General features: G+C 56.1%; 98 protein-coding genes and 2 pseudogenes. 57 read left to right on the forward strand and 43 right to left on the reverse strand.

Annotation, left to right across the window (positions count from 1 at the left end; all coding sequences use genetic code 11):
• Positions 1-154 precede the first annotated feature (154 nt).
• The 14 genes and pseudogenes from CMN55_RS06260 (at position 155) to CMN55_RS06320 (ending at position 13,063) form a co-directional block, all read left to right on the forward strand.
• Positions 155-862 carry an IS6 family transposase gene (locus CMN55_RS06260; RefSeq protein WP_293948689.1) on the forward strand — a complete coding sequence of 236 codons (708 nt, stop codon included), beginning with the start codon at positions 155-157 and terminating at the stop codon, positions 860-862.
• Positions 863-1,162: 300 nt separating this feature from the next.
• Positions 1,163-2,095: a glycosyltransferase family 2 protein gene (locus tag CMN55_RS06265; protein WP_293948690.1), complete on the forward strand. Its 933-nt coding sequence runs from the start codon at positions 1,163-1,165 to the stop codon at positions 2,093-2,095.
• Positions 2,073-2,765, forward strand: a complete 693-nt coding sequence (locus CMN55_RS06270; RefSeq protein WP_293948691.1) for a class I SAM-dependent methyltransferase — start codon at positions 2,073-2,075, stop codon at positions 2,763-2,765. The genes CMN55_RS06265 and CMN55_RS06270 overlap by 23 nt, the downstream gene beginning before the upstream one ends.
• 11 nt (positions 2,766-2,776) lie before the next feature.
• The gene (locus CMN55_RS06275) at positions 2,777-3,757 is read left to right on the forward strand and encodes a methyltransferase domain-containing protein (protein WP_293948692.1); all 981 of its coding nucleotides are present in this window, start codon (positions 2,777-2,779) and stop codon (positions 3,755-3,757) included.
• Positions 3,744-4,679 (forward strand): glycoside hydrolase family protein, encoded by a 936-nt coding sequence (locus CMN55_RS06280; RefSeq protein ID WP_293948693.1) that lies wholly within the window; start codon positions 3,744-3,746, stop codon positions 4,677-4,679. Before CMN55_RS06275 ends, CMN55_RS06280 begins: the two co-directional genes overlap by 14 nt.
• Entirely contained in the window at positions 4,676-5,350 is a 675-nt protein-coding gene (locus tag CMN55_RS06285) for an acetyltransferase (protein ID WP_293948694.1), read from the forward strand. Before CMN55_RS06280 ends, CMN55_RS06285 begins: the two co-directional genes overlap by 4 nt.
• A 1-nt stretch (position 5,351) precedes the next feature.
• Positions 5,352-5,591, forward strand: a complete 240-nt coding sequence (locus CMN55_RS06290) for an acyl carrier protein (RefSeq protein WP_293948695.1) — start codon at positions 5,352-5,354, stop codon at positions 5,589-5,591.
• Positions 5,581-6,321: an SDR family NAD(P)-dependent oxidoreductase gene (locus tag CMN55_RS06295; RefSeq protein WP_293948696.1), complete on the forward strand. Its 741-nt coding sequence runs from the start codon at positions 5,581-5,583 to the stop codon at positions 6,319-6,321. Before CMN55_RS06290 ends, CMN55_RS06295 begins: the two co-directional genes overlap by 11 nt.
• A 2-nt stretch (positions 6,322-6,323) precedes the next feature.
• Entirely contained in the window at positions 6,324-7,118 is a 795-nt protein-coding gene (locus CMN55_RS06300) for a GNAT family N-acetyltransferase (RefSeq protein WP_293948697.1), read from the forward strand.
• A gap of 77 nt (positions 7,119-7,195) precedes the next feature.
• A complete protein-coding gene (locus tag CMN55_RS06305) occupies positions 7,196-8,740 on the forward strand; it encodes an AMP-binding protein (RefSeq protein ID WP_293948698.1) in 1,545 nt (514 codons plus the stop codon).
• Between the two features lie 19 nt (positions 8,741-8,759).
• Complete coding sequence (locus CMN55_RS06310) at positions 8,760-9,164, forward strand: GtrA family protein (protein WP_293948699.1); 405 nt, start codon at positions 8,760-8,762, stop codon at positions 9,162-9,164.
• Between the two features lie 962 nt (positions 9,165-10,126).
• Positions 10,127-10,353: pseudogene (locus CMN55_RS17090) on the forward strand (AMP-binding enzyme); the annotation flags it as partial.
• Between the two features lie 48 nt (positions 10,354-10,401).
• Positions 10,402-12,036: an acyl-CoA synthetase gene (locus tag CMN55_RS06315; RefSeq protein WP_293948700.1), complete on the forward strand. Its 1,635-nt coding sequence runs from the start codon at positions 10,402-10,404 to the stop codon at positions 12,034-12,036.
• A 196-nt stretch (positions 12,037-12,232) separates the two neighbouring features.
• Complete coding sequence (locus CMN55_RS06320; RefSeq protein ID WP_293948701.1) at positions 12,233-13,063, forward strand: phytanoyl-CoA dioxygenase family protein; 831 nt, start codon at positions 12,233-12,235, stop codon at positions 13,061-13,063.
• A 19-nt stretch (positions 13,064-13,082) separates the two neighbouring features.
• On the opposite strand, the gene CMN55_RS06325 is transcribed toward CMN55_RS06320, so the two are convergent.
• The 4 genes from CMN55_RS06325 to ectA all read right to left on the reverse strand — a co-directional run bounded on the left by CMN55_RS06325 (position 13,083) and on the right by ectA (position 16,988).
• Positions 13,083-14,585 carry an aspartate kinase gene (locus tag CMN55_RS06325; RefSeq protein ID WP_293948702.1) on the reverse strand — a complete coding sequence of 501 codons (1,503 nt, stop codon included), beginning with the start codon at positions 14,583-14,585 and terminating at the stop codon, positions 13,083-13,085.
• Positions 14,586-14,604: 19 nt separating this feature from the next.
• Entirely contained in the window at positions 14,605-15,009 is a 405-nt protein-coding gene (locus CMN55_RS06330) for an ectoine synthase (RefSeq protein ID WP_293948703.1), read from the reverse strand.
• 39 nt (positions 15,010-15,048) lie between these two features.
• Positions 15,049-16,329 carry a diaminobutyrate--2-oxoglutarate transaminase gene (gene ectB, locus CMN55_RS06335; protein ID WP_366931982.1) on the reverse strand — a complete coding sequence of 427 codons (1,281 nt, stop codon included), beginning with the start codon at positions 16,327-16,329 and terminating at the stop codon, positions 15,049-15,051.
• Positions 16,330-16,445: 116 nt separating this feature from the next.
• Entirely contained in the window at positions 16,446-16,988 is a 543-nt protein-coding gene (ectA, locus tag CMN55_RS06340; RefSeq protein WP_293948705.1) for a diaminobutyrate acetyltransferase, read from the reverse strand.
• A gap of 239 nt (positions 16,989-17,227) precedes the next feature.
• Between ectA and CMN55_RS06345 the strand changes: the two genes are divergently transcribed.
• Both CMN55_RS06345 and CMN55_RS06350 read left to right on the forward strand, forming a co-directional pair.
• The gene (locus CMN55_RS06345) at positions 17,228-17,770 is read left to right on the forward strand and encodes a MarR family winged helix-turn-helix transcriptional regulator (protein ID WP_293948706.1); all 543 of its coding nucleotides are present in this window, start codon (positions 17,228-17,230) and stop codon (positions 17,768-17,770) included.
• A gap of 371 nt (positions 17,771-18,141) precedes the next feature.
• A complete protein-coding gene (locus tag CMN55_RS06350) occupies positions 18,142-19,236 on the forward strand; it encodes a TRAP transporter substrate-binding protein (protein ID WP_293948707.1) in 1,095 nt (364 codons plus the stop codon).
• An 89-nt stretch (positions 19,237-19,325) separates the two neighbouring features.
• Here the strand turns inward: CMN55_RS06350 and CMN55_RS06355 are convergent, their stop codons facing one another.
• Complete coding sequence (locus tag CMN55_RS06355) at positions 19,326-20,717, reverse strand: TRAP transporter large permease (protein WP_293948708.1); 1,392 nt, start codon at positions 20,715-20,717, stop codon at positions 19,326-19,328.
• Complete coding sequence (locus CMN55_RS06360; protein ID WP_293948709.1) at positions 20,717-21,289, reverse strand: TRAP transporter small permease subunit; 573 nt, start codon at positions 21,287-21,289, stop codon at positions 20,717-20,719. The genes CMN55_RS06355 and CMN55_RS06360 overlap by 1 nt, the downstream gene beginning before the upstream one ends.
• Before the next feature lie 339 nt (positions 21,290-21,628).
• Between CMN55_RS06360 and CMN55_RS06365 the strand changes: the two genes are divergently transcribed.
• From CMN55_RS06365 to CMN55_RS06395, 7 genes are all read left to right on the forward strand, one after another.
• Complete coding sequence (locus CMN55_RS06365; protein ID WP_293948710.1) at positions 21,629-22,252, forward strand: TetR/AcrR family transcriptional regulator; 624 nt, start codon at positions 21,629-21,631, stop codon at positions 22,250-22,252.
• Between the two features lie 23 nt (positions 22,253-22,275).
• Complete coding sequence (locus CMN55_RS06370; protein ID WP_293948711.1) at positions 22,276-22,719, forward strand: YybH family protein; 444 nt, start codon at positions 22,276-22,278, stop codon at positions 22,717-22,719.
• Positions 22,720-22,783: 64 nt separating this feature from the next.
• Complete coding sequence (locus CMN55_RS06375) at positions 22,784-23,206, forward strand: VOC family protein (RefSeq protein WP_293948712.1); 423 nt, start codon at positions 22,784-22,786, stop codon at positions 23,204-23,206.
• 12 nt (positions 23,207-23,218) lie between these two features.
• Positions 23,219-23,701, forward strand: coding sequence for a VOC family protein (locus CMN55_RS06380; RefSeq protein ID WP_293948713.1), 483 nt, complete (start codon positions 23,219-23,221; stop codon positions 23,699-23,701).
• A 12-nt stretch (positions 23,702-23,713) separates the two neighbouring features.
• Entirely contained in the window at positions 23,714-24,103 is a 390-nt protein-coding gene (locus CMN55_RS06385) for a DUF1428 domain-containing protein (RefSeq protein ID WP_293948714.1), read from the forward strand.
• A gap of 16 nt (positions 24,104-24,119) precedes the next feature.
• Positions 24,120-24,563: an SRPBCC family protein gene (locus CMN55_RS06390; RefSeq protein WP_293948715.1), complete on the forward strand. Its 444-nt coding sequence runs from the start codon at positions 24,120-24,122 to the stop codon at positions 24,561-24,563.
• A 43-nt stretch (positions 24,564-24,606) separates the two neighbouring features.
• Complete coding sequence (locus CMN55_RS06395) at positions 24,607-25,035, forward strand: SRPBCC family protein (RefSeq protein WP_293948716.1); 429 nt, start codon at positions 24,607-24,609, stop codon at positions 25,033-25,035.
• 81 nt (positions 25,036-25,116) lie between these two features.
• On the opposite strand, the gene CMN55_RS06400 is transcribed toward CMN55_RS06395, so the two are convergent.
• Entirely contained in the window at positions 25,117-25,599 is a 483-nt protein-coding gene (locus CMN55_RS06400; RefSeq protein ID WP_293948717.1) for an RNA polymerase sigma factor, read from the reverse strand.
• Positions 25,600-26,152: 553 nt separating this feature from the next.
• Between CMN55_RS06400 and CMN55_RS06405 the strand changes: the two genes are divergently transcribed.
• The 3 genes from CMN55_RS06405 to CMN55_RS06415 all read left to right on the forward strand — a co-directional run bounded on the left by CMN55_RS06405 (position 26,153) and on the right by CMN55_RS06415 (position 27,088).
• Entirely contained in the window at positions 26,153-26,440 is a 288-nt protein-coding gene (locus CMN55_RS06405) for an ElaB/YgaM/YqjD family protein (RefSeq protein ID WP_293948718.1), read from the forward strand.
• Positions 26,441-26,443: 3 nt separating this feature from the next.
• Positions 26,444-26,875 (forward strand): hypothetical protein, encoded by a 432-nt coding sequence (locus CMN55_RS06410; protein WP_293948719.1) that lies wholly within the window; start codon positions 26,444-26,446, stop codon positions 26,873-26,875.
• Positions 26,876-26,938: 63 nt separating this feature from the next.
• Positions 26,939-27,088 (forward strand): entericidin A/B family lipoprotein, encoded by a 150-nt coding sequence (locus tag CMN55_RS06415; RefSeq protein WP_293948720.1) that lies wholly within the window; start codon positions 26,939-26,941, stop codon positions 27,086-27,088.
• Between the two features lie 221 nt (positions 27,089-27,309).
• On the opposite strand, the gene CMN55_RS06420 is transcribed toward CMN55_RS06415, so the two are convergent.
• The gene (locus tag CMN55_RS06420) at positions 27,310-28,077 is read right to left on the reverse strand and encodes a FadR/GntR family transcriptional regulator (protein ID WP_293948721.1); all 768 of its coding nucleotides are present in this window, start codon (positions 28,075-28,077) and stop codon (positions 27,310-27,312) included.
• 488 nt (positions 28,078-28,565) lie between these two features.
• On the opposite strand from CMN55_RS06420, the gene CMN55_RS06425 reads away from it, so the two are divergent.
• Together CMN55_RS06425 and CMN55_RS06430 are read left to right on the forward strand one after the other, a co-directional pair.
• A complete protein-coding gene (locus CMN55_RS06425; RefSeq protein WP_293948722.1) occupies positions 28,566-29,303 on the forward strand; it encodes an enoyl-CoA hydratase-related protein in 738 nt (245 codons plus the stop codon).
• 51 nt (positions 29,304-29,354) lie between these two features.
• Positions 29,355-30,569, forward strand: a complete 1,215-nt coding sequence (locus CMN55_RS06430; protein ID WP_293948723.1) for a CaiB/BaiF CoA transferase family protein — start codon at positions 29,355-29,357, stop codon at positions 30,567-30,569.
• Between the two features lie 96 nt (positions 30,570-30,665).
• Here the strand turns inward: CMN55_RS06430 and CMN55_RS06435 are convergent, their stop codons facing one another.
• The 4 genes from CMN55_RS06435 to CMN55_RS06450 are packed head-to-tail and all read right to left on the reverse strand — an operon-like array spanning position 30,666 to position 35,876.
• Positions 30,666-32,990 (reverse strand): acyl-CoA dehydrogenase family protein, encoded by a 2,325-nt coding sequence (locus CMN55_RS06435; RefSeq protein ID WP_293948724.1) that lies wholly within the window; start codon positions 32,988-32,990, stop codon positions 30,666-30,668.
• A complete protein-coding gene (locus CMN55_RS06440; protein WP_293948725.1) occupies positions 32,990-34,291 on the reverse strand; it encodes a TRAP transporter large permease in 1,302 nt (433 codons plus the stop codon). Before CMN55_RS06440 ends, CMN55_RS06435 begins: the two co-directional genes overlap by 1 nt.
• Positions 34,288-34,842, reverse strand: a complete 555-nt coding sequence (locus CMN55_RS06445) for a TRAP transporter small permease (protein WP_293948726.1) — start codon at positions 34,840-34,842, stop codon at positions 34,288-34,290. Before CMN55_RS06445 ends, CMN55_RS06440 begins: the two co-directional genes overlap by 4 nt.
• A complete protein-coding gene (locus tag CMN55_RS06450) occupies positions 34,839-35,876 on the reverse strand; it encodes a TRAP transporter substrate-binding protein (protein ID WP_293948727.1) in 1,038 nt (345 codons plus the stop codon). The genes CMN55_RS06445 and CMN55_RS06450 overlap by 4 nt, the downstream gene beginning before the upstream one ends.
• A gap of 263 nt (positions 35,877-36,139) precedes the next feature.
• On the opposite strand from CMN55_RS06450, the gene CMN55_RS06455 reads away from it, so the two are divergent.
• The 7 genes from CMN55_RS06455 to CMN55_RS06485 all read left to right on the forward strand — a co-directional run bounded on the left by CMN55_RS06455 (position 36,140) and on the right by CMN55_RS06485 (position 44,355).
• The gene (locus CMN55_RS06455; protein ID WP_293948728.1) at positions 36,140-37,375 is read left to right on the forward strand and encodes an acyl-CoA dehydrogenase family protein; all 1,236 of its coding nucleotides are present in this window, start codon (positions 36,140-36,142) and stop codon (positions 37,373-37,375) included.
• A gap of 953 nt (positions 37,376-38,328) precedes the next feature.
• Positions 38,329-39,471, forward strand: a complete 1,143-nt coding sequence (locus CMN55_RS06460) for an ABC transporter substrate-binding protein (protein ID WP_293948729.1) — start codon at positions 38,329-38,331, stop codon at positions 39,469-39,471.
• A 23-nt stretch (positions 39,472-39,494) separates the two neighbouring features.
• Positions 39,495-40,364, forward strand: a complete 870-nt coding sequence (locus CMN55_RS06465) for a branched-chain amino acid ABC transporter permease (RefSeq protein WP_293948730.1) — start codon at positions 39,495-39,497, stop codon at positions 40,362-40,364.
• Positions 40,365-40,377: 13 nt separating this feature from the next.
• A complete protein-coding gene (locus CMN55_RS06470; protein WP_293948731.1) occupies positions 40,378-41,268 on the forward strand; it encodes a branched-chain amino acid ABC transporter permease in 891 nt (296 codons plus the stop codon).
• Positions 41,268-42,032: an ABC transporter ATP-binding protein gene (locus CMN55_RS06475; protein ID WP_293948732.1), complete on the forward strand. Its 765-nt coding sequence runs from the start codon at positions 41,268-41,270 to the stop codon at positions 42,030-42,032. Before CMN55_RS06470 ends, CMN55_RS06475 begins: the two co-directional genes overlap by 1 nt.
• The gene (locus CMN55_RS06480) at positions 42,029-42,745 is read left to right on the forward strand and encodes an ABC transporter ATP-binding protein (RefSeq protein WP_293948733.1); all 717 of its coding nucleotides are present in this window, start codon (positions 42,029-42,031) and stop codon (positions 42,743-42,745) included. Before CMN55_RS06475 ends, CMN55_RS06480 begins: the two co-directional genes overlap by 4 nt.
• Positions 42,745-44,355: an AMP-binding protein gene (locus tag CMN55_RS06485; RefSeq protein ID WP_293948734.1), complete on the forward strand. Its 1,611-nt coding sequence runs from the start codon at positions 42,745-42,747 to the stop codon at positions 44,353-44,355. The genes CMN55_RS06480 and CMN55_RS06485 overlap by 1 nt, the downstream gene beginning before the upstream one ends.
• Before the next feature lie 9 nt (positions 44,356-44,364).
• Here CMN55_RS06485 and CMN55_RS06490 read toward each other — a convergent pair whose 3' ends face one another.
• Both CMN55_RS06490 and CMN55_RS06495 read right to left on the reverse strand, forming a co-directional pair.
• Positions 44,365-45,591, reverse strand: a complete 1,227-nt coding sequence (locus CMN55_RS06490; RefSeq protein WP_293948735.1) for a TIGR03862 family flavoprotein — start codon at positions 45,589-45,591, stop codon at positions 44,365-44,367.
• Between the two features lie 155 nt (positions 45,592-45,746).
• Positions 45,747-46,526, reverse strand: a complete 780-nt coding sequence (locus CMN55_RS06495; RefSeq protein WP_293948736.1) for a DUF4394 domain-containing protein — start codon at positions 46,524-46,526, stop codon at positions 45,747-45,749.
• 189 nt (positions 46,527-46,715) lie between these two features.
• On the opposite strand from CMN55_RS06495, the gene CMN55_RS06500 reads away from it, so the two are divergent.
• Together CMN55_RS06500 and CMN55_RS06505 are read left to right on the forward strand one after the other, a co-directional pair.
• The gene (locus tag CMN55_RS06500; protein ID WP_293948737.1) at positions 46,716-47,279 is read left to right on the forward strand and encodes a sigma-70 family RNA polymerase sigma factor; all 564 of its coding nucleotides are present in this window, start codon (positions 46,716-46,718) and stop codon (positions 47,277-47,279) included.
• Complete coding sequence (locus tag CMN55_RS06505; RefSeq protein WP_293948738.1) at positions 47,276-47,995, forward strand: anti-sigma factor; 720 nt, start codon at positions 47,276-47,278, stop codon at positions 47,993-47,995. The genes CMN55_RS06500 and CMN55_RS06505 overlap by 4 nt, the downstream gene beginning before the upstream one ends.
• 13 nt (positions 47,996-48,008) lie before the next feature.
• Here CMN55_RS06505 and CMN55_RS06510 read toward each other — a convergent pair whose 3' ends face one another.
• The 10 genes from CMN55_RS06510 to CMN55_RS06555 form a co-directional block, all read right to left on the reverse strand.
• Positions 48,009-48,722, reverse strand: coding sequence for an outer membrane protein (locus CMN55_RS06510; RefSeq protein ID WP_293948739.1), 714 nt, complete (start codon positions 48,720-48,722; stop codon positions 48,009-48,011).
• A gap of 193 nt (positions 48,723-48,915) precedes the next feature.
• Complete coding sequence (locus tag CMN55_RS06515; RefSeq protein WP_293948740.1) at positions 48,916-50,082, reverse strand: ABC transporter substrate-binding protein; 1,167 nt, start codon at positions 50,080-50,082, stop codon at positions 48,916-48,918.
• Positions 50,083-50,147: 65 nt separating this feature from the next.
• Positions 50,148-51,194, reverse strand: a complete 1,047-nt coding sequence (locus CMN55_RS06520; RefSeq protein ID WP_293948741.1) for a branched-chain amino acid ABC transporter permease — start codon at positions 51,192-51,194, stop codon at positions 50,148-50,150.
• Complete coding sequence (locus tag CMN55_RS06525) at positions 51,194-52,066, reverse strand: branched-chain amino acid ABC transporter permease (RefSeq protein ID WP_293948742.1); 873 nt, start codon at positions 52,064-52,066, stop codon at positions 51,194-51,196. The genes CMN55_RS06520 and CMN55_RS06525 overlap by 1 nt, the downstream gene beginning before the upstream one ends.
• Positions 52,066-53,925 carry an AMP-dependent synthetase/ligase gene (locus CMN55_RS06530; RefSeq protein ID WP_293948743.1) on the reverse strand — a complete coding sequence of 620 codons (1,860 nt, stop codon included), beginning with the start codon at positions 53,923-53,925 and terminating at the stop codon, positions 52,066-52,068. Before CMN55_RS06530 ends, CMN55_RS06525 begins: the two co-directional genes overlap by 1 nt.
• Positions 53,925-54,731, reverse strand: a complete 807-nt coding sequence (locus tag CMN55_RS06535; protein ID WP_293948744.1) for an ABC transporter ATP-binding protein — start codon at positions 54,729-54,731, stop codon at positions 53,925-53,927. The genes CMN55_RS06530 and CMN55_RS06535 overlap by 1 nt, the downstream gene beginning before the upstream one ends.
• A complete protein-coding gene (locus tag CMN55_RS06540) occupies positions 54,728-55,519 on the reverse strand; it encodes an ABC transporter ATP-binding protein (RefSeq protein ID WP_366931983.1) in 792 nt (263 codons plus the stop codon). The genes CMN55_RS06535 and CMN55_RS06540 overlap by 4 nt, the downstream gene beginning before the upstream one ends.
• 168 nt (positions 55,520-55,687) lie before the next feature.
• Positions 55,688-56,557 (reverse strand): HpcH/HpaI aldolase/citrate lyase family protein, encoded by an 870-nt coding sequence (locus CMN55_RS06545; RefSeq protein WP_293948746.1) that lies wholly within the window; start codon positions 56,555-56,557, stop codon positions 55,688-55,690.
• Positions 56,557-57,009, reverse strand: coding sequence for a MaoC family dehydratase (locus tag CMN55_RS06550; RefSeq protein ID WP_293948747.1), 453 nt, complete (start codon positions 57,007-57,009; stop codon positions 56,557-56,559). Before CMN55_RS06550 ends, CMN55_RS06545 begins: the two co-directional genes overlap by 1 nt.
• A gap of 75 nt (positions 57,010-57,084) precedes the next feature.
• Positions 57,085-58,302, reverse strand: a complete 1,218-nt coding sequence (locus CMN55_RS06555) for an acyl-CoA dehydrogenase family protein (protein WP_293948748.1) — start codon at positions 58,300-58,302, stop codon at positions 57,085-57,087.
• A gap of 414 nt (positions 58,303-58,716) precedes the next feature.
• Between CMN55_RS06555 and CMN55_RS06560 the strand changes: the two genes are divergently transcribed.
• The 4 genes from CMN55_RS06560 (at position 58,717) to CMN55_RS06575 (ending at position 63,152) form a co-directional block, all read left to right on the forward strand.
• Positions 58,717-59,448 carry a TetR/AcrR family transcriptional regulator gene (locus CMN55_RS06560; protein ID WP_293948749.1) on the forward strand — a complete coding sequence of 244 codons (732 nt, stop codon included), beginning with the start codon at positions 58,717-58,719 and terminating at the stop codon, positions 59,446-59,448.
• Between the two features lie 84 nt (positions 59,449-59,532).
• Positions 59,533-61,023 (forward strand): acetyl-CoA carboxylase biotin carboxylase subunit, encoded by a 1,491-nt coding sequence (locus CMN55_RS06565; RefSeq protein WP_293948750.1) that lies wholly within the window; start codon positions 59,533-59,535, stop codon positions 61,021-61,023.
• Positions 61,024-61,025: 2 nt separating this feature from the next.
• Positions 61,026-61,541: an acyl-CoA carboxylase biotin carboxyl carrier protein subunit gene (locus tag CMN55_RS06570; RefSeq protein ID WP_293948751.1), complete on the forward strand. Its 516-nt coding sequence runs from the start codon at positions 61,026-61,028 to the stop codon at positions 61,539-61,541.
• Between the two features lie 3 nt (positions 61,542-61,544).
• Positions 61,545-63,152, forward strand: coding sequence for an acyl-CoA carboxylase subunit beta (locus CMN55_RS06575; RefSeq protein ID WP_293948752.1), 1,608 nt, complete (start codon positions 61,545-61,547; stop codon positions 63,150-63,152).
• A 31-nt stretch (positions 63,153-63,183) separates the two neighbouring features.
• On the opposite strand, the gene CMN55_RS06580 is transcribed toward CMN55_RS06575, so the two are convergent.
• The gene (locus CMN55_RS06580) at positions 63,184-63,825 is read right to left on the reverse strand and encodes a DUF1109 domain-containing protein (RefSeq protein WP_293948753.1); all 642 of its coding nucleotides are present in this window, start codon (positions 63,823-63,825) and stop codon (positions 63,184-63,186) included.
• A complete protein-coding gene (locus CMN55_RS06585; RefSeq protein WP_293948754.1) occupies positions 63,815-64,393 on the reverse strand; it encodes a sigma-70 family RNA polymerase sigma factor in 579 nt (192 codons plus the stop codon). The genes CMN55_RS06580 and CMN55_RS06585 overlap by 11 nt, the downstream gene beginning before the upstream one ends.
• A gap of 307 nt (positions 64,394-64,700) precedes the next feature.
• On the opposite strand from CMN55_RS06585, the gene CMN55_RS06590 reads away from it, so the two are divergent.
• From CMN55_RS06590 to CMN55_RS06605, 4 genes are read left to right on the forward strand one after another with little or no spacing between them, the layout of a single operon-like run.
• Positions 64,701-64,961, forward strand: coding sequence for a BufA1 family periplasmic bufferin-type metallophore (locus tag CMN55_RS06590; RefSeq protein WP_293948755.1), 261 nt, complete (start codon positions 64,701-64,703; stop codon positions 64,959-64,961).
• 23 nt (positions 64,962-64,984) lie between these two features.
• Entirely contained in the window at positions 64,985-65,848 is an 864-nt protein-coding gene (gene bufB, locus CMN55_RS06595; protein WP_293948756.1) for an MNIO family bufferin maturase, read from the forward strand.
• Positions 65,832-66,608, forward strand: a complete 777-nt coding sequence (locus CMN55_RS06600) for an HvfC/BufC N-terminal domain-containing protein (protein WP_293948757.1) — start codon at positions 65,832-65,834, stop codon at positions 66,606-66,608. The genes bufB and CMN55_RS06600 overlap by 17 nt, the downstream gene beginning before the upstream one ends.
• On the forward strand, positions 66,601-67,077 hold the full coding sequence (locus CMN55_RS06605; RefSeq protein ID WP_293948758.1) for a DoxX family protein: 477 nt from the start codon (positions 66,601-66,603) through the stop codon (positions 67,075-67,077). Before CMN55_RS06600 ends, CMN55_RS06605 begins: the two co-directional genes overlap by 8 nt.
• A 51-nt stretch (positions 67,078-67,128) precedes the next feature.
• Here the strand turns inward: CMN55_RS06605 and CMN55_RS06610 are convergent, their stop codons facing one another.
• Entirely contained in the window at positions 67,129-67,812 is a 684-nt protein-coding gene (locus tag CMN55_RS06610) for a TetR/AcrR family transcriptional regulator (protein WP_293948759.1), read from the reverse strand.
• 212 nt (positions 67,813-68,024) lie between these two features.
• On the opposite strand from CMN55_RS06610, the gene CMN55_RS06615 reads away from it, so the two are divergent.
• On the forward strand, positions 68,025-69,326 hold the full coding sequence (locus CMN55_RS06615; RefSeq protein ID WP_293948760.1) for a phenylacetate--CoA ligase family protein: 1,302 nt from the start codon (positions 68,025-68,027) through the stop codon (positions 69,324-69,326).
• 3 nt (positions 69,327-69,329) lie between these two features.
• A complete protein-coding gene (locus tag CMN55_RS06620; RefSeq protein ID WP_293948761.1) occupies positions 69,330-70,088 on the forward strand; it encodes an enoyl-CoA hydratase/isomerase family protein in 759 nt (252 codons plus the stop codon).
• Between the two features lie 109 nt (positions 70,089-70,197).
• On the opposite strand, the gene mdoH is transcribed toward CMN55_RS06620, so the two are convergent.
• Both mdoH and CMN55_RS17095 read right to left on the reverse strand, forming a co-directional pair.
• Positions 70,198-72,210: a glucans biosynthesis glucosyltransferase MdoH gene (gene mdoH, locus CMN55_RS06625; protein WP_366931981.1), complete on the reverse strand. Its 2,013-nt coding sequence runs from the start codon at positions 72,208-72,210 to the stop codon at positions 70,198-70,200.
• Positions 72,188-73,867: pseudogene (locus CMN55_RS17095) on the reverse strand (OpgD/OpgG family glucan biosynthesis protein). Before CMN55_RS17095 ends, mdoH begins: the two are co-directional and overlap by 23 nt.
• Positions 73,868-74,260: 393 nt before the next feature.
• Here CMN55_RS17095 and CMN55_RS06630 point away from each other — a divergent pair.
• The 3 genes from CMN55_RS06630 to CMN55_RS06640 all read left to right on the forward strand — a co-directional run bounded on the left by CMN55_RS06630 (position 74,261) and on the right by CMN55_RS06640 (position 77,146).
• Positions 74,261-75,697, forward strand: coding sequence for a cryptochrome/photolyase family protein (locus CMN55_RS06630; protein WP_293948762.1), 1,437 nt, complete (start codon positions 74,261-74,263; stop codon positions 75,695-75,697).
• Between the two features lie 160 nt (positions 75,698-75,857).
• A complete protein-coding gene (locus CMN55_RS06635; RefSeq protein WP_293948763.1) occupies positions 75,858-76,808 on the forward strand; it encodes a DnaJ C-terminal domain-containing protein in 951 nt (316 codons plus the stop codon).
• Entirely contained in the window at positions 76,805-77,146 is a 342-nt protein-coding gene (locus CMN55_RS06640) for a chaperone modulator CbpM (protein WP_293948764.1), read from the forward strand. Before CMN55_RS06635 ends, CMN55_RS06640 begins: the two co-directional genes overlap by 4 nt.
• 34 nt (positions 77,147-77,180) lie before the next feature.
• Here CMN55_RS06640 and CMN55_RS06645 read toward each other — a convergent pair whose 3' ends face one another.
• From CMN55_RS06645 to CMN55_RS06655, 3 genes are read right to left on the reverse strand one after another with little or no spacing between them, the layout of a single operon-like run.
• Positions 77,181-77,771, reverse strand: coding sequence for a LysE family translocator (locus tag CMN55_RS06645; RefSeq protein ID WP_293948765.1), 591 nt, complete (start codon positions 77,769-77,771; stop codon positions 77,181-77,183).
• Between the two features lie 60 nt (positions 77,772-77,831).
• Complete coding sequence (locus CMN55_RS06650; protein ID WP_293948766.1) at positions 77,832-79,190, reverse strand: MATE family efflux transporter; 1,359 nt, start codon at positions 79,188-79,190, stop codon at positions 77,832-77,834.
• Positions 79,191-79,234: 44 nt separating this feature from the next.
• Entirely contained in the window at positions 79,235-79,678 is a 444-nt protein-coding gene (locus CMN55_RS06655) for a MarR family winged helix-turn-helix transcriptional regulator (protein WP_293948767.1), read from the reverse strand.
• A 217-nt stretch (positions 79,679-79,895) separates the two neighbouring features.
• On the opposite strand from CMN55_RS06655, the gene CMN55_RS06660 reads away from it, so the two are divergent.
• On the forward strand, positions 79,896-80,888 hold the full coding sequence (locus CMN55_RS06660) for an LLM class flavin-dependent oxidoreductase (protein ID WP_293948768.1): 993 nt from the start codon (positions 79,896-79,898) through the stop codon (positions 80,886-80,888).
• 120 nt (positions 80,889-81,008) lie between these two features.
• Positions 81,009-81,914: a dihydrodipicolinate synthase family protein gene (locus CMN55_RS06665; protein WP_293948769.1), complete on the forward strand. Its 906-nt coding sequence runs from the start codon at positions 81,009-81,011 to the stop codon at positions 81,912-81,914.
• 22 nt (positions 81,915-81,936) lie between these two features.
• Here CMN55_RS06665 and CMN55_RS06670 read toward each other — a convergent pair whose 3' ends face one another.
• From CMN55_RS06670 to CMN55_RS06695, 6 genes are all read right to left on the reverse strand, one after another.
• The gene (locus tag CMN55_RS06670) at positions 81,937-82,296 is read right to left on the reverse strand and encodes a phasin family protein (RefSeq protein WP_293948770.1); all 360 of its coding nucleotides are present in this window, start codon (positions 82,294-82,296) and stop codon (positions 81,937-81,939) included.
• Positions 82,297-82,370: 74 nt separating this feature from the next.
• Entirely contained in the window at positions 82,371-83,927 is a 1,557-nt protein-coding gene (locus tag CMN55_RS06675) for a bifunctional aminoglycoside phosphotransferase/ATP-binding protein (protein WP_293948771.1), read from the reverse strand.
• The gene (locus CMN55_RS06680; protein ID WP_293948772.1) at positions 83,927-85,654 is read right to left on the reverse strand and encodes a SulP family inorganic anion transporter; all 1,728 of its coding nucleotides are present in this window, start codon (positions 85,652-85,654) and stop codon (positions 83,927-83,929) included. The genes CMN55_RS06675 and CMN55_RS06680 overlap by 1 nt, the downstream gene beginning before the upstream one ends.
• An 8-nt stretch (positions 85,655-85,662) precedes the next feature.
• Positions 85,663-86,856 carry an acetate/propionate family kinase gene (locus tag CMN55_RS06685; protein WP_293948773.1) on the reverse strand — a complete coding sequence of 398 codons (1,194 nt, stop codon included), beginning with the start codon at positions 86,854-86,856 and terminating at the stop codon, positions 85,663-85,665.
• A complete protein-coding gene (locus tag CMN55_RS06690) occupies positions 86,853-88,244 on the reverse strand; it encodes a bifunctional enoyl-CoA hydratase/phosphate acetyltransferase (protein ID WP_293948774.1) in 1,392 nt (463 codons plus the stop codon). The genes CMN55_RS06685 and CMN55_RS06690 overlap by 4 nt, the downstream gene beginning before the upstream one ends.
• Before the next feature lie 24 nt (positions 88,245-88,268).
• A complete protein-coding gene (locus CMN55_RS06695; RefSeq protein ID WP_293948775.1) occupies positions 88,269-90,191 on the reverse strand; it encodes a PHA/PHB synthase family protein in 1,923 nt (640 codons plus the stop codon).
• A 262-nt stretch (positions 90,192-90,453) separates the two neighbouring features.
• Here CMN55_RS06695 and CMN55_RS06700 point away from each other — a divergent pair, with 262 nt between their 5' ends.
• The 3 genes from CMN55_RS06700 to CMN55_RS06710 are packed head-to-tail and all read left to right on the forward strand — an operon-like array spanning position 90,454 to position 95,013.
• A complete protein-coding gene (locus tag CMN55_RS06700; RefSeq protein WP_293948776.1) occupies positions 90,454-92,898 on the forward strand; it encodes a Lon protease family protein in 2,445 nt (814 codons plus the stop codon).
• Positions 92,891-93,733 (forward strand): universal stress protein, encoded by an 843-nt coding sequence (locus CMN55_RS06705; RefSeq protein WP_293948777.1) that lies wholly within the window; start codon positions 92,891-92,893, stop codon positions 93,731-93,733. Before CMN55_RS06700 ends, CMN55_RS06705 begins: the two co-directional genes overlap by 8 nt.
• A gap of 26 nt (positions 93,734-93,759) precedes the next feature.
• A complete protein-coding gene (locus tag CMN55_RS06710; protein ID WP_293948778.1) occupies positions 93,760-95,013 on the forward strand; it encodes an APC family permease in 1,254 nt (417 codons plus the stop codon).
• Here the strand turns inward: CMN55_RS06710 and CMN55_RS06715 are convergent.
• The gene (locus CMN55_RS06715) at positions 95,010-95,807 is read right to left on the reverse strand and encodes a glycosyltransferase family 25 protein (protein ID WP_293948779.1); all 798 of its coding nucleotides are present in this window, start codon (positions 95,805-95,807) and stop codon (positions 95,010-95,012) included. The two genes, CMN55_RS06710 and CMN55_RS06715, sit on opposite strands and share 4 nt — an antisense overlap.
• 38 nt (positions 95,808-95,845) lie before the next feature.
• The gene (locus CMN55_RS06720) at positions 95,846-96,523 is read right to left on the reverse strand and encodes a gamma-glutamylcyclotransferase (protein WP_293947478.1); all 678 of its coding nucleotides are present in this window, start codon (positions 96,521-96,523) and stop codon (positions 95,846-95,848) included.
• A gap of 65 nt (positions 96,524-96,588) precedes the next feature.
• Here CMN55_RS06720 and CMN55_RS06725 point away from each other — a divergent pair, with 65 nt between their 5' ends.
• Positions 96,589-97,038 (forward strand): DUF1499 domain-containing protein, encoded by a 450-nt coding sequence (locus CMN55_RS06725; RefSeq protein WP_293947479.1) that lies wholly within the window; start codon positions 96,589-96,591, stop codon positions 97,036-97,038.
• Here the strand turns inward: CMN55_RS06725 and CMN55_RS06730 are convergent.
• Together CMN55_RS06730 and CMN55_RS06735 are read right to left on the reverse strand one after the other, a co-directional pair.
• Positions 97,035-97,766 (reverse strand): sulfotransferase-like domain-containing protein, encoded by a 732-nt coding sequence (locus CMN55_RS06730; protein WP_293947480.1) that lies wholly within the window; start codon positions 97,764-97,766, stop codon positions 97,035-97,037. The two genes, CMN55_RS06725 and CMN55_RS06730, sit on opposite strands and share 4 nt — an antisense overlap.
• Positions 97,767-97,816: 50 nt before the next feature.
• Entirely contained in the window at positions 97,817-99,022 is a 1,206-nt protein-coding gene (locus tag CMN55_RS06735; RefSeq protein WP_293947481.1) for an acyl-CoA dehydrogenase family protein, read from the reverse strand.
• Positions 99,023-99,142: 120 nt separating this feature from the next.
• Between CMN55_RS06735 and CMN55_RS06740 the strand changes: the two genes are divergently transcribed.
• Positions 99,143-99,547: a rhodanese-like domain-containing protein gene (locus CMN55_RS06740; RefSeq protein WP_366931922.1), complete on the forward strand. Its 405-nt coding sequence runs from the start codon at positions 99,143-99,145 to the stop codon at positions 99,545-99,547.
• A gap of 36 nt (positions 99,548-99,583) precedes the next feature.
• On the opposite strand, the gene CMN55_RS06745 is transcribed toward CMN55_RS06740, so the two are convergent.
• The coding region (locus CMN55_RS06745; RefSeq protein WP_293948780.1) for a hypothetical protein at positions 99,584-99,764 on the reverse strand (181 nt) is incomplete at its 5' end.

The following is a 99,764-nucleotide window of genomic DNA, read 5'->3' on the forward strand; positions in this document are numbered from 1 at the left end:
GGGCGATCATCTGCTCAAGTTTGGTTGGGGTCGCTGATGGCGTTTTGGCATTGGCTGAACTTGTTGCCTTATGCCGGTTACGGTGTGGTGATTTGGGGGCACTGTCAGAAGAAAATAGCTTGTCGCCCAATCTATCGTTTTTTACTCTGCGTGAATGACAGAACATAATCCTTTCCGGTATTTCAAAACCTCACCTGAGATCATCCGCCTAGCCGTGATGATGTATGTCCGATTTCCGCTTTCCCTTCGCAATGTTGAAGACCTTCTTCATGAACGGGGTATCGATATTTGCCATGAGACTGTGCGTTATTGGTGGAACAAATTTGGCTTAATGTTCGCAAATGAAATCCGTAAGAAGCGGATCCATCCGTCTCACAATTATTCAAACTGGAAATGGCACCTTGATGAGGTCTTTGTGAAGATCAATGGTGAAACACACTATTTGTGGCGTGCCGTCGACCACGAGGGCGAAGTGCTGGAAGCCTATGTTTCCAAGCGCCGCGATCGCAAGGCAGCAATTGTTTTCCTCAAGAAACTTATGAAACGGTATGGAAAACCTCATGTGATTGTAACGGACAGATTACGTTCTTACCGTGCCGCTATGAAATCCATCGGAAATGCCGAAGTTCAAGAGTTAGGTCGGTGGAAGAATAATCGCTGTGAAAACTCTCATCTGCCGTTTCGACGACGAGAATACGCAATGCTGCAATTCAGGCGCTTGCAAAGCTTGCAGAAATTTGTCTCAATCCACTCATCAATCCATAACCACTTCAACCATGAACGCCACCTAACCAGCCGAGGAGAATTCAAGCTTCAGAGAAATGCTGCATTGGTCGAGTGGCAGCAACTTAGTGCGGTATAATACGGGCGCCGCTACGCAATTTTACGCCATACAGAGACGACGTCGCATTAGTCTGACAGCACCTTCGGGATTGTTGCTGGTGGATAGTACAAAAGTTGCCCCATTTTATATGAAAAACCATCAAACAAAGATGAACGAGCATCTTCAAATCGCAACGCTTGCAATCCCACAATGCCATCGCATAATATCAGCAACATGATGAGCGAAAACCTCACTCTGTTCAAACCAATACAAGCTTATTTATTATGATGGTGGACATTGTAGTATGGGCTCTCCAAAATATACGAAATACATACGCCTATGAAACTATCAATTGTATCGACCTTGTATAAATCGGCTGCTCATATTGCGGAGTTTCATGAACGCATCAGCAAGGCGGCTAAGGAATTGGTAGGTCAGGATTACGAAATAGTGCTGGTAAATGACGGTTCGCCTGACGACAGCCTGGAACTTGCTATCGAGATTGCTGACAGGGATGATCATGTCTGTATTGTCGATCTGTCGCGTAATTTTGGTCACCACAAGGCAATGATGGCCGGACTTGCGCACTCCAAAGGTGACTATGTTTTTCTGATTGATAGTGATCTGGAAGAAGATCCTGATTGGCTCAGGGCTTTTTCAATACAAATGGCGGAGGAAAACTGCGATGTTGTCTATGGCATACAGAGCCAACGCAAGGGCGGATGGTTTGAGAGATGGTCCGGGAATTTATATTACAGGGTTTTCAAACTCCTGATAGATATTGATCATCCAACAAATATCACGACGGTCAGACTTATGACCCGGCGATATGTAGACGCTTTGTTGACCTATAAAGAACGGGCAATTGTTATTTCCGGTTTGTGGGTGTTAACGGGGTTTGATCAAAAACCGCGATTGGTGACAAAAAAGTCCAGCAGCCCGACGACCTATAGTTTGGTTCATAAGTTATCTCATGCGGTGAACGTTATTACGTCGTTTAGCAGCAGGCCCTTGATTTTCATTTTCTTTACGGGGCTGATTATTTTCTTATTATCAATGGCCTATGTGGTGTTTATTGTTCTCAATCGACTGCTGTTTATGACACCCCTCGATGGGTGGACATCTGTCATGGCATCAATTTGGCTGTTGGGGGGGATCATAATCTCGTTTATAGGAATAATTGGAATCTATTTATCAAAGATTTTTATTGAAACTAAAGAACGTCCGAATGTGATTGTCAGGGGCCTTTATGGAAAACACGGCAGAGATTGACGAGAGATACACCAAATTTTATGGCGATAGAAAGCATACAAAAGTTTATCCGACAGAGTTTGTTGTGCGGACATTGCTGGCCGATTACCCTGGTCTGAACTACCAAAAACCGCAGGCCGGAAATTCAATTCTGGATATGGCTTTTGGCGATGGACGAAATACTGCTTTTCTGTGTGATTTAGGGCTGGATGTATCTGGAATTGAAATATCCCGTGGCATCATTGAACAGACAGGGGCCCGATTGAAATCGCTGGGGTACGCGCCTGAGTTGCGGGTCGGGCGAAACAGCAATATCCCTTTCGAGAATGAAACCTTCGACTATATCCTCGCCTGTCACTGCTGCTACTATTGTGATGAGGGAGAAACTCTGCTCGATAACCTCAATGAATATCAACGTGTTATGAAGCCTGGCGGCGTGCTGATAGCCTCCGTTGCAGACAAAACATCATATATTTTCCGGAATGCCGAAGAGATGGGTGATGGCTCGATGCGAATAGCCGGAGACCCCTATGGAAACCGGAATGGATATCGGCTCCACGGCTTTTCAGCAGAAAAGGATATCGAAGAATATTTTTCACAGTATTTTGGCAATTTTTCATTTGGACATGCGAACAATGATTATTACGGTCGGCGTGAAAAGTTATTTTGGATCGTTTGCCAAAAGAAATGAGACGTATCAGTATGAAAAGCATGCCATATCGCTGCCCGGTCTGTAAAAGCGAGTTATCAATTGAAGCGGGTGTCGGGTTGCGGTGTTCAAACGCACATACATTCGAATTTGTAGAGGGCACCACCATTCCGTTATTCGACAGCGAAAACAGCGATGCCAATGAATATACAATTTCTAATGCGGCGGAAATTCACGAAAACGCCTTGAGATGGGTCTTCAACACATACAGTACCAGTGAAGAAGAGCTCAGGGAAAACCTCTTGTCCAGATTACGGTTGGTGGCAGGGCAAAAGGTCCTGATAACCGGTGTCGGGGGAGGAAATGATTTGCCGTATCTCGCGGGGAAAGTCGGGAAGAACGGCATTATTTTTGCCCAGGATTATGCCGGTGAGATGTTGCTGTCAGCCGTTGAGCGATCGGCTGACATTTATGGTTTGGCAGAATACAACATCGAATTTTCAATCAGTGACGCAACAAACCTGCCATTTCATGATGGCTATTTTGATGCTGTTTTCCATTTTGGGGGGTTGAATTTATTTTCTGATGTTGCGGCAGGAATTTCAGAAATGGACCGGGTTGTCAAAGACGGCGGCAGGGTCGTGTTTGGCGATGAGGGGCTTGCTCCCTGGCTAAAAGATACAGATTATGGGCGTATGATCATAAATAACAATCCATTGTTGAATTTCTCGGCGCCGCTTGAACATATCCCGACGACGGCAAGACATCTGAATTTATCCTGGGATCCAAGCTATTGTTTTTACATCATTGATTATACTGCGGCGAAAGAGCCTCTACCCCTAAACATTGATGTTCCCCATGTCGGCACCCGTGGCGGGTCGATCCGCACCCGATATTTTGGACAATTGGAAGGGGTGGACCCCGATCTCAAGGCGGCGCTGTATGCGGAAGCAAAAAAGCGGGGAATAGATAGGGTGTCGTTTCTTGAAGCGATTTTGCGGGACGGCCTGGAAAGAAAAGATGATAACGGATAAATTCAACTGGAAGAAAAAAGGTCTTTTGTTTGAACCGCCCATATCCGGCTTTTCTCATGGGTCCCATCCATGCATCATCCACAAAAAAGGCAATGACTTTGTCGTGGCATTCACCTGTCGTGATGTAGAAAGACGATCTCATATTTTCCTGTCGGATGCGGTTGTATCGGACGGAGAAATCAGACTTATGGGGCAGCCAAAACTGGTTCTGGCACCTGGGGATCCCGGATACTTCGATTGTGATGGCGTCATTAGCGGGTGCTTTGTGGCGCATAGTGGGGTCTGTTACCTTTATTTTGTTGGATGGCAAAATCTGCCTGAAGGGCTTTGGATTTGCGATACTGGCAGAGCAATTGTAGATATTGAAAAGCTGGAGGCAAAAAAGGAATATCTGGGCCCTGTCTTGGGTAGGGATAAAACTAATCCGCTATTCGCCGCAGCTACCGCGTTTCATATCGATAGTGGAGGGCGTTGGCACGCGTGGTTTAATTCTGGTATTCACTGGAAGAAAACCTCAGAAGGATGGAGCCATCGCTATGGCTTTCATCATGCGGAATCCGGTGACGGGGTTGACTGGATATGTGAAACCGAGATGTGCATACCATTTGCCGATGAATATGAATATGCGTTTGGACGGCCCAGTGTGGTTTATTGGGATAATTTATTTCATATGTGGTTTGCCCATCGCGCGACTAAGGATATTGACACGTATCGCATTGGTTTCGCGTCGTCGAAGGATGGCCTAAACTGGGAAAGGAATGATGCGATCGCAGGTATCGATGTGTCCAGTGAGGGGTGGGATTCCGAAATGATTTGCTATCCTTCCGTGTTCTTGCACCAAGGTCAAAAGTATATGCTTTATAACGGTAATGGCTATGGAAGTACGGGTTTTGGCTATGCTGTGATAGAGGATCAAAAATGAAAAAAGTCATTTTAGCTGGAAATGCCACAACCGCGGATATTCTGAACAGCTATCTCGCTCATGATGACCGGTACGAAGTCATAGGACTTGCTGTGGATGATGATTATGTGGAGCGGGGGAGCGTAACTGGATTTGAGTCGAGCATTACCTTGTCCAAATTAAAAGATACACATAGTCCGCGGGATTGCGTCATCATCATGGCCATGGGATATGATGATTTAAACAAAACAAGACAATCCATGTTTCAGCGTCTGAAGAAAACGGGGTACAGCATTGAAACCTATGTACACCCAGATGCAAATATTTATTCCGATCATCCATTGGGAGAGGGATGCGTTATCCTCCCTTCCGCGGTGATTGAGCCGCATGTTCGAATAGGCGCAAACACAATGATCTGGAGTAATACGACACTCGCCCATCATTGTAGCGTTGCAGAGAATTGCTGGATCGCGTCCGGCGCAGTTATTTCCGGGAAGGCCCATATCAAGGACAATTGCTTTATTGGCGTTAATGCAACAATCGTAAATGGCAAGACTGTTGGTGAATATTGTGTTATTGGCGGCGGGGTTTTAATCACAAAGGATACTAAACCTTCCTCGGTGCATTTGTCGCGATCAGGGGAGGAACTTCGTTTCACCTCTGAAGAATATGTGAAATTTTTTGGAATTTAAAATGAATGAGAAGTTGGTTTCAGTTCTAGCTGAAGTATTTAACTTGCAACCGGATCAGATCGTACCTGAACTCACGAAAGAAAATGTGGGAAGCTGGGATTCGTTAAAGCAAATGGACCTTGTAATATCTCTTGAGCGGCAATATGGCGTAACTCTCCAGGTTGAGGATATTATTCAGCTGGTGTCCGTCGCAAAAATTGCGGAAGTACTGAAACGGAAGGGCGTCGATCTTGGAGATTAAGGGGGCAGTCGCGTTAGTGACCGGCGGCGCCAATGGACTTGGGTTGGCAATCGCGACGTTTTTGAGTGAGCAGGGTGCGCATGTTGTCGTTGGCGATCTTGATGAAGATGCGCTGTCCGGGCTTGGGGGAGAATTTGATCATCACGTGCTTGATGTAACCTGTCCCGATAACGTTACTAAAGTCGTAAATGATATTGTTAAGAAACACGGCCGTATTGACATTCTGGTCAATAATGCAGGGGTCATATTTAATGAGCCTCTGGTAAACATTATGAACCCAGAAGGCATGATCCATGACTATACGCGTTTTCGTAACTCAATCGCCGTCAATCTGGACTCAGTCTTCCTCATGACCGGAGCTGTCGTTGAGCATATGATCAAAGGCCGGACGAAGGGCTGTATCGTTAATATCAGCTCAATTAGCGCGCGCGGAAATGAAGGGCAAACTGCCTATTCGGCAGCAAAGAGCGGCGTTAATGCCATGACGGTTACTTGGTCGAAGGAACTCGGGAGAATGGGGATCAGATGTAACGCAATCGCGCCGGGATTCATCAATACCGGATCGACCAATTCCGCCCTTACCGAAACGACAATCAACCATATCGTAGCAAACACACCAGTTCGGCGTTTGGGGGAAGCCAAAGAAGTTGCACAGGCAGTTGTCAGTGTCATAAGCAATGATTTCATCAATGGCACAATCCTGGAGGTAAATGGCGGGATTACGATTTGACGATGCGGCGGCTTGAAAAAAAAGACTACGGCCTTGTATATGAATTATACAAAGATCTTGACTATTTCTTTCCCCTTATTGTCGCGGTCTTGCTGGATGAGCAAGAGGGCGCTGTTTTTGTCGATCACGTGAATTCGCCCTCTATGGCTTATGTTGAACATGCCTTCGGCTTTTCCCAGATATTTGGCAACTCATCGAAATTAAACGGATTTCTGGAAAGTTGGACGTCTTGGCTGTTGCGAGAAAAACAGTTCCGTACCGAAAAAGTCCGGCTGTATTCCCCACCGCCGTCCGGATCGTTTCTAACGGAAACAAAAAGCGTCGCTCTTTCCGAGAGACAGCGGTTCTACCTCGATCCAGACCGGTTTTCGAAACAGCGGGAACGTTCCTGCAGCAACATCCCGGCTGATATCAAGGGGCGTAAACTGACAAAAGACGATCTCGATGACATTGAAAACACTTTTCACGTCGTCACGCGATTTTGGAGAAACCCGGATGATTTCCTGGAGAAAGCAAATCCCTATTTGATAACCTATCAAAATAAATTCGCGTCACTATGCTATTCTGCGGCAACGGCGGATGGATATGCCGAGATTGATGTTGTCACATTGCCGGAATACAGAAAACTGGGGTTGGCGCGTCATGCGGTGACAGGGTTTATAGAAAATTGCCACGAAGCCGGCATTTGTCCGCTTTGGGATTGCTTTACAAATAATGAGGGGTCAGTGGCTCTCGCCGCGGCGGTAGGGTTCATGCCTCGAAATCCGCCATATAATTTTTTCACAATTAACAAATGATATAGATTGCGTCTGCGTTTTCTATATGTACAGACTTTTGCCGTGCAACAATGGCCGCCACACAATGGACGTGGATTATGACAGAGTATTTTTATAATTTAGGCTTGTCGTTCTCAACTGCCGCAAAGACGCACGGCGCCTGCATTGCTTTGCGGTATCCGGACAAGCAATATAGCTATGCCGACTTGTTGGGCTGGGTCGAAAGCCTTGCGACGCGGTTGCTGGCCAATAATCTGCAACGAGGCGATGTTATTGCTATCGGCGGCAGTAAAAGCCCTCTTTCATATGCGTTGATGCTGGCTGCGTTGCGATTGGGTGTTGTGTATGTAAATCTGGATGTTGCCTCGCCCTTGTCGAGAAATTTACGCATAGTAAAGCTTAGCGGTGCGAAGCATATTTTCTACGACGATCCTGAATATTTTCCGGCTATGGAAGAGCTGGCACAAAGTAGTCATTGTAAAATATTATCTCTGGATTTTGAAGCTCTCCCGGAAGTAGCGTCTGCTGATCGGGAGTTACAGCATAACCTGATGCAAAAGGTGGATGGCGCGACCATCGCCTATGTGATGTTCACTTCTGGGTCTACGGGCGAGCCGAAAGGGGTTGCGGTTACGCATCAAAACGTCCTGCATTTTATCTCATGGGGTATTGCGCGTTTCCAGATTGGCAATCAGGATAATTTCGCCAATATCAGCCCGATGTATTTCGATAATTCGGTATTCGATTTTTATGTCGGCCTGTTTTCCGGGGCGTCGCTCACTCCGGTTTCACGCAAATTGCTAACCAGCCCTTATGATCTGGTCGCGCATGTCGGAAACATGCAATGCACGATCTGGTTTTCTGTTCCGTCAATGCTGATTTATCTTATGGCAATGAAAGCGATGACCCCAAAAGCACTGCCCCGCTTGCGGCGTATTATTTTTGGTGGTGAAGGTTATCCAAAGTCTGAATTAAAAAAGCTGTTTGACTTGTTTCACACGCAAGCAATTTTGGTCAATGTTTACGGCCCGACGGAATGCACCTGCATCTGCAGTGCCTATGATATCAGCAGTCATGACTTCACAGATCTGGAGGGACTGCCACCGCTCGGGCAACTCAATCAAAATTTTGACTATCGCATTCTGGATGACCAGGACGAGGATGCTAAGGTTGGAGAACTTTGTCTGATCGGCCCTAATGTGGCGGCTGGTTACTTCAATGATCTACAGCGGACGACGTCTTCATTTTTTACTTTGGCCATTCCCCGGTTTTTCATGAAGCAAATGTACCGTACCGGGGACATTGTCCGGGAGTCTGACGGAATACTCTATTTCAATGGGCGTAAAGATAACCAGATCAAGCACATGGGATACCGTATTGAGCTGGAGGAGATCGAGCATGCATTGGCGAAGCTTCCCGGCGTCAACCAATCGGCTGTGATCTATCAAAGAACGAATGCCGCTTATGGCAAGCTGGTTGGCTTTATTGCAAGTGCGACGGAAATTGATGAGAAAGATTTAAAAGAAAAGCTGGGCGATCTCCTGCCGGATTATATGATACCGAGTGTAATAATTGTCAGAACCGATCTGCCGAAAAATGCAAATGGCAAGGTCGACAGGCAAAAACTCGGCACATTGATTTGAAATACGCGTAAAGTCTTTAATGGTAAAATTTTCAGACATCTATCAAATCATTCGTTTTGGAATCGTAGGTGTGCTCAACAACTTGCTGGGCTACGTTATCTATCTGCTGCTCACCTATTTTTGGCTGGACCCAAAAGTCGCAGTTACAATTCTTTACCCTATTGGGGTTCTGGTCGCTTATTTCAGTCATGCAAAATATTCTTTTGCGCATCAGGGAAAGCACATATGGGCAATCGGCCGGTTTTTTTCTTCCTATTTTCTCTGTTATTGGCTCAATTTATCGATGCTGTATCTATTTTCAGACAGGCTGGGCTTTCCCCATCAGATAGTTCAGGCATTCGCCATCGTTATGGTTGGCGGCGTTCTATACCTGTTGCTTAAATTCTTTGTGTTCTGGCGTCATTCGACAGAAGATGGTAAATGATTTTGCTCTGAGATTTCGGGCGACGAAGGTGCTCGGATATTTCTGAGTAAGGAATATCTATGAGACGCGGATATCAAGCAGGCAGGCTTTGTCATGTATGAACGGCTCCAATTTTGCAAGAGATAAATTGAAACAACCGTAATCGAAGTGGTTGCGGTCATGTGTTTGGCCGACTTTATCAAAAGAAAACTGCTTGTTTGTCACTTTCTCGACTACTAGCTTCCGAGTATGACACAAAAGAACCCATTCCGATATTTTAAACCTCATCTGAGATCAACTGCCTAGCGATCAGATTTGCACTTTACTCTTGGCAATGTTGAAAGTTTTCTTCGTGAATGTAGCATAGATATTTGCCCTGAAACAGCTCGCTAATGGTGGAATAGATTTGGGTCGATGTTCGCTGTGAGATCCGGAAGAAACGGGCCATAGTCTAAACAATCGCTGTGAAAACTCACACCTGCCATTTCGGTGACGAGAGCAGGCGATGCTGGTATTAGGTGCCGAAGTTTTTTTGAGCCGATATTTGACGCAAACTCATCATAAACCTTTACGGCATGGGTATTCAGCTTACGCCAGTGTTCAACCTGCATACCTGAAAGGCGTAGCTGCTTTTTCAGTTTCTGATGAACACTGCGGTGGGCTTGGGTGAGAACGTAGGCCAGATTTTCGATGACAGATCATTTTGCGAACTGAAGCGGCTGGGCGGATGAATGATCTCACTAGCTGAAAGCCTGCATGTTTATCGGGGAGCATTTTCAAACGCAATATCGGGGGCGGTATTACTGCAAAGTCCAGAATTTAATGCGGCGGGTCCGGAAAAATACAAGGAGGCGCGGAAATAATTTGATCTCTTACTGGTTTCAACATTGCCAATTAAGGTGCAGAAAGTTCCGGGCTCTGACGCCCCCTCGCGGAATATGTGACCCACGCATTTAAGATGGTTGGTAATACATCGGCTTTTAATTCCGGACGACAGGTTCGGCGAGGAAGTCTGCGCCTGGATCATCCCGCGAGATGGGCCGAGCTAACGGAGGGCATGATAAAAGCATACTGTCAAAACCAGATTGCTCATTATAAGATCCCCAGATACGTCAGGGTGGTGTCGGAACTGCCTCTGACAGTCACCGGAAAGCTCCAGAAGTTTGTTATGCGGGATGAAATGTTGAAAATACTGGGCCAAAGTGACTAGACAGAATCAGCCGAGACCCTAAATTGGCTATTGGGAGGGGACAACGGGATGGATTTACAGCAGCAGAATCGCGATTATCAAACCGCCAAATCGGAATACACCCTGCAAATTCCGGACAACTTCAATTTTGCCTTCGATGTTATCGACCGGCGTGCGGCAGAGAGAGACGATGTTGCCGTGATTGCTGTTTCGCGCGGTGGATCCGAAATCGAAGAGCAGCAGTATTCGAAATTTTCCGAAAATTCCAACCGGCTGGCGAATGCCCTCCGTGCGCTCGGCATTGCGAAAGGAGATTTTGGCTGTGTCATTATCGGGCGCGTACCGTCCTGGTACACTGTCTTGTTCGCCTGTATGAAAATCGGCGCTGTGTCGATGCCGGGCACCAATCTTCTGACGGCGAAGGATATCGCCTACCGGATACAGGCCTCTAAAGCACGGTTCCTGGTCGTCACCTCGGAACATTGCGCTAAATTTGAGGAGGTCCGCGACCAGTGTCCGACGATCGAACATTGTATCGTGGTGGACGGAACCTACCCGGGCTGGCTTTCGCTGGGAGACCTGCTGGAAAATGCTTCTCCGGTGCTTGATCGCGGTGATGCGGGCAATATCCAGTCCACCGACATGATGATGGCCTATTTTACCTCGGGCACGACATCGCTGCCCAAAATGGTACCACGGGATTTTGGTTATGCTCTGGCTCATGCTGCAACGGCGCTGTTCTGGATGGACCTGCGCGAAGGCGATGTCCATTGGACATTGACGGATACGGGATGGGCGAAGGCAGCATGGGGCCTTCTGTTTCCACCACTGCTCGCCGGGGCGAAGGTTGTTTTATATGATGGAGAAGGGGCGTTTGATCCGATTTTCCATCTCAAACTTCTCGAGAAGCTTGGCGTGTCGACTTTTTGCGCGCCGCCGACAGTTTACCGGCTTTTCGCGCAGCAAAATCTCGACGGCTATGATTTTTCCTCGCTCCGCCGGTCTCTGGGCGCGGGAGAGCCGCTCAATCCGGAGGTTATCAGATATTGGGAAAAGCATACCGGCAATGTCATCGCCGATGGTTATGGTCAGACTGAGACGATAAATATCGTCGGTAATTATCCGGGTGTTGAAGTCCGCTATGGATCAATGGGCATGCCGGTTCCGGGTTTCACCATTGATATTGTTGATGAGGATGGCAACCGCATGCCCGATAATGAAGTCGGGCATATAGCTGTTAAAACCGGAACGGCGGCATGGCCTCCCGGATTATTCACGGGGTACTTTACGGGGGCAGAGCCGGATATGTCCGCTTTCCGCAATGGCTGGTATTACACCGGCGACACGGCGAAACGGGACGCGGACGGGTATTTCTGGTTTGAAGGCCGGGCCGACGATCTTATCAGTTCGGGCGGATACCGTATCAGCCCCTTTGAAGTCGAAAGCGCCCTCCTTGAGCATCCCGAAGTTGTCGAAAGCGCCGTCATCGGAATGCCCGATGAAACCAGGGGGCAGCTGGTCAAGGCCTATATAATTCTTAAAGATCCAAAAATGGCGAGTGATGCGCTTGTGGCCGAAATTCAGGATTTTTGCAAGAATCTGACAGCACCCTATAAATACCCGAGGAAAATCGAATTTGTTACGACATTGCCGAAGACAATCTCCGGTAAGATCAGGCGCGTTGAACTGCGCGAGGAAAACTGAGCGAAATCTTGGATAGTTATGATTACGCCAGCTCTTCTTCGAATGGGTTCTTCCGCCGCCTGCGCGCAGATCATAGCCGCAGAATTTTAAGTCCATTCGCTTCATGCCGAGGCGAAGGAGCAGCAGCGACCATGTTTTCACCGATGTTGTATCCTATATGAAGAAAACGCGAAATCTGGGCCACAGTGAGGACAACATGAACAAGAAAATGACGCGGAGTGTTACACCGGAAGAAATAGCCACCTTTCAGAAAGATGGCGTTGTCTGTCTGCGCGGCTTTTTCAATAGTGACTGGGTGGAGCGGCTCCGCGATCTGATCGAGGAGGATATTGCGGCTCCGTCTGGCATGGTCAAGAGCATTGACGCGGAAGGCGCAACAGGCTTTTTCTTTGGTGACACCTTTGTCTGTCATCATATCGAAGGGTTCAGGGATGCGGTTTTCAACTCCCCTGCGCCAGAGATCGCTGCCTCTGTTCTCAAGGCCGACAAAGTCAATTTATTGTTCGATCAGATTCTGGTGAAGGAGCCGGATACCTCGACCCCGACACCCTGGCATCAGGATTACACATACTGGCCGGTGGCCGGGGATCAGGTCGCCACCCTGTGGCTGGCACTCGATCCTGTGACGTTTGAGAGTGGTGCGGTGGAATATTTACGCGGGTCTCACCGCTGGGGGCAGAAATTTCTCGCCATCAGTTTCGATCCTGGCCAGAAATATGAGGAGGAACTACCGGAGGTTCCGGATATTGAGAACAATCGCGGGAAATATGATATTGTTTCCTTTGAGCTGGAGCCAGGTGATTGCACCCTCCATCATGCTCTGACCCTGCATGGCGCACAACCGAACCGGCTCGCCAATGTGCGCCGCCGCGCCTATATCCAGCGCTGGACCGGCGATGATGTCACCTACAATCCGCGCCCAAATCTACAGAAGATGCTGCGCGACCCCATGATCCCGCCGGGGGCGCCGCTGGATAGCGACCTGTTCCCGGTCGTCTGGCGACGCGGGGCAAGCGCGCGTTTCTGATTTGAGTCCACACGCTTGTTCAGGCGGCGGATTTTTTGGCGTCGGGCAGGTCATAGCCCGTATCCTCGATAAGCGCCTTGTGCAGAAGTTCGACGGCCTCCGCATAGCTGCCGTCCGCAAAGGCAAGCTGGATATCGACACCGCGCCCGGAAACATGCGTGGCAAGAAGTTCGAGATCGGAGCTTTCAATTGCTGAAATGGCATCGCCAAGGATGTTCTTTGCCCGCAGGTTGGCGCCGATTGCCGAGACAATATCGACTTTCCGGGTTTGAATCTCCGCGCCGGGCTGGTGCTTCTGGATATTCTCTATCACGCGGCGGAGCTGCTTCATCGGCGCAGAAACATAGAAGGTCATCGTATTGGCGTTCATGCTCCAGCTCACCAGCGGTACCTTGAAGCGCCGGAACGCGGTCAGGGCGATTTCTCCAGAGCCGGGGATGCCGACCATATCCTGATCAAACACCTCGACTTCAAAGGCGTTTTCAAGACCGGTAATAATTTCGATGCGCGCCTCGTCCGGTGTCCAGCTCTCGTCAATAACGGTGCCGGGATGGTTCGGCTCGAACGTATTCACGATCCGGAGCGGGATGCCCTGCTGGCGCAGGCCTTTTGCAGCGCGCGGGTGAATTGCTTCCATACCCATGTTGGAAAGCTGGTCGGCGACATCATAGTTGGTCCGGCCGATGGGTTGCACCTTGTCGGCGCCGACAATCCGGGGATCCGCGCTGGAGAGGTGGAATTCCTTGTGTATCACGGCCTCTTTCGCTCCGGTGGCGCAGGCGATTGCGGAGAATGTCACTTCTGAATATCCGCGTCCGTACAATCCCATCAGGCCGTCTGCGGCCTGGGTGTAACCGGTGACGATGGGCATCACGGTCTCGACATTAATATCGGCAAAGGCATCGTGGATGCGATCTTCAAGGCTCATGCTTTCGCTTTCTCGCCAGCCAGAAAGATCAACAAACTCGGCATTTACACCCCGACGGCGCAGCAGCAGCATTGTGTTATGGGCGCTGTGGGCTTCCCCGATGCCGCTGATCATTTCCCGCACCGTCATCAGATGCTCCTTGAGCTTGAAATGCCCATAGCCGCAGATCCGCTGCAGATCGATCAGGCAGCTCCGCACGCCCTCAACCCGCTCCTGCACGAAGCGGTCCGCGAGCTTGCGATCCGCCTCGTCATCAAAAGCATCGGCGTTAAGCGCCAGCATATGGCTTTGCACCCTGGACAGGGCATCTCCCCACGCCCAGTCATTTTCCGACCCGGCATAAAGCGCATAAACGCCCGGTTCGCCCGTTTTCTTGTTTTCCAGCAGCATGTCCGTGATGCCGCCATAGGCGGAAACAACGAAAATCCGGTTATAAAGCGCATCCCCTTTTCTGTTGCCGATCAGGATATTATCGAACACCACCTCGATATTTGACATCGAGGTGCCGCCAATTTTATGAACGGTATGCGAGCCGCCACTCTGTGCAGCCTTCTCTGTTGTCCGGGTTTGGCTTGTTTTACTGTTACTGGTCATTGGTTCCGTTTCCGCGTTGTCACGCGTTTTGTAGCGCTTCATCGTTCAATTTATAGGCACCGTCCGCATCATGGACCTCGCGGCCATTTAAGGGGGGATTAAAGGCGCAGGCGAGCTGCATATCCTCGGTCCCGCCGCGCAGGAGGTGCTGGTCATTCTTGTTCAGAATATAGACGGTGCCGGGCTCTATCTTGTAGACCTTGCCATCGCTGACGGTTTCCACTTCGCCATTGCCGGAAATGCAGTAAACCGTCTCGAAATGGTTTTTGTACCAGATCGGCGTTTCCGTTCCGGCGTAGATTGTCGTGATATGGAAGGAAAACCCCATGCCGTCGTCTGCCAGGGAAAGGCGGACGCTTTGCCAGGTATCTGTTTTTACGGTGCGGTTTGAGTTTTCACACTCTTTAAGCGTGCGAACGATCATATTAGTCTCCTGAATGTCTGTCTGTTATCGTGCGGCTGTCTATTCGGCGGCGATCAGATCCGAATTTCCTGCGTTAATTGCGGCGGCAAACGCTTGTTTGAGGATGTCCAGCCCGCGGGACAACTCCTCATCCGTAATGGTGAGGGAGGCAAGGCATTTGACAACTTCGCCATGTGCGCCGGACGTCTCGATGACAAGGCCGCGCTTGAAGGATTCTTCGACAATACGCCCCGCAAGATCGCCGGAGTCAACGACAATCCCGCGCATCATGCCGCGGCCGCGCAGCTCGACAACCTGTTCGGGGTAGTTTTTCTGGATTGCCTCAAAGCCTTTCCGCAGCTTGTCGCCCTTATCCTTGACGCCCTCTGCAAAGCGGTCATCTTTCCAGAATTTTTCAATGGCGACCGTGGCGGTCACGAACGCATGATTATTGCCGCGAAACGTGCCGTTATGTTCGCCCGGCTCCCAGATATCCAGCGCGCGGTTGATGAGCGTGACGGCAAAGGGCAGGCCAAAGCCGGAAAGCGATTTCGACAGGGTGACCATATCCGGTTTGATGCCGGCCGGTTCGAAGCTGAAGAAGGTACCTGTCCGTCCGCAGCCCGCCTGAATATCATCGACGATCAGCAGGACATCATGCTTGCGGCATGTTTTTTCCAGATTTTGCAGCCATTCCATGCGGGCCGCGGTCAGTCCGCCTTCGCCCTGCACACATTCGACAATAACAGCCGCCGGAAGATCGACACCGCTGGACGGATCGCCCAGCACGCGATCGAGATATTCCGTGCTGTCCATATCCTGGCCGAGATAGCCGTCATAGGGCATGATGCTGCTGCCCGGCATATCCACGCCCGCGGCGCCGCGATGGTGTTCATTGCCCGTGGTCGCGAGGGCGCCGAGCGTCACCCCGTGGAAGCCGTTGGTGAAGCTGATGATATTGCTGCGCCCGGTTTTTTTACGGGCCAGCTTCAGCGCCGCCTCAACGGCATTTGCGCCGGTCGGGCCGGTAAATTGCAACACATAATCCATGTTGCGGGGTTCAAGGATATGTGTCTCGAAGGCGTTCAGGAAGGCTGCCTTCGCCCGGGTGTGCATATCAAGGCCATGGGTGATACCGCCAGAGCCGAGATATGCAACCAGCGCATCCCGCATGTCCGGGTCATTATGGCCATAGTTCAGGCTGCCTGCCCCGGCGAGGAAGTCGATATACTCTTTTCCGTCCTCGTCCGTGAGGGTGGCGCCCTGCGCCTTGTCAAATACGACAGGGAAGGACCTTGCGTAGCTTTGAACCTGTGATTCACGTCTTTCAAAAATAGAGATAACAACCTCACTTTGTTGTTGGGTTAAAAAAGCAGCCGTTTCATAAGCCATGACAGCGGGGTCCGCTTTTCGGATGATGTCCGCTTCAGGGGCTGAATGTTTGAGGGGCGCTGGCCTTATGCCGCGCTGCTGAGGGCTGACATGATATCCGCCCGCTTGAAGGGGCCGATATTCCACAGCATTTCCGTGTCCTGCTGGCCGTCGAAATGCTCCTCTCCGTCGAACAGGACATCGCGATTTACCTGCGCGCCCATTTCCTGGGCTATGGAGTTGAAGACGCCGTGGGATGCCTTGTTATCCGGCGTAATTGTCGTCTTGATATATTTAACTTTTTTTGCGGAGGAACGGTGCAGGATGTCAAAGATCATCCGCTTGCCAAGCGAAAGGCCCCTGGCATCGGGCGAGACGGCAACCTGCCAGATGAACAGGCTTTCCTCGTCTTCCGGGATCCTGTAGCCGGATACGAATCCCGCTACGTCGCCATTGATTTCCGCGAGGGAGCAGGTTTCGCTGAAATGGGAGCACTGCAACAGGTTACAATAGACCGAATTCTCATCAAGAGGCTTGCACCGCTCGATAAGGTCATTGATCGCCGTTCCGTCTTCCGGAGTCGGCCGGCGCAGAGTAACTTTCAAATCACTGTCTTTCATTGCACTCATTTTACTGCATTTCCCTTGTTATTAAATATATCAATTACCGATATAATATTCTTGCGTATGACGTAGCGAGAATGGCGGCGCATGTCAACCAAGTCGCCAAAATTTAATAATTTATTTTTATCATATGGTGTGAAATTTACGTTTTTGTCCGATTTTACAACCATAGGATAATAAAAATACATTGATATTTGATTTAAATTTCTCTATTTGACGCATTAATGAAGGATGATTCAGCAGTTTTGAGCTATGTATCTTTTGCGGACAGTGCCAAAGGCAAGCACGGGATATCGGATATGGAGCAACTCAATGAAGCGCTTGTCGCCATTCGCAAGATTTTGCGGGCGACGGAACTGCATGGAAAAGCCTTGCGGATTGCGACGGGTCTGAAGACATCGCAATTGATTGTTTTGCAGGCTCTTGATGAGTCGCCCGAATTGACGGTTGGTGAAATTACGGCGCAGGTGCATATGGCCCAAGCCACGGTGACGATGATCGTGAGCCGTCTCGAAAAGATGGGGTATGTGTGCCGGACAAAGGGGACGAGTGATAAACGTAAAGTCTTCGTCAGCCTGACCAATGTCGGCAGGGAGGCGCTGGCCCAGGCGCCGGAAGCCCTGCATCAGCGATTTGCTGAAAAATTCGACCCCCTGGCGGTCTGGGAGAAAACAATGCTGATTGCGTCTCTTCAACGGGTTGCGGCAATGCTGGATGCCTCGGACATTGACGCCGCGCCTCTGCTGCAGCTGGGAGATGCGCATGTCCATGAGCCGGACGGCAGATAGGCGCAGAGAGGCTGTATACCGGCCGACAGATGTTTCGGGGGGTGCGCGATAATCAACTCGTCCATGCGCGGTCATAACGCCGATGGCGGTTTTTATCTCAAGCCCGTTTCCCGTAAAATCATGTTAAAACACGCCGGAGAGGGGGAATATTGTGCGTCCGCGATCCCCTGCCGAAGGCGGGGCCGAGGGAATCTATGATGCGGGCATGGCTGCTCTCATGTCGTCCCACCCTCTATTGAAATCATTCGCTTCGCATAGCTTTTGGGCTGGTAATTTCCAAAGATATTTGTAGAGTTTTATCAGATGGCGAAGCTCGACCTCGTGATCGGGTTGAGCAAGCAAAATCATATAACTAGAAAAGGGAGACAATAATGGATCGACGCTCATTCATTACCAAGGCCGGGGTTCTCGGCGTTGGTGCCGCCACAGCCAGCTTTGCGACACCGGCGATCGCCCAGGGTAATATCACCTGGCGCATGGTAACCACCTGGCCCAAGAATTTCCCGGGCCTGGGGGTTGGGGCACAGCGTCTTGCCGACCGTATCACCGCCGCGTCAGGCGGACGGTTGACCATACAGGTCTATTCCGCGGGCGAGCTTGTTCCGCCGTTGCAGTCGCTTGATGCGGTGATTGACGGTACCGCCGAGATGAGCCATGGCGCGGCCTATTACTGGCAGAACAAGTCACCGGCGCTGTCGTTCTTTACCGGTGTTCCGTTTGGCATGACCTCGCGCGAATTGACCGCCTGGGTCCGCTATATGGGCGGCCAGGAAATCTGGGATGAAATCTATGACCAGTTCGGCGTTCAGGGCTTTCTGTCCGGGGATACCGGCACTCAGGCGGGGGGCTGGTTCAAGAACGAGCTGACCGGCGTCGATTCCGTCAAGGGCCTGCGCTTCCGCACGCCGGGCCTCGGCGGCCGGGTTTGGGAGAAGCTGGGCGTCACCGTCACCAATATGGCGGCCGGGGAGATTTTCCAGGCGCTGCAATCGGGCACGCTGGATGCCGCGGAATTTGTCGGGCCTTACAACGATCTGGCGCTTGGCTTCTATCAGGTGGCCAAGAATTATTACTTCCCCAGCTTTGTCGAGCCGGGCCTTGCGACCGAACTGGTGGTCGACAAGAAGAAGTATCTTGATCTGCCTGCTGATCTTCAGGCGCTGATCAGGGATGTGGCCCAGGCCGAATATGATCAGGTCGCCTCGGACTTCTACGCCAATGACCCGCGTGCCCTGAAAACGCTGGTCGATGACCATGGCGTCAAAGTGCATCAATTCCCCGAGGATATTCTCAAGGCCGGGGCGGAGGCTGCCAAGGAAGTGATAAACGGGCTGCGTGATTCCAGTGATCCGCTGGTCAAGAAGACCACCGACAGCTTTATTGAGTCATTGAACATCCTGCGGACCCGGTCCGAAGGCACCGATGGCGCCTTCGTTCAGGCGCGTGAGAAGTATTTTAACATCTAAGCTCCGGCTTGGTGATAATGCGGAAAAGGCCCGGTCATTGACCGGGCCTTTCTTGTTAGGACGCGCCGTTAATTCCTCTCCGGTCCGCGCTATCCCGCGACCACCTGCGGCAGCCAGGTGACGATTTCGGGAAAGATAAAGAGGGTCGCTATCGCCAGGATTTGCAGCGCCACAAAGGGTAAAATGCCCTTGTAGATTGCCGAGGTCGGCAAATCCGGCGGGGCCACGCCGCGCAGATAGAACAGGGCAAACCCGAACGGCGGCGTCAGGAAGGATGTTTGCAGGTTCACGCCGACAATCACGCCCAGCCAGATCGGATCAATATCCAGCGCCAGAAGGATCGGCGCGGTGATCGGGATGACAATGAAGATGATTTCGAAAGTGTCCAGGATGAAGCCAAGGACAAACATGATTGTCATTACGACCGCCACCGCCGCCAGCGGACCGCCGGGCAGGTTGCTGAGAAATTCATGGACGAGATTATCGCCGCCCATCAGGCGGAACACGACCGAGAACACGGACGCGCCGAGCAGGATGATGAACACCATGCTGGTGATGGTGGCGGTGGCGACGGCGGTCTCATACAGCACCTTCAGCGATAGCCGCCATCTGAGGGCTGCAAGAACCATTGCGCCGACAGCGCCTACAGACGCCGCCTCAGTCGGAGTGGCAATCCCGCCAAGGATGGAGCCCAGAACCACCAGGATGAGCACGAGAGGCGGCACCAGCGCAACCAAGACCTCCCGCAGAAGGCTGCCCTTTTCTTCGGGCGGAACCGCCACCGCCGGGCATGACTCGGGATCGGAAAAAGCCTTGAAAATCATGAAGGCGAGATAGAGCCCGACCAGCAGGAGCCCGGGCAGAAGCGCTCCGGCGAACAGATCGCCGACCGAGACGGGGACGGGCGCGAAATTGCCCTTGGTCATCTGCACCTGGGCATTGATGCCCGACAGCATGTCGCCCATGAAGATCAGAACTGTTGACGGCGGCACGATCTGCCCCAGCGTGCCGCTCGCGCAAATGACGCCGGTCGCCAGTTTCGGGTTGTATCCCGCCCGCAACATGGCCGGGAGCGAGATCAACCCCATGGTGACGACGGTCGCGCCCACAACCCCGGTCGAGGCGGCGAGCAGAGCCCCCACAATGATGACGGAAATGCCCAGGCCGCTGCGCAGGCTGCCAAACAGCTTGCCCATGGTCATCAGCAGCTGTTCGGCAATATTGGATCGCTCCAGCATCACCCCCATGAAGATGAACAGCGGCACCGCCACCAGCACCTCGTTGGTCATGAAACCGATATAGCGGTTTGGCAGGGCGCCGAAATTCGAAAGATCAAAAACGCCAAAGCTCAACCCGACCAGCCCGAACATCAGCGAGACCCCGGCCAGCGTGAACGCGACCGGAAAGCCCATCAGCAGGAAACCGATGATGCCAAAGAACATCAGGCCGGAAAGCACTTCTCCGATTAAAACTGCATCCATCAGCTTTTCACCCCGACAGCCGCCCCGGTTTGTGGGGGATATTGCATTCGCGGCGGCACAAGGTCAGAGCGCCCGCCAAGAACCAGCACCGACCGCAGGGCCATTGCCACCCCCTGCAGCGCCAGAATGGCGACAAAGCCGATGATGAAGGTCTTGAGAATGAAAAGCCCTGGCATGCCCCCGACATTCGCCGATGCCTCGTGATAGGACCATGCGCGCTGGACGAATGGCAGGGAATAGATGAAAACCACCGCTGTAAAAGGCAGCAGAAATGCAAGAACCCCGATCAGATCGACCAGAGCCTTGCGGCGGTCGCTGGCCGGGCGATAATAGATATCGACACGCACATGATCGTCCCGCAGCAGGGCGAAACCGGCAACCGCCGTAAACATCGCGCCATTCAGCCAGATATAGAGATCCTGCATCCACACATAGCTGATGGCAAAGACGTAGCGCTGCACCACCACAGTAAAGCAGACGACGACAATTGCGAGCGATAGCCAGGAAAACACCCGTCCAATCCAAAGATTGATCAGGCTGATGATATCAACAAGGAATGCGACCAGCCGCATTGCGCCTACCCTCCCCAGAGTTTTTCAAAGACTTTCATACAGAACGCGTGACATTGCAACCTTTTGCAACAACATTGCGTGACCGGAATTGCTGCTGGCCCTTTGCTATCGCTGGAAATAATTCCGGTCAATAGGTGGATTGATGGGCAAGAAGGGCTCCATCCGATCTGCCGCCCTCCGGATTGGACATGACGCCTGTAATTATTGCTGAATGCCCGTTTCGTCTGCCCGCCGCCAAGTCCGCAACGTCAATGTGACAATGCCGTACTCGTAAATTGTCGCGCTTGACAACATACCCACTAGTCGGTATATATAAACCTACTAGTGGGTATGGAGCCAATGACGGATATTTCTCATCCATCTAAGACGAAGCTGCTGGAGGCGGCGCTGCAGGTGATCCGCGCCAAGGGGTATTCGGCGACGCGGATTGAGGATATCTGCGCGGCAGCAGGGGTAACCAAGGGCAGTTTCTTCCATCATTTCAAAAGCAAGGAAGATCTGGCGCTGGGGGCGGCGAATTACTGGTCCGCGATGACCAGCGAGCTGTTCGCCGCCGCGCCCTATCACGATCATGCCGATCCGCTTGATCGCGTGCTTGCCTATGTGGACTTTCGCAAGTCGTTACTGGAGGGTGAGGTCGAGGAATTCACCTGCCTTGTCGGGACCATGGTGCAGGAGACATTCGCGACCGATCCGGCGATCCGCGACGCCTGCGAGGCGAGTATCTCGGGACATGCCGCAACATTGGAGGATGATATCGCGGCGGCGATGGCGCTCTATGGAATTGCGGCGGACTGGACGGCGAAAAGCCTCGCGCTGCATACCCAGGCGGTGCTGCAGGGCGCCTTTATTCTCGCCAAGGCGAAGGGTGGGGCCGCCGTTGCCGCCGACAGCGTTGATCACCTGCATCGCTATATCACTCTCCTGTTTGCGCGGCCCGCTGCTTCGCAAGCCACGCATTGACCCGTTTTTCGGAAGGAAAATCCATGACCAGTGCATCGGAAATGACGACGGATCGGGACGACATCCTGGCGCTCTGTGCGCGTCTCGGCCAGGCTCACATGGAAAAGGACGCGGATGCCATCGCCGCCTGCTATGCGGAGGAGGCGGTCATCTATGACATGGCGCCGCCTCTCGGCCGACGCGGAATAAATCGGGATACCGTCGCCGCATGGCTTGCGACCTGGCGCGGGCCGATCACCATCGATTCGACGGATATCGACCTGCATATTGCCGATGACGTTGCTTATACCTCCGCCCTGAACCGGATGACCGGGCAGAAACGGGACGGGGAGGCAGTTGATCTCTGGTTTCGCACGACGATGATCTTTGCCCGCTCAAACGGGCGCTGGCGCATTGTGCATGATCATTCCTCCGTGCCGTTTCATATGGACGGAAGCTTGCGGGCCGCCGTGGATCTGCATCCCTAGACAGCAAGGACGAACGGCCACAATTTTTCACAAACAAATTTCAATACCAAGGGAGACATCACAAATGGAACCGACGATCTATCTGTTTTTTAAAGGCAATTGTCTTGAGGCAATGACGCATTATGCCGAAGTTCTGGGCGGCGAGATCGGCGGTGTGTTTCGTAACGGCGACGTCCCCGACCCGGAAAGCCGCATGCCCGGCGGCGACGATATGGTCATGAATATGGCCATAACGCTTGGCAGCGCCACCGTGATGGCCTCCGACAATAGCGAAGATATGTATGATAAGCCGCAAGGTTTTCGTATTTCCATCGCGCCGACATCACGCGCCGAGTTTGACCGCATCCATGCCGCCCTTGCCAAGGAGGCGCAATCGATCGAGATGGCGCCGGAGGAGACCTTCTGGGCGGAGCGGTTCGCCATGTTCACGGACCGGTATGGCACGCCCTGGATGCTGAATTTCACAGGCGCCAAGGCGCCAGACTAAGGGAGAAATCACATGACGGAACTTGCTACATGCCTGTGGTTTGACCATGGCGAAGCGCGCAAGGCGGCTGAATTTTATGCGGCGACCTTTCCCGATAGCCAGCTGGGCCGGGTGAATGCGGCGCCCGGCGATTTTCCGGGCGGCCAGGCAGGGGTTGAACTGACCGTCGAATTCACCGTGCTGGGGCGGCCGTTTATCGGGCTGAATGGCGGTCCGGTTTTCACGCCAAACGAGTCGGTCAGCTTCATGATTATCACCGAAAATCAGGAAGAGACGGACCGTTATTGGGAGGCAATCATCACCAACGGTGGCAGGCCGAGTGACTGCGGCTGGTGCAAGGACCGATGGGGCTATTCCTGGCAGATCACGCCGCGACGGCTTCTTGAACTGACGACCAGCGCCGACCGGCAGGAGGCCAAGCGCGCCTTCGATGCGATGATGACGATGCAGAAGATAGATATTGCCGCGCTCGATGCGGCGGTCCGGAAAAACTGAAGGAGGAATGAGATGAGTTACATCGACGGATTTGTTATCGCTGTACCGACCGCGAATAAAGAGAAGTTCATCGCCCATGCCGAGACGGGCGACAGCGTTTTCATTGACCTGGGCGCAACGCGCATCATGGAATGCTGGGGCGATGATGTCCCGGACGGCAAGGTCACGGATTTTCGCAAGGCCGTGCAGGCCAAGGACGATGAGACGGTCGTCTTTTCCTGGGTCGAATGGCCCGATAAGGCAACCCGCGATGCGGCCATGAAGACGATGACCGAGTGGATGGAAAATCCGGAAAAGGCCGACCCGCGCATGAACCCCGAAACCAATCCGATGCCGTTTGATGGCATGCGGCTGATCTATGGGGGCTTCGCCCCATTGGTCGAAGTTCGTTCGAAAGCGTAAAAGAAGGAGAAATAACATGCCCAAGAAAGTCACCCTGCACCGCGTCTTGACCGCCAAGCCGGAGAAGGTCTATCGCGCCTTCCTTGAGCCCGACGCCGTGGCAAGCTGGCTGCCGCCCTTCGGCTTCATCTGCACGGTACATGAGCTTGAAGGGGTCGAAGGCGGCAGGCACCGTATGTCTTTTCGCAATTTTACGACGGGGGACAGCCATTCCTTCGGCGGCACCTATCTGAAACTCGTCCCCGGCGAGACGCTCGTCTATACGGACAGGTTTGACGATCCGAACCTGCCGGGCGAGATGACGGTGACCGTAACTCTGAAGGCGGTGTCGGTCGGCACGGAGATGACGGTGGTTCAGGAAGGAATACCCGATGTGATCCCGGAGGAGGCCTGTTATCTCGGCTGGCAGGAATCGCTCCGTAAACTCGCGAAGCTGGTAGAGCCGGACATTACCCAATAGCTTGCCCATCTGCTGACTTCTATGGGAAATGAGGGAGACTGACATGCCCAGCCCGCAAATAACAATTGACGTTACAATTGCCGCGCCTGCCCGCGAGACGTGGAAAGCCTATACAACAGCCGCTGACATCACGCAGTGGAACTTTGCCTCTGACGACTGGTGTTGCCCCAGCGCCGAGGTTGATCTGAAAACGGGCGGCCTCTATAAGGCGCGGATGGAGGCCAAAGACGGCAGTTTCGGCTTTGACTTCGAAGCGGTCTATGAGGAAGTGGATCAGGACAGGGCGATTACTCTCGCCATGCTCGATGGTCGCAAGGCGCGCACAACGTTCGAGCCCGTCGGCGGCGGCACCCGGGTGACGACCGTCTTCGATGCCGAGGATCAAAATTCGATCGACATGCAGCGGAGCGGCTGGCAGGCAATCCTGGACAACTTCAAAAAATATGTCGAGGCGCAAAGCCGCGCCGCATGACAGAGGGGGCATGACACAGGGGGGCAGGGCCTTGCCCCCTCCCCTCATGCCGGATGACACCACAGGTCGCCGCGCCCGATTTTAGGCAGTCGGCCCGACCAGCTCCTGTAAATGTTCGCGGGCCCGGGAAAGCCGGGAACGGACAGTGCCAACGGCAATGCCCAGGCAGTCGGCCACTTCCTGATAGCTCATCCCCTGGATACAGATCATGATCAGGACTTCCTGATGGGTGGGGGAGAGCTTGCGCATCGCCTCATTGACGGCATTCAATTCGATCTGCCGTTCCTGGGACGCATTGATCGATCCATGTTCAAGGCAGCATTCCGGATCAAATTTGGTCTCATATTTGATCTTGCGGCGATAGTCGGACGCGAACTGATTATACATGATCTTCGATGTCCATTTGAAAAGGTCGGTGCTTTCCTGAAACAGATGCTTTTTTTCAATCGCCCTTAAAAGAGTGTATTGAAGCAAATCATCCGCTTCATGCGGGTTCCGCGTCAGGCGTCGCGCAAAATTCCTCAAGCCGGGCATCTCTGTTGTCAGTTCTTGATTGTTGAACATTTGCTGTCTTCCTTATTGCTGTTAATGCGCGGAACCTGCAATGTGAACCACCCTGGCGTGCCGGTGACGGGCTGGTCTGAATTCTGCGGCTATAGCCGGACGAACGTCCGGTAGGTTATGCCGTTTCTGCTGGCTTCGGCTGGCGGGAGTTGCCGATGGACCCTGGCGGGGTTCCGTGATCCGGCGGTATAAACATGCTTTCGCAACCGATGGCGGCGAAAAGAAGAGAAAACCGGAAAAAGCCATATGCCTTGAAATAGGCGTGGATGATTATTTGGCTAATCATTTTTTTACTTTATCAAATATAGGCGCGCATCATGGCGTTCTTATGGCACGCCGGGGAAGTGGCACGCTCGCCGCCCTCCGTTTAATAGGGGAGAGCCGGATTATGCGGGGTGACATTCCGTTGTTTCTTCCGGACAGCGGGTATCGGACAGTGCCTGTAAATGACGGGCCGCCCGGATATTTTTTCTCATCGCGTGATTATTTTGGAACTTTTGTCTGTTCCGTTCGTTAGTGGGGGATACGCAAGATCAACATGGAGTTTACTTTAATGAACAAATCAACCGAATCCTATCCTGAAATCAATGAATTGAAGGAAGATCTGGCCTCGCTTAAGAAGCATGTGTCCGAATTGACGGCCGCTCTCAAAAAAGACGGCTATGAGGAAGCGGACAGGCTCGGCGCGAAGGCCAGGGAAAAGCTGGACGAGTTGAAAGGCCGCGGCCATGAGGGCCTCCACCACATCGAGGATCATGTGCGGCAGAAGCCGGGACAGAGCATTGCGATTGCCTTTGCCGTCGGGTTCCTTGCGAGCCTGCTGCTGCGAAACAGGGGGTAATCCGTGAATTCTTTCACGCAGATTGTGCAGCAGATCATCACGAACAGTCTGCTGCCGCGAAAGTCCGATATTCTGCAACGGGGGATGATCGGAGTGTCGGCCATGGCGTTGATCGCCGTGCTGTCATTCATCACGATCCTGTTTCTCGCGCTGGCATTTTATAGCTGGATGGGCGTCTATATGGCGCCACCGCTGGCGGCGTTGGCGACCGCAGGCGCCGCCTTGCTGATAAGTCTTGTGGTGGCCCTGATCACCTATGTTGCGTTGCGGCGAAAACCGCAAGCGCCGCCCCAGTCGGATGAGCTTTCGCAAATCATGACGGCGGCGTCGGTGGCGGCTGAAGAATTCGGCAAATCAATGGAAAGCAACCCGAAGACGACGTTGCTGCTGGCCGGAATAGCCGGCTTTGCCGCCGCTAAATACCTACAGAAATAGACGGGTTCCTGCCTGGACGCCTGCGTCCGGGATGGATGCCCTTACTCAATGATGGAGAGATTAATGCTTTTAATTCAGAAACAGTTCCGATTTCTTGTCCTCGCGATCTTTGCCGTTTCCGCGCTGTCGCTGACCGCTTGCGAAACAATGGAAGGCGCAGGCAAGGATATCGAAAAGGCGGGCGAGGCAATCCAGGACGAGGCCGATGACTAGGCTTTGGTTGCCAAAACCTTTATCCCGGGGCAGTTTGTTCTGCCCTGGGTATAATTGAGCAGGGAAAGCCTTCTAAATCAGGTGGTGCGCCGCCTCATCGGGCGTTCTGCTGTTTGCCGCCGCCGCAGATGATTGCCGGGCAGGCTTCGGCGGGTATGATGAATGCAGGTATGATGGGATTGAGGGCCCGGGGGATATGCCTCGGCGCACAGAGGGCGCGTTTACTGGTCTTCCATGATATCGACGACCAGCTTGCTTGAAAAGCGGTTGAAAAACCGTTCGCCCGCCTTGTCCATATGGTGCCGCCAGTGCTTCTCGGCGCCCTCCGCATCCCCTTGTGCAATCAGATCCGCCAGCTTTTCCTGCGATAGCAGGTTTTTCTGCTGCCGTTGCTTGCTGGGAACATCCGCAATTGACTTTCCATATGCCATCCTGTGGTGCCGCGCGACGATCCCGGCGAGGGTATAGGCGACAATGGCCAGCGTCTGGTTGCCGCATTCTTCAACCAGGATGGTATGAAATTCGGCGTTGTGATCGGGGATATGGTCCGCCACCGCCAGCGCAACGCGCCCTTTCTCGATATGTTTGTAGAGAACGGCAGAGGCCTCCGCCGGTCGCCGCTGGGCGGCAAGGCTTGCGGCCATGGGCTCCAGCATTTTACGGGCGTCATAGATATCGCCAAGGGTGACCTTGTATCCCTGAAGGGAGAGCCCCATGGCGCGGGTGGCGAAGGACAGGGATCTGTCGTTGATGCTCGCGCCGCCGTGGGAGCCGCGGGAGACGCTGATCAGCTCCTCAAATTCAAGAATGCGAAGCGCCTCGCGGATCGTCGGCCGGGATACCTCGAACTGCTCGATCAGCTGCGCTTCTGTCGGGAGATTATGGCCGGGGGGGAATTCGCCGGTGATGATCTGACGCCGGATCGTCGCCGCAACAATTTCTGCTATTTTTGGAATTCTAACTTTCCGAGATATTGTCTTGTTTAGCATTTTCTCGCCCAACTCATTCTTCCTTCCTGGAATCCGCAGAACTCTTGCCGTCGACTGGGTTGTCTGAGCTCCCGGAAATGTTTAGCAACTACTTTCACGCATTACCAGTTTTCTGTTTGATCGTGACATCTTAAAGCTGTTCTTCCATCTGTTGCGGTCGGCGGGGATCACCGGACGGACATGCCGCAGGTCGCCAGATGCAAGGCGTGGCGGCCGGACTTTTCAAGGCTGTGTTCATGGCCGCATAATAGGCTTGATCCTTCCCGTCAAAAGATATAACTTATATACATGATTAAAGATAGGTAGCGCAATATAAAGCGCCTGCCGCTCAAGAATGAATAGCGATAATCCGTCGTGTGCTAACCCGTTGTCTTTCTTCTTCGCCGTGACTTTGAACGAGGGATACCGGGGAATTTTATGTGGCCCAATTAATAAAAACCGCAGTCAAGGGCGGTTTTGGGCTTTGGTTAAGTGGAGTTTGTTGCCTGATGATTAATGTTGACTATATCGACACGGTTGCCGTGGTGACCCTGTCACGCGCCCCTGTCAATGCCATGAACCGGCAATTCATGGAGCAGGTGACGACAACATTCGAAATGCTGGGCGACAATCCTGACGCGAAATGCATTCTGCTGAAATCGGATATGCGATGTTTTTGCGCCGGGGCCGATGTCAAACAAAGAGGCACCTCTGTCTCCGGGGAATATGGCGCGCGCGCCGGGCATAATCGTGTGGCGCGGGCAATGTTCAATGCAATTGCCGATTGCCCGAAGCCGGTCATCGCCGCCGTGCATGGGGCGGCGCTGGGCAGCGGCCTTGCTATTGTTGCCTGCTGCGACATCATCGTCGCGGCGGAAAGCGCCTTCTTCGGGCTTCCGGAAGTGACGATCGGCCTCTTGGGCGGGGCGCGGCATGCAATGCGGATTTTACCGCACTCACTGCTGCGGGAGGTCGCCTTTACCGGCGCGACCGTTCCGGCGGCATATCTGCATCAAATCGGCGTCATCCGGCATTATTGCCCCGATGACAAGCTGGCGGCGGAGAGTATGGAGCTGGCCAGGGCGATTGTCGCGAATTCGGGCGTTGCGCTTTGCAAGGCGAAAACATCTCTCAACACCATTGAGAATATGAGCGTGGCCGATGGCTACCGGTTTGAACAGAAAATGACCAATGACCTGATGGATACCGATGCCGGAAAGGCGGCCTTCAGGACCACCGGTCTCTAGGCCGATCACGGCAGACAAATAAAAACACTAAAAAGCTGGAGATGAGGATCAATGCGGCCTCTTGAGGGAATAAGAATTCTGGATTTATCCCGCGTTTTCGCCGGGCCCTGGGCGACGCAGATGCTGGGCGACCTCGGGGCCGAGGTGATCAAGGTTGAACGGCCGGGCGGCGTCGGTGACGAGATGCGGGCCTATGGCCCTCCCTTTTTGCGGGACAGGGAGGGAAAGGATACCAATGAATCCCCGCAATATCTTGCCGCGAACCGGAACAAGAAGTCCATCACGATCGATTTCTCCAATCCCAAAGGCCGGGATATCATTCTCGATCTTGCCAAGGGCTCCGATGTTCTGGTCGAAAACTACAAGGTTGGCGATCTGGCCCGCTTCGAGCTTGATTACGACTCTGTATCGGCGCTCTGCCCGAACCTGATCTATCTGTCGCTGAGCGGGTTCGGGCAGACGGGGCCGCGGGCGACCTCTCCGGCGCTTGACGGGCTGATGCAGGCGTTCAGCGGCATCATGAGCGTGACGGGCGAGCCGGACGGCATGCCGCAGCGTGTCGGCACCATCGTCAATGATTTCAGCGCGGGCATGTATGCCGTCGTTGGCATTCTGGCGGCGCTGCGTCACCGCGATACGCATGGCGGCGGCGGGCAGTTTATTGATCTCTCCCTGATGGAGGCGTCCATCGCCCTGGTCTCTCCCATGACAATGGTGCATCTGGCCACCGACAGCCTGCCGGAGCGGACGGGGAATGTGTCCTATGGCTCGGCCCCGGCGCAGACGTTTGAATGCGCGGATGGCTATATGAGCGTGCAGGCGGGCAGCGATGATCAGTTCCGGCGCCTCTGCGGTGCGCTGGATGTGGAAGAACTGCTGCAAAATCCGCTGTTGAAAACGCGGCCCTTGCGATTTACCCACCGGGATAAATTCATCCCGATGCTGGAGAAGATTTTTCTGGAAAAACCGGCGGCGCACTGGATTGATATCCTGAACCGGGCCGGGGTCATGAATTCGAAGGTGAATAATGTCCGTGAGGCGCTGGAGGATGAGCAGGTCCGGCACAGGGGCACGGTGCTGGAGGTGGATCATCCGCTGTCCGGCTCCCTGAAAATCATCCGCAACCCGCTCAGATTTTCCGAAACGCCCCTCGATGACTATACCGCGCCGCCCTATTCCGGGCAGCATACGAGAGAAGTGCTTCGCGATATTCTTTCCCTGAAGGAGGAAGAGATCGACGAACTGATCGCCTCGGGCGCCGTGTAACCGCTCTCCGCCTCTCTCGGGGGGCGACCGGCTCCGCCTCTCTTTCCATAAAAAAATCGGCAGGGCTGGTGCCCTGCCGACAGTTCCTGCGGATGTCTACTCTTCGCGTTCCGCCGTTTTGACAAGCCGCATGAGATGATGATCCGTATCGCCGAACAGCTTGTCAATCGCGGTCAGGCGCTTGAGATAATGGCCGATATAGAATTCATCGGTGATGGCGATGGCGCCGTGCAGTTGAACGGCCTGCTCGCCGACCATCCGCCCGGCGTCGCCAATATAGGCTTTGGCCAGGCTGAGGGCATGATCGCTTTCCTCATCGCGCCCCTGATCCAGAGTCTCCGCCGCCCAGCGGCCGAGCGCGCGGGCTTCTTCGGCGGCAATAAACATATCAACCAGCCGATGCTGCAACACCTGAAGGGCGGCCAATGGCTTGCCGAATTGTACGCGCGTATTCAGATGCTCTTTCGTGAGCGTGACCGCCGCCTCCATTGCGCCGATGGCCTCGCCAATGGCGGCGAGGGTTGCCTGGCGCAGCACTTTGGCCATGTCCTGATCACTCTTTCCGGGGCCCGAACCCAGCAGCTCGGCCACCGCGCCGTCCAGATGAATGTCGGCGGCCGCGCGGCCGTCAATGGTCGGGTAGGCGGTCAGGGTGACGCCTTTTGCCTGTGCATCAACCGCAAAGACGGCGGTTTCCCCCGCCGTGTCGTCGCATGTTGCGGTAACCAGCAGTGTTTCGGCCGTCGCCGCGCCGAGGACAATGGATTTATGGCCGCTGAGGCGCCATTTGCCGTCCTTCCGGCGGGCGCGCGTTGTCACGGGGCCGGGGTCATATCCTGATTGCGGTTCTGCATAGGCAAAGGCCAGTTTGCGACGGCCCTCGAACAGGGGGGGCAGCAGGCGTTCTTTCTGATCTTCGGTTGCGGTGGCGGCGACAATGCCGCCGCCCAGCACCACCGATCCAAGATAGGGTTCATTGACAAGGCTGGCGCCAAAAGCCTCCGACAGCAACAGCAGATCGAGGGCGGTTCCATCAAGCCCGCCGTCCGCTTCGGCGAACGGCAGCGCCAGCCAGCCCATCTCGGCGAAGTCTGACCAGATCTTTTCGCGGTATCCGTCGCCGGATTGCATGGCTTTCCGGCGGTCGGTGAAGCCATACTCCTCCCGCAGGAAGCGACGGCTTGTTTCCTGAAGCATTTTCTGCTCTTCGGAGAGGCCCTGAACATCGGCGGAGAAGTCAGACGATAACAGCGACTTGGCGATGATGTTGCGCTGAACCTCATTCGTCCCCGCCGAGATGGATGCCTTGCGCCAGAAGAAATAGAAGGGCGTCGGGGTGGCGCAATAGTCCGGCCCTACGGGGTCCGACGGCCAGCCACTTGACAGCACGTCCCGATGATAGGGCAGGGCATAGGGGCCCAGCGCATCGCTCGTCTCACGGCTGATATCCTGCTGCAATTCGGTGCCGCGGATTTTCAGCAGGGAGGATTCCGGCCGCAGCGCCAGCGCGGGATCGTTGATCACCCGCATGACGCAGAGTTCCAGCGCCTTCACCCGGACAGCAAAGCGGGCAACGGTCATGGCGAAGGGAAGATGCGAGAGGAGCGGCGCGCCGTAACGTGTTTCACGCGCGGCGATATGACGGAGGCGATGCAGCAGCATCTTGGACCGTCCGACATCGGCATTCAGGACCCGTTCATGCCCGATGGTCGATTTCAGAAGCGTCCAGCCTTCGCCTTCCTCCCCGACCCGTTGCGTCACGGGGACGCGGACATCTTCGAAAAACACCTGATTGAGAACATGCAGACCGTCGAGGGAGGGCAGGGGCCGCACCGTAATCCCCGGACTTTTCATATCGACCAGCAGGACGGTAATGCCCTTCTGCCGCGGCCCGTCACTGGAGGTGCGGACCAGCAGTTCGCACCAGTCGGCCCATTGCGCATGGGTGGTCCAGATTTTACTGCCAGTGACAATATAATCATCGCCATCCCGCACGGCCTTGCATCGCAAGGCTGCCAGATCGGATCCGGCCTCGGGCTCGGAAAAGCCCTGGCACCAGACTTCCTCCCCCTTCAAGATCGGCGGCAGATAGCGCGCCTTTTGTTCCTCGGAGGCATAGGCGATCAGCAGCGGCGCGACGGTAATCAGCCCCATGGGAATGAGCTGGGGCGCATGGCCCCGCGCGCATTCTTCCTCAAAAACATACTTCTGCGCCTCCGACCAGCCGGGCCCGCCATATGCCTCCGGCCAGCCCGGCGCGGCCCAGCCTCTGGCGTAGAGGCATTTGTGCCAGTCCAGCAGCTCGTTTTTATTGAGCTCATAGCCGCCCTTGACCTTTGCGGCTATGTCAGAGGGCAGATTTTCCGCGAGAAACTGCCGCACCTCTTGGCGGAACTCATCAATGTCTTGCGTTTCTGTCATCATAGCAGCAGCGAGGGTAAATAGAGCGAAAGCTGCGGGAAGATAATGAGCATGGCAATCACAAAGACTTCCGCAATCAGGAACGGCACGATGCCGACAATGCAGTCCTGCATGCGCGCGCCCTTTGTGGAGCCGACGGTGACAAACAGGTTCAGCCCCATCGGCGGCGTCACCAGTCCGATTTCAATCGTCTTGGTCAGGATGATGCCGAACCAGATCGGATCGTAACCGAGGTCCATGATCAGCGGGAAGGTCAGCGGCAGCGTCAGGATAATGATTGCCAGCTGATCAATGAAGCACCCCAGCAGCACATAGATGGCGATCAGGATGACGAAGATCATCCACGGTTCCATCGACAGGGAGGCGACCGAGGCGACGAGCGTCTGCGGGGCCTGCGTCATGGCGAGGAAGACCCCGAAGATCGTGGCGCCGATGACAATGCCGAAGATCATCGCCGTTGTGCGGACGGTCGCCTTCATCGAGTTGACGAAGCCATCCCATTTCATGCCGCCATGGGTGAGGCTGATGATCAGGGCGCCTAACGCGCCGACGGCCCCGGCCTCCGTGGCGGCGATGGCCCCGGAATAGATTCCCGTCGCGACGAAGATGATCAGCAACAGGGCGGACCAGATGGGAAAGACGGCGCGCCAGCGCTCTTTCCAGTTTACGCTCTCGCTCGGCGGAGCAATATTGGGGCGCAGCCGGACCCAGACGGCGATGGTCACCATATAGGCGACGCCGGTCATGATGCCGGGGATAACGCCCGCCAGGAACAGCTTGCCGATGGAGACTTCCGTCAGGATGCCATACATGATCAGCGCCAGGCTCGGCGGGATCATGATCGACAGCGTGCCCGCGATGGCGACGGTGGCGAGGGACAGGCGGTCGTCATAGCCGTGACGCTGCATTTCCGGCACGGATATGCGCGCCATCGCCGCAGAGGCTGCCGTGCTGGATCCCGACAGGGCGGCAAATCCGACATTTGCCAATACCGCCGCCTGGGCCAGCCCGCCGCGCATATGACCCATCCAGCGCTGGGCAAACTCGAACAGGTAATGAACGATCCGCCCGTGCGACAGAAATTCGGCCATCAGGATGAACATGGGCACGGTGCTGAGCAGATATTCCGAACCCGTCCGGTAGGGCGCCGTTTTCAGCACGCCGAACAGGGCGTCCCATCCGGCGATCTGCCAGATGCCGACGGCGCCCGCAACAGCGGTGGCAAAGGCGATGGGCATGCCCGCGAAAATCAGGATCAGCAGCACGATGCCGACGATGATGCAAAGGGTGGTGGCAATCATTCCGGTCGTGCCTCCTGCGGCTCAATATATTCCCTGCCGAGCAGACAGAGCGTTAGCTGGACGGCCAGGCGAAGACAGAAATAGCCAAGCCCCAGGACAACGACGACCCAGGACGGGCCGAGCGGCAGGGGAACCGTCCCCCCCTCCATCCGGCCGGCCATCAGATGGTCCACCGCCAGATAGCCTGCCGAGACGGCGGCGACGCCAAACACCGCGAGAGCGGACCCCATGAAGATCACGTCCAGCCACCTTTTTGCTTTGTCAGGTAAAAGTTCGAAAATCAGGAGGATTCGCACATGCCCGCCAACCCGCTGCAGCAGCCCGAATCCGAGAAAGACGATTGTCGGCATCAGATAGAGCTCGACAATTTCATAGACGCCCTCGATCGGCGAATTGAAGATATAGCGCCCTGTTACGTCGACCGAAATCAACAGCATCAGCACAAAAAGCGCGAGGCAGGACAGAAAGCTGAACCCCTTGTCCAGCCCGCGCAAAACCGAAAGAACAGCCCCCGTGCCCGGGTGCTGTTCCTCCTGTGATCCGTTTGTCATTTTCCGCTTACCAGCTTGGACCATTCGTCATACAGCGTATCGGCCGGCAGGCCATCCGCCTTGTTCTTCTTGATCCACTCATCGCGCACGGCGTTGGTGGCTTCCTGCCATGCGGTGTAGTCCGCCCCGGTCATTTCAACGGGCTTGATCTTGTCCTTGTATTTTTCCACATTGGCGGCGGCGTCATCGTCTGAAAACTGCGCCGTTTTTATGGACGCTTCGCGCGCGGTTTCCTGAAGGATTTTCTGCAAATCCGGCTCCAGCGAATCCCAGACCGATTTGTTGATCGTATAGACAATCGGGTAGGAGCCGAGATTGGCGTTGGTCGTCGAATAACCGATCACCTCATCCAGCTTGTAAATCGGCACGCTATAGAAGGAGAACAGTGCGCCATCAACCGTCTTGCGTTGCAGGGCGGTGTATGTTTCCGGGGCCGAGATGGAGACCGGCACGGCGCCAAGGGCCTTTACCGTGTCGCCCTGAACCCCGCCGGCGCTGCGAATCTTGAGGCCGGCCATATCGCTTTTGCCGACAACTTCCTTCTGCACCGTCATGATTTCATATTGCGGCGTCAGAATGGCCATCAGCGGCACAATGCCGAGGTCCGACAGCTCAACGTCATAGAGGGTGCCCTGCAGCAGGTTGAGATAGGCTTCGGTGAGCTGCACCGCGCCGCCGGACAGGCCGGGCAGGGCCGGGACGGCGGACAGGGCCAGTCGGCTCGCTTCACGCAAGGGGGGAGTATAGGCGATATCGACCGTGCCGCTCAGCAGCAGATCAAGGCTGTCCTTCGCGCCGACGATCTGTCCGCCCGGAAAATACTGGATTTTCAGGCGGCCGTCAGAGCGGGCCTCCACCGTTTCGGTCCATTCTTTCATGGTTTTTGCGAGCGAGCTTGCCGCCGGCAGCGTATCCCCCATACGCAGGGTGCGCGTTTCCGCCGCCGTGGCAACGGATGCCGACGCGGAAAAGAGACCGATTGCCATCGTGGCAAGGGCCATGTTTCTCACATTTCTGAAGCTGATACTCTTCATCCGATCCTCCCGTAGGTTGGTTTGATTGCCGAATTTCCGGTCATCATTCGTTTGACACATCTTAATCGTATATATTATATACATGATTGTTTTTCCAAACATCAAGTGAATTTCGTGGGATGAAGCAGGTTCATAAAACAAAATTGCCGGGTCTCATGCCGCCCTTCACCCCATAAACATCTGATTCCAGAATATTTTCCGGAATACCCTGACAAATGGACACAGCCGGGCGGGTCGGCGCATAAATCAAAAGGGAGAGATAAATGACGGCCATAGCCTATGAATATGATGCGGAAATAGAAGCCCTGCGCGATGGTCTTGGCGTCTTTATCCGCAATGTCGTCATCCCGCTGCATGTCAAGCATGCCGATGTTTTTGAGGATGAGCGGCGCAAATACCGCCCCGACGGCGGCTATAGCGATGAGCTGCTTGGCCTGATGCGCGAGGTGCGCATGAAATCCGCCGAGGCCGGATATTACACCATGTGCGTTCCCGAACATATGGGCGGCGCGGGGCTCGGGCATGTCGCCTATTTTGCGGCGTGGGAGAAGATTTTCCATAGCTGCGGCGCGAAATATTTTCTCACCAGCAGCATCGTCGCCCATTGGGCCCGGGGTCCGAGCGCGGTGCTGGAGCATCTGTCGCCGCGCCTCAAATCAGAAATCCTGCCCGGCATTCAATTGGGGGACAAGACGATCTGTTTTGCCCTGTCCGAGCCCGGGGCGGGCAGCGATGCCTCGCAGATTAAAACCAGCGCCCGCCGCGATACAGGCGGCTGGCGGATCAATGGCGAGAAAATCTGGGTCACCAACAGCCCCTATGCCGATTACGCCATTGTCTTCGCGGTGACCGATCCGGAGCTTGCGGCGGCGCGCAAGGGCGGCATCACCGGCTTTGTCGTTCCGACGGACACGGAAGGGTTCAAGGTGGAGCGGCTGATCAAGATGTTCGGCCAGACCCATACGGATGAGGCGCTGCTGCATTTCAACGATGTCTATGTGGCCGATGATCAGGTTCTGGGAGAGGTCGGCCAGGGCTTTAAAACGGCGATGCGGGGCTCCGGCCTTGGCCGTATCTATAATGTCGCGCGATGCGTCGGCATGGGGCGCTGGGCGCTGGAAATCGCCTTCGATTATATCAAGGTGCGCAAGACATTTGGCAAAACCCTGGCGGAGCGTCAGGGCGTGACCTTCCCCCTTGTCGAAAGCGCGACGCAAATTCACGCCGCCCATTTGATGAGCCTGAATGTGGCGCAGCTTCTCGATAAAGGCCAGTCGGCCGCCAAGGAGCTGGCCATGGTGAAGGCCTATTGCGGCGAAGTCGGCCCGCGGGCGCTGGACCGGGTGATCCAGTTCCATGGCGCCATGGGGTTCACCAATGAAATGCAGCTGTTCGAAGCCTATATTTCAATGCGCAAGATCGGCATGGCGGACGGCTCGGTTGAAATCATGCGCCATCTGGCCGCCAGAAAAATGCTCGAAGGCGATATGGATCTGTAACCATCGGGCGCGGGCCACTCCCGCCCCCGCTCCCCGGCGCTGCTCCCCGCCCGGGCGCCATGGCATCGCCCGGTGCATGATATTGTCCTGATGTTATATATATCACTAATGGTTGTATTTTGGCGATCCGTGCTGTATAATAATGGCCTAATTTAAAAAACAGCATTTCCACACAATTTCAGATATTTTTATGAGAGTTTCTTCAACGCGGCGGCATTTTGCGCCGTTTGCGGGGTATTTCACATTGTTTCTGCGGCATTTGCGCCGTTAATCGAGAGAATCCGGCGGCTGGATGTCGCCCACCTATATTTTTAACAAAACGATTATTTCTAACAAAACCACCGTTTTTCTAACAAAACCAATGTTGCCCTTTCCGCGCCCTCGCGCGGAGATCCGAAATCTCGTCGATCAACAGCGAAAGGAGGCGTTTAGCCGTGCGGCAGGGTTGCCGTCTATCCCGGCCATTTCCCGATGACGAGACCCCTTTGAACAGAGGAGGCATTTTCACCAGAAACATACATTTCGAAGAACAGCAGATCGACGCTTTGCGCGGTGACGTGATTTTTGTCCGCACGCCTCCGCTCCCTTTGTCATGCCCGGATGGAATCGCGTCCGCCGGGCGCGGAGTTAAATCGCGGGCCGGACCCGTCAGGCGAGGCTTTTGGAATAACGGGAGGGGGAATAAGGAAGGGGCGTTGCCATGGCAGGCGCGGGAAAAGGAGGCCGCAAGGGAAGCGGTTTATGCCATCCCGCCAGCGGATCAGGGGCGGGTTTCCCTTCGCCGGGGGCACTGTGGCGCTGCCGCCCGCATACACCAGAGACGATTTCGGTAAAATTTTATAGGCCGCCTCCCGGCGCAACTCTCAAGTTGACAGCGGGAGCAAAAGACACCATTCTGGGTGGAAGAAAAATCAATAAAATCAACAAAAATCAACAACAAACAGGGTGTCACAATGCAAAAGATGAAAAACCTATTTGCTGCCTTTTCGGTCCTCGCCTGTCTTGGACTGCTGGTGCCGGGGGCGGCGTCCGCCAAGGATCATACAATCGGCGCACTTTTCCCGTTGAGCGGGCCGAACGCGACCTATGGCGATGTGTTCATGTCCGGCTCCGATCTGGCCGTGGAGCATATCAATGCGGACAAGATGCTGAGCGGGCCGATGTCCATCGCCTATGAAGACAGCCAGGGCCTGCCGCAGCCGGCGGTCGTCGGGATGACAAAGCTGGTGAATGTGACGAATGTGCCTTATGTCCTGTCGGCCTTTACCGGCGTGTCGAAGGCGATTTCCACACTCGGCACCCGCAATGAGGTGGTTGCCGTGAATGGCGGCGGCGTCGGGCCGGATCTTGCCGCGCTCGGCGAATATTTCTGGAATGTCATTCCGCTGGTCAATCTCGAAGTCCGCGCCGTGATGCCCTATCTGGTGAAAGAGAAAGACATCAAGCGCGTCGTGCTGATCTATATTGATGACCCGTTCGGCAATTCCATCCTGGATGAGCTGAAAACCACGCTGAATGACGCGGGCGGCGAACTGGCGGAGGCCATGTCCGTACCGACGACCGCGCAGCAGTTTTCGGGGATCGCCGCCAAAGTGCGGGCGGCAAATCCGGATGCGGTCTATATCGCGAGCTATGGCGCGCAGCAGATCCAGATCGTCAAGCAGCTCCGCGACAATGGCGTCGATCAGCAGCTGATCACCTATTCCGGCTATCTGGTGCCGGACGCGCTCGCCCTGCCGGAAACGGAAGGCATCATTGCGACGGGACAGGGCGTGAATTACGAATCCGAAGACCCGATCACCAAGCGTTTCGTCACCGATTACAAGGCGAAATACAACCGCGACCCGACGGCCTATAACGTCAATTATTACAATGCCACGCTGCTGTATGCGATTCTCGCCCAGGCGTTGGAGGCCGAAGGCAAGGAAGTGACCGGCGCCAACCTGCTGGCGAAGCGCCAGGAGATGGAAAGCTTCAATCTTGTCGGCGGGACGGTTTCCTTCCAGAGCAACGGCACGCTGCTGTTCCCCATTCAGGTAAAGGTCGTCAAGAACGGCCAGCTTGAAGTTCTGGATACGATTGATTTCGGCAAGTAAACAAAAAACAGAATAGGTAGCAGATGCTCGCGTTACAGCTGACGATCACCGGTCTTCAGACCGGTGCTCTCTACGCGCTTACCGCCGTGGGGTTCTCGTTGATTTTCGGATCAACCCGGATTTTTCATTTTGCGCATGGGGCAACCTTCATCATTGCCGCATATCTTTTTTACTACATGAATGTATCCGGCTATGGCCTGATTGCGGGCATCGCCGCCGCCACGGCGGGGGCCATCGCCTTCGGGTTGCTGCTGAACCGCTTTGTCTATGTGCCGATCCAGCGTGACGAAGGCTCTTTCTTTACGGTCTTCGTCGCCTCCTTCGGCATTGGCATCGTGGTGCAGAATGTGGTCGGGATGATTTTCGGCCGCGGCTATGTGACGGTCAGCACGCCGCTGTCCTTCTCCGTCGAGATAATGGAGGGGCTGTATGTCGCCCCGATCGCCTGGATATCCATGCTCTGTGCGGCGGTTTTCTTCGGTATTCTGTGGGGCTTCCTGAAATACAGCCAGATGGGCAAGGCGCTCCGGGCGCTGGCTGATAATCCCGAACTGGTGCGGGTTTTCGGTCTGAACCCGCGCTTTATTGCGGCCTCTGCCTTTACCATCGGCTCCATTCTGGTGGTTCCGGCGGCGATTATCTCGGGGGCGACGTCGGGGCTGAACCCGGCCATGGGGCATCATGTCATGCTGATTTCGCTGGCGGCGACGATTGTCGGCGGCATCGGCAGTGTGCCGGGAACGCTGCTGGCGGGCCTGGCGCTCGGTCTCGCGGAAAGCCTGGCGCTGCTGTATGTGGATTCGCAATGGACCGAGGCGGTCACCTTCGCCATCCTGTTCCTGTTCATCATCATCCGTCCGTCCGGCCTGCTGGGCCGTTCCGCGGCGCATTGAGAAGGAGGGCGCTGTGGAAGCCTATCTGCTGAACCTGTTCATTCTCATTTCCATCTATTCGATCCTTGGGGTCACCCTCAATTTCATCATGGGCTATGCAGGCATTTATTCGCTGGCCCATGCGGTGTTCTTCGGCGTCGGCGCCTATGCGGGATCCTTCATGGCGATGCATTTCAATGCGTCGATCTTTGTGACCCTGCCGGTGGCCATGGTGGCGGGGGGGCTGCTGTCGCTCATCCTCGCCCTACCGGCGCTGCGGGTGCGGGGGGAGTATTTCGTTGCCGCCTCCCTCGGGTTGCAGGTGCTGGCCGTCACCATTTTTTCCGAATGGAAAGGGGTCACCGGCGGCATCGGCGGACTGATTGGCATCCCGCCGCTGGATATTGCCGGGTTTGAGATTTTCAAGCCCAGCCAGTTCATTTTCGTGACGGTGGTGGCGCTGGTGATCATCTTGTTCATCATCAACCGGCTTGTGCATTCCAGTTTCGGGCGCAGCCTGCGGGCCATCCGCGACAGTGAAAGCGCGGCGGCGGCCTTCGGCAAGAATGTGCCGCTCATCAAAACCATTTCGGTGGTCATCTCGTCCGCCCTCACGGCGGTGGCCGGGGTGCTGTACGCGAGCTATCTCAGCTTCATCAATGTGGAAAGCTTCATGCTGGATACCTCCGTCCTGATCATGGCGATGGTCATCATCGGCGGCACGGGAACGCAGGCGGGGCCCATTGTCGGCGCGGCGCTGCTGCTGATCCTGCCCAGCCTGATCAGCTATCTCGACTTCCTGCCGCAGACGGAAATCGGCTCCATCCAGCAGATCATCTATGGTCTCGGCATGGCGCTGCTGATGATTTACCGGCCGGGCGGCATCGTGGGCCGTAAGAAGCATTCCGAAACAGGAAAAGAATAATGGTTGCATCACACACGGGCACACAGGATGTCCTGATGGAAATCCGTAATGTTGACAAGGCGTTCGGCGGCGTCAAGGCCGTCGATGATGTGTCGATGGACCTTCGGGCCGGGATCATTACCACCCTTGTCGGGCCGAATGGCGCCGGAAAGACGACGCTGTTCAACGTCATCACCGGGGAGCTGGCGAAAGACAGCGGGTCCATCAAATGGCTCGGCAATCCGATCAACAGGATCAAGCCCTATCAGGCGGCGCGCGCGGGGATCCTCCGGACTTTTCAGGATTTGCGCCTGTTCAGTGAAATGTCGGTTGAGGATAATATCCTGACGGCGGTTGAGAATAATTCCCTCCCCCTTCCTGTGGGCAGGGCGCAGCGGACGGCACGTCTTGAACGGGTTGAATATGCCCTTGACCGCACGGGCCTTTCGTCCAAGCGCAAGATCCGGGCCAAGGATCTCGCCTATGCGGAGCGGAAATTCCTCTCCATGGCGCGCGTGATGGCGACGGAGGCGCGGCTCTGGCTGTTGGATGAACCGGCGTCGGGGCTCGACCCCAATTCCTACGAAAAATTTCTCGAAATCCTGCGCGAAGAGGTGAAACAGGGCGTCACCGTCTGCATTATCGAACATAACCTCGACATCGTGATCGGGATTTCCGACCGGATCGCCTTTCTCGACCGGGGCAAGCTGCTGGCGGATGACGAGCCGCAGAAGGTTCTCAATGATCCCGCGCTGAGAGCGATTTATTTTGGAGAGCGCACATGAGCAAATCTGTCGTTCTGGCCGCGCATAATATCACCGCCGGATATGGCGGGCATCCGGCCATAAATGATATCTCCGTCGAACTCCGGGAAGATGAGGTGCTGTGCCTGATCGGCCATAACGGGGCGGGCAAATCCACCCTGATGAAATGCCTGTTCGGGCTGCTCGCGTCGGAGGCGGGAAGCATCACCATTGACGGGGAGGAAACCACGAAGGAAACGGCGCGGCAGGTCGCGGACCGCGGCGTCGCCATGGTGCCGGAAGGGCGCGGGGTGTTTCCGAGCCTCAGCGTGCGGGATATCTTCTCCCTCGGCATGCATGCGGCGGGCATCCCGAAGAAAGAGCGGGCGGATCGCGTTGACTGGGTGCTGGATATCCTGCCGGCCATCAAGGAATTCATGAACCGGCCCGCGGGCACCCTGTCCGGCGGGCAGCAGCAGATGGTCTCCATCGGCCGGGCGCTGCTCAACCGGCCGCGCATTCTGCTGATGGATGAACCGTCCATCGGCCTCGCGCCCAAGCTGTTTCAGGATCTGCTGGCGCCGATCCGCGCGTTGCAGCAGCGCGAAAAACTCTCGATCCTGCTGGTCGAGCAGAATGTGCGGGAGGCATTGAAAATATCCGATCGCGCCGTTGTCATGAAATCCGGCTCCATGATCTGGGAGGGGATGCCGGAAGAGTTGCATGATAATGAACGGCTGATGGAGCTGTATTGATGGCGTTCACGGAGCTTACCTTCGACAGCGCCCTCGCGGACCGGATCGCGTGGGAAAAGGCGGGCGATGCCCGTCCCATTTTCGTGACGGAGGAGGGGGCGGAGATATCGCCGTCCGCCTTTGAGAAGATGGTCGCGGCAAATGCCGCCTGGCTGGCCTCCCGCGGGGTCGGGGACGGGGACCGGGTCGCGATCTGGCTGTCCAACAAAATCGAATGGATGACGCTGCTGTTCGCCTGCGCCCGCCTCGGCGCGATTGCCGCGGCGGTCAATACCCGATATCGCACGGCCGACCTGCACCATATCCTGAAATCAAGCGGCGCCCGGATGCTAATCTTCGAAGGGCGGAACGAATATACGGATTTCTATAAGCTGATCTCGGAGCTGGAGTTCACGGACCTGCCGGAGCTGCAAACGCTTGTCTGCCTTGATCATAAAGGCGCGGCGCTGCCGCCGATCCATGGGATGCCCATCGACAGCTTTGTGATGGACGACAGCCTGCCCGCCCCGACGGCGGCCGGCACGCCGGACAGCCCGATCCTGCTGTTCACCACCTCCGGCACCACCAGCGCGCCGAAGCTTGTGGTGCATATCCAGCGGGCGGTGGCTATCCACGCCAATAATTGCGCGACGGCGCTGGGCTTCGATAAAGCGGGCGCGCGGCTTCTGGCGGTGATGCCCTTTTGCGGGGTGTTCGGCTTAAGCCCGACGCTGGCCGCCATTGCGGGCGGCGCGCCGGTCTATCTCAATACCCGGTTTGACATTGATCTGTTGATTCGCACGGCAAAAGCCCATGCCATCACGCATCTGTTCGGCAGCGACGAGATGTATCAGCAGATTTGGCGCACGGACCGGAGCGCCCTTGACCATGCGCGGATATGCGGTTTTGCCTCCTTCACCCCGGGGATGGAGGAAAAGCTGCGCCAGATGGCGACGTCCGGCGTGCCGCTGGTCGGTTTGTACGGAGCCAGTGAACTGCACGCTATTCTGTCAACGCAGTCCCTGTCTTTGCCGATCGAGCAGCGGTTGCAGGGCGGCGGGGAGTTTGCGGGCGCAACGGAAATCCGGGTGCGGAATACGGAAACGGGCGCATTATGCGCCGTCAATGAAGTGGGCGTTCTGGAATTCCGCGCGCCGACGAATTTTATCGGTTACTTCCGCAATGCGGAGGCCACGAAAAAGGCCATTGATGACGAGGGATATTTCCACAGCAGCGATGTGGGCTTCCTGCGGGAGGATGGCAGTTTTGTCTATATGGCCCGCAACGGCGATTTCCTGCGTCTGTCCGGCTTCCTCACCGATCCGAAGGAAATCGAGGAGGTGATCGAGCGGGAGGCGGCGGTTGAAAAATGCCAGGTGGTCGGCATTGAACATGGCGGCAAGACGCGCCCTGTCGCCTTCGTCATCGCCGCGGAGGGGGCAAGCCCGCCGGACGGAGAGGAGATCATCCGCAATGCGGCGGCCGTGCTGGCCCATTACAAGGTGCCGCTCGCGGTGATTGCCCTTGACGCCTTTCCGACCACGGAAAGCGCCAACGGCCTGAAAATCCAGAAGACGAAACTGCGCGATCTGGCGATCCGCCATTGCCGGGAGAATTTGCCCGCAAGCTGACGGGGGAATTTATCGGATGCCGAGATACTGCGCGATGCCGTCCGCCGCGACGGCGCCGGTGGCGAAGCAGCCCTGCAACAGGTAGCCGCCTGTCGGCGCCTCCCAATTCAGCATTTCGCCCGCGACGAAATGCCCTGCCGTGCCCCTGATCATCAGATCGTCGGTGAGATTGGCGAATTTCACGCCACCGGCGGAGGAAATGGCGCGGGCGATGCCCTGCATGCCGGTGAGCGGGACGGGAAGCGCCTTGATGAGCCTGCCCAGCCGGTTGGCGTCATCGAAATCGGATTTATCGGCAAATTCATGCAAGAGCGCGATGTGCAGCGGCGACAGATTGAGCATCTTGCGCAGGAAATTGGCGCGGGACATTTTTCCGCGCGGGCGGGAAAGCTGACCAATTATGTCGTCTGCGGACGCGGCGGGCTTCAGATCCAGCGTCACGGCAACGGGGGCGGCGGTTGCCAGCGCCTCGCGCAGCGGCTTGCTGAGCGCATATATCGCCCCGCCCTCAAGCCCCGCCCGGGTTACGACCAGATCGCCGGGGATTGATCGCCGGTCAAAGGAAATCGCGATATTCTTGAGCGGGCTGCCTTCGAACTTACCGAGGAAGAAATCACTCCAACCCACAGTGAAGCCGCAATTGCTGGGGGCGAGGGGGGCGATGTCGAGACCGCGCGCGGCCAGCGGCGAAATCCATGCCGCGTCGGAGCCGAGATGGGCATAACTGCCACCGCCCATGGCGTAGAGAATGGCGTCCGCCGCAAATTCACTCTGGCTGTTGCCATCGGTGCGGAATATGAGGCGGTTGGTATCTGTGGTGCCGATCCATGAATGACGCAGGTGAAATTGCACCTGCCGCTGATCAAGAAGCCGGAGCCAGGCCCGCAGCAGCGGCGTTGCCTTCAGCCCCACGGGAAAGACCCGCCCGCTGGAGCCCTTGAAGGTCTCAATGCCGAGCGAGGTGGCCCAGCCGATCATATCGTCCGGTGAAAAGCGCTTCAGATATGTCGCAAAACGGGCGGAATTCTCCGCATATTTTTCGGCGAAGCCTGCGATATTTTCCGAATGGGTCAGGTTCAGCCCGCCGCGCCCCGCAATCAGGAATTTTCGGGCGACAGACGGCTTGTGATCAAACACATGAACAGCCAGACCGGCATGCGTGCTCAAGGTTTCGGCGGCCATCAACCCGGCCGGTCCGGCCCCGACAATGGCCACGGTTTTTCTGCGGTCTGTCACTGGCGCGCCCTGTCTGTGTGGTGTGTGCAGGAGTGTTATCGTGAAAGGGGCGGGCGATCAAGGCGGAATGATGCCGGGCATCCCCGGCGGCTAATTAATGCAGACAGGATAACAGGCGCGACCCGAAAGCCGCGCCTGTCGGTAGAGACCCGTCTTTACATCTTCGGCAGAACGGTAATATCGCGGATTTCCCCGGGGGCACCCGTGACCATGCCGGTGCTTGTCGCCTTGCCGGTTTCCAGATCCACGCTGTAGAGCGTATTCTGGTTGACGAGCCAGGCCATATTCTTCATGTCCTTCGTTGTCTGAACATCAAAGGCATAGGCGCCGGAGCCTTCAAAGCCGAACTTGCCGATGGCGGCCAGGGTGCCGTCGTTGGGCGATGTCTGACGGATCAGCGCGCCGATCGTGGCATCCACATCATACATGGCGGTCTTTTCCGGCTTGCCATAGCTGTTGATATAGGCGGCGGCAACGATTTCCGGCATTTCCCCCTTGTGCATATCGCCTTCCTGATAGGCGAGGCTGCCATCAACCGTGACGGCACCTGTATCGACATCAACGCGGTGGTTTGTCGTGCCGGTCATATAGCGGAGTTTATCCGCGGCCGGATTGAAATCGACGATGACGGCCTTGCCATCCATGGGCAGCGGCTTGTCCATCTTGGAAAGCTCGGTCGCGGCGCCGGATTTCATGTCGATGGTGACAACAACGTTATCCGGGGTGACGCCGATCAGGGTCCAGTTGGACGGGCGCACATCAATGCCGACCAGGCTGTCGACGCCGGTTACCTCCATGGTGGCGGAGACGGCAAGTGTGTCCGTATCGAACATCACCAGCGTCTTGTCGCCCACCAGCCCGACCGCGGGCGCGGCGGCGGCGGCGGAAATTGAAGCGGCGAGAGCGGCGGACGTTGCAATTGTCATACGTAACATGTGAGAACCTTTCTATCGTTCAGTTGTTATCATGAAGAGCGACACATTCGGGCGGCTCTGATGGGAAGACACGGCAGGGACGGATTTGGATGCAAAAAAAATAAAAATTTATTTTTTCTTGAAATTTTAGGACCATTTAAGGGCATACTGATGTTGAACTGAATAAGCTCTCCAACCCGGGATAATGATGTGACCGACGCCGCCAGTTCTGAAATCTGCTCCGTTGAGGAGGCTGTCGGCATGTGCGCGGCAGGCGATAAACGCGGCATTGACAGGCTCCTCGGTGAGGAAGGCGGGCGCCTGCTCGGCGTTGCCATGCGCATGCTGACGCGCCGGGACCTGGCGGAAGAGGCCGTGCAGGACACAATGGTGCAGGTGTGGCGCAAGGCGGCGCAATACCGGGCCGATACCGGCTCGGCCAAAGGGTGGCTCTATGCCATCTTGCGCAACCGGTGCCGCAATATTCTGCGCGATGAGGCCCGCCTGATGACCTTGTCCCCGGATGAATTGACGGCCGTGCAGGATGCCCGGCAGGAGAGTGTGCCGCTGGAAGGCTGGGAAATGCTGTCCGGGCCGACGAAGCTGAAGGATTGTCTGGCCCTGCTGGATGCCTCCGGACGGGAGGCGATATTGCTGGCGCATGTCGCTGGCTTCACCCATGGCGAAATATCGGCGCGGCTGAAAGTGCCGCTCGGGACGGTGAAATCCTGGGTCCGGCGCAGCCTTGTGTCCTTGCGGGGGTGCCTGTCATGAACATGGACAAAGACAATCTCGCCCGCCTCGCCGATGAATATGTGCTCGGCCTGCTGGAACCGCTGGAGGCAGAAGCGGTTGAAACCGAGATGCAGACGAATATCGAGCTGGCAAAGGCGGTCGGACACGCGCGGGATCGCTTCCTGCCGCTCGATATGACCGCCCCGGAGGCGGTGCTGCGGGACGGTTTTGCAGAGACGGTGAAGCAGTCCCTCGACGCCGATCCTGGTCCGGAGACCCGCGCGCCGAAAGTGGTGCCCATGACAACGCGCGGGAAAAAATCCTCCTGGCTGTCGCGGCAGGTGTTCTGGCCAGCGGCGGCCGCGGCGGCAATCGGCATCATCATCGGCAGCTATCTGCCGTTCAACAAGCCCGATCCGGTCGTGGTGGCCGTGCTGCTGGATGCGAACGGCGTCGCCCAGGCAATTGTCGAGGATTACGGAAACTCAACGGCGCAAATCAGGTTCGTCTCGGATGTTGACGTCCCGGCCGACAAGACATTGCAGCTCTGGACCCTGCCGTCGCCGGAAACGGGGCCGGTCTCGCTCGGTATTCTGCCGGGGGTCAGGCCTGCGGTCGTGGACGGGCCGGATCTGCCGCAGCCGAAGCCGCAGCAGCTTTACGAGGTGACGCTGGAACCGCTTGGCGGCTCTCCCACCGGCAAGCCGACCGGTCCCATCCTTGGCAAGGGACTGGCGGTATTGCAGAAGAGCTGAGCGGCGTTCCCGATCAGAAACCGATGGTGAGGGAAACGCCGAGGCTGGCGCGCCAGACATCCTCGATTTCATAGGGATTGATAGAGGTCACGCCAAGGTTTCCGCTTCTTGTATTGCCGGTTTTAAAGTCCCCGGAATAGGCAAACAGGGCGTCCAGCCCCAAAGCGATATTGTCGCGGGCATGATAGCGGAGCCCGGCGCCAATCTGCGCAACGGGGCTGATTTTTGTCTCGTCCTGCACATCGGAAATAAAAACTCCCGATGGATTATCGGTTTCGGTGATACCTGACAAGCTGTTGAACGTCAGCCCGAGCCCCAGCGTGCCCCGGACGGCGAGCCTATTCGACAGCGGATGGTCATAGGCGATGTTGCCCATCACCACATTGCTGATGGCAGTTCCCTCATATTTCGAGGAACCGCCAAACAGCGGGAAATCCGCTGTCCAGCTTATGTCGCCCCGGATATGCTGATAGCTGAGAGAAGTTGATACGGCCGGGGTGAACCGGTAGCCGACATGACCGCCCGCGCCGATTGTGTTGCCGAAATCGACATCATGGGCAACGCCGCCCCCGGCAACGGGCGCGCCGCCATTGGTGGTATCGGATGATCCCCCCGCCACGCCGCCGAGCACATCCAGACCGGCAAAAAAGCCCGTCTCATCCGCCAGCACCGCCGCCGGAGAGGTCACTAAAAACATAAAAACCGAAAGGGACAGAAACCGTTTCATCACAACACCTGATCGTATGATCTGTGATAAGCCTCCCATTTTAATGTTAATGAGCCCTTAAAAACCGTAAAAAATCACCCTCCATGAGGAGGGCAGATCCCGTTACGCAGATCAAGTATCAAGTTTCCGGATTGTCGCGCCGGTCTCCATCCGCAGAGGCGGCGGACGGAGACCGGCGCACGGATGTTGTGTATCAGAAGTCTGTCAGGGGGACAAATTTCTTGTTGGCGACATCGCTCATGATCATGCGCACTTGCTGGTTCGTGAAGCGGACGCCCTTTCCAAAGGAAACCGGCCCCATCAGACCGCCGGTATCAAAGTCCTTGATCTCCTCCATCTTGGCAATAAAGCACTCGCGGGTAAGATCATCGCCGCAGTTTCGGATCGCCTCGAAAGTCAGCTGCATGCCGACATAGGAGCTGACTGAGTATCTGTTGAGCTTTTCAATCTGCTCGGCGCTCAGGTATTTTTTGGCCTTTTCAACGAAGGCCTGACCGGCGGGTTCATCCAGGGTGGCGACATAATCCACCGTGATCAGACCTTGACCCGCTTCGCCCACAAGATCCTGGACAATGGGCAGCCGCCCTGTCCATAAAGTGCCCGCATAAATATCAAGGCCAAGCTTATGTGCCTCCTTGGCCATGGCGACCACTTCAGAGATGATCCCGCCGTTCAGCATGGCCGTCGCCCCGGCCTCTTTCACCCGCAGCATCTCAGCCGAGAAATCCTTCTGGCCCCGCTTGTATTTAAGCTGGACAACCGTTTCCAGACCCATCTCTTCGGCGACGGCATCATAGCCTGTCCGAAGCTCCGTGCCATATTCGTCGTCCTGCGTGACGGTTGCCCATTTTGCGCCCTTCTTCTGGGTTGCCATATAGCGGATCATCTCCCGGACGCCGTTCGTATAGCTTTGCCCGACGACAAAGACGTTATGGCGTGGCGGGGTATATTGGGCGGTCGCGGGCGCATGGGCGTTGACGAGGGGAATATTATCCTCTCCCAGAACCTCCATGACGGCAAGGGTATGGGATGTGCCCGAGCTGTTGGTGAAGGCAAAGACATTATCGACATTGATCAGCTTGATCGCCGCCTGCACGGATCTTGATGGAACATAGCCATCATCTTCGCGGATAACGGCAATTTTCCGGCCGTTGATGCCGCCCGCCGCGTTGACTTCCTCGACGGCGATGACGGAGCCGAGCATCTCAGCAATCCCGATCAAGCTTGGCGGCCCGGTCAGGGGAACCACCTCCCCCAGGGTTATCGTGTCATCCGTCACGCCCGGTGTATCGGCCCAGCTATTGGGTGCGGTCAAGAGTGCGCTTGCCGCGGCAAGGGCAATAAGCAGCTTTTTCCTCATCTCAAATCTCCCTGTTGTTAACCTGTTTGCGGCCCCCACATTCGGTGCCCCGGGGTATCCGCGCATCAATGGGAAAGCGGCCAGTTAAGCCAATACCGTTTGATATCACGCCACTTCCCTACTATTCCGTCGGGTTCGTAACGGAGGAACACAACAATCACCAGGCCATAGATGACCCCTTTAATCTCCAGCGCGTTCGTGGACAGCAAATTCTTGAGCGTGCCGCCCAGGACATCGAACATGATCCGGGCAATCTCCGGCAGGGCGACCATGAAGGCGGTGCCGAGCAGCGATCCGGCGATGGTGCCGAGCCCGCCGACGATAATCATGGAGATGGATTCGATGCTCAGCAGAAAGTCGAAATTATCGACATTGATGAAGCGGACCCGGTAGGAAAACAGAGCCCCCGCGACGCCGATATAAAAAGAACTCAGCATGAACGCGAGAAGCTTGTAGCGCACCAGATCCACGCCCATGGCCTTCGCCGCAATGTCATGCTGGCGAATGGCGTTGAAGGCCCGCCCGATCCGGCTGCGCATGATGTTGATTGTGGCGAGGGTGAACAGGGCGGCAAAGCCCAGCATCAGATAATAGAGCGATATTTCCGATTTGAAGGTATAGCCAAAAATGGCGGCGCGGCTGACAAGGATCCCGGCGGAACCATGGGTCAGCCATTCCATCTCCAGAATCACCTGGTTTATGATGACCGAGAAAGCCAGCGTGGTAATGGCGAGATAAAGCCCCTTGAGGCGCAGCGACGGGATGCCGACCAGCAGGCTGACGGCGGCGGCCATCAAGCCGGAACATATGATTGCCCCGAGGGTCGGCCAGCCGTAATCCGAGACAAGAATGGCATTCGTATAGGCCCCGACGGCAAGAAATCCGGAGAAGCCGAGAGAAATCAACCCGGCGTTTCCGGTCAGCATATTCAGCCCCAGGACGCCAATCGCCATGATGCAGATCATCACGCCGAAAGAGAGAACATATGTATTGACCATGAACGGAAAGGCAATCAATGCCATGATCAGGACCAGTGTGGCGAACATCACCAGACGCGAATCCGTCATCGCCAGAAGCTGGCTGTATGTCTCTTTGTAATTACCGCTGCGCATCAGACTCTTTCTATTTCTGGTTCGCCAAACAAGCCGTAGGGTCGCACCATCAGAACCAGAATGATGACGACAAATCCGGAAACGCTTTTCAGGCCGGTGCTCAGATATCCGCCCGTCAGATTTTCCACGACGCCGATAATCAGCCCGCCAAATCCCGAGCCCAGAACCGAATCCAACCCACCCAGGATTGCGGCGGGAAACGCATTGAGACCCATGGCGGAAATTGTCGGATCGAGATCATAAATGCTGGCGAACAGGACCCCGGCGATCCCGGCGATGATGGAGGACAAAGCCCATGCCACGGCATACACATGCTTGATGCGGATGCCCATCAGCAGCGCGACCGTTTCCTTGTTGGCGACGGCGCGCATGGCGATGCCGATACGCGAATACCGGAAGAAACTCCAGAAGGCGGCCATCAGCACAAGATAGGTGATGAACGCGACGATCTGCGAGGGGTAGAGACGGATGCCGCTTATCTCGATGACCTGCTCGGACAGGCTGGTGACAAATTCATGGGGAAAGGCATCCCACAGCAGCACGACGAGCGAGCGGATAAAGACGGCGAGGCCAATGGTCACCATGACGGTTGCGAAGACCGGCTCGCCAATCATCGGCCGGATGAACAGGAACTCTACGATCAGGCCGACAATCATGCCGATCATGATCGTCGCCGGGATCAGCAGCCAGAACGGCATGTCGATCAGCGTGGTCAGCGTGTAGGCGATATAGGCGACGAGCATCAACACTTCGCCCTGTGCGAAATTGACGACGCCGGTGGCCTTGTAAATCATGGCAAAGCCCATGGCGATAATACCGTAGAGCGCGCCCACCATGAGCCCGGAGATGACAAGATCCAGGAAATAATCCATCAGGTCCCCTTCCCGTAAATTGATAAAATTTCCTCGGAGAATTTCTTTTCAATGGTGCTGCGCCGGACTTTCTGCGTCGCGGTCAGCTCGCCGTCGTCATGGTCGAGTTCCTTTTTCAGAATGCGAAATTCCCGGACATTCTCGACCCGGGCAAACAGGGCGTTGACCCGTTTCACCTCGACCGCAACCAGATCACGCACCTCCTGCAGGGCGGCGAGGGAGGTGTAGGTGGTATAGGCGAGATGCTGGCCCTGCGCCCATTTGCCGACGGTTTCATAATCAATCTGGATGAGAGCCGAGAGGAAATGCCGCCCGTCGCCGATGATAATGGCTTCGCGGATATACAGGCTGTCCTTCAGGGCATTTTCTATTTCCGAGGGGGCGATATTCTTGCCCCCGCTGGTGATGATGATGGCTTTCTTGCGGTCCACCACCATCAGCTCCCCGCCGGGGTGATACTCAACCACATCGCCGGTGTGAAGCCAGCCATCGGTGATTGTTTTCGCCGTTGCCTCGGGATCATCCAGATAGCCCTTGAAGACGCCCCTGGATTTGAGAAGGAGCTCACCATCTGCCTCGATACGGCTGTCAACGCCGGGGTGCGGCACGCCGACGCAGCCGATTTCACAGCTTCCCGGTTTTTGCATGAAGGCGACGCCGCCCACTTCGGTCATGCCATAAACCTGAAAGACCGGCAGTCCCAGAACATCAAAAAAGCGGAGGGTTTCGGGCGAGACCGAGGCGCCGCCGCAAAATCTCTGGCGTGTCCGGTTCAACCCGAGAAAGCGCTGCAAGCTTCGGAACATGACAAGCCACAAGAGGAAGAACAGTGCCCTGTCCGCAAGGCCGGTCTTGCCGTCATTTTTACTCCGCCGCGCACTAATTCCGTAACCAAGCCGCAGGCAGATTTCAAACAAGCGTTGCTGAAACGGGGTGGCGTCCCGAATGCCGATCAGGATGTTCTGCTGCAGCTTTTCCCAAATGCGGGGCACCCCCAGCATGACGGTCGGCGCGATTTCCCGCAGATTGATCGCAATGGTATCGACGGATTCGGCGAAATTAACCTCCCCGCCGGTAATCAGATGCATCGCCATTGAATAGATGCGCTCCGCCACATGGCAAAGTGGCAGATAGCAGACGACGGTGAAGTTTTTCGCGTCCATGCCAAATTCGCGGCAGATTTCATGGGAGGGGTCGATCAGGTTGCGGTGCGACAGCATCGCGCCCTTCGGCGGGCCGGTCGTGCCCGATGTGTACACCAGCATGCAGACCTGGTCCGGATCGCCCTCATCAACTGTTCGCTCGAAGGTTTCAAGGGCGCCGGGATTTTCGAGAATATGCTGCTCTCCCGTTGCAACGACATCGGCAAAGGAAATCAGCCGGTCATTGCGATAGTGGCGCATGCCCTTCATATCGACGCAGATGATCCATTCAAGATGGGGCAGCCCGTCGCCGTCATTCAGGGCATCCTGCACCTTGTCGAATTGTTCCTGATCGCCGCAGACGATAAAGCGGCAGCGGGAATGGGCAACGATATATTTCAGCTCCGGCCAGGGGTTTGTCGGGTAAATGCCCACGACTTCCCCCTTGATCGACTGGGCGCCAAGGTCGCTGTACATCCATTCGGGCGTATCCTCGCTGGCAATGGCCAGCCGGTCGCCTTCCGTGAAGCCGAGCGCCTGAAGGCCCAGCGCGAAGGCGCGAACGGTGTTGTAATAATGCGCCCAGCTATAGCGGTTCCAGATACCGATATCCTTCTCCCGCAGGGCGAGCTTGTCCGGCGTTGTTTGCGCCCAATATCGCAGCAACCGCGGAAATGTGGTGTTTCCTTCTGTGACCAGATCAATTTCCCGTACCATCAGGAGGGCCTCGTTTCGCGGGGTTCGGGATCCGAGCCTTTATCCGCCGCGCCGAGATAGGCGCTGATGACGGCCGGATCATTGGAAATTTCTGCGGGGGTTCCCTCGGCAATTTTTTCACCGAAATTCAGAACGCAGATGCGATCTGAAATATCCATGACAATGCCCATGTCATGCTCAACCATCAGAATTGAGATGTTGAGCTGTTCCTTGATATCGAGGATGAAGCGGGCGATATCCTCCGTCTCTTCGCTGTTCATTCCCGACACCATTTCGTCGAGCAGCAGCAGTTTCGGCTCTATCGCGAGGGCGCGGCCAAGCTCGACCCGCTTTTGCAGGCCGTAAGAGAGGGTTCCCACCTTTTGATCGCGGATTTCCTCGATCTCCAGAAAGTCGATAATCTCTTCGACCTTGCGCCTGTGCCGCAATTCCTCGCGCCGCGCCGGGCCGAGGAAGAAAGCGCCCGTGAAAACATTGGTGCGCATATGGCAGTGCCGCCCGACCATCAGGTTCTGCACGACCGTTGCATCCTTGAACACCGCCAGATTCTGAAATGTCCGGCCGATGCCGAGTTTTGCGAGGCGGTGCGTCCGTAATCGGTTGACAGGCTGGCCGGCAAAGAAAATCTGTCCTTCGCTCGGCGGGAAAAGACCGCTTATCAGGTTGAAAAGCGTTGTTTTTCCGGCGCCGTTTGGGCCAATGACGCTGTAGATTTCATTATGCCCGACGGTGAGGCTGACGTTCGACACGGCGCGCACGCCGCCAAAGCTTCGGGATAGCCCGTGAATTTCAAGCAGGTTGCTCATGACAGCCACCGCTTGCGACGCTTGTAATGTTTGACATCGCGCATGTTCTTGCGGGCGCCGGCGTCGGAAAAACCGAGATAGAATTCGCAGATATCGTCATTCCGTAACAGCCGTTCCGGCGTGTCATCGAGCACCACACGACCGTTTTCCATGATGTATCCGTAATCGGCGACAGAAAGAGCCAGCTGCGCATTCTGTTCGACAAGCAGCACGGTGGTGCCCTCCTCCCGGACCAGGGCGCTGATTGTCGAAAAAATCTCTTCGATTATCTGCGGTGCAAGCCCGAGGGTTGGCTCGTCCAGCATCAAAAGCTTCGGTTTGGACATCAGGGCGCGACCGAGCGCCACCATTTGCTGCTCCCCTCCCGACAGGTATCCGGAGACGCTATGCCGTCGGCCCGTCAGAGCGGGAAACATGTCGTATATGCGCTCCAGCGCCTCGGCGGCGTTCCGCTGGGTTGTCGTGTAACCGCCCATGATCAGATTTTCTTCTACCGTCAAGGTATCGAAAAGCTGCCGCCCTTCCGGCACCAGCACAATGCCGGAACGGACAATCTCATCGGGCTCCATCGCGGCGATATTCTTCCCGTCGAACTCGATTGTTCCGCCCTCAACGGTTCCGTCCTCGGGGAAAAGGATTCCGGAAATCGCCTTCAGCACGGTGGTTTTTCCGGCGCCATTCGCCCCCAGTAAGGCGACCAGACTGCCTTTTTTCACCGACAGTGATACATCCCGCACGGCTTCGATTGCCTTGTCGTAGAAAATCTGGACATTTGTCAGCTCCAGCAAGGCGGAAGACGTTGCCGTCATCCCCTCGGCGGTCGTTGAAGCCGGATCTGTCTCTCTTCCGCGGGGCGGTGCGCCGGACATGCTGTCAACCCTTCCTTCTATGGTTATCGAGAACCAGGCCGTGAAAAAATCTCGCAAATCTGCGTATTGCGGGGGTTTTCAAAAGACTCATGAAACAACCGATCGCAGTATCCGCTCGGCATTTTTCCGGTGCGGCATATCAATCATCTGACCGTTCAGCTCCGCCACGCCGTTATCGGCGTGATCCAGCAGCGCAATGACCTGCCGCGCCCAGGCCGCTTGCTCCTCACTTGGGGTAAAGGCCTTGTTGATGGTCGGAACCTGCGCCGGGTGGATTGCGATTTTGCCATCGAAGCCCGCCTTGTAGGAGGCGGCGCATTCGGCGGCGAAGCGGGGCTGATCCTTGAAATCGACAAAGGCGGTATCAATGGCGTCCACGCGGGCCTCCCGCGCGGCCAGCAGGCAGATATCGCGGGCGAGCTGATAGACGCCGGTGTAGACGCCATTCTCATCGCGATTGCCGAAGGAGCCAATATCCGCGGCGATATCTTCGGCGCCCCATGTCAGGCCGGTCAGGCGGGGGTGCGACCAGTCGGAGCGCATGAGATTCCTGACGGCCCTCGCGGTTTCGGTCGCAACAGGGAGAATGCGCACCGTCCCGATGGCGTGCCCCCTGTCCGCTTCGAGCTGATCCAGCTTATCGCTCAGGCGCTGAATATCGCACTGCGATTCACATTTCGGCAAAACAATAGCTTCCGGCGGCGTGTGCATTATGGCGTCGAGATCTTCATCGATCAGGCCCGTATTGAGCCCGTTGACACGTACAAATTTCCGGCTGTCGAACGGCTGTCCAAGTATTTTCCCGAGTAGTTTCCGCGCGGCAGGCTTGCCGGATGCCGGAACCGAATCCTCAAGATCGAAAATCAGGATATCGGCTTGGCAATCCTGCGATTTTTCGATTTTTCGCTCACTGTCGCCGGGAACGAAAAGCAGGGAACGGCATGGAAGCTGTTGCATTATTTTGGCTTCTTGTGCATCAGCGCGGTTCGTTCACAGCTCGCCACCCGATCCCCTTTGTGATTGAAGGCTTCATGGAAAAAAACCACAATGCCGTTGGACGGGCGTGATTTGCTCTCCCGCTTGGCACGGACCGTTGTTCGCGCGCTGATCGTATCGCCGTGAAAGACAGGGTGGGGGAAGGCCACATCGGTCATGCCGAGATTGCCGACCGTGGTGCCGAGCGTTGTTTCGGAAACCCCCATGCCGATCATGAGACCGAGGGTAAAGACGCTGTTGACAATGGGCTGGCCAAATTCGGTTTTTGAGGCGGCATGAAAGTCGATATGCAGGGGCTGCGGGTTGAGGGTCGCATTGCAAAAGGACATATTATCCGTCTCGGTGACCGTGCGCTTCATTGCGTGATCAAAAACCATTCCTTCTTCGAATTCCTCAAACCATAAGCCAGCCATTTTCCATTCTCCTGTTATTCTAAAGACGCATTTTTCCTGGTCAGGCAGGGCCTGCGCCCCGCCGTTCTTTTTGTTTTACATGTCCCTGAGCAGTTCGCGGGCGATGATGGATTTGCGCACTTCCGTTGTCCCTGCGCCGATTTCCAGCAGCTTGATGGAACGGAACAGCCGGTTGATCTCACTTTCCCAGATGTAACCGGTGCCGCCATGCACCTGCACGGCATTGTCGAGCACCGCGTGACAGGAATTCGCCGCATACATGACGGCGGCGGCTGTCAGCTTATGGATATCGCCACGGCCGCCGCCACCGATTTCCAGAGGGGCGGTTGCGGCCAGGCTGTGGTAGGTAAAGGCGCGCATGGTTTCGACCGCGACATACATATCCGCCAGCATGGATTGCACCATCTGGAAGGAACCGATGGGTTTGTTGAACTGCTTGCGCGTCTGCGCATATTCTATGGAAAGCTCCAGCGCGCGCTCGGCTATGCCGAGGCTGACCGGCGCAATCATTGCCCGCTCGATATCCAGGCCGCTCATGACGACCGCGACCCCTTCGTTTTCCGTGCCGATCAGGTTTTCAGCCGGAACCCGGCAATCATCAAAAACCAGCTCCGCCGTCTGGCTGCCGCGAAAGCCCATTTTCGTCAGCTTCTGGGCGACCTTGAAACCGGGGAAGCTGCTCTCAACGATAAATGCCGAAATGCCATGCGCGCCCCGATCCGGCGCCGTTTTGGCATAGACCAGCAATGTGTCGGCAATCGTTCCATTGGTAATGAAAAGCTTGCTGCCATTGAGAATATAATGGCTCCCGTCCCGCCGCGCCGTGGTCCGCATCGAGCCGAGGGCGTCCGATCCGGCGCCCGGTTCCGTCAGGCCCAGGGCGCCGACTTTCCGGCCCGCGCATAAATCGGGGACGTAGCGCTGCCGCTGATCGTTGTTGGCGTTGCGATAGATGTTGTTCAGGCAGATATTGTCATGCACCACATAGCTTAATGCCACGGCATGGTTCCACCGGGCAAAGGCCTGGGCGACAACGCCCGCCGCGATCAGATCGAGACCGACGCCGCCATATTCTTCGGGAATTGTTATGCCGCAGAATCCGGCCTCTGCAATTTTTGGAAATGTGTCCTCCGGCCACCATTCTTCGGCGTCCATACGCTCGGCAAGCGGATAAAGCTCATTTCGCGCGAAACGATCCGCATGATCGAGGATTGCGCGATGATCGGCGCCAAGTTCGAAGGGCATCGCCCCATTATCATTGGTCCCGTGAGACAAATTTCCACCCTGCGCCATTGAAAGCCTCCCTGTTCCCGACAATCGCCCTGCCAACGCATATTGATTTATCAAATTATCAAAGGCAGCGATTGTTTGCGCAGGTTAAATGAATATGACTCATTACGTCAAGGCAAAATATTATGCATAGTAAATATACATTATCATATTGATTTATAAATATAAAAATTGAAATTAAAAATTTCAATTTAAATACGTCAGAAATTATTTTGGATATATTGACATTTTAATGATTTGTATTCACTTTAGGAATCAAAGGATATAAGGTGGCGTCCAGAGCGCATAAAGCATCATTGCGAAGGGGGCGGGATGCGGCAATACAATCGCAAAAGAGCCGGAAATTATGTAATTTTCCGGATGTCTATCTAAGATTGCCAATCCGCAACCGACGCATATGAATGGAGATACACAGCGATGTCAGATGATCTGGATAACGTGACGGGAAGCCCGAAGGCCGTGTCCCCGCAAAAGAAAGGACCAGTGCGTCAGTCGCGCGAGATACGGATGCGCCAGATTGAGGCGGCGGCCCGCGACGTGTTTGCGCAGAAGGGCTATGCGGCGACGTCCATGTCCGAAATCGCGGCGATGGCAGGCATCGTCGAAGGGACGATATACCGATATTACGAAAATAAGCGTGTCTTGCTGCTCTCCGTTCTTCATGCCTGGTATGAGGGAATGTATGCCAAGAATATCGAGAAGATTTCCGGCATAGAAGGGACGCGCGCGCGCTTTCAGGCGCTGATCTGGCAGCATCTTGAATCAATCCGCGCGAACCCTGATCTTTGTCGGTTGTTTTTCTCCGAGGTCAGAAGCTCGCCGGACTATCGCCACAGCAAACTGCATATCCTGAACCGGGCGATCACCAATGTTTTGATGGATATCGTCAAGGAAGGAATCGAAAAGGGCGAATTGCGCGCCGATATCTCGATAACCCTGGTGCGTGATCTCGCCTTTGGCGGCATCGAACATCATGTTTCGTCCTTTCTCGCGCATCATGGCGAGCTGGATCACGATGCTGTCGCGCGGCAGCTCACCGACATCGTGCTGTCCGGTATCTGCAAGGCGGAAACCACAGTTGAGTCTCTTGATAAAGTCGCGGACCGGCTGGAAAAGATTTCGGCGCGGCTTGATATGCAGACGGGTTGACCGATGATTCCGCGTCTCAACAGGTTTCATTCAAGGGGTGAGAATGAAGTCGGTGGGCGCCCAACAGCAAAAGACGGGATAACAATGACGATAAACTCTCCTGCGTTCACAAAGGTTCTGGTTGCCAATCGCGGCGAAATTGCCTGCCGGATTATCCGTGCGCTTTCTGAAATGGGCATCGCGTCGGTTGCGATTTATCATATCAGCGAGCGGCGCGCCCGGCATGTGACGATGGCTGACGAGGCCTTCGAAATCTCAGGTGATACGCCGGTGGCCGCGCATCTTGACGGAGAGCAAATAGTCGCGCTGGCCGTGCAATCGGAGGCCGCCGCCATTCATCCCGGCTACGGCTTCCTGTCCGAAAATGCCGGATTTGCGCGCCGCGTTCTTGCCGCAAAGCTTGCCTTTATCGGGCCCGATCCGGAAACGATTGAGTTGATGGGAGACAAGATCGCGTCGCGGCAGTTTGCGGCAACGCATGGCATTCCCGTCGCGCCTTCCGTTATGCCGACCGGAGATCTGGCGGCCTTTACGGCGGCGGCCGAGAAAATCGGCTTTCCGATTCTGATCAAGGCATCTGCGGGCGGCGGGGGAAAGGGCATGTCCATTGTCCGCTCCGCTGCAGAAGTTGCCGACCGCGCCGCCATTGCAGCGAGTGAGGCGGAACGGTATTTTTCCGACAACCGCATCTATGCCGAACGGTATATCGACCAGCCCCGGCATATCGAAGTGCAGGTGTTCGGCGATGGGGAAGGTGGCGCGCTTCACCTGTATGAACGGGAATGTTCTATCCAGCGGCGCTTCCAGAAGATCGTTGAGGAAGCCCCCGCCGCCAACCTGCCCGAAAGCCTGCGCGCAGAGATTTGCGACGCCGCCGTGCGCCTGACGAAAGCGGCCAGATATCGAAATGCGGGGACGGTCGAATTTATTCTTGCGCCGGATGGAAGTTTTTACTTCCTGGAGATGAACACCCGCCTGCAAGTGGAACACCCTGTCACGGAAGCGGTGACCGGGTTGGACCTGGTTCAGATGCAAATTATGGCGGCGGCGGGTCATCCGTTGCCGCTGAAACAGGAAGACATCACGGTTTCGGGCCATGCGATCGAGTGCCGTATTTGCGCCGAAGATCCCGAGCAGGACTTTTTCCCCGAAACCGGCGCGGTTCTTGCGATGACGCCCCCTCATTCATCCCGCATCCGTCTCGATCACGGCCTTGCGGAGGGGCAGGCGGTTACCTCAAATTTTGATTCCATGCTTGCCAAGCTGATTACGCATGGCGACAGCCGGGAGGCGGCAATCGAGTTAAGCATTGCGGCGTTACAGGAGCTTACCCTGCTGGGTGTTGTGACAAATATCGACTATTTGGCGCGGCTGATTGATCATCCCGATTTTCGCGCGGGCAGAATACATACGGGCTTTGTGACAGAACATGCGGCGGATCTCGCCTTGCCCTCTGCGGCTCTTGAAGACAGGGACGCTGCCATTATCGCGGCGGCGCTCTCCTCGCGGGAATTCAGGGCGCTTGCCTTTGATATTCCCGAACCCTACGCATCCATTGGCGGCTGGAGGAATTGACCGTGACAGTCAGATTTGTTGTCGAAGATAAAGAGTATCCGGTTGACATTATTGCCCGCACGCCCGTTCTTGTCGTGGCGATTGACGGGCGGCAGTATGAGGTTGTCGATCACGGCGCCCATAAAAACCGGCGGAAGATCGAGATCAACGGGCAGGCACATGACTTTATGCTGGCGCATGATGGCAATATCGCGCATCTCAAGTCAAAAAACCGGAGCTGGACAGTCAGCCTTCTGGATCCCCGGCAGGCGACGGAACAGACCGCCGCGAACTCCGATGAAATAAGGGCGCCCATGCCCGGCGTTGTCGTCAGTATCGCAAAGAAAGAGGGCGATACCGTCGCCCGCGGCGAGACGGTTCTAACGATCGAGAGCATGAAGCTGCAAACCAATCTGACGGCGCTTCGCGACGGTGTGATCGGGAAAATTCACAAGCCTCAGGACGCCTTGTTCGACAAGGGCGAGGTGATTGCCTCGCTGGTGCCCGAAACCTCGCAGAACAGTTCCCCGACGGAGTAGCAAATGCACAGGATCAACTCATCCATCAATACGGCGAGCGATGATTTTCGCGCCAATGATGCCCATAACCGAAAATTAATTGCGGAGTTTCGCGAACGGCAGGAGGCGGCGCGGCATGCCCGTCCGGCGCGCGATCTCGCCCGCCTCGAAAAGCATGGTAAAATGCTCCCCCGTCAACGGATCGACATGCTGCTGGATCCGGGAACGCCGTTCCTCGAACTATCGACGCTGGCCGCAAATATGGAATATGACGGCAATGCGCCGGGCGCGAGCATCATCACGGGGATCGGCATTGTCTCAGGGCGTGAGGTTATTATCCATGCGGATGATTCCTCGATCAAGGGCGGCGCCTGGTACCCCCTGTCGATCAAAAAGATTGTCCGCTGTCTGGATATCGCCGTTGAAAACAGATTGCCGGTTATTCATTGCTGCGATTCGGCTGGCGGGTTTCTGCCGCTGCAAAGCGATGTTTTCGCCGACCGGCATATGGCGGGGCGAATGTTCCGCAATCAATGCCTGCTGTCAAAAATGGGCGTCAAGCAGCTTGCTCTGGTGTTCGGTCATTGCACGGCGGGTGGCGCCTACATTCCGGCCCTCGCCGATTACAGCGTGATTGTCCGGGGAACGGGCGGTGTTTTTCTTGGCGGCCCGCCCCTGGTCAAGGCGGCGACGGGGGAAGAGGTCAGCGCCGAGGCGCTGGGTGGCGCCGACATGCATACCAGCATCAGCGGCACCTGTGATTATCCCGCCGCTTCCGAGGCGGACGCGATTGCCATCGGCCGCGAAATAGTCGCGCAGTGGGAAAAGCCGACGAAATGGGCCTGTCAGCGCGAAGAGGCTGCGCCGCCCTATTACGATCCGGAAGAACTCTACGGCATCATTCCCAATGACATCAAAAAGGGCTTTGATATGCGCGAGGTGATCGCCCGTATTGTCGATGGCAGCCGGTTCCATGAGTATCAGCCGAACTACGGGCAAACCCTGATCGCGGGATTTGCCAATATCTGGGGCTGGAAGGTCGGGATTGTCGCCAATAACGGCGTATTGTTCAATGATTCCTCTCTCAAGGCCGCGCATTTCATCGAGCTGTGCAACCAGAACAACACCCCGCTCGTGTTCCTGCAGAATATCACCGGCTATATGGTGGGCGAGACCTATGAACGGCAGGGTATAACCAAAGACGGCGCCAAGATGATCATGGCGCAGGCCTGTTCTCACGTGCCGAAATTTACGGTGATGTGTAACGGCTCCTTCGGCGCCGGAAATTATGGCATGTGCGGCCGCGCCTTCGATGCGCGGTTCCTGTTTGGCTGGCCGAATAACCAGATCGGCACGATGGGCGGAGAGCAGGCGGTTAAAACACTGGTTGAGGTGAAATCCAAACAACTGGAACGCAATGGTGAAGCACTGGACCCGGCAATCCTGAATGAGGTAAAGGAGAAAACCGAGGCGGCCTATATGGAGCAGCTCTCGGCCTATTACTCGACCTCGCAGATATGGGACGACGGCATTCTTGATCCCGTCGATACCCGCAATTCACTCGGAATGGCGATCACCGCTTCCCTGAACGCCCCGCTAGGTGACACCGGATACGGCGTTTTCAGACTCTAACGGTTCGCAGTGATTCCGATGGGACGTCCCGCTACCACCGTAAAAACTTGCTGCCGAGAATGCCTCCGATGACAGACAGCATTAGAATAGGTAGGCCATAGTAGGCAGAGATGTAGGATGCGGTATCCTTGTCGCAATGGAGGCCATAGGCGGTTGCGGCGAGGCAGCCGGCGCCGAACCCGGACAGCATGCCGAGCAGGGCGGGACGCGGGGAGGCCGTTCTGCTGTGCCAGAATTTCCACGTAAGGCCCATGATCGCGCCGCCGCCAATCGATATGACCGACAGGCATAAAAAGGCGGATCTGTCCAGCAGGCTGTCCAGCAGGAACCCTGGTGGGTAGCGGGTCATCTGGAAACTGAACTGCCAGATCAGGAGGGCCGCCGCCAGCAGCAGGGGGGCCAAATGCCCCCATTTAACGCGTCCGCCTGGTCTTGAAATATCCGTGACCAGAAAGATGGTGCCGAGCGCGGCAAGGAAAAACAGTCCCGGCTTCCAAAACATGGCACCGGTTTCAACCGCACGGGCGTAATCATGGCGCAATCCCAGAACACTGAGGATCAGGATCAGGATCACAAACAGGCAACCCGCGCAGTATAGCCATAGCCTGTGGTTGGCCAGAGGCGTGACCGGGTTGAGATCGGCGACAAGCTGATCTATCAGATTATCCTTCATCCTGCATCTCCTGCACGGCGGTCTTCATCTTTTTTATGCCGCGGTGCACCATGATTTTGACCGAAGACGGGCTGTGCCCTGTCTTTTCGCTTACTTCCCGAACGCTCATTTCCTGTAACTTGACCATTTCAATCACTTCCGCCTGCGCAGGCGGAATGAGATTGAGCAGGGTTCGAATATCCTGCTTGGCGCTTTCGTCACGCTCCGGCCGTTGTGACGGAAATTCTTCGTCAATCTCGACTTCCACATATTTGAGGGTCGCGCGCATATGATCAATCCAGCGATGACGTGCGATTGCCCCGATCCATGGCCCGAATGGATATTTGGGATCAAAGGTCTGTCTTTTCCCATGCAATGTCATGAGCGTGTCCTGCACCAGGTCCTCCACGGCATTCTGGTGGATGCGCTTGCTAAAATAAGCCGTCAGCCAGCGTCTCAGATCATTGAGCAGCAGCCGGTATGCCCCCTGATCCCCATTGAGAGCGGCGCGCATCCATTCATCCCACTTCTCACTGTTATACGGCGTCATCAGCGTGTGGTTACACCTGTTGATAAAAAAAGTTTTCATGCGGCTGTTCGGGCAGGTTCGTCAATTGGTAACCATCCTGGCCCCTTGATGGCATGATTTCGCTGGCAGTCTAGTAACTTGCCTGCCGCTTGTCCATGCAGGGGCGGGATATCGGCCCCTCATCACCAGAATGTGCGGAAATAGGAGCAGTCTGCAAAGCGGATATCCGCAGGTTAAAAAAATTTGCATCAGATTGTAACCGAACGGTGTGCGGCCCCGTATTACACATCAGAACGGATCGGCAAACGGTTCTTCGCAGATCATTCATGGGGAATGGTCTGATACTTAAAGTCTGAAAGGAAGTAATATGCAACTCTCCAAATCTGTAATGACGGCCGCTGCCCTCGGAGCTTTTGTCGCCGGTGCTGCGCTTCTCCCTGCCGATACGCAGGCCAAGGATGGTTTCGAGAAATGCGCGGGTATCGTCAAGGCAGGACAGAATGACTGCGCCGCCAATGGCCATAGCTGTCAGGGACAGGCCAAGAAAGACGCGGATTCCAAAGAGTGGGTTTATGTGCCGAATGGCACCTGCGAGAAAATCGTGGGCGGCATGGTTGTCACCGGATAATCACGCCATAAGGAGTTCCTGCCATGCATCAATCGCATTCATCACCTCGATCCGGTATAGGCCTGCGGTCGGTGCATGTGCGGGACCTTTTGAGCGGCCGGGCGCCGGTCGGCTTTCTGGAGGCGCATTCGGAAAACTACTTTGGCGGCGGGGTAGCCCGTCAGCAGATCCGCCAGATTGCGGAAATATATCCCGTGTCGGTGCATGGGGTTGGCCTGTCCCTTGGCCGGGCAGACGGTCTGGATAGGGCGCATATCCGGCATCTTAAAACGCTCGCCGATGAAATAGACCCCCTTTTCGTGTCAGAGCATCTGAGCTGGAGCGGTTATAGCCATAGTCATGTGCCGGATTTGCTTCCCCTGCCGTTTATCGACGAGGCGCTGGACATTTTCGTCGATCATGTCAGCGAGTTTCAGGACAGGATCGGGCGTCAGATACTGGTTGAAAATCCGTCCAATTATCTGGCCTTTGCTGAACTCGACTATAGCGAGCCGGAATTTTTGAACCTGCTTGTCGAGCGGTCGGGCTGTGGCCTGTTGCTGGATATCAACAATATTGCCGTCAGCGCCCATAATCTGGGCTATGACCCCGTGGCCTATATCGACGATATCAGGGCGGACGGTCGGGTGCGGCAATTCCATCTGGCCGGATACCAGATCAATGAGATCGAGAACGGCGAGACCGTCTATCTCGATACGCATGGCAAACCGGTCTACCCCGAAGTCTGGGAGCTTTATGCCCATGCCTTGCGCCGGTTTGGCGATGTTCCATGCCTCATCGAATGGGATACGGATATTCCCGCGCTTGATATCCTTATTGCGGAAGCCGCCAAGGCGGATATCGTCCGCGCGGAGATGAGGGAGGTGCGCCATGCCCGGACTGGCTGAGATTCAGGCCGCCTTCCTGCACGATATTTATACAGGAGAGCGCACGAGCCTTGTGTATCTGGATGCAACGCGGGCGTCACCATCAAGGCTTGATATTTATCGAAACAATGCCGTCCTTGGTCTGACAGACATGCTGGCGCGCGCTTTTCCGGTTCTCGTTCAAATTGTGGGCGAGGAATTCTTCAAAACGGTCGCGCGACACTATATCAGACGTCATCCCCAGCCTTCCGGCAACCGTCATGCTTTTGGCGGGGGGCTGGCGGACTTTCTGGGCGGGTTCAAGGAGGCTCGATCCCTACCATATCTGCGTGACATTGCCGCGATTGAGTGGGCTTATTTTCAGGCGGCGCTGGCCGATGATGCAGAGATGCTCGACTTTGAAAGTCTGGGCGAAGCAATCGCCACTGATCCGGCTTTCGCGCTGACGGTTCATCCTGGCGTGTCCATTGTGCCGCAGACATTCAATGCGCTGGATATCTGGCAGGAACATCAGAAGGAAGAGGTCGGACTGGTCTCTCTCAAATCCGATCCCCATCAACTTGTCATCTGGCGCGGACGGGAGGATTGCGTCCTCATACGCCGCGCTTCGGATGCCCTGGCGGCGCTGGTTTCGCACAGCCGGACAGGCCTGTCTTTCGCCCAATCCATGGCCATTGCCGGGGAAAATCTCACCGATTTGCAGGGATTTCAGCAGGAATTTGCCGACGCCATGAGTCTCGGGCTTTTCGCACGAACCACAAGGGATGTCTTTCATGATTAAATACGCGTCTTCCGTTATGGATCATTTGACGGCACGGTCAAGCTGGCTTCAATCGCTCGCCCTGCTGGCGATCCGGCTCTGGATTGCCAAGGTATTTTTCATGTCCGGGCTGCTGAAGGTCAAAAGCTGGCAGACGACCCTCGCCCTGTTTGCGGATGAGTATAAGGTTCCCGTGCTGTCACCGGAAATAGCGGCCTATCTGGCGACAGCTGCCGAGCTGACGTTGCCGGTCTTATTGGTGCTGGGGTTGATGACGCCCGTTGCGGCGGCGGGTCTGTTCCTGATGACACTCGTGATCGAACTATTTGTCTACCCGGGCACGACCGATCATTATCATTGGTTGCTGCTACTGGCTGTTCTGATCACCCATGGCAGCGGCCGGTTCGGCGCGGATTTCTGGCTTGTCAGAAATATGATGCCGCGCTTTTCATCTCAGGGGCGCATTGACAGGCAGGGCCGCGCCGCCTGACAACGGGCGGGTTCGCAGAAAGGCGCGTTTTCTCTCGGCGATGTAAGGTGCTTACCTGGTCTTCTCTGACAAACGGATATTGTCGCCGATGACCACGCGCATCCAGAGGTTGGACAGAAGATGCGCCACATCCTCCGGTGCGCCGGAATATTTCGTCAGGGTCGGATCTTTGCGGACATAGAGATTGGCAAGATATTCATCCACCATGCCGCCGGCGGCATAGACGATCATCACGCCTTCGGGATCATCCGCCGGCCTGTTGCCAAGACGCCGGGCAATGGCGCTGGCGGTCCGCTTGTTCCAGGTGCTGTTGAGGGACTGATATATTTTTTCAAACTCGGTCGATTCTTCCGTCATCTGCATGAGGCAGCGTAACAGCCCCCGGTTCAGGTAAAACTGCTTCACATAGGAAAGGGTTGTGGCGTAGACCGCATCGGAAAGGCTGTTCTGATTGGCGCCTGCTTCTTTCAGGGATTGAAAGATATGGTGCACAAACTGGGATAGCGTCGTTGTCGTCACACTCATTTTGTCATTAAAATACAGGTAAAATGTCCCTTGCGAGACGCCGGACTGCTTGCAGATGTCGGTAATCCGCAAGTCATGGAAAAAAGTATCCTGAAGCAGCTTGGCGGTTGCGACCATAAGCCGAAGACGCGTGCGGTCACCCTTTTTAAGGGTAACGTCATCCTTTGCCTGCTGTTCCAATACCTTATTGAACGGAATATCTTTTTTCATACCCTCGCCGTATTTTTTATATCTCGACAAAGTAGTATATGTCGTAAATTGTGAAAAATGAACTGACCTTATAACAGCACTTGCATATTACGGTTAGCCTGCACTATAAATAAATATGATGTCATGTTTGGTAAATGTCAACGATCTGCGAAGGCCATACAGGCTGGTTCCGGATTTGTCAAACGGGTTCGCCGGTACAGGAAGGAAGAAAGATGCCGTTGGTAGAGAATGCAGAGTATCTTCAGGAAAGCGAGATGGCGGCTGTCCAGCAAAAGAGATGGGATCGGCAGCGTCTTCATGTTTCCGGGCATTCTGACTTTTTTAAAACATTCTGGGGCGGGGAATTGCCGCCGGAGCGGTTGGAGGATATCGCCGCGCTCCCGCTTTGCGACAAAAGCATGTTGCGGGTAAGCCAGGCCGCCCGGCCGCCGTTCGGCACCTATCTGGCGGCGGCCGATACGGCGGTGAACCGGCTGCACCGAACGTCCGGGACAACGGGCCAGGCCATGAATCTGGCGCTTTCGCAACGCGACAGCCATATCACCGCCGTTGTTGGCGGGCGCAGTCAGCGCGCCGCTGGTCTGGGGCCAGGCCATCGTGTGGTGCATTGCCTGAATTATCAGATGTGGATGGGCGGTCTTACCGATCATATGACGCTTGAGGCAACAGGCGCGCTGGTCGTTCCCTTTGGTGTTGGAAGCACAAAGCTTCTCATCAATACCATTATGGAATTGAACATTACGGCCATTTCCTGCACGCCGTCCTATCCGGCGGTGCTGGAGGCGGTGATCGCGGAACATTTCCCGGGGATAACCCCGGCGGACCTCGGATTGAAGCTCGGGCTGTTCGGGGGCGAAGCGGGGCTTGATAGCCCCGATCTGCGCCGTCGCCTGAAAACGGTGTGGGGGCTGGAACCGCGAAATGCGAACTATGGCGTGTCCGACGTGTTCTGCAACTTCGCCGGTCAATGCGAGCATGATACGGACCTTCATTTTCTTGGCGGCGATGTTCTTTATCCGGAAATAATCGATCCTGATACGGCGGAGAGCCTTCCGATAAAGGCGGGAGTGAGCGGAGAACTGGTGCTGACCCATCTGGAGAGGGAATGCCAGCCGCTTGTGCGCTTTCGCACGGGGGATGTGCTGCGGATTACGGCGACCGGGCCCTGCGTTTGCGGGCGCACGGGTTTTCGCTTTCAGGTCATCGGGCGCAGCGACGATATGGTGGTTGTCAGGGGGATCAATGTATTCCCGACAATGGTTGCCGCCGTCATCAACGGGAATGACCAGCTTTCCGGAGAATATCTTATCCGGCTGAACGGGATGGGACCGTTTGACCAGCTGCCGATCGAGGTTGAGCTAAAAGCTGGTATTTCACCATCTGAAAATCTGGCGGCAGAGGTGACCCGATCCATCAAGGACGCACTTGGGGTCACCGCCGTAGTAACGCTTGCCCGGCCGGGCAGTCTGCCACGGACTTCCGGTAAAACCCGGCGGGTCATCAGGGAGAATTGAAAAATGAATAATACAGTCAAGCTGACAATCTCGGACGGCGTTGCCGAAATACGGTTGAACCGGCCGGAACGGCTCAATGCCATCAATCCCGATCTTCTGGCCGGACTTGCGGATGCGCTGCGGAATGCCCAGGCGGACCCGGATGTCGAAGTGATCCTGCTGTGCGGGGAGGGGCGCGCTTTCTGTGCCGGGGATGATTTGAAGGAATTCAATCAGCAATCAACGGGCGAAGCGGAAACGCGCCGGTTTATCGAAGATATCCAGCTTGTCACCGATCTGATCATGAACGGCGATAAAATAGTTGTGGGGGCGATTCACGGCTGGGCGGTCGGCGGTGGCCTCGAATGGGTGATGAATTGCGATCTGGCGATCATGTCCGAAAGTTGTCGCTGCTTCTTTCCGGAAATTAACCTGGGGCTGTTCGTGACCGGTGGTGTCAGCTCGCTTTTGCCAAATCAGGTCGGGTTGCAGCGCGCGAAAGAGCTGATCCTGTTCGGGGAGCATATTACGGCGGATGAGGCGCTGAAAATGGGGCTCGTATGCCGTGTTGTCCCTGACAAGATATTATACGAACAGGCTCTCAAGACAGCGCGGAAGGTGGCCGAATTGCCCAAAACCGCCCGGCAGAATGTCAAGAAGGTCCTGAACCGGAGCTTCCAGCTTTCCATCAATGAAGCAATGAAACTGGAAACGGACGCGACAGTTGAATGCTTTCTGGACCCCGAAGCAATGATGCGTATTGAAAATTCCCGCATCAACTAAGTGATCGGAAGTTATATCCAGCCGACTTTACGGGATACTGCTCTCTTTTCCCATTGCGGCAGCATCCCTCTGTTCAGTATGCGGACCAAACCTCCCTTTTATGCCATGATCACCCTGCCTGTTTGCCCCGCCGGCCGGTAAACAGATGCCCCATCCAGTTGATAAAATCCCGGCTGTAATAGGCAATCATCTGCGGCCGCATGTCGCTTTGCAACTCCGGCGGAGCCGAGATGAGAGCCTGGGGTTGTGCGGCAATATACGCATTGTCGGCGTCGGAGGCTGCGAGACACTCTTCCAGCCTGTTCAACACGGGGGGAGGGGTGGACTCCTCCGGCGTGACCAGAAGGCCCGCTTTACGCAGGCCATCGCCAAAACCGGTCCGCGATGACCAGACAGCCAGCGGAATGGCGGCGGCCATGCCCAGCGTGACCGGCAGCAGCCAGTAAAAGAGGCTGGGCACCCAGAACCAGGCGATCAAAGACCAGACAATGCCGGCCAGGGTCGGAACCCAGAGGCTGGCCGCCGCATCCTTGTAGGGCAGATACAGGCTGTCCCTGTTCTGGGCGTCCCAACTGACGACATGGCCCGCCAGCGTGGTCAGCACGAAATAGGCGTGCAGGCACATCATCACCGGCGCCAGGAAGATGGAGAATATAGTCTCGATAATGGCGCTGCATGTCAGACGAAGGCCACCGCCGAAACCACGCCGCTCTTCACCATTGAACAATGTCAGGATGAGACCAGCGACCTTGGGCCCCAGCAGCATGATAACGGTCAGGGTGAAAAGGGAAACGATCTTGTTGTATTCCACAACCTGCCAGTTCGGGAAAAGCTGCGGGCCGTTGCCGAAGAACTGGTGCGGAATGACGGCGCGCATCACCCCGTCGATGGTGGTCAGTACCAGCAGCAGCAACCACAGCAGCGAGGAGACATACGCGAGAGCGCCAAGCAGGAAATGCAGCCGACTGATGCCATGCAGGCCCCGCACGCCGAGAAGCTTCAGATGTTGCAGGTTCCCCTGCGCCCAGCGTTTATCGCGCTTGGCATACTCCAGCAGATTTCCCGGCAACTCTTCGTAGGAGCCTTGCAGATCCGGCATCAGATAGACGCGCCAGCTGCCCCGGCGGATGAAGGCCGCTTCGACAAAATCATGGGAAAGGATGTCCCCGCCAAGCGGCGCTTTTCCGGGCAATGTAGGCAGGCCGCAATGGTTGATAAAGGCCTGCGAGCGGATAATCGCGTTATGGCCCCAGTAGTTGCATTCGCCCATCTGCCAGAAGCTGAGCCCGCTCGCCAGCATGGGGCTGTAAAGGCGGGAGGCGAATTGCACATAGCGGCCGAAAAATGTCTTCTGCCGGACGGGCATGGGNACCGTNTGGATGATCCCGGCCTCCGGATTTGTTTCCATGGCGCGGGCCAGCGTCACGACGGTTTCGCCGCTCATCAGGCTATCNGCNTCNAGAACCAGCATATGNTCATAGNCGCGGCCCCAGCGGCGGCAGAAATCNGCNACATTTCCGGCNTTTTTGCCGCTGTTGTCGTCCCGGCGNCGATAGAAAANACGTNCNTCGGCGCCAAGGCGNNCCGNCATNCGCTGCAATCCGGCNACTTCTTCACGGGCAATGTCTTCATTGCGGGTATCGCTGAGGAGGAAGAANTGAAACGCCTCGCCTTCCCCGGTNTCCATGATGGAGCTGTAGGTNGCTTCCAGCCCGGCCAGNACGCGTTCCGGNTCTTCGTTATANACGGGCATGATAACCGCTGTNCGCGAGGTGAGGGGAGCCTTCNCGATGTCNTTCGCCCGGATTCGGNGNNGCAGCGATANCGGATCAAGNTTCAGCACATGACAGAGGAAGCCCGCCNCCGCCGACCAGAAGGANATCACCAGCCATGAAAAGGTAATGGTGAACAGGGTCAGGATCATNAACTCNACNGCGGTCATGCCGTTCGCCACCAGAATGTCNAACATCATGCGGCAGGAAANACCCGCAGTCAGCACCACAAGCGTAAAAAANATGATCCGTCTTTCCCAACCGAAAGGAATGGAAAGCCGCTTGTCCTGCCCGTCCGCTGTTGAAGCGGCGCGNCGCATCTTCAATTTATTTGGCATCAATAGGCTCATAGAGATANCTCCAGGTTTCGGTCAGGCGCTGGCCCCGTAATGTCAGGAAAGCGCGCATATCGGCGGGGTNTNTCNCGNNNTCTTGCAGNCGGAAGGACAAACGCCAGGTATCGGTNCCGGGCAGCTTNTGCAGCACNACATCGTCGATTTTGCCTTTCGTCGTCTNAATNTCGGNTTTGACGGGCTGNTCCGGATGCAGGGTNGAGAGGTCNCCNCCCTTGAAATCNATCATGAAACGCCGGACGCTCCTCGGCTGTGCTGTTGTGTCGCCCGGAATNCCGCCCCACCCCGTTCTTGTNAGAAGGACNCGCGCCAGATGGTTTGCCTGATCCACATGGCTGAGGCTGGTCATTCGATAGGAAAGAGANACNGNNTTATTCGTGNTGAAAGGNNCATCGAATACCCAGAAGGCGACAATATTGTCATTGATTTCTTCAGCGGAAGGNATTTCCACCAGCCGGACACTGCCCTTGCCCCAGCCTTCGCCGCGCGGCTCTATCCACAGGCTNGGCCGTTGATGGTAATGGGTTTCAAANTCCATATAGTTGTTATAATCCCGATCACGCTGGATCAGNCCNAAGCCCCGGGGATTGATATCCATGAAGGANCTGACCCGCAAATGCCGGGGGTTGGTCAAGGGGCGCCATATCCATTCATCACTGCCGGTATGCATCAGNAGNCCATCCGAATCATGGACTTCCGGGCGGAAATCATCAAAATGGCGGGTGCTGTTTTCTCCGTAAAGAAACATGCTGGTCAANGGCGCAATGCCGATCTGATGGCCGCCATCGCGCTGNTANANTACCGTATCCACATCCACNGCCGTGCGGGTGCCGGGCGTGATGACAAANCGGTANGCGCCGGTAATGGACGGGCTGTCNAGAAGGGCGAAAAGCGTTATGCTNGTGGCGTCGGCCGCNGGTTTGACGAGCCANAATTCCCGAAAGGANGGGAACTCNTCCCCTGAAGGGAGGGCNGTGTCCACGGCNAGGCCGCGCGCNGANAGCCCGTAAAACTGNTCCCGCGCCAGAAGGCGGAAATAGGATGCGCCGAGGAAAACAGCCAGCTCNTCCTTATANTCCGGGTTATTGAGCGGAAAATGGANNCGGAANCCNGCATAGCCGAGNTCGGCGGGCACTTTTTCTTCNACNCCCTCNCCATCATAGCGAAAGAGAGANTTGTCAAANGGCANCGGGGCAACCTTGCCATCTTCAAGCAGGTTGATGCTGACCGGGGCCTTGAACAGGAAGCCGGGATGAAAGAGCTGTANCTCGAAGAGAGACTGGTCCCGCCAAATGGCGGCCTCTTTACGAAAGCGGATCTTCTGNAAATCCTCATAGGTCAGATTGTTCAGCCCNTCATCGGTAACCTGTTCCGGCGCGGCATAGGGNNCGGCGGCNAGCGCNCGCGCCTTTTCAACCACCNNGCNGAACAGGGNNTCCGNGNTNACAGGCTGCGTTGCCGCNGNCTCNGCCGCTTGCGCAACAACNGGTTCTGTTGNNTCCGCCGNGGCGGGCTTTGCAGGCTCCGTAACCGCNTTTGCGGCCTCTGANCCAACGGGNGNGGTCTGCGCNCCNGCCATGCCGGGCATCAATNCAAACAACCCGAAAAATGCGATNAGNGTTGCTGTCGTAACCGAATAGATATTCTTTTCCATCTGCCTTCGTTTTCTGTACTGACTGCTATAACAAGGCTTACCCACGCGCCACTGTGACCGCCATATTCACCCGATTTCGCATCAATTCCCTTCAGGAACAATGGAATCAGTGTCTATAAATAATATGGATGAACTAGGTATCGAATGTGGCGAAAATTGGTACGCGACGCCCGTCGGTAATTAGCGACTGAATTGGGGCAAAATTTTGGCAGAACAAGGGTAAGTCCCCGGAATGACAAAAAAATTATTGATTTTGCAGGCGCGAGCACCAGTTTTCATGCCATTGCATTGACAGGGTTCTTTAGGGGGCGGGCGCGCATCGTTTCCAAGGCGGGTTGCAAACGTCCGAGGGGCCATTAAAAGGAGAATCGGGCTTGGACGAGGGAGGGGCGAATGTCCGGTGAAACGATATCCATCTTCTGGTTCAGGCGGGATCTTCGTCTGGCTGATAATCCAGGCCTGAAAGAGGCTGCGAATTCCGGTCGCATTCTGCCGATCTATATCCTGGACGAGAGCGAGCCTGAGGAGTTGCGCATGGGGGGCGCGTCAAGATGGTGGCTGCATCATTCCCTCATATCGCTCAATAAAGCGCTGGAAAACAGCCTCAATCTCTATCGGGGGAAGCCGGATGATATCCTTGCGGAGATCATCAAACGGCATGATGTCCGGATGGTATGCTGGAATCGCTGCTATGATCCGTGGCGTGTCGGGGAGGACAGACAGATAAAGGAAAATCTGAAGGCAGGGGGCATAGCGACGAAAAGCTTTAACGGATCGCTTTTATGGGAACCATGGGATGTCTTGAAAGCGGACAAGACGCCTTACCGGGTCTTCACGCCTTTCTATCGCAAGGGTTGTCTCGGCGCAGTCCCCCCTCGCAAGCCAACCGGAAAAATGCGGCAACTCTCCCTCGTCCGGGACGAACGCTCTCTTTCGCTTGATGATCTGCATCTTCTGCCCCGGACAAGATGGGATCGCAAGCTTGAGCCGCACTGGAAGGTGGGCGAGGAAGGAGCACAGAAACGGCTGGCTGAATTTCTGCAAACGGGCCTTGAAGGCTACCGGAAAGGGCGGGATTTTCCGTCACAAGAAAATGTCTCCCGTCTGTCGCCATATCTGCACTTTGGCGAAATTTCACCCCATCAAATCTGGCATACCCTCCGAATGCAAGGCGAAAGCGCCCATATCGATCATTTTTGCACTGAACTTGGCTGGCGTGAGTTTTCCCATCATCTGCTCTATCATTTTCCAACCCTGCCCTCTGAAAACTGGCAGAAAAAATTTGATGCCTTTCCCTGGACAGATGATCCGGGCCAATTATCGCTCTGGCACAGGGGGATGACGGGATATCCCATTGTCGATGCAGGCATGCGGGAACTCTGGCAAACAGGGTATATGCATAACCGGGTGCGGATGATCGTCGCTTCTTTCCTGACAAAAAACTTGCTGATTGACTGGCGCCATGGCGCCCGCTGGTTTCAGGATTGTCTGGTGGATGCGGACCTCGCGAACAATAGTTCAAACTGGCAGTGGGTGGCGGGCTGCGGCGCGGATGCCGCGCCTTATTTCCGGATATTCAATCCCGTCACACAGGGGGAGAAATTCGATGCCGATGGGGCTTATACCCGCCAATATGTGCCGGAGCTGGCAAAACTGCCAGATCGGTATCTCTTCAAACCTTGGGAGGCGACAGCGGATGTGCTGGCTGAGGCGAATGTGGCACTCGGGGAGAGCTACCCCTTGCCCGTTGTCGATATCCGAACGTCGAGAGAACGGGCGCTCGCCGCCTATGCGGGGCTCAAATCACCTTCATCGGACTCCGGCGTATAGACCGCCTCCCCATACGGATGGGGGTCTTGCAGTACCGCAGGTTTATTTCCATATCCATGAAAGGCAGAAAACGGTATTGTAAGGCCAAATGGCGGATGATTCCGTCATGGCTTACAATATGAAAATCACTGCCTTGCAGATGGTGCAAAGGTGGAATTGAATGATGGATAAAGACAATCCATATAAAGTGCTCGGGGTGGAGCCAGCCGCCACGGACAAGGAAATCAAATCAGCGTATCGCAAACTGGCGAAAGAGCTGCACCCGGATCTCAATCCGGGAGATGCAAAGGCGGAGGAGCGGTTCAAGGCGGTCTCTGCGGCCTATGCCATTGTCGGCGACAAGGAACAGCGCGCCCGGTTTGATCGCGGTGAGATTGATGCCGCCGGTCATGAGACGCCAAAGCAGCAATATTACCGTTCTTATGCAGGTTCAGGGCCGGACACCCAGTATTATTCCACGGGCGGATTTGACGATTTCGGGGACGAAAGTGATCTCTTTTCCGAGCTTTTCAGACGCGCCCGGTCGGGGCAGGGCGGCAATGCGCGCGGGTTTTCGGGTCCGATTCCGGGACAGGACATGCAGTATCACCTGACTGTCGGCTTTATGGATGCCGTGCGCGGCGCCAGAAAACGTCTTACGATGCCGAATGGCGAAACCCTTGACGTGGCTGTGCCGGCCGGTATTCGCGATGGTCAGAGTATTCGTCTGAAAGGCAAGGGCGGTGAAGGGTTTAATGGCGGTCCCGCCGGAGATGCCTATGTCCAGATCGCCGTCGGGTCGCACCGTCTATTCCGCCGGGAGGGTAAGGATATATTGATGGAGTTGCCCCTGACGCTGGATGAAGCGATATTGGGGGCGAAAATTGCGGTGCCCACCATTCATGGCAACGTCAATGTGACGGTGCCTGCGGGTGCAAACACGGGTCAGACGCTGCGCCTTAAAGGTAAAGGGATCGCGGCCGGTAAATCCGGGGATGCGGGGGATCAGCTTGTCCGGCTGAAGGTCGTGCTGCCAAAGAAAATTGACGCCGAACTCGCATCATTCATGGAAAAATGGCGGGAGAAACATGGCTATCCGGTCAGGCAGGAATTGGAAGGAGCCGTCGGATGATCGGCGAAAGAGATGTCATTCACCGTCTGGAAGGGGTTAGCCTGACGCGGCTTCGGCTCTGGGTCAAACGCGGATGGGTCATGCCGCATGAAGAGGGCGGGGAATACCATTTCCGCGAGATCGACATTGCCCGGCTGGAACTGATCCGCCAGCTCAAGATTGATATGGACGTGAATAACGAAGCGATCCCCATTGTCCTGTCATTGATCGATCAGATTCACGGGCTGCGGTTTGAGCTGAAAACCCTGGCGCAGGCCGTGGAGGCGCAGCATCAGGATATTCAGTCGGCAATTTTGCGGGCATGTTCCGATGCGCATGCCCGTTCCGGACCACGCTGAAGAAATATTGCGGGAACTTGTCCCGCCCGGCACTCTAGAGGTTCGAGAATAAGGCGAGCGCCACAACGGCGAGCATGGCAAGGGCCATCAGCAGGTTGATCCGGAACTGGATATGGGGCGCCAGCTCCAGCCGTTTGATCATGATTCCCGCGCCGAGCCAGAGCAGATGCACAGGGATCCAGATCGCGTTCAGCAGCAGGAACTTGAACAAGGTCTCCATCGCCAGGGCATCGGGCATGAAGGGAAAACCGGTAAACAGCGCGGTGTTGACGGCATACGCCTTGGGATTGATGAATTGCAGCGTTATCCCGGAAAACAGGCCCGGCTGGTGGCTTGATTCAATAAAGGCGATCTTCGCCCCTGCCGTCGCAATGCGAAAGGCGAGATACAGAAGATACAGGATTGACAGTCCCAGCAGGATGTTGCGGATAACGGGGACGGAAAAGACAATAGCGGCCAATCCGGAGATGACCGCCAGCACGACAATATTATTGCCGATAAACAGCCCGGTAACATAACGCAGCCCGGCCTGCCGCCCGAAGGCGGAGCCAACACCGGCGGTTGACAGAACACCGGGGCCGGGGGTGATGATCAGAAAGAAAACCGCCAGAAAAAATGTAATCATCCACCTTGCTCCGCTTTCATCCTCTGCCCGGCTGGAGGTCTTTATCTTCCGACCTGCCGACTACCAGCGGACAATATATACTGCGAAGGCGGTTGCAAGGCCATAAATGGCCATGGCGACGCCGATGAGGGCGAAAATCGTCCAGTCCGGCGCGCCGTAGAGTGTCAGAAGCCCGCCGCCCATGGCGACAACCACGAGCCGGGCGGTAGAGGCAAGAACCGGCCCAACCATCTTGCCCGATCCTTGTGAGGAGAAATAAAGGCACAGCCCCAGCCCGAACAGCCCGTAAAAGGGGCCGACCCAGGCGAAATAGAGCGCGGCGGACTGCAAAACGCCCGGATCCTCTGTAAACATGCCCGACCAGAGGTTCGGGTAGAAGGCGACAATAACGCCGATGATGCCGATAAACACGGCGGCGGTCACGCTGCCGGTCCAGGCGACTTTCCGTGCCCTTTGCGGATTACGGGCACCGATTGCCATGCCGACCATGGGGACACAGGCGACGCCGATGGCAAAGACAATGGGGATGAGAAGAAATTCAAGCCGGGCCCCGATCCCGTATCCGGCAAGGGCGGTGACACCAAATTCGGAGACAAGCCGGGTCAGGATCAGCACGGTCAGCACGGTTTGCAACGGAGAGGCGCAGGAGACAGCGCCGACCTTGAGAATATCCCGGAACATTTCCCGGTTCAGCCGGACTCCTTTCAACGTCAGGGTAAGGCGTGCGCGTCCGGAAATCAGATACAGAAACAGGAAGATCGCGCCGGAGCTGTAGGATATGACGAAGCCGAGCGCGATGCCGGGCATGCCATAGGCGGGCACAGGCCCCCATCCCAGACCGAACATTCCGGCGAGCAAAAACTGAACCACCGCGATAACAAGCAGCGTCGCCGAGGGGATTTTCATTTCACCGCAACCGCGGATGATGGAGGCAAGCGTATTGGTCAGCCAGATGCCGACCGCTCCGGTGAAGGCGACATTCGAATAGGCCAGCGCTTCTTTCAGGACATTCCCGGACCCGCCCAGCAGGCTGTAGATACTTTCCCCCAGTAGCAGGAAAAATACGCAGAAAAATATCCCCGCCAGCCCGCCGATAACAAGCGCATGGATGGCAAGCTGAGTGGCCCGCAGATGATTGTCCGCCCCAAGTGCGCGGCTGATGGAGGAGGAAACGCCCCCGCCCATGGCGCCGGAGGACATCATCTGTTGCAGCATCACCATGGGAAAGACAAGAGCAAGCCCGGCCAGCGCGGAAATGCCGATCCGGCCGGCATAGCCGGTTTCCGCAATGGCGACGAGCGCGGCAGCAAACATGGCAACGGCATTGGGCAGGCTAAGGCGGAGCAATGTCCCGAAGATCGGGGCGGTCAGTAACGGGTTGGACGGAGGCGCTGCGGGGGCGGGGGACAGCTCGGTCATTGTTATTCCTTATTATCTGTATATACAGTTATCCGGTAAATAGATCAGTCACGCAGGTCGTCGATCATGCCGTCAATGGTATCAGCCAGAAAGGCGCTTCTTTCCGGGCCAAGGGTTGCTGCAATCCGGTCCTGGGCCGCCTGCCATCCGGGGCGGGCCGCTTTGTAACGGGCCGTTCCTGCTTCCGTCAGGTCAAGCTTGCGGCTGCGCCGATCCTTTTCATCCGCGGTCAGAACCACATAGCCCTGCCGTTCCAGCGGGCGGAGGTTGCGGGTCAGTGTCGTCGGGTCCATCACCAGCTTTTCGGCGAGGGCGCCAACATTGATGCCGCCGAAATGATAGAGATGCCCCAGAAGCCCGTATTGCGTAATGGTCAGCCCATAGGGTTCAAGCTCATGGTCATAGATTTGCGTGACCCGCCGGGCGGCCTTGCGAAAGCGGAGGGCGCTACAACTCGACCTGAAGTTTTCATGGGCTTTTTGCGTCATACTTTCTATATATCTGCATATGCAGATAATTGCAATGAAATAACGCCTGAAAGTGATTTACCCGACTGTCCCTGTATCCAATGGAAAATTTATTGGCATCAGGGGGAGGCTTCTTGTTAAGTTGACATGGCAACAGGCATGTGGCGGAAACAGAATATGTCCGACATTTCGCTCTGCTGCTGGCGCGGGCGCAAGAAACAAGAGGAATGATAATCCCATGACCAAACTATCCGTGCTTGATCTCGCTCCCATCAATGAAGGGAGTGATGCCGCGCAATCCTTCAGAAATTCTGTCGATGTCGCCCAGCTTGCCGAAAAGCTTGGTTATCAGCGCTACTGGCTGGCGGAGCATCATAATATTCCCGGCATTGCCAGTGCGGCGACGGCGGTTCTGCTGTCCCATGTGGGCGCGAAGACAAAAACAATCCGCATCGGATCGGGCGGTGTCATGTTGCCAAATCATGCACCGCTGGTGATTGCGGAACAGTTCGGCACGCTGGCCTCGCTCTATCCGGGGCGGATTGATCTGGGGCTTGGCCGGGCGCCGGGGACGGACGGGGTAACGGCGCAGGCCCTGCGACGCAGCCTGAGCGGCAGTGTTGATATGTTCCCGCGCGATGTCATGGAGTTGCAGCAGTATTTTGCCGAACCCGCGGCCAATCAGCAGGTTGTGGCGGTGCCGGGTTCCGGTTTGAAAGTGCCGATCTGGATATTGGGATCGAGCCTTTACGGGGCCGAACTGGCGGCCCATTTCGGGCTTCCTTACGCCTTTGCCTCCCATTTTGCGCCGACCGATTTGCGTCAGGCGTTGTTCATCTATCGCCAGAATTTCAAGCCGTCCGAGCAGCTTGATCGTCCCTATGTCATGGCGGCGATGAACCTTCAGGCGGCTGATACCCGGGAAGAGGCGGATCTCATGGCGACCTCCATGATGCAGACGGTGCTGGCGCTGGCGCGCGGAGCGCCGGTCAAGTTGCAGCCGCCGGTTGAGGGATTTGCGGAGCGGCTCGGCCCCCATGAGCGGGCGGCCATTTCCCGTTTCATGACCTATATTGCCCTTGGCAATGCGGAGGATGTCCGTGACAGCCTGCTGAAGTTCAAGGCGGAAACGGCGGCCGATGAAATTATCCTGAGCGCTCAGATATATGATCACAAGGCGCGGCTGCGGGCGCTGGAAATCGCTGCGGAGGCGATGGACACGCTGGCCTGAGTGCGGATTTTCGGTTGTAAAAATCTGTCAGTGTCCCGAAAAGGACAGCAAAATCCCGATTGACTTTGCCGGATGCTGTGCTCTCATGGGTTTATATATAAGGCAGAAGGGCGGCGGCCGATGGCGGATCAGGAAAAGGACGACAAGAGCGATTTGGCGGGGGTGATCGCGGCGGTGCCGACGCCGGTCACCCGCGCGGGCCACCTCGCAGGCGAGCGATTCCTGCGGCAGTGCGAATGGGCGCTTGAAAATGGCTGTGACGGCCTTAATATCCTCGGCACCACGGGGGAGGCCAATTCCTTCGGACAGCAGGCGCGCCGTGATATCATGGAGGCGGCGGCCGACGCCCTGCCCGGACGCAAACTGATGGTTGGCACCGGAACGCCCGATCTGGAAACGACAATTTCGCTGACCCATCATGCGGCAGACCTCGGCTATGCGGCGGCGCTGGTTTTGCCACCTTTCTATTACAAGCCGGTGAGCGATGAGGGGCTGTTCCGGTATTTCATGTCCTTGTGCGATGTGACCAGCGACAGCCCGATCCCGATATATCTTTACAATTACCCGGCGTTGACCGGCGTTCCTTTCTCTCTTGACCTGATCCGCCGTCTCTGGACGGAGACGGAAGGGCGAATTTGCGGCATCAAGGATTCATCCGGTGACATTCCCTATTGCCGGGAAATTGTGAAGGCTCTGCCGGAGTTCCGCGTGTTTCCAAGCAGTGAAACCAGCCTGGCCGCGGCCTCCGAGCATGGTTTTGCGGGCTGTATTTCGGCAACCGCCAATATATCCGCACCGATTTGCGCCCGGCTATGGACGCCGGAGGAGGAAAAGCCAGATGCTGCGGATGTGGCGGAGCTGACCCGACTGCGCGCGGCCATTACTGCTGCCCCGCTTATTCCAGCCATCAAGCATCTCATCGCGCGTCGCTTTGCTGAAGAGGAATGGGAGCGGGTGCTGCCGCCCCTGACAGAGTTGACGGAGGATGAAAAAAACAGGCTGAAAGGGATCAGCCTGTCGGAATAAGAGGGAGGGCTTTTACAAGATCCTATTGGGGCATTTCCGGTTTCCCCGATGCCATTGTCGCAAGACCATCCCCATCCGGGCCAATCTTCTGATACAGATCGCCAAGTCTGCTCGCTTCTTCTGTATACTGCCTGAAAGCCGTCTGGAAAAAATTTGTATAGACATTCATGACTTCCTGGGGCGTCTTGCATTCGGCAAGCTGAGCCGGTATCGCCATGTCTTCTTTTAGCCGGTCGGTACCGAAATTGAGGACTTCTTCTCCCCAGACCTGCATGATTTTCACAATTTTCTCATTCTGTTTGACGGCGGCTTCGAAATCACCGGGCACAGCAAAAATGAACGGTACTGCCTCGCGACTGTCAGATGTATTTTTTCGGGTCATTGTGCATCCTTTCCTGCCATAACGACGCTCATTTTAACCCGACGAAACGCTGTCAACATTGATCAAAGTCAATATCAGTTTATTCTGATGCTTTTTGTCGCCGCCTTGAAAGTATCCTCTGCCGTTCCGCCGGCATCAACCCTGCGCCAACGGATATGTTGCGCGCCCCGCTGTATTTGCAAACGCACCACATCGGCGGTGGCGTCAGAAGCATCATTGCGCCGCGCTGTCACTCGCGCGGCCAGTGTTGCCTCATCCGCCTCCAGCCAGAGGCCGGTGAAGGGCACGTCCAGTTTCCAGGCAATGTCCTCCACCGCCTGTCGTTCGGCTTCCTTCGCAAAGACAGCATCGACGATGACACGCTGCCCTGATTTGAGGGCGATATACGCCTTGTGCAGCACGCGGCGATAGACGGCGTCGCTGCTCTCCTGTGTGTAGGAATCGGGGGGGAGGCTATCGCTTTCGGCCACATTGAACATGGCTTTGCGTTCAACATCGGTGCGGATATGGAGATAGCCCGGCCCCGGAGAGGGACGTTCGGCCAGTGCGGCGGCAAGGGTGGTTTTTCCCGTGCCGGAAAACCCGCCAACGGCAATCAGGCGGGCGGCGGGCGGCTTCAGATATTGCAGGGCTTCATGAAAATACACGCGGGCGCTTTTGCAGGCTGTTTCCGCGTCGCTCCCCGTTTTCTGGCGGCTGAGATCGGCCGTTACCATGGCCCGCACCCCGGCGCGCAGGGCGAGGAAAAGCGGCAGGGCTTTGAGACCAAATAAATCGGCATCTTCGCCGGATAGAGACAGATAGCGGTTCAGCAGTCGCGTTGTGGCTTGTGTCATTTTTCGATGATTGAGGTCCATCAGCAGAAAGGCAAGATCATAAAGCGTGTCAATGCTCGCCAGCTCTTCATCAAATTCAAGGGCATCAAACAGGACGGGGTGGCCATCCATCAGGACGATGTTGCGAAGATGGAGATCCCCGTGGCAGCGCCGGATATACCCTCTCCGCCCGCGATATCGCAAACAGTAGCGGGCATGTAAAAGTGCCGCCGACGCCGCGGCTGTAAATTCTGCTGCCTCATTTTCTGCAAAAATACCGGGGGAGCGTGCAAAGCTCGCGGAAAGCTGTGCGATTAGTTTTTCAACACGCGCGGGCCCGTTACCGCTTCTGATGATTTTTGCCTGCCGGTGACTGGCGAGAACAGCCCGGGCCAGAGCCTCTATCATCTCCCGGTCTGTGATTGCCTCACCGGGAAGCCGGTCAAAAAGAGCGGCCTGATCAAAACGCTGCATATGCACCGCCCATTCGACGGGTTCCCCCGGCCCGTCAATGGCGAGGGAGCCATCCTTCTGCTGCGTGATCGGGACCAGCCCAAGATAGAGGCCGGGCGCAGCAGGGCGGTTGATCTCCAGCTCACGGCGGCAGATGGCTTCCCGTTTTTCTAAGGTGGAGAAGTCGAGATAGGGCAGCTTGACCGATTTCTTGATTTTATAGGCATGTTCGCCCGCAAGGAACACCATCGCACCATGCGTCTCATGGGTTTCAACCTCTTGCGGCGGCTCAGGATAGCTTGCCGGATCAGAGAGAAACGCAATCACCTTTTGTTGTGTTTTCTTGTCCGTTGGGGCCGTCATTATGTGCAATCAAGCGCCCGGAAAGCGTCATGGGTGCTGAGAAAAACCCGTCCGGGCTTCAGATGTTCAAGGAAATCGGTTTTTTCAAGCCGGTCCATTACGGGTCCTTTCACCTCTGCAAGGTGGAAGGTGACGCCGGCGTTTTTCAGATCAATGATCAACTGCTCCAGTGATTCAAGTGCACTGCCGTCAATGGCGTTTATGGCGCTGCATATAAAGATAACATGTTTCACATCCGGCTGATCGACAACAGCGGACAGCACATAATTTTCAAAATAGCGGGCATTGGCGAAAAACAGGCTCTCATCCACGCGTATGGCAAGCAGATGCGGAGAGGTCTTGACCTGATGTCGTTTGATGTTGCGGAAATGCTCGCTGTCGCCGACCCGGCCGACGATGGCGATATGCGGTTTGCTGCTGCGCCAGAGAAAGAGAACGAGAGACAGGATGACCCCGATGATAATACCGCTTTCTATCCCCTCCGCCATAACCATCAGAAATGTCACCATCCAGGCGAGGGCATCGCTTTTGCTGTAGATCCAGCTTGTCTTGAGAGCGCGCAGATCGACAAGACCAAGCACCGCGATGATGATGATGGCGGCGAGCACTGCCTGCGGCAGGTAATAGAAAAGCGGTGTGAAAAACAGGACCGACAGGGCAATCAGAACGGCGGTTATGATCGCGGCGGCTTGCGTATTGGCGCCCGCATCGAAATTGACAACGGAGCGGCTGAAACCGCCGCAGACAGGGCTGCCGCCGGAAAAAGCCGCGCCGATATTGGCGACGCCGAGGCCGACCAGCTCCTGATTAACGTCGATTTTCTGCCGCCGTTTGCTGGCGAGGACGCGGGCGATGGCGACACTTTCAACGAAACTGACAAGGGCGATGAGCAGGGCGGAAATGGTGAGCTCCCGCCACAGCGTCATGTCGAAACCGGGGATGGTTAGCGGTGGGAGGCCCGCCGGTATCGCGCCGATAACGACAAGCCCCTTGTGTTCGTTCCACAACATCTGCGCGGACAGAATGGTCATCAGAATGACGACGAACATCGGCCCTGCCTTGACCAGTGTGCTGGCAAGCCCGCCCGGAAGGCCAAGCCGCACCAGCAGCGGTCCAAGATAGCGGCGCATCATGAACAGCAGGATCAGACTGACGGCGCTGATAACCATTGTAAGGCCGTTGGCCTCATTGATATGGCTGAAAATATGGAGGACGGCTTCATCAATCCGGATATTGCGCGGAATATCAAAACCAAGAAGATGCTTGAGCTGACTGAAGGCAATTACGATTGCGGCGGCGCTGGTGAAGCCTGACATTACGGGGTGACTGAGGAAATTGGCGAGAAAGCCCAGCTTAGCAATCCCCATCAGCAGCAGGAACAGTCCGGTGAGCAGCGACAGGACCAGGGCAGCAGCGATATATTCCGCCGATCCCGGCAAGGCAAGGCTGCCGAGCGCGCTCGCCACCATCAGGGAGGCGACGGCAACCGGTCCCACCGCCAGTGTCCGGCTGCTGCCAAAAAGTGCATAGAGGATGGGCGGCAGGATACTCGCGTAGAGCCCAATTTCCGGTGGCAGCCCGGCGAGGATGGAATAGGCCATGGCCTGCGGCACCAGCAGGATCGCGGTGATGATCCCGGCCGTCAGATCACCGGGCAGGTCCCTCTTGTTATAGTGTCGCAACCAGATGGTGGCCGGAATGATTTTGCCGATTGCCGATATGTTCATGGAATGGGTCACCGGTCTGTTGCTGCATATATATTTCTGGCGGCCTCGGCGATGACTTTTTCCTCATCCGTCGGAATGACGAGCACTTTAATGGCCGATGCCGCGGTGCTGATGACCGGCGCGTTCGTCTGATTGGCAGCGTCATCGAGTTCGATACTGAGCCAGTGCAGAAATCCGCAGATGCGGCGGCGGACCATTGCCGCGTTTTCGCCGATGCCGGCCGTAAAGACGATGCTGTCGAGCCCGCCAAGGGGGACCATCAGGCTCCCTATTTCGCATGCGGCACGATAGCAGAACAGGTCGATCGCTTCTTTTGCTTCCGGGCGGTCGCTTTCCATCAGGACCTGCATGTTATTGCTGATGCCAGAGACGCCCCGCAAGCCGGATTCGTTATAGAGGAGATGTTGTATCTCCTCCGCCGTCATGCCGCGTTCCTGCATCAGATAAAGAACGACACCGGGATCAAGACTGCCGCATCTTGTGCCCATGACAAGGCCGTCAAGGGCGGTGAAACCCATGCTTGTGGCGACGCTTTTTCGCTCCTTCATCGCGCAGAGACTGGCGCCATTGCCAAGATGGGCGATAATGCATCGTCCGTCCGCCTGCGCATCAAGATAATGGGGCAGGACGCTGGCAATATATTCATATGATATCCCGTGAAACCCGTAGCGGATGACCCCTTCATCAGTGTAGGAGCGCGGCAGGGCGAATGTCTCGGCGAGTGGGTTCTGGGTGCGGTGAAAGGCCGTATCGAAGCAGGCAACCTGTAACAGCGTGCTATCCCGCTTCATCAGCGCGTCGATGGGGGCCAGATTATGCGGCTGATGCAGTGGCGCAAGGCTGGTGAGGGTTTCCAGCTGATTAAGCGACTGTCGGTCAATTCGGACGGGGGCTGCAAATTCCCGCCCGCCATGCACTACCCGGTGGCCGATGGCGACGATACGCTCATCCTGATCATGCGCTTCCAGCCAGTCCAGCAGCCGCATGGTCAGGCTCTGGTGATTGCTCGTGGCATCAATGGCGGCAAGCTCGCCTTCTGCCATGGGCTGCCCCTTGCCATCCGTTGCCCGGAACGCGGGCGCACGGCCGATGCTTTCGATTTTGCCGCGGATCAGCGGTCTGCTGCTGGACGGTGTCAGGGGATAAAGTGCGAATTTGATACTGGAAGAACCGGCATTCAGGACAAGGATGGCATCGGTCATGGCTTGGATTTCAGGGTATAATGGGCATACAGCAGGGCAAGGGCAGAGGAAGCGAGCCGGGACAGGGTGCCATCGGCCCGGCTGGTCAGGATGATGGGCACGCGGGCGCCAAGGACAATCCCGGCGCTTTCGGCTCCGGCAAGGTAGATAAGCTGCTTGGCGATCATATTACCGGCCTCCAGATCGGGGGCAATCAGGACATCCGCATCGCCCGCGACAACAGACTGGATACCTTTCGTTTCCGCAGCCGATTTGGAAATGGCGTTATCAAACGCGAGTGGTCCGTCCAGCAATCCGCCGGTGATCTGTCCGCGATCCGCCATTTTGCACAGCGCCGCCGCGTCGATGGTGGAGGCAATTTTCGGATAGATGGTTTCCACCGCTGAGAGGATGGCGACTTTCGGTAGCGGAATGCCGAGGGCGTGGGCGAGGTCAATGGCATTCTGGATAATGTCCCGTTTGTCGTTGAGATCAGGATATATGTTGATTGCGGCATCGGTGATCATCAGCGGTTTGGGATAACTCGGCACGTCGAGGGCGAAGACGTGGCTGATCCGCCGTTCGGTGCGCAGGCCGCTTACTTTGTCAATCACAGCCTCCATGATTTCATCCGTATGCAGCTTGCCTTTCATGAGGGCGGCGACCGCACCTTCGCGCACCAGCTCGACCGCGCGGCGGGCAGCGGCATGGCTGTGCGGCACATCGACGATCTGATAGCCGTCAAGGCTGCGCCCGGCCACTTTCGCCGCGGCGCGTATCTTCGTTTCCGGTCCGACAAGAATGGGCAGGATCAGGTTTTGTTCCGCCGATTCCAAAGCGCCGAGCAGGGAGGTTGTATCGCAGGGATGGACAACCGCCGTCGGGATCGGGTCAAGATGCTTGGTCGCCCTGATAAGCTGCTGATACTGCTGTCCGGTTTGATGCAGATGCGCCTCCGCCAGCAGGGCGCGGGGGCGTTTGACTTTCTCGGTCGGAGCGCGGACTTCCGCCTCCCCCTCGATCACCGTCTCTCCGGCCTGATTGATGCAGTCGCATATCAGCAGGACCCGCGCATCCGGTTTTTTCTCGCTGACCGTGACCCGGACCGTGACGCAATCACCAATGCCGACAGGCTTCAGAAAATGCAGTGACTGGTTGATGAATATTGTCCCGGGTCCCGGCAATTCGGTTGCGATCACAGCCGCAATCAGAGAGCCGCCCCACATCCCATGGCTGATCACCTTTTGAAAACTGTCGGAATTTGCATATTCCGCATCCAGATGGGCGGGGTTGGCATTGCCGGACATCCCGGCGAAAAGCTCGATATCCTCCGCCTTGAGGTAACGGACCAGATCGGCACTGTCGCCGATTGCGATTTCTTGATACGTCCTGTTTTCAATATATTGCATGGCGGTCCTTTATGTACACGGCGATCAGGGCAGAAACACATAAGTGCCGGGGGCGTTTCCAATGACTTCATGGCCCTTGCCGGTCATGCCCATGGGAGGCGGATCAACAGGAGGGGATGAATGTTGTATCAGCCAGCTACTGAATTCCGGCCACCAGGAGCCCTCCCGCTCCGGCGTTTCATCATACCACTGTTCCGGATCCCTGTAGCGATCTTCCGCCCGTTTGGTGGCAATGCGATAATGGCGGCGCGGATGCCCGGGTTCCGAAACAATCCCGGCATTATGTCCGCCATTGGTCAGCAGAAAGGTGACATCCGCATCCGACAGGGTATGAATTTTAAAGACAGAGCGCCATGGCGCCACATGGTCGCGTTCCGTGCCGACGGCGAAAATTGGCTTGCGGATGTCCGTGATGGAAACCGGCCTGCCGTCCACCTTGAAACGCCCTTCGGCCAGGTCGTTATTGAGGAAAAGGTGCCGGAGATATTCCGAATGCATGCGATAGGGCATGCGCGTTGCATCAGCATTCCATGTCATCAGGTCACTTTCATCCGGGGTTTCACCCATCAGATAATTGCGGACCGACCTTGACCAGATCAGATCGTTGGAGCGCAGCAGCTGGAACGCGCCCGCCATTTGCGTGGTATCGAGATAGCCCTGTTCCCACATCATGTCTTCCAGGAAAGTGACCTGGCTTTCATTGATAAACAGCATCAGCTCTCCGGCCTCGGTGAAGTCGGCCTGCGCGGCAAAGAGCGAGACAGTTTTCAGCCGGTCGTCATGATCGCGCGACATGGCGGCGGCGGCGATGGCGAGCAGGGTACCGCCAAGGCAATAACCGACGGCATGGATCTTCTCGTCAGGCACAATATCCCCGATCACATCAAGCGCGGACAGGATGGAAAGAGTGCTGTAATCATCCATCGACAGATCGCGATCCTCCGGATCGGGGTTTTTCCAGGACACCATAAAGACAGTGAAGCCCTGTTCAGTCAGATATCTGACCAGTGAATTTTCCGGGGAAAGATCCAGTATATAGTATTTCATGATCCAGGCGGGAACGATCAGCACCGGTTCGGGCCGGACCTTGTCGGTCACCGGCTCATACTGGATCAGTTCGATCAGGCGGTTGCGGTAAACAACTTTCCCAGGCGTGACGGCGAGATTGCGCCCGACCTCATATTTCTGAGTGCCGGGCAATTTCCGGCCGCTGATCACGGCGTCCAGATCACGGGTGAAATTCTGATAGCCACGAACAAGATTCTGGCCGTTTTCTTCAACGGTTTTCTGGATCACTTCCGGATTGGTAAAGAAATAATTGGACGGGGAAAACAGGTCCAGTATCTGGCGGGCCGCGAATTCCACTACATTTTCATGTTGTTTTGTGACGCCGCGGACGCCCGTGGTTGCATTATGCCACCATTGCTGGTTGAGCAGGAAGGCCTGATGGAGAATATTATAGGGAAATTGCTGCCAGGCGTCGCCGCGAAACCGGCTATCCTGCGGCAGCGGCTCAATGCAGGCCGTATGTTTTTCGGAACCGGGGGGCGTATGGGCGCAATTCAGCATGAAATTGACCAGCCGCACGCTTTTCCGGGCCGCCTTTTCCACAAGCTGCATCTGTTTACCCGGCGACATGGCCAGATGCACAACCCAGTCGGCATAGGCGTCGGCCATGGCGCTCGGTGACAGGCCACCTGTGAAACGGGCAAGGGTTGCATGGGCGGAGCGGTCGAGAATGTCCTGTATAGAGGCCGAAAAATAGGAATCCTTGTGAGCGGGAAAATGCCGGAAGAGTCCCTTATGTCCCGGAACGGCGGGTGGAGATGGGGATGCTGCTTGCAGGGCCGTTGCAGGAGATGGCCGTGCCACTGGCAAATTGACAACGCCATCGAATTTATCATCGGATGTGTTTCTGCGGCTGCGGGCGTCTTTCTTTTTCTGCATGGTTCACACTCCTGATCCCGGCGCGGGCGGCGGGGCATCGTTCTTTCACATTATACTCCGACTTTGTGCGCCGCAGCATTGATCACGATCAATTGACATGTCGGTCTTTACTGTTTTCTGTCGCCGTTAAGCCACCTTGAATGCCAGATGTCGCCTCTGGCGAAGGGGCGAGGGGATGCATTTTTCTGTTCAATTGATTTCCCTCATTTTTCACAATGGGTAGTATGGTAAAATAAAATGTTGATTAAAGGAGAGGGTTGTAATGGCCGAACACAAGGCACTCCCGGCTTCAGAGCTGTGCCGGAAATATGATCTCAGCATGCTCGGCTTTACCGATACGACACAGATCGAGGATCTGCGCGAGCCACTCGGTCAGGACCGCGCGGTGGAAGCCATCCGGTTTGGCATCGGTGTTCGGCACGAAGGCTTTAACCTGTTCGCGTTCGGATCGTCCGGCGCGGGAAAGACGGAAACCATCCTGCGATATCTGGAACCGGAAGCGGCGGCCAAATGCTGCCCTGACGACTGGTGCTATGTAAATAATTTCGCGGCGCCTGATCATCCCAAAATGCTGCGCCTGCCCGCAGGCCGCGCGCGTGAACTGGCCAAACAGATGGAAAGCCTTGCCGAGGAAGTCCGGGTCGTCATTTCCGCCGCCTATGAGAGCGAGGATTACCGCACCCGGTTTGACGTAATTGTCGAACAGTTCAAGCTGAAGCAGGAAGAGGGGTTCGAAACTCTGCAAAAAAAGGCGGGCGAGAAGAATATCGCCCTTGTCCGCACGCCGATGGGGTTGGCGCTGGCTCCCTCGCGGGAGGGCAAGGTACTGGATCCGGAGGCGTTTTCCAAGCTGCCCGCCGATGAGCAGGAACAGATCAAGAAAGATATTGGCGAGTTGGAAGAGGAATTGCAGGCCGCCGTCCGTATGATGCCGGAGATGGAGCGTGAACAGCGCCGCGAAATCGTTCGACTCAATCGGGAAGTCACCAGCTTCGCCGTGGATCATCTGATTGATGAAAATCGGGAGCATTGGCGTGATTGCCCGGCAGTCCTGGGGTTTCTTGATGACGTGCAGGAGTATGTCATCGACCACAGCGATGTTTTTCGCCTCAGCAAGGATGAGGCGGTCGAGACAATTCCCGCCCAGATGGCCGGTGATTTCCTCCGTCAGCAGGAACGGGTGATCAACAACTGTCAGGTCAATGTCCTGGTCAGTCACAATCCCGACGGCGGCGCGCCCATCGTTTATGAAGATAATCCGACGGTGGAAAATCTGCTGGGGCGGATCGAACATCGCTCGGAATTCGGATCACTGGTGACGGATTTCCGGCTGATCAAGCCGGGGGCGTTGCACCGGGCGAATGGCGGCTATCTTATTCTGGATGCCCGGCGGCTGCTTATGCAGCCCTATGCATGGGAAACCCTGAAACGTGAACTGCGCAGCCGTGAGGTGCGGATTGAAACCCTGTCGCAGATGATGTCCCTCGGCAGTATCGTCAGCCTGCAGCCGGAAGCCATACCGCTGGATGTGAAGGTAATCCTGATCGGCGACCCGATGCTGTATTATCTGCTCAGCCAGAATGATCCAGATTATTATAACCTGTTCAAGGTGCCGGTCGATTTTGAAGATCAGCTTCCGGTGACCGATGACGCCATTTCGCTTTATGCCCGTTTTATCGCAACGGAAGCACGCAAGAAAAGCCTGCTACCGCTGGACCGGAGTGCGGTGGAAAAGGTAATGGAGCGAATGACCCGTCTGACCAGTGACAAGGAGCGGTTGCTCAGTCACGCCCGCGCCCTTTCCGATTTGATCTCGGAGGCTGATCATTGGGCCTCCGCGCGGAGCGCTGCGATGATCAGCGGCGAAGATGTGCAGCAGGCCATCAGCGCGCATATCCGCCGGTCTGACCGGATGCGGGAAAAGACGCAGGAACAGTTCCGCCGGGGCACCATGATGCTGGATACGAGCGGAGCGCATGTCGGCCAGATCAATGGCCTGTCGGTCCTGCAACTCGGCGATTTCGCTTTTGGCAGGCCGAGCCGGATTACGGCGCGGGTGCATCTGGGCCGCGGCCGGGTGGTCGATATCGAACGGGAAGTCGAGCTTGGCGGGCCGTTGCATTCGAAGGGCGTGCTGATTCTCACGAATTTCCTGGCCGCCCGCTATACGCGGGACAAGCCGCTGTCCCTCACCGCCAGTCTTGTCTTTGAACAATCCTACGGCGGGGTGGATGGGGACAGCGCCTCCTCGACCGAGCTGTATGCCCTCCTGTCGGCATTGTCCGACGTGCCGATCCGCCAGTCGCTCGCGGTCACAGGATCGGTCAATCAATTTGGTGAGGTGCAGGCCATTGGTGGCGTCAACGAAAAGATCGAGGGCTTTTTCGACCTTTGCAAATACCGGGGTCTGACCGGCGATCAGGGGGTTTTGATCCCGCAATCGAATGTGAAGCATCTGATGCTGAAGGATGAAATCGTTGCAGCGGCCGAACAGGGCCAGTTTCATATTTATCCCGTGGCGAGCATTGATCAGGGAATTGAAATACTGACCGGTGTCACGGCCGGAGTGGCGGATGAGGCGGGGAACTTTCCTGCGGATAGCATCAACGGCAAGGTGCAGGCGCGGCTTGACGGCTTTGCCGATGCGGCGGTTCGCTACGCCAGATCGGGGCGTGATGACAAATCAACGGAGGGGGCGGATGTCTGAAAGACCCGTCATAAAATATCGCCGGATTTTATTGCAGATTGATGCGGCCTCCCATTGCCGCGAAACCATGGGGGCGGCCATCGACATTGCGGCGCGTCTTGGTGGCGAGCTGCACGGGGTTTTCATCGAGGATAGCGATCTTGTGACGGTCAGCGAGCTTGGCTTCGTGCGGGAATATCGGCTGTCCTCTCCGGAGGCTCACCAGCTTGACCGGCTGACGATTGAGGCACAGCTCCGCGCGATGGCAAGAAGTGTCCAGCGACAGTTGGAACGCGAAGCCCGGCGGCGCAAGATCGCGGTTGGCTTTCGCGCGGTGCGTGGCACGGCCTGGCCGACGGAGGAAAGCGATCTTGAGGATGCCGACCTTGTCATTATCGAAAATACAGGGCGGCTGCATTCGCGGAATTTCCGGAGCCGCCTTTCCGGCCGCGCCCTGCCGACCGGCATGCTCCGCCCGACGTTACTGCTCAAGGGCGCAAAACATTTAACCGCGGAAGCATTGGTCATTTGCGATTCCCCTGTTGCGGCGGAGCAGGGAGTACGCGCCGTCACCTCCCTGCTGCCCATTCCACTGTCGCATATTACCCTGCTGCCCTTCGCTCTTGATGACGCGGCCCTTGCGGGGCTTGCCGAATTTGCAAAATCAGCCGGTCAGCCGGGAGAGGCCGATTTGCGCATCATGCCGCCATTATCGGCGGCAAACGGCCATGTGCTGGAACGGATGCTGGCGCGGGAGAGTCTTGTCGTCCTGACATCAGGCGGCGCATTTTTGCAAGACCCCGCCAATCTGGAGCCTTTGCTGACCAGCCGTCATCCGCTTCTCTTTCTGCGCTGATCGTCGCGGGAAACGATATTGTACCGATGGCGGACCGGCAGGAAACGGAGAATGTCATGATCCCGCAGAACCGGGTCGATCTGGCGCGGAAACTGACCCTGCCGCTGCTGGTCCTTTACGGGCTCGGCGTCACCATTGGCGCCGGGATCTATGTGTTGGTTGGCGCAACGGCGGCGGAGGCAGGAATATATGCGCCCATATCCTTTCTGATCGCAGCGGTCGTCGTGGCCTTTACCGGGTTTTCCTACGCCGAGCTGTCGACCCGCCATCCGGTCAGCGCAGGGGCGGCGGCCTATGTGCACGCCAGCTTTAAATCGCCGGGCCTGACCCTAACCGTCGGATTGCTGGTGGCGGCATCGGGCGTCGTATCTTCGGCGGCTGTCTCTCTTGGCGCGGCGGCCTATATCGGCGATATTATTGCGTTGCCGCCAACCTTGCTGGCAGCGGCGGTGATCCTGATCATAGGTGCGATTGCCGCCTGGGGTATCGTGGAATCCGTGACGGTTGCCGCTATTTTCACCTTGATTGAGATCGGCGGCCTGGGTCTTGTGATTTATTATGGCATCAATGCCGATCCTGCCATTATATCAAATTCGCTGCAGCTGCTGCCGCCCTTGGAACTGTCAGTCTGGGGCGGAATTATGTCGGCGAGCCTGCTTGCCTTTTTTGCGTTTGTCGGGTTCGAGGATATCGCCAATGTCGCAGAGGAAGTGGTTGAACCGCACAAAACATTGCCGCGCGGTATAATTCTTACCCTGCTGATCACAACCATTCTTTATTTTCTCGTCGTTTCCGTTGTCATTCTTGTTGTGCCGATGGCGGAGCTGGCGGGCTCTGCCGCGCCGCTTGCTTTTGTTTTTGAAAATGCGGGAACAGCAACCAGCGGGATTTTTCACATGATCTCCATTATCGCCACGACGAACGGGGTGCTGATTCAGATCATTATGGCGTCACGGGTGATTTATGGTCTGGCGAAACAGCAGAACCTCCCTGCCTTTCTTGCCGTGGTTCATCCCGTCACGCGAACGCCGCTGGTTGCGACAGGCATCATTACCGCGCTCGTTCTGATGTTCGCAACGCTTCTACCCATAGCCCAGTTGGCAGAAGCGACATCGAGCATTGTTCTGATCATCTTCTGTCTGGTCAATCTCGCTCTGATCCGCCTGAAAAAAACCGAGCCCGCTCCATCCGACAGCGTTTTTGTCGTCCCGTTCTGGGTTCCTGTGGGCGGATTGCTTCTCAGCATTACGCTACTGATTACAGGCTTTTTGGCGATCTAGAGTTTCCGGTCGCGAAACCAGCTTGAGGCGTAAAGCACGCGCTTGCCCACCCCGTTGCTGAGCTTGTACCAGAAGCGACAGAAAGGATGCAGCAGTCTGGTGATGCCGGTTATCCGCTTGGTGTTGTCAAACCGCTCATCGCCAATGGTTGACGGGCCATCCAGATCCGGCGTGGCGGGGGAAGGATGGATCAGCAGGGTTTCAAGCCCGGTTTCCCAGGCCCGGCTGTGTGTGATATCGACGGGCACCCAGTTTCTCTGCATCATCTGTAACAGACGCTGCGCCGCGGCTTTGTTCAGCAGATAGGCGTAGGCGCCGCTGGGGGAGGTTGGAACACGGGTAATGCTGTATCCATGGCGGAGACTGGCGAGTTTGCGAAAGCCGAGATCGAACACCTTGCCATGGCCGACAAAGCGGATCAGGTCCCAGGGAAGTTCTGTCTTCTGGATATCTTCCAGCACGGCACGGAAATCATCGGCGAAGAATACATCATCCTCCAGAACGACCGCACGCTCGATATTTTCGTCCACCATTCTCTGATAAATGGCGCGATGCGACAGCAGGCAGCCGATTTCGCCGGCCTTCAGATCCTTGCCGAAATAGCGGCGACGCTTTCCCCCGTCATAATCGGGGAGGTTAGGGATATCCAGCTTATACCCGTCCACCGCCGGAAAGAAGGTCGGGGTGAGACCGACTTTGGCCAGCCGTTCCGTCATATCGCCGCGGCGGCTTGTGTCCGATTGCCGGTTGATGACAAAAATCGGGGGAAGATCGCTATTGGGATTGAGGGGCACTGGCGGTCTCCGCGCGGTTATTGGATACAACCGGATTGTTAGGCCATGTTGGCGCGGCGATCAAGCTCCCGCATTTTCACTTGCAACTCGTGAAGATAGCGGTCTTTCACATTCATCTCGTCGAGATGCGCAATGGTATTGGTGAGATAATCCCGGCAGGTGCCGAGATGCCCTTCCCCGGTGGCGAGAAGGCGGGTTGTCTCTTCCATGTCCATCTCCCGGATATAGCGGGAATGGGTGCGGTTGATGACAAAGGTTAGCCCCTTCACCGTCCCGCCCGGCAGGCGGAGGTTGACCAGACGGGCATGATAGGCGCCGGAGATCATTTCCCGCATCCACAGGATATCCGTTTCGCTGTCGATCTTTTCGGGGGCGATGTGAAACGCCCGCCCGTTGCAGGAGCCGCCATGGTCAAGCGCCAGCATCAATCCCGGCTTGTCGGGGCTGCCCCGTCCGATTGAGGCTTTCATGCAGAAGCGGCGGCGAAAGCCATGCAGCCGAGCCGGTTGCCATTCGGTAAAGTGAAAGGCCGGATTCCACAAAAGAGAGCCATAACCGAAGACCCAGAGGCCGTCTTGCGGGTCAATTTGCGACAGAAACGCGTGTCTTGTCGCCTCCCGCTCCTCATGGGTAAGAGCCTGAAAGGGACCATGCTTCTGCGCCTCGCGAATAAGTTCGTCGATCCGTTCCCGATTGAATTCCTCTCGCACCAGCATGATATTTAATCTAATGTACCTTTGGGTCTTTGCAATGACAGGGGTTAGTCAGAACAGGTGTCATAATGTTGAAGAATCTTTTGAAGAATGTCCAGAGGCCGGAACTGGATTTTTCGACGCTGAAAAAGCCTCGCAAGCCAAACACCTATCTGATGTCGCCACCGGATTACGCCGAATATCCGCCGAAAACGGTCAGCCCGATTTTCGAGCTCGATATGCCGACGCTTGCCGCCCGATTTGAAAAAGTCGCGCTGGGTGAACCGCGGGTCGAAAAACTCAGTAGCCGCAATATTGGCGCGGATCTGCAGGTTGACTATGTGCAATGTTCGAAGCTCATCGGCTATCCCGACACGATTACGGTCCGCTTTATTGATCTGGGGGAAGGGCGGTCAACCCTCGCTATTTTCAGCCGCGCCCACTATGGATACCGTGATTTCGGCGTCAATGAAGCGCGGGTCAGGGACTGGATGAGGAAACTCGACCATGCCCTCAGTGTGCCGGAGAAAAACGCCTAGATTTTATAGGCGCGCAGCGCGTCGTAACTGGGCTGCTGCTCGGCGGCAAGCTGTTCCAGATCGTCGTTGAGGGTTATTTCCTTCTCCTCATAGGGCGCGAAGCCGGTCGTTGCCTCGACTGATGCATACCAGTGCGTGGCCCAGACGCCATCTTCCGGCCGTCGGCCTGCGGGCCAGGACAGCATTTCAGGCTGCCAGTTGATGTCGAGAGCCGCGCATAATTTTCGCAGCATATCTTCCGGATTTTTCAGGATATCCTCCGCCTCGACCACAACCGGGGTCTCTCCTGTGAGACGTTGCAGCGCTTCGAAAATTTCAAGCTGACGCCGGATGCCGATATCATCGGTCGTGATGCGATCCCATTTTACGGCATAGGAGGCGATGACCCGTCTCGGGTCACGGATCAGGAAACAATTGCGATGATGGCGGAACGCGCCGAGGTCCACCTCCTCCAGCATATGGTGGGTCATCTGTTTGATATATAATTCTTGCGCAGAGTGAGGGCCGTTGAGATTTGCCGCCACCACCTGCCAGTCGGTTGGCTGGCTGGCGATGACTTCTTCATACATCGGGTGTTTGAGGCCGGTCTTTGCCAGATAATAGGCATAGAAGGGTTCATCGACGGCGCGGCACCCCGGCCTGCTGGCGAAGGCGCGCATCATCGCCGTCGAAATATTCCGGGGGCCGGACCACATGGAGAGACGGATCGTTTCCGTGCTTTCAGGCAAATTACTGGACTCCGTCCATCAACTCATTGACTCCGTCAATAAACTCTCCCCTAGAGGCCAAGAATCAGCTTCGCCATGATGTTGCGCTGGATTTCATTGGACCCGCCATAGATCGACACCTTTCTGGCGTTGAAATAGCGCGGGGCGACACCGCTTGCGTAATCCGGCCCGACGGGTTCTTCATTCTGCCCGGGATAGAGCGGGATGAACGGCTGGGAATAAGTGCCGACGGCCTCCAGCGCCAGGGCGACAACCTCCTGATAAAGGTCCGTGCCGCGGCATTTCATGAGGGAGGATTCCGGCCCCATATTTTGCCCCGATGTGAGCTTGCTCAAGATGCGAAGCTCCGTCATTTCCAGCGCCTGCACGGCAATTTCAAGACGCGCCAGCTTGGCATTGAAGGCGGCGTTTTCAATGACTGGTGCCTGCCCGTCAATTTCCTTCGCGGCAATGGCGCGGACTTTCTCAAGCCCGCGTTTGAGCCGTCCGGCATAGGCATTGCCCCGCTCAAATTCCAGCAGATATTTGGCGCAGGTCCAGCCCTTGTTCATCTCGCCGATCAGGTTTTCCTTCGGTACCTTGACGTCATTGAAGAACACCTGGTTCACCTCCTGCGCGCCCTTGATGGGCAGGTCCAGGGTCGGGATCGGATCAACGGTGATGCCTTCTGATTTCATGTCGATCAGCAGGAAGGAAATGCCTTCCTGCGGCTTGCCGCCAGATTGCGTGCGGACAAGGCAGAAAATCCAGTCCGCATACTGGGCGAGTGTTGTCCAGATTTTGGAGCCGTTGCAGAGGAAATGATCGCCCTTGTCCTCCGCCTTCATTTGCAGGCTGGCAAGGTCGGAGCCCGAGCCCGGTTCCGAATAGCCCTGGCACCACCATACCTTGTTTTCGCGAATGTCAGGCAGGAATCGCTGCTTCTGTTCTTCGGTGCCGAATTTCATGATGACGGGGGCGCACATGCTGACGCCGAAGGGCATGATGCCCGGCGCGTTCGCATTTGCCATCTCGGTATCGAAGATATACTTCTGTGTCGTCGTCCAGCCCGGTCCGCCATGTTCGACCGGCCAGTTGGGGGTGAGCCAGCCTTTCTTCGCCAGCGCGTCCTGCCAGCGGAGGTGATCCGCTTTCGGCATGTAATTATTGCGGTTTTCCGCCATCTTCTGTTTCAGATCCTCGTCGAATTCATCGGCGAGAAACTGACGGACTTCATCGCGAAAGGCGATGTCCTGCTGGGTAAATGAAAGGTCCATATTCCGCTCCCTGACTTTTTATCTCGACGAGTGCCATTGTCATCATGTTATGTTGATTTTTAAGATTGAATAGACCACAAGGACACACTTGTATTTTACGATAACGGATCGGAAGGATGAATAAAAATGAAAAAAGGCATCAAGCAGCTTATTGAAGAGGCGAACAGCCAGATCAAAACCCTGTCGGTCGAGGAAGCGTTAGCCCTTCATGGCACCGAGGGTGTCACATTTGTCGATATTCGCGATGTACGCGAACTGGAACGGGACGGTCAAGTGCCGGGCGCCGTGCATGCGCCGCGCGGGATGCTTGAATTCTGGGTCGATCCGGATAGCCCCTATCACAAGGAAGTTTTTGCAAGCGGCGACCGGTTTGTGTTTTTCTGCGCGGCGGGCTGGCGCTCTGCGCTTGCGACCAAGGCGGTGCAGGACATGGGCCTTGAAAATGTCTGCCATATCGACGGCGGTTATGGCGCCTGGAAAAAATCTGGCGCCCCGGTTGAGGAGCGCCAGAAAAAAGGCGGTTGATATTTTGTCCGGCTGATTTTTGGATCGCTGCCGCGGTCAGTTCTTCTTGCCCCCGAGAAGGCCGCCGGCAGCATCCAGCAGATTCTTGACGCCGCCGGAGTCCTTCTCCGCTCCGCCTTTCAGGCTGTCTTTGAGATTATCTCCAGCCCCTTTGGCGTCATCTATGATCTTTTTGACATTTTCCGGGTTCACGTTTTTGAGTGTCCCGGCCAGATCA

The organism is Sneathiella sp., from assembly GCF_002694385.1.
In the GTDB taxonomy this organism is placed as follows: Bacteria; Pseudomonadota; Alphaproteobacteria; order Sneathiellales; family Sneathiellaceae; genus Sneathiella.

Bases quoted from the DNA above. Each gene is read 5' to 3' on its own strand.
- CMN55_RS06435 (WP_293948724.1), bottom strand. From the start codon at position 32,990: ATGACAGAAACGCAAGACATTGATGAGTTCCGCCAAGAGGTGCGGCAG.
- CMN55_RS06450 (WP_293948727.1), bottom strand. From the start codon at position 35,876: ATGAAGAGTATCAGCTTCAGAAATGTGAGAAACATGGCCCTTGCCACG.
- CMN55_RS06330 (WP_293948703.1), bottom strand. From the start codon at position 15,009: ATGATCGTTCGCACGCTTAAAGAGTGTGAAAACTCAAACCGCACCGTA.
- bufB (WP_293948756.1), top strand. From the start codon at position 64,985: ATGCATCAATCGCATTCATCACCTCGATCCGGTATAGGCCTGCGGTCG.
- CMN55_RS06670 (WP_293948770.1), bottom strand. From the start codon at position 82,296: ATGACCCGAAAAAATACATCTGACAGTCGCGAGGCAGTACCGTTCATT.
- CMN55_RS06565 (WP_293948750.1), top strand. From the start codon at position 59,533: ATGACGATAAACTCTCCTGCGTTCACAAAGGTTCTGGTTGCCAATCGC.
- CMN55_RS06580 (WP_293948753.1), bottom strand. From the start codon at position 63,825: ATGAAGGATAATCTGATAGATCAGCTTGTCGCCGATCTCAACCCGGTC.
- CMN55_RS06635 (WP_293948763.1), top strand. From the start codon at position 75,858: ATGATGGATAAAGACAATCCATATAAAGTGCTCGGGGTGGAGCCAGCC.
- CMN55_RS06700 (WP_293948776.1), top strand. From the start codon at position 90,454: ATGGCCGAACACAAGGCACTCCCGGCTTCAGAGCTGTGCCGGAAATAT.
- CMN55_RS06550 (WP_293948747.1), bottom strand. From the start codon at position 57,009: ATGGCTGGCTTATGGTTTGAGGAATTCGAAGAAGGAATGGTTTTTGAT.
- CMN55_RS06600 (WP_293948757.1), top strand. From the start codon at position 65,832: ATGCCCGGACTGGCTGAGATTCAGGCCGCCTTCCTGCACGATATTTAT.
- CMN55_RS06650 (WP_293948766.1), bottom strand. From the start codon at position 79,190: ATGACCGAGCTGTCCCCCGCCCCCGCAGCGCCTCCGTCCAACCCGTTA.
- CMN55_RS06680 (WP_293948772.1), bottom strand. From the start codon at position 85,654: ATGAACATATCGGCAATCGGCAAAATCATTCCGGCCACCATCTGGTTG.
- CMN55_RS06480 (WP_293948733.1), top strand. From the start codon at position 42,029: ATGAGCAAATCTGTCGTTCTGGCCGCGCATAATATCACCGCCGGATAT.
- CMN55_RS06505 (WP_293948738.1), top strand. From the start codon at position 47,276: ATGAACATGGACAAAGACAATCTCGCCCGCCTCGCCGATGAATATGTG.
- CMN55_RS06375 (WP_293948712.1), top strand. From the start codon at position 22,784: ATGGAACCGACGATCTATCTGTTTTTTAAAGGCAATTGTCTTGAGGCA.
- CMN55_RS06590 (WP_293948755.1), top strand. From the start codon at position 64,701: ATGCAACTCTCCAAATCTGTAATGACGGCCGCTGCCCTCGGAGCTTTT.
- CMN55_RS06735 (WP_293947481.1), bottom strand. From the start codon at position 99,022: ATGGACCTTTCATTTACCCAGCAGGACATCGCCTTTCGCGATGAAGTC.
- ectA (WP_293948705.1), bottom strand. From the start codon at position 16,988: ATGAGTGCAATGAAAGACAGTGATTTGAAAGTTACTCTGCGCCGGCCG.
- CMN55_RS06690 (WP_293948774.1), bottom strand. From the start codon at position 88,244: ATGCAATATATTGAAAACAGGACGTATCAAGAAATCGCAATCGGCGAC.
- CMN55_RS06415 (WP_293948720.1), top strand. From the start codon at position 26,939: ATGCTTTTAATTCAGAAACAGTTCCGATTTCTTGTCCTCGCGATCTTT.
- CMN55_RS06305 (WP_293948698.1), top strand. From the start codon at position 7,196: ATGACAGAGTATTTTTATAATTTAGGCTTGTCGTTCTCAACTGCCGCA.
- CMN55_RS06365 (WP_293948710.1), top strand. From the start codon at position 21,629: ATGACGGATATTTCTCATCCATCTAAGACGAAGCTGCTGGAGGCGGCG.
- CMN55_RS06475 (WP_293948732.1), top strand. From the start codon at position 41,268: ATGGTTGCATCACACACGGGCACACAGGATGTCCTGATGGAAATCCGT.
- CMN55_RS06405 (WP_293948718.1), top strand. From the start codon at position 26,153: ATGAACAAATCAACCGAATCCTATCCTGAAATCAATGAATTGAAGGAA.
- CMN55_RS06285 (WP_293948694.1), top strand. From the start codon at position 4,676: ATGAAAAAAGTCATTTTAGCTGGAAATGCCACAACCGCGGATATTCTG.
- CMN55_RS06710 (WP_293948778.1), top strand. From the start codon at position 93,760: ATGGCGGACCGGCAGGAAACGGAGAATGTCATGATCCCGCAGAACCGG.
- CMN55_RS06390 (WP_293948715.1), top strand. From the start codon at position 24,120: ATGCCCAAGAAAGTCACCCTGCACCGCGTCTTGACCGCCAAGCCGGAG.
- CMN55_RS06640 (WP_293948764.1), top strand. From the start codon at position 76,805: ATGATCGGCGAAAGAGATGTCATTCACCGTCTGGAAGGGGTTAGCCTG.
- CMN55_RS06495 (WP_293948736.1), bottom strand. From the start codon at position 46,526: ATGTTACGTATGACAATTGCAACGTCCGCCGCTCTCGCCGCTTCAATT.
- CMN55_RS06615 (WP_293948760.1), top strand. From the start codon at position 68,025: ATGCCGTTGGTAGAGAATGCAGAGTATCTTCAGGAAAGCGAGATGGCG.
- CMN55_RS06705 (WP_293948777.1), top strand. From the start codon at position 92,891: ATGTCTGAAAGACCCGTCATAAAATATCGCCGGATTTTATTGCAGATT.
- CMN55_RS06280 (WP_293948693.1), top strand. From the start codon at position 3,744: ATGATAACGGATAAATTCAACTGGAAGAAAAAAGGTCTTTTGTTTGAA.
- CMN55_RS06310 (WP_293948699.1), top strand. From the start codon at position 8,760: ATGGTAAAATTTTCAGACATCTATCAAATCATTCGTTTTGGAATCGTA.
- CMN55_RS06320 (WP_293948701.1), top strand. From the start codon at position 12,233: ATGAACAAGAAAATGACGCGGAGTGTTACACCGGAAGAAATAGCCACC.
- CMN55_RS06655 (WP_293948767.1), bottom strand. From the start codon at position 79,678: ATGACGCAAAAAGCCCATGAAAACTTCAGGTCGAGTTGTAGCGCCCTC.
- CMN55_RS06465 (WP_293948730.1), top strand. From the start codon at position 39,495: ATGCTCGCGTTACAGCTGACGATCACCGGTCTTCAGACCGGTGCTCTC.
- CMN55_RS06610 (WP_293948759.1), bottom strand. From the start codon at position 67,812: ATGAAAAAAGATATTCCGTTCAATAAGGTATTGGAACAGCAGGCAAAG.
- CMN55_RS06685 (WP_293948773.1), bottom strand. From the start codon at position 86,856: ATGACCGATGCCATCCTTGTCCTGAATGCCGGTTCTTCCAGTATCAAA.
- CMN55_RS06535 (WP_293948744.1), bottom strand. From the start codon at position 54,731: ATGAGCAACCTGCTTGAAATTCACGGGCTATCCCGAAGCTTTGGCGGC.
- CMN55_RS06510 (WP_293948739.1), bottom strand. From the start codon at position 48,722: ATGAAACGGTTTCTGTCCCTTTCGGTTTTTATGTTTTTAGTGACCTCT.
- CMN55_RS06525 (WP_293948742.1), bottom strand. From the start codon at position 52,066: ATGGATTATTTCCTGGATCTTGTCATCTCCGGGCTCATGGTGGGCGCG.
- CMN55_RS06545 (WP_293948746.1), bottom strand. From the start codon at position 56,557: ATGCAACAGCTTCCATGCCGTTCCCTGCTTTTCGTTCCCGGCGACAGT.
- CMN55_RS06430 (WP_293948723.1), top strand. From the start codon at position 29,355: ATGCGGCCTCTTGAGGGAATAAGAATTCTGGATTTATCCCGCGTTTTC.
- CMN55_RS06660 (WP_293948768.1), top strand. From the start codon at position 79,896: ATGACCAAACTATCCGTGCTTGATCTCGCTCCCATCAATGAAGGGAGT.
- CMN55_RS06605 (WP_293948758.1), top strand. From the start codon at position 66,601: ATGATTAAATACGCGTCTTCCGTTATGGATCATTTGACGGCACGGTCA.
- CMN55_RS06575 (WP_293948752.1), top strand. From the start codon at position 61,545: ATGCACAGGATCAACTCATCCATCAATACGGCGAGCGATGATTTTCGC.
- CMN55_RS06485 (WP_293948734.1), top strand. From the start codon at position 42,745: ATGGCGTTCACGGAGCTTACCTTCGACAGCGCCCTCGCGGACCGGATC.
- CMN55_RS06675 (WP_293948771.1), bottom strand. From the start codon at position 83,927: ATGACGGCCCCAACGGACAAGAAAACACAACAAAAGGTGATTGCGTTT.
- CMN55_RS06620 (WP_293948761.1), top strand. From the start codon at position 69,330: ATGAATAATACAGTCAAGCTGACAATCTCGGACGGCGTTGCCGAAATA.
- CMN55_RS06395 (WP_293948716.1), top strand. From the start codon at position 24,607: ATGCCCAGCCCGCAAATAACAATTGACGTTACAATTGCCGCGCCTGCC.
- CMN55_RS06300 (WP_293948697.1), top strand. From the start codon at position 6,324: ATGCGGCGGCTTGAAAAAAAAGACTACGGCCTTGTATATGAATTATAC.
- CMN55_RS06315 (WP_293948700.1), top strand. From the start codon at position 10,402: ATGGATTTACAGCAGCAGAATCGCGATTATCAAACCGCCAAATCGGAA.
- CMN55_RS06515 (WP_293948740.1), bottom strand. From the start codon at position 50,082: ATGAGGAAAAAGCTGCTTATTGCCCTTGCCGCGGCAAGCGCACTCTTG.
- CMN55_RS06355 (WP_293948708.1), bottom strand. From the start codon at position 20,717: ATGGATGCAGTTTTAATCGGAGAAGTGCTTTCCGGCCTGATGTTCTTT.
- CMN55_RS06720 (WP_293947478.1), bottom strand. From the start codon at position 96,523: ATGCTGGTGCGAGAGGAATTCAATCGGGAACGGATCGACGAACTTATT.
- CMN55_RS06275 (WP_293948692.1), top strand. From the start codon at position 2,777: ATGAAAAGCATGCCATATCGCTGCCCGGTCTGTAAAAGCGAGTTATCA.
- CMN55_RS06445 (WP_293948726.1), bottom strand. From the start codon at position 34,842: ATGACAAACGGATCACAGGAGGAACAGCACCCGGGCACGGGGGCTGTT.
- CMN55_RS06425 (WP_293948722.1), top strand. From the start codon at position 28,566: ATGATTAATGTTGACTATATCGACACGGTTGCCGTGGTGACCCTGTCA.
- CMN55_RS06585 (WP_293948754.1), bottom strand. From the start codon at position 64,393: ATGAAAACTTTTTTTATCAACAGGTGTAACCACACGCTGATGACGCCG.
- CMN55_RS06325 (WP_293948702.1), bottom strand. From the start codon at position 14,585: ATGACCAGTAACAGTAAAACAAGCCAAACCCGGACAACAGAGAAGGCT.
- CMN55_RS06400 (WP_293948717.1), bottom strand. From the start codon at position 25,599: ATGTTCAACAATCAAGAACTGACAACAGAGATGCCCGGCTTGAGGAAT.
- CMN55_RS06645 (WP_293948765.1), bottom strand. From the start codon at position 77,771: ATGATTACATTTTTTCTGGCGGTTTTCTTTCTGATCATCACCCCCGGC.
- CMN55_RS06555 (WP_293948748.1), bottom strand. From the start codon at position 58,302: ATGGCGCAGGGTGGAAATTTGTCTCACGGGACCAATGATAATGGGGCG.
- CMN55_RS06530 (WP_293948743.1), bottom strand. From the start codon at position 53,925: ATGGTACGGGAAATTGATCTGGTCACAGAAGGAAACACCACATTTCCG.
- CMN55_RS06260 (WP_293948689.1), top strand. From the start codon at position 155: ATGACAGAACATAATCCTTTCCGGTATTTCAAAACCTCACCTGAGATC.
- CMN55_RS06380 (WP_293948713.1), top strand. From the start codon at position 23,219: ATGACGGAACTTGCTACATGCCTGTGGTTTGACCATGGCGAAGCGCGC.
- CMN55_RS06270 (WP_293948691.1), top strand. From the start codon at position 2,073: ATGGAAAACACGGCAGAGATTGACGAGAGATACACCAAATTTTATGGC.
- CMN55_RS06460 (WP_293948729.1), top strand. From the start codon at position 38,329: ATGCAAAAGATGAAAAACCTATTTGCTGCCTTTTCGGTCCTCGCCTGT.
- CMN55_RS06560 (WP_293948749.1), top strand. From the start codon at position 58,717: ATGTCAGATGATCTGGATAACGTGACGGGAAGCCCGAAGGCCGTGTCC.
- CMN55_RS06360 (WP_293948709.1), bottom strand. From the start codon at position 21,289: ATGCGGCTGGTCGCATTCCTTGTTGATATCATCAGCCTGATCAATCTT.
- CMN55_RS06455 (WP_293948728.1), top strand. From the start codon at position 36,140: ATGACGGCCATAGCCTATGAATATGATGCGGAAATAGAAGCCCTGCGC.
- CMN55_RS06520 (WP_293948741.1), bottom strand. From the start codon at position 51,194: ATGCGCAGCGGTAATTACAAAGAGACATACAGCCAGCTTCTGGCGATG.
- CMN55_RS06440 (WP_293948725.1), bottom strand. From the start codon at position 34,291: ATGATTGCCACCACCCTTTGCATCATCGTCGGCATCGTGCTGCTGATC.
- CMN55_RS06665 (WP_293948769.1), top strand. From the start codon at position 81,009: ATGGCGGATCAGGAAAAGGACGACAAGAGCGATTTGGCGGGGGTGATC.
- CMN55_RS06630 (WP_293948762.1), top strand. From the start codon at position 74,261: ATGTCCGGTGAAACGATATCCATCTTCTGGTTCAGGCGGGATCTTCGT.
- CMN55_RS06350 (WP_293948707.1), top strand. From the start codon at position 18,142: ATGGATCGACGCTCATTCATTACCAAGGCCGGGGTTCTCGGCGTTGGT.
- CMN55_RS06725 (WP_293947479.1), top strand. From the start codon at position 96,589: ATGTTGAAGAATCTTTTGAAGAATGTCCAGAGGCCGGAACTGGATTTT.
- CMN55_RS06420 (WP_293948721.1), bottom strand. From the start codon at position 28,077: ATGCTAAACAAGACAATATCTCGGAAAGTTAGAATTCCAAAAATAGCA.
- CMN55_RS06265 (WP_293948690.1), top strand. From the start codon at position 1,163: ATGAAACTATCAATTGTATCGACCTTGTATAAATCGGCTGCTCATATT.
- CMN55_RS06370 (WP_293948711.1), top strand. From the start codon at position 22,276: ATGACCAGTGCATCGGAAATGACGACGGATCGGGACGACATCCTGGCG.
- CMN55_RS06290 (WP_293948695.1), top strand. From the start codon at position 5,352: ATGAATGAGAAGTTGGTTTCAGTTCTAGCTGAAGTATTTAACTTGCAA.
- CMN55_RS06385 (WP_293948714.1), top strand. From the start codon at position 23,714: ATGAGTTACATCGACGGATTTGTTATCGCTGTACCGACCGCGAATAAA.
- CMN55_RS06695 (WP_293948775.1), bottom strand. From the start codon at position 90,191: ATGCAGAAAAAGAAAGACGCCCGCAGCCGCAGAAACACATCCGATGAT.